Source organism: Promicromonospora sp. CA-289599, from assembly GCF_050936155.1.
Taxonomy (GTDB): domain Bacteria; phylum Actinomycetota; class Actinomycetes; order Actinomycetales; family Cellulomonadaceae; genus Promicromonospora.
Map to the genome: position 1 here is coordinate 4,556,785 of NZ_JBNJNI010000001.1, position 113,407 is coordinate 4,670,191.

Genomic DNA, 113,407 nt, shown 5'->3' on the forward strand with positions numbered 1-113,407 from the left:
GTCGCGAACCGTGCGCCGCTGCGCCGTCTGCCCGCGCAGGACGGCGAGGCGCAGTCGTAGCCGCGAGTCGGCCCACCAGCGGGCGCTCGTCAGGCGGATGGTGAACGGCAGCAGGGTGTTGGCCACCACCGCGGCCAGGACGGCGCAGGCGAGCAACCAGGGTGCCGAGCCCTGCTCCAGGTCGACGACGAGCGACGCCCACAGCCAGCCGACGATCAGGCCGGTGGTGGTGAGGTAGTCGGTGAGCTCCCAGACGACGGCCGGGAGCAGCAGGCCGAGCGGACGGGCGCGCAGCGTGCTCCACACCGCGCGGGCCATCGATGTGCGGGGCGGCGGGGCGGGATCGCGGCTCTGTCCGGACCGTCCGGAGCCGGACGCCTGGCCGACGACGGCGAGCTCTGCCGGCGGCGTCCGCCTGGCCTGGTCGATGGCGGCGTCCGGGCCGGTGTCCACGGGCGGTTCCGTGAGCCCCGCCGCGGCGACGAGCTGGGCGAAGTGCCCGTCCGCGGCCGCCAGCCGGTCCCAGGGGCCGTGCTCCACCAGGCGTCCGGCGTCGAGCACCGCGACCGTGTCGGCATGCCGTGCGGTGGGCAGGCGGTGCGCGACGACCAGCGCGGTCCGGCCCGCCAGGAGTGCCTGGGCGGCGAGGGTCACCCGCTCCGCCGTCGCCGGGTCCATCCGGGCGGTCGCCTCGTCGAGCACGACCACCTCGACGTCGCGGACCAGGAGGCGCGCGAAGGCGACGAGCTGTTCCTCGCCGGCGGACAGGGTCACGCCGTCGGACCCGAGCCGGGTGTCCAGACCGTGCGGCAGCGACGCGACCCACGCCCTCAGGCCGAGGGCTTCCACCGCCCGCTCCACGCGTTCCGCGGGTACCGGTGCCCAGAGCGTGATGTTCTCGGCGAGGGTCGCTGCCAGGATCTCGGTGCGCTGCCCGACGACGCCGACGCGGGTGCGCAGCTCGTGCAGGTCCAGGTGGGTGATGTCCTGACCCTCCAGGAAGACGCTGCCGGCGGGCGGCTCGACCGCTCGGGACAGCATCTTGGTCAGGGTCGTCTTGCCCGAGCCCGTCCGCCCCACCAGCGCACACGTGCTGCCCGCCGGGATGGTCAAGGACACCGGGCCCAGGCGGAAGCCGCCGCCGTACCCGAACGTCAGGTCACGCAGCTCGACGTCCACCCCCGTGGTGCGGCGGGGGAACGCGTCGCCACCCACGGGTTCCTCGGGCACGCCCAGCAGATCGCGCACGCGGTGGAACGTGCCGATCGCCTCCTCGACGCGTGGCAGGAGGCGGCCCAGGACGTCCACCCGGCCGACGAACCCCGTCACCAGCAGCCACAGCGCGACCAGCCGGGCGACGTCGAGCGTGCCCCCCGTCACCGCCCACACCCCGCCCACGAGCACGGCGCCGACGAGCGCGTCCAGCGGGAGCTCGGTGCGCAGCCGCACCCGGGAGAACACGACCGACCACTCCTCCCTCAGCCGGATCTGGCGCGCCGCCAGCTCGGCGTACCGGCGCAGCACGTACCGCTGGCCGTGGGCGGTGCGCAGGTCGTCCCGCGCGGCGATCGCCTCCTCGAGCTGGGCCATGTGGTCCGAGCCGGCCTCCGAGCTGCGTCTGCTGAGGTCGCGCAGGGGCCGTGCCGCCCGTCGCGCGAACACGAGCACCACGGCGGCCACCACGGGGAACGCGATCCAGGCGGGCCACCACACCAGGCCGGCGGTCACCCAGCCGACCACCAGGCTGATCGCCGCCTGCCCGAGCGTGATGCCGATACCGCTGATCGCCCGGGTGAGCCGCTCGGGATCGCCGTTGACGCGGTCCAGGAGCTCACCCACCGCCTGCTCCTCAAGCGCGGGCAGGGGCTGGCTCAGGGCCGCTGCGGTGAGGTCGACCCGGAGCGTCGCCTCCGCGCGGGCCACCGCGCGCTGCACGACCAGCCACGTCACGGCGTCCAGCACGATGACGGCCGCGCTCACCGCCGCGAGGACGATCAGCGTGTCCCGCGCCGGGTCGGCGGCCATCCGGCCCGTGACCACCGCCGCGTACGACGAGGCCCCGGCCGCCAGCAGCGCGGCCGGGACCGCGACAGCGGCCACCCGCAGCGCGCGACGACGCCACGAGGTGCGGCGCTGGTCGCCGGCCTCGTTCGGTCGACGGCTCGGTCGACGGCTCGGTCGAGCCGGGGTGTGGGGCATGGCTCGACTCTGCCACCGGTCACTGACACTCGGTCCGGCCTCGGGCGTCGGGTACGGGGCGCTCCCGGGCGGGTCGTGGCCCCGCCACGACGTAGGTGTCAGTGGGTCGACGTAGCGTGGATCTCGTGACCTACCGCGAGCTCGCACCGCCCACCGGCCTGCTGCCGGTGGTGGCCTGCCTGTGGGAGCACGACGTGCCGCCCGACCACGAGCAGCGGATCATCCCCGACGGCTGTGTCGACCTGGTCCGGCTCGAGGGAGAGCTCGTGGTCGTCGGCGCGGACACGGGCCCGGTCGTCGCACGGTCGCACGCCACGGCGGCATCGGCACGGACCAGCGGCATCCGCCTCCGGCCGGGCGCGGCGGGCGCCGTCCTCGGCATCCCCGCCTCGGAGGTGCGCGACCTCCGGGTACCGCTCGCCGACGTGTGGCCCGACGTCGGCCCGGCGCTCGCCGACGCGCTCAGCGCGGCGGACCCCGCGGGGCGGCTGGACCTGCTCGCCCGCGCCGTGCTGCGGCGAGAGGCCGAACGGGACGGGCTCGTCGCGGCGGCCGCACGGCGGCTCGGGGTGCCGGGCTCGCGGATCTCCGGCGTCGCCCAGGACCTGGGCGTGAGCGAGCGGCACCTGCACCGCCGCACCGTGGACGCCGTCGGCTACGGGCCCAAGATGCTGGGGCGGGTGGCCCGGCTGCGGCGGCTGATCGGCCTGTCCACGGGCGTGCCCTCGTCCCTCGCGGACCGTGCGGCCGCTGCCGGGTATGCGAGCCAGGCGCACATGTCCGACGAGGTGCGCCGCCTGACCGGCCTCACACCCGTCCGATTCCTGGAAGACGCCGCACTGACGGCCGCCTAGCGTCGGGTCCATGAGCACAACGACGAGGATCGACATCGGAGCCGCCAGGCGGTTCATCTACGACGACGCCCGCCTCCTGGAGCGGCACCGCCTCGCGGCGCTGTTCGACGGCGCCCCGGGCAGCCGTGTCCTGGACGCCCTGCGTCCCTACCGGAACGACGACGGCGGGTGGGGCCACGCCCTGGAGCCCGACCTGCGCGGGCCGGACAGCCAGGTCTCGGGTGCGTTGTCCGCGCTCGAGGTGCTCGCCGAGCTGGGGGCCGCCGCCGACCCGGCGGTGGCGCAGCTGGTCACGGAGACCGCCGACTGGCTGGCGTCCGTCGCACTGCCCGACGGGCGGGTGCCGCACGTGCTGCCGACCGCCGCCGCGTACCCGGCCGCACCGTGGATGCAGCCGAACGAGGGCGGCATGCTCACGTTCGCGATCGCCGGCCACCTGTGGGAGCTGGGTGCTGACCACCCCTGGCTCGACGCCGCGACCGCGTGGTGCTGGGCCCAGATCGAGGCCGAAGGAGGCCTGGTGGGCGGCTACCCGGTCAAGTTCGCCATCCACTTCCTCGACGCGGTGCCCGAGCCGGACCGCGCGGCCGCCGCGATCGAGCGGATCCGGCCGCTCCTGCGCGCCGACGGCACCATCCCTGTCGACGGCGGGCAGGACGACGAGAAGCTCAGGCCGCTGGACCTGTCGGGAAGGCCCGGTGCGCCGAGCCGGGCCCTGTTCACCGCGGACCAGATCTCCGCGGAGCTCGACCGGCTGGAGAGCGAGCAGCTGGACGACGGCGGCTGGGACTTCGAGTTCCTGCACTGGTCACCGGGGCAGGCGGTGGACTGGCGCGGCATCGTCACCCTCGGAGCGCTGCAGACCCTCCGCCTGCATGGTCGCCTCGAGCCTTAGGCTGTCCGCGTGGTGACCATCGGCTATGCCGCGATGCTCGAACAGTTCGCGCCCCGGGAGGCCGTGGAGCTGGCGGCGCTCGCTGAGGCGCACGGCTTCTCCGGCGTCATGGCCGCGGACCACTTCCAGCCCTGGACCCCTGCCCAGGGGCAGGCGGGCTTCGTCTGGAACGTGCTCGCGGCGGCCGCCGAGCACACCACGGGCGACCTGGGTCCCGTGACGGCGCCGACGTTCCGGTGGCACCCCGCGGTGGTCGCCCAGGCGTCGGCGACGCTCGCGGCGATGAACCCGGGCCGGCACTGGCTGGGGGTCGGCTCGGGGGAGGCCCTCAACGAGCACGTGGTCGGCGGCTACTGGCCGGAGGCCGCCGAGCGGATCAACCGCATGTTCGAGGCGGTGGAGATCATCAAGAAGCTGTTCGCCGCATCGCTGGCCGGACGCGACGTGAAGCATGCCGGCACGTACTTCAAGCTGGAGTCGACGCGGCTGTGGACCATGCCGGAGGTGGCCCCCGAGATCCTGGTCGCGACGGCGGGTCCCGTCACCGCCCGCCGCGCGGGGCGGACGGCGGACGGGCTGATCACGCAGGCGGCGCCCCTCGACCGGATGGCGTCCCTGCTGACCCGGTTCGCCGACGGGGCCCGCGAGTCCGGCCGCGACCCGGGACGGATGCCGAAAGCGCTGCAGCTCCACCTCTCCTGGGCGCCCACGCACGACGAAGCGGTGGCCAACGCCCTGACCGAGTGGCCGGTGGGCGGCATGCGGTTCCCGCGGTCCGACATCCGCTCGCCGCACGACTTCGCGCAGCTCGCGCGGATGGTGCGCCCCGAGGACTTCGAGGGGCGCGTGCTGATCTCCGCCGACCCGGACGAGCACCGGGCGTCGATCCAGCGGTACGTGGACCTCGGGTTCGACCGCATCTACCTGCACAACGTGGGCCGCAACCAGCGCGAGTGGATCGAGACGTTCGGCCGAGAGGTGCTGCCCGAGCTCGTGCGGTGACGAGCCGCGCGTGGCAGGTGGGGCGGCCTCCGGGCGTCAGCTGGTGGCGTCCCAGTGCCAGCCGTAGCCCTCCCGGTGCCGCAGTTCCAGAGCTGCCAGCGGCCCGACGTCGGGGAGGTTGACGGTGACGGTCACTGGCGTGGGGTCCACAAGATTGCCCTGCGCCCAGAACGTGTCCTGCACCGTCGCGTCGGCGGACTTGCTCCGCTGGATCGTCCCGTCCTGCCCGATGGCGTAGACGTCGAGATACTTGCTCGGTGTCGGGGTGCCGTAGAGGCTCGTCCCCGCCTGGTCGCACTTGAGCGACAGGGTGGCCTGCCGGTCCGTCACCGCGGTGACACCGGCGATCCAGCATGAGTCGTCGTTGAGGCGTTGGACATCCCCCAGCGCCCACGGATGCTCCCGGCTGCCGTCGGCGACGGCGGTCTGGATGGGACTCGGGCCGCTCTGCGGTGATGCGGTGGTCAGCGTCTCCCCGGTGCCGGTGGGCTCCCGGTCGTCGTCGGTGAGCGAGCTCCAGATGCCGAACGCGGTCCCTGCCAGCACCGCCGTCCCGGCGACCACCGAGCTCAGGACCACCAGGGGCCGTCGGCGGCGTGCGCGGTGTCCGTCGCTCCGCAGCACGCCGCTCCGTCGTGCGCGACGCTCAGCGCCGCGCCCGCGCCCCGGCTTGGCCAGGGGGAGCGTCGCGCCGGCAGGCTCGGCAAGGCCGAGCGAGTGCAGGATCGCGTCAAGGGTCGGACGGTGCTCCGGGTCCTTGACGAGGAGCGCGTCGAGGAACGGACGCAGGTACGGGGGGCAGTCGTCGTAGGACGGCGGGGACGCCGCGACCCGGTACAGCACCACCGCCGGGTGGTCGCCCTCGAAGAGGTGGTTCCCGGTCGCGGCGTAGTACGCCAGCGCGCCCAGCGCCCACACGTCGGCGGCTGACGTCGTCCGGTTGCCCGACGCCTGCTCCGGGGCCATGTACATCGGGGTCCCGACCGGCTGCCCGGTCATGGTCAGCCGGGTCGCGCCGACCGAGGCGACGACACCCAGATCGATCAGGCGGGGACCGTCCGGACCGAGGATCACGTTGGCCGGCTTGACGTCCCGGTGCACCAGGCCGGCGCGGTGGATCTCGTGCAGCGCCTCGGCGACCCCGGCGACCAGGCGCTGCACCTCGTCCTCCGCCAGGGGTCCCTGGGCGGCGAGAGCCTGCGAGAGAGTCGGTCCGGGGACGTAGTCGGTCGCGAGCCAGGGCAGCTCCGCGTCCGGATCGGCGTCGATCAGGTTCGCGATGAACCGGCTGCGGACCTTGGCGGCGGCCCGCACCTCCCGCCGGAAGCGCGCGCGGAACTCGTCGTCGTGGAGCTGGGCCCCCCGGATGAGCTTGATCGCGACCTGCTCTCCGCGACGGCTGGTCCCGAGGTAGACGTCGCCCATGCCGCCGCTGCCCAGCCGGCTCCGGACCCGGAACGGCCCGATGGTGCGGGGATCGCCCGACCGCAGGGCGGCCGGCTCGGGTACGGGGACCGTCCTCTGAGCGGGCGGGTCGTGCAGCACCGGACGCTTCCCCCATCGATCGCAGTACGAACCAGACACAGATGAACCAGACACGTGTGGCCTGGACGCCTGGCAGGGTACCGCGCCGGCCCGGTCGGCCGCCTCGATACAACGGCCACGAGCGGACGCCGCGCTCCGCCGCCCGGTCGTGGTGGGACGATGGTCCCCGTGGAACGACTCAGCATCTGGGCCCCCGACGGGCTGCCCGAGATCAGCCCCGGCGACGACCTCGGCGAGCTGATCGCCGGCCTCCTGGCGGCTCAGGACGAGCAGGACCGGCCGCAGGACGGCGACGTCGTGGTGGTGACCTCGAAGATCGTGTCCAAGGCGGAGGGCCGGGTCGTGGCCGCCGACGACCGCGAGCAGGCCATCACCGACGAGACCGTCCGGGTGGTCGCCCAGCGGCAACGGCCCGGGCTGCCGCCGCTGCGCATCGTCGAGAACAAGCTCGGCCTGGTGATGGCCGCGGCGGGTGTGGACGCGAGCAACACCCCGGAGGGCACGGTCCTGCTCCTGCCCGTCGACCCGGACGCCTCGGCCCGGACGATCCGCGCCGCGCTCACCCAGCGGCTCGGCCTGCGCCGCATCGGCGTGGTCGTCACGGACACGGCCGGCCGGCCCTGGCGCGACGCCCTGGTCGACATGGCGATCGGCTGCGCGGGGATCGCGCCCACGGACGACCTGCGGGGCAGCGCCGACGCCCACGGCCGCCCGCTCAACGTCACGGTCACCGCCGTCGTCGACGAGATCGCGGCGGCGTCCGAGCTGGTCCGGGGCAAGTCGAGCGGGCGCGCGGTCGCCGTCGTGCGCGGCATGGGCCACCACGTCACCGCCGACGACGGCCCAGGTGCCCGCGTCCTGGTGCGCAGCAGTGCCGACGACCTGTTCCGCGAGGGTTCGGCCGAGGCGTACGCTCGCGGGCTGGCGGACGGCGGCGCACCGACCCGCTGACCCGTCGGGTCCCGGCGTACCCAGTGATCCGGCCCGAAGAACGCTCGATTCCGGGCCGAATCACTGGGCTGCGGGCCCGTAGCCCATGGATCAGAGAGACGGGCGGCGTGAGGTGATCTTGACGACCGGTGACGTGTCGTCCCGGTCCTCAGGGGTGACGGTCACCGACCAGTCCGGCTCCGGTCCGCCGCTCTCGGCGGTGCTCGACGCCGATGCCGCGTTGGAGTCCGACGCCGGCTCCGGGTCCGAGCCCGACCTCGGTTCCGACCCCGAGTCCGACCCGGTAACCGGAGCGGAAGCGGGCGGCGGAGGCACCGTGGGCACCCGGCGCGGCGGCGTGGGCGTTCCGGAGTCAGCGGACGTAGCCGGGGTGCGGGGTGCGGGCGCAGCGGGGTAGACCACACCGGCCTGCGGCGGACCTGCCGGTGCCGGACCTGCCGGCGACGTGGCACCCTGCGGAGCGACGGCTGGTGTCGGCGCCGACGGGACAGCCGCCGACGCGCCGCCCGGCGTCGACCCACCCGCCGGAGCGACGGCCGGCGTCGGTGCCGTGCCCGCCGAAGGTGCGGGAGCAGCAGCCGCCGTCGGCCCGTCCACCGACCGCGCGGGGATGACTGGCGTGGGCGTCGTCCTGGCCGGCGCAGGAACACCCGCCCCGCCCCGGGTCGGCGAGGCGACCGGCTCGACGTCGGGCAGCGGGGACTCCAGCAGGACCACGTCCACACGCGACTCCCGCATCTCCCGGCAGGTCGCGAGGCCGATGCCGCCCACGTAGTCCTCCAGCGTCTGCAGCAGCTTGAGCGGCGTCGCCAGGATCATGTGGAACCCGAACGCCGCGAACGTGTCCATGGCGGTGCGGGTGAACGCGGTGTCGGCCTTGTCGAAGGCCTCGTCCAGGAGGATCGAGCCGAAGGCGGGCGTCGCGGAGTCCGAGGCGCCGGCCAGCTGGTACCGCAGCGCGGCGGCCAGGCAGAAGACGACGAGCTTCTGCCGCTGACCGCCCGACAACCCGGCGGAGGAGTCGTGCACGGCCAGCGCTATGCCGCCCGCCGTGACCTCGACGCCCGTGAAGTGCACGTGCCGCCGGGTGTCGAGGCACAGGGCGCGCCACGCGCGGTCGGCCGGATCGCTCGACCCGAGGCGGCGCACCAGGCGCTCCAGCACCTCGTACTCCGGCTCGGTGTCGCTGGTGAGGGCGTCGAGGGTGGCGAGGAACTCCTCGACGGCCGCGGGCCTGCGCTCCTTGACGCGGATCTCCAGGAACCGGTCGGTGTCGAACGGGGAGCGGCGCAGCGACGTGTTCACCCCGACGATCCGCTCCCGGATCGCCGCGGGTGCCTGCCGGATCTCGGCGGCGAGCTTGCGCAGCGCGCGCCGCGCCTGGTCGGTGAGGAGGTCGGAGAACCGCGCCTCCTGCTCCGGGAGCCGCGAGGTGCGGATGCGCTCCAGCACCTCCAGGTACCGCGACCGGTCGCCGACCTGCGCCGTCAGGTCGCGCGTGATGGCGGGCCAGCGGCGGCGGAACTCGGCGAGCAGCCCGACGATCTCCCGCTCGGCCGCACCGGAGATACGCAGCCCGGCCTCCCGCTCCGCGTCGAGCGTGCGGGACACGGTGAGGGAGACGTCGTCGATCACCTCGTGCGTCACCGTCTTGCGGACGGCGGCGTACCGCTTCTCCAGCTCCTCGCGGTGCGCGAGCGGGATGGCGGTGGTCGGGGCGTCACCGAGCTCGGCGACCACGCGCTCCAGCGACCGGCGGTGCGCGCGCGCCTCAGCGAGCGTGTCGGCGGCCACCGCGGCGGCCGCGCGGGCCTGGTCCAGGCGGGTCTCGGCCGCCGCGACGTCCTGCGACGCCTGCAGCAGGTCCATCGTGCCGTCGAGCAGCCGGTCGAACGACGCCTGCGCGTCGGTCAGGTCCGCCTCGGCGGTCTCGATGTCGACCTCACGCCACTCGCGGCGGGCCACGTGGCGCAGCGTGAGCTGGCGGCGTACGGCCTCACGCTGCTCGGCGACGGCGTCGGCCACGGCCGCGTCGGCCTCCGCGAGGCGCGCCTGCGTCGCCCGGGCGAGCTCCAGGAGCTGGTCGAGTCGGTCGTCGGCGTCCCAGCCGAGCGCCCAGTCCTCGACGCCGGGCAGCAGCGGCTGCTCGATCTCCTCGGGCCCGTGCTTGATCAGGCCGTCGCGGGTCACCGCACGCTCGTGCCGGTCCAGCCCGGACGGGTCGTCCACGCACAGATAGTCGTACTGCTCCGACAGGCGCCGGTGCAACCAGCCCGACATCGGGCCGTCCTTCACCTCGACCTTGTGCACCAGCGACGCCTCGTCGGCGGAGCGCGGCGCGTCGTTGCGCACGCCGACCACGCGGTAGCGCAGGCCCTGCCCGGCTCCGACGGCGCTCGCGACGGCCGCACGATGCGCTGGAGCCACGAGCACGACGGTGGCCAGCGGTCGCAGCACCCCCTCGATCACGGGGCGCCAGTCGGCGTCCTCCTCCCGGACGCGCAGCAGCTCGGCCGCGAACGGGAGCGCGGAGATCTCGAGCCCCGCGGCCTCGGCCACGGCCTGACGGGCCGCCGCGAGCTCCGCGGGCACGTTCGTCTGGGTCTGCCGGACCGCCTGGATCCGCGTCGCGACGGCCTCGTGCCGCAGCCCGACGACGGAGCGCGCCGCGAGCGCCTCCCGGATGTTCGCGTCGAGCGACTCGGGCGCCCGCACCCGCCCGACCGTCGCGACGGCGCCGGTGACGGCGGGCAGCGCACCCGTCGCGACCCCGGCTGCCGACGGGACCGGGCCCGTGACGGCGGGCACCTGCCCCGTCGCATGAGCGGGCGAGTGAGCGGGCGCGACGGCGGGCAGGGCGCCCGTCAGCGTCGGTACCGAGCCGGTGGCCAGCGGTCGCGCGCCGCCGAGCTCCCACCTGGCCTTCTCCTTGAGTGCCGCGAACTCCGCGAACGTCTCGGGCATGTTCATGCCCACGGACTGCAGGTCGGTGGAGAGCTCGCCGCGCCGCGTACGGACCAGGGCGGCGATCTCGCCGGCCCGCTGGAGGCGGTCGGCCTGCGTCGCGAGCGCCTGGCCGCCCCGGGCGCCGAGCACGTTGACGGCCTGCTGGTGGGTGTTCGCCGCGACGTCGACCTCGGTGTCGGCCGCCTGACGGTGGTGCTGCGCCCGCTCCTCGGCCGCCCGCGCGTCCGCCAGTGCGCCGTGCGCCAGGTCGAGCTTCCACGCGTCCTTGAAGGTCTCCAGCGACCCGCGCAGCGTGGCCGCGCGCACGCCGGCCGACGACCCCTCGTCGTACGCCTTGGTCAGGGTCGCGAGCCGGCTCAGGTGCTCGATCTGCCGGCGCGAGGTCTCGATGTCGGCGTAGGCCCGCGCCACGTCCGCGAACTGGTCGACGGCCTGCGCCGCCAGCTCGAAGGTGCTGGGCTCGTCGAGCATGTGCCCGCGGAACAGGTCGTCCAGGCTGCCCAGGTTCTTCGCGGACTGGGTGCGGTGCAGCAGCACCAGCGCCTGCTCCGAGCCGATCCCCAGCGCCTGCGTGAACGCCGCGGCGAACGGGCCGTGCCGCTCGCTCACCGTCGCCGTGGGCCAGGCGCCGGTCACACCGGCGGCGTCGGGCCCGGACCGGACGTACCGCTCGAACTCCAGCAGCCCCACGTCGTCGGGCACCACCACGTGCAGCATGGACGGGGCCGAGGACCCGCGCGTCAGGTGGAACAGGCGCACCAGCGTCACGGCGGAGTCCGGCGAGTCCGTGCCGTTCGAGGTGCCGTTCGAGATGCCGTTCGAGTAGTGCAGCAGGATGCCCGACCAGGTCGCGCCCGAACGCAGGTGGTCGGCAACGACCTCGCCCGTGCTCTCGTCGGTGCGGTGCCGCCACGCGCCGCGCACATAGGAGACGACGTCGCGGTCGCCCGCCTCGCGCTCGGTCGCGCCCGTGCCGGCGGCCGCCACGTTGAACCGCAGGTGCTCCGGCGGGGTCAGGACCGCCGCGACGGCGTCGACCAGCGACGACTTGCCGGAACCCGAGTGGCCGGTGAGCAGGAACCCCGCACGGGGGACCGGCACCACGTGGTGCCCCGAGAACGTGCCCCAGTTGACCAGCTCGACGCGCGCGAGGCGCCACTGTCCGGGGTGGGGCGTGTTCATGCGCTCTCCTTCGCCAGTCGTGCGTACTCGGCGCTCAGCGCCGCTACCTGGTCCGCGCCGAACACGGTCCGCAGCACCGGCGAGACCACGCACCGGTCCCCGCTGAGCGGCTCCAGCATGCCCGACTCGGTCAGCCGGGCCCATGTCGCGTCCAGCTGCCGGGTGAAGTCCATGGGCGAGCCCCCGCCGCGCCGCCGGTACTGGCCGAGGTGGTCGGCCGCCTCGTCACGGCTGACCGCGACCCGCCCGTCCGGCGAGTCCAGCAGCAGGGCCCGCAGGTGCAGCAGCAGCGCGGTGTCGAGGAAGGTGAGCGTCAGCTCGCGCACGACCTGCGGTGCGTCCGCCGCCGGCACGTCGCGTACGAACGCGACCTGCGCGTCGGCGTCGACCACCAGGTCGAGGTACTGGTCACAGAGGCGTTCACGGACCATGTCCTCGTGCGACAGCAGCGCACGCCAGGTGTCCGGGTCGGACTCGGCGGCCAGATAGGGGCCGCGGACGAGACGGGCCAGCGCGAGCCGGGCCGGGGCGGGCAGCGTGCCGTGGTCACCCGGCCAGAGGTGGGCGCCCGTACCGGCGTCGCTCCCGGTGTCCGGGCCTGCTCCGCTCCCGATGCCCGACGACGCGCCGCTGCCGGCCGGCCGTCCTGGCCGGGCGTTGCTGAGGTCTGTGGCGCCGGGCGTCGTCCGGCCGGTTCCTGTCACGGTGGGTTCGGTCACGGGACATGCTCCTCGAACTGGTGCTGGGGTAGTACGGCCCGTCGCACGACACCGCGCGAGGACCGCCAGTTCACGTCTTCGTTCTTTCCGGTGGCCACGCCGTTCTGCTCGGCGAGCGTCAGCAGGCCGACGACGCTCGCGGCGCCCTGGGTGGCCGGGTGCGCGGCGAGCACGGACGCGACGGTGGCACGACCCACCGCCGCGACCCGCTCGTTCACGTGCCCGCGCAGCTCGTCGACGTCGATCTCGGAGTCGCGCGCCATCGCCCGCAGCGCCGGGAGCGAGACGACCCGGGGCGGGGGAGTGGGCGCGGCGGGCGGGGCCTCCGCGTCCTCGCCGCCCGGGTTGTGCGGCAGCAGGCCGCCCACGGAGCGGGGTGCGACGGTGCCCAGCGGCAGCCGGAGGCGCATCTCGGCCCCGGGCGCGACGTCGGGGGCGGCGGCGAGGGCCGCGTCCTGCGCCTCGCCGAGCAGACGGCGCAGCGTGCGCTCGGCAGGCAGCTCGCCGGACCGGACCATGCGCTGCAGCGCGCGGCGCAGGCCGGCCATCGTGTCGGTGAGCTCGTCGGCGGCGTCCTGCAGCGTGGGCAGGAGGCGACGCAGCGCCGACGCCTCCGCGGGTGCCAGGTGGACCGTGTCGAGCACCCGGCCGACGTCGTCCTGCGCCGTGTGCTCCGCCTGCCGCAGGAGGTCGCGGAACGCGACCAGGCCGCGCCCTGCCTCGGACTCGGCGAGGTGGTCCACGCCGCGGTAGATGTCGTCGAGGAACGTGTCGCGCGAGCCGTCGGACTCCAGGAGGCGGCGCCGCAGCTCACGGTCCGTACGCTCCAGGTCGGTGCGGACCCGGGCCAGGTCGGCGGGGATGTCGCCGGCCAGGGCGAGGATCTCGCGGGCACGTTCCGCGGCGGACTCCGCGGGCAGCGGGTCGGAGTCGCCCCGGCGGGCGCGCTCGATCCTGGCGTCCAGGGCGGCGCGCTGCTCCAGCAGGGACGCGAGCCGTGTCTCAGGGTCGGGGTCTGCATCGGAGGCGAGCGTGTGCAGGCCGTCGAGGATCGTGCCGAGCCTGGACGGCGTCACCGCCGGGTGGGGTCTGCTCAGCCGGGTGACGAAGCGGACGGCGAGCAGGGCGCCGTCGGACAGCTCGACGGTCTCGGTGCCCGGTTCGCCCGCCACCTGCGCGGCCCGCCGCCGCACGAGCACTCCCTCGTCGATCCACTCGGAGACGTAGAAGTAGCCGGAGTAGGGCAGCTCGAAACCCGCGCGGCGCAGCTCGGGCAGGTCGTCGTCGATCCTCGTCGCGAGCTGCTCCACGGGCAGCCTGCGGCGGGAGGCGCCGAGGTTGCGATCCAGCAGGACGACGGCGGCCGCGGCGTTCCTCGACCGCAGCAGCACCCACGCGGGGTGCTCCTGCAGGAGGGCGCGTACGCCCCGCGCCGCCTGGCCGCGCCGACCTGAGCCGTGCCCGGCGGACTGCCGGGACACGGCCGCGTCACCCGCTGTGCTCGCTGTGCCCATGGGGGCTGAGAGTAGTAGGCCAACGTGTCGGAGCGGCACCCCCGGCGGAATCCGCTACACCTGCCCTGTCGATGAGCCGCGACGGCCATAGACGTATAGAGTCAGCCGCACAGGGCTTGCCGGAAAAAAGATCTTCACTTTCCGGGAGGCCCTGTCGTGCGTCATGGCACGTTTCGATGGCCGAGCGTCGACGGGAGGGGCGTCTTGCTCACCACTGCAGCCCAGATCGTTGTCAGGATCCGTGCCGAGCGAGGGCTCAGCATGAGTTCGCTGGCAGTGCTGGCGGGCGTACCCACGTCGACGATCAGCCGTATCGAGTCCGGTCAGGTGGAGCCCACGCTCGGCATGATCCGGCGCATCGCGCTGGGCGCCGGCTACCACCTGCACCTGCAGTACTACGACCTGTTCTCGGGCAAGCTCGAGGACCACGTCGTCGGGGCCGCGACCGCCGAGGGAAGGAACGAGGCCGATGACGATCCCGACCGCTAGAGCAGGTTCGCCGTTGTCCGTTACCTTGTGTGCTCATGGGGTGTCTGCGCGGGGGGCGCGAGAACTGCGGTGGACGGCGTAGCCCGCACGTTCCTGCTGGTAGTGAAATAGCGCGCCATTACCGCGGAATCCCGGCGCGTACCCACACTCAGGTTGTGCCGGTCATTCCTCGGAGCAATATGGTCGTCATATGCCGAACGTCATGATCCCCGCCGAAGTGCGGGAGGACGTAGAGACGCTGTGGGCGTTCCACGACCTGCAGCACGAGCCGCGACCGGTCGACGTCTGCATCGGCCTGGGCGGTCACGACCTCGGCGTGGCCGACTACACGGCCGACCTCTACCTCGACGGGCTGTTCGAGCAGATCGTCTTCACGGGCGCCAACGCTCCCACCACCATCGACGCCTTCCCCCAGGGCGAGGCGTTCGGCTACCGCGACCACGCCATCGCCCGCGGTGTGCCGGGTACGGCGGTGCTCGTCGAGCCGGCCGCGACCAACACGAGCGAGAACCTCGAGCTGAGCCGCAAGCTGCTCGCCGAGCGCGGGATCGAGCCGTCCTCCGTGCTGCTCGTCTCCCACCCGTACCAGCAGCGGCGCGCGTTCGCGACGTGCCGGTTCGTGTGGCCCTCCGTCGACGTGCTGTGCGTGTCGCGGCCGATGCCGCTCGACGCGTACGTCCGGACCAACGGTGACGCCGACCGGGTGGTCGACATGCTGGTCGGCGAGACGCAGCGCCTCACGTTGTACGCGGAGCTCGGCTTCATCTCCCACGAGGAGGACGTGCCGGACGACGTGGTGGTCGCCTTCGACCGCCTCGTGGCCGCGGGGTACACGTCACGGCTCGTGGAGGACCGGCGCCCGATCGACGTGTGACCGCGGGCCGGTCGGCCGTGCGAGCTCGTCGAATGAGGTAGACGTCACGAACCGGGCGACTCGGACATCCCTGGCGAGTCGCTCGGTTCTCCGTTACCTTCCGGGCATGGGCGACGAGAAGAAGCGCGGCAAGGATCCCAGGAAGTTCACCTGGCAGGAGATCCTGACGTTCATCGCGGGCGCCGGGTACGTGGCCAGCCCTTTCGACTTCATGTCGGAGGCCTTCCTGGGCCCGCTCGGCCTGGGCGACGACGCGATCGCGATCATCATCGCCGGCGCGACCCTGTTCAAGGCGGTGCAGCGGTTCCGGCAGCACCGACCGAAGCCGGGCGCCCCCGAGGGCACCGCCTCGGGCGCCCCCAAGCAGAGCGGCACGACGCCGGGGGCCGCGCCGTCGGGCAGCGCTACACCGGGCAGCTACACGACGGACAAGACCATCCCGGGTACCGCCGAGGACGTGACGCCGGGCCGCAGGCCCAAGCGCTGACGCCTGGTCGGGAACGGGCCGGCAGGACGGGTCGTTGGGCGTTCGCCGGATCTGTCAGAATTGAGATTCTGCGTTTTTGCCTGAGGTTTCACCCGATCCACCTTTGACTCGAGGACGACGATGTCACGCACCATCCGCCGGGCTGTCGCACGACTGATCTGGGCCGTCACCGGCTACCGGATGCGCTCGGAACCCGCCCCGACCCGGCCCACGGTGTTCATCGGTGCGCCGCACACGTCCAACACGGACTTCTTCCTCATGCTGGCCATCGCGTTCGACATGGACCTCAAGATCCGGTTCCTCATCAAGGACTCCTGGTTCAAGGGCCCCATGGCCGGTCTGATGCGGTCCCTGGGCGGCATCCCCGTCGACCGGAAGGACCCGGCGAGCATCGTCGAGGAGATCCTCGCGGCCGTCGAACGGGGCGAGGAGTTCCACCTGGTCGTCACGCCTGAGGGCACGCGAGGGGCCGGTTCGGGCTACTGGAAGTCCGGGTTCTACCGGATCGCGCTCAAGTCCGGTTTTCCGGTGACGCTCGGTTACGTCGACGGCGTGGCGAAGGTCGCCGGGCTCGGGCCGAGCATCCAGCTCACCGGCGACGTCGGCGCAGACATGGACGAGATCCGCGCGTTCTACGCGGACAAGTCGGGAGTCAACCCGGCCAACCGCACGGAACCCCGCCTCCGCTCGGAGGACGAACCCAGCTGAGTGCTGGATATCTGTCGATTCCTGTCCGGTATGTCGACAAATACCCAGCACTCAACGTGCTCGATCGGCCGGCGGGGTCAATGAGTCGAGCACGCGCGTGAGCCCGAACTCCCAGGCGTGCTCGGGGCTGGACGCCGCGTTCATCTCCTCGCCGGCGGCGCCACCCACCCGCTGGGCCAGCGGGTAGTCGTCCCCCAGGTACCCGGTGAGCCGCCCGGCCCACCGGGCCCAGATCTGCGGCATCTCGTCGGCCCGCGGGTCGCGTCGGCGCGCGCGGGCGGAGGCCCGGACGAAGTCGAGCACGAAGGTGAGCGCGGCGTCACGGGCGACGTCGTCCAGGGGCAGCGCGTCCAGGGCGTGCAGCTCGTGGTCGTACTTGGCGATGGTGCCGGGACCGAACGCCGTGCGTTCGTCGTCGATCTCCAGCAGCCAGGGGTGCTCGAGGTGGAGGGCCAGGTTCGCGTCGGCGAGCCGGCGCACGCGCGTACGCCAGCCGGCGTCGCCGTAGGCAGGCAGCGGCATGCGCGCGTGGGCGGCGTCGGCCATCAGGACGAGCAGGTCGTCACGTTCGTTCACGTGCGTGTACACCGACATGGTCGAGATGCCCAGGGTTTCGCCGAGGTGTCGGACCGTGACGGCGGCGAGGCCCTCGGCATCCGCCAGCGTGCCGGCCGCCTCGACGACCGCCCCGGTCGTGACGCGCGACCGCGGGCCGCGCGTGCCGCCCTGCGGGGCGGCCGGATGATCGCGCCAGAGCAGGTCGATCAGCTCGCGGGGCATGGGTCTCCAGAATCGCTGTGACAGGCCGGGAACATTCTGCAATCATCCTACGTTGTACGCCGTACAGAGTTATTCTCGACGCGAGGAGTCCGCTTGAAGATCACCGAGACCGCCCTGTCCCTCAACGTGCCCGACGTCGCCGCTTCGGCAGAGTTCGCGAAGCAGCACTTCGGCTTTACCGAGACGATGTCCGCCGACGGGTTCGCGGCGCTCACGCACCCCACGGCGGGCGTCAACATCGTGTTCCTGCGCGTCGGCCTGGGTACGTTCAAGCCCGAACGCATCGCCGGACCGGCCGGCCAGGGCCTGCTCGTCGCGTTCGTCGTGGCGGACGTCGACACCGAGTTCGCCCGTATCTCCGCCGCCGGGGCCGAGGTCGTCACGTCGCCCGAGACCGAACCCTGGGGCGAGCGCTACTGCCAGTTCGTCGACCCCAACGGGATCGTGTGGCAGCTCGTCCACTGGGTGTGACGAGCCGCTCGTGCGGGGGTGGGCCGGCTAGCCGTGCGCCCAGCCGGACCACCGGGTCACCCGCACCCTGATCAGCGGGCCGTCCGGCCGGTGCTCGTGATACTGCGGGTACCGCGCGGCGAGCGCGTCCAGCGCAGCCGCGCGGGGCTCGCCCTCGTGCTCGACGGTGGCGGCGCCGTCGGCCCGCACCCACCAAAGGTGCGCCCAGTCGTCGTCGTACCGGTCCACGAGGAACGCGACCCGCGGGTTCTCGGCGAGGTTGCGCAGGCGCTTCAGGTCGCGTGTGGTCTTGGGCTTGTGGTCGACGGCGACGACGATCTCGTCGCCCGTCGGCGCGCCCGCTCCGGCGTCAGGCGGAGCATCGCCAGGGGTGCCGTGCGCCGCGTCGAGCAGCGCGAACGTCACCGGCACGAGGTGCGGCGCACCGTCGGCGTCGGCGGTGGCGAGGTAGGCGTGCCGGGCCGCGGCGAACCGGGCCCGGCAGGCGCTGGCATCGAGGCGCACCTTGCCATTCTGCCGAGGTGCGCCGACGAGATGTCTCCGCGGTGACCGGACGGGTCGTTGCGTATATGCAACAAATGCTCTCAAGCGCTGCAAAGCCCCGTGATCCCTGAAATCTCTCCTGGAGAGCAGATCAAGAATATTCTTAAGAGGGAAACTCGCTTTGGCATGGGAGATCCTGATCACGGACGCCGTCGAGGAGTTTCTCGATGAGCTGTGCGAGTCAGATCGTGAGACGTATCAACTGGTGAACGACGCAATACAGGTTCTGGAGGATGGCTGTCCGATGGAAGGGCGCCCGCTCGTGGACACCCTGGTGGGATCGACGATCTCCAACCTGAAGGAACTGCGGCCTCCATCCAGGGGCCGTACCTAGATCCGAGTGCTGTTCTGCTTCGATCCGTGGCGGTCGGCGATTCTGCTTGTCGCCGGTGACAAGGCGGGGCAGTGGAACCGCTGGTATCGGGAAGCGATCCCGAGGGCCGAGCGGCTCTATGCCCTGTACCTGGATGAGCGTGAGAGGGAGGCTGCAGATGGACGGCGTTAAGCGCTGGCGGGACACACGGCACCGCGACCTGGCGGTCGAGATCGCCGGAGGCGAGGCAGCCTTCAGTGAGCGGGTGCGAAAGCTTCTCGACGAGTCGCGGGGCTGGCGGCTCGCCGAGATGCGCCTGAAGCGAAGCATGACGCAGGCCGAGGTCGCATCGCAGATGGGCATTTCCGTCGCCCGTGTGTCCCAGATCGAGGCCGGCGATGTATCGACCCAGGACGTGCTGCGGCGCTACATCGCCGCGCTTGGCGGCACGCTGCACCTTGTTGCCGACTTTGGGGACGAACAGCTCAAGGTGAGCTGAGCCGGCTGACCGCCGAAGCGGTCGTGAATGGCGAGCCGTCGAGCATGACCATCAACCTGCTGCCAGTCCGGACCTGGTCTGGCAGCAGGTTCATGGTCGTCTTCGTGAGCGGTCAGCCCTCCGCGGGCACGCCCGCCTCGTAGTCGGCGGACAGCGTGACGTCGACGTCGATGTCCCGGGGCTGGAGCTCGACCTGCGCACCGCCGTCGCCGTCGGACATCATCCCCGCGCGCATCGCGTACATCGGGGCGTGCCCACCGCCGCTGTTGCCCCCGCCGCGCAGGCCCGCCTCGAAGATCGCGACGGGCGCGACCGGGCCGAGGCCCAGGGCGTCCGCGTACGACTGCGCGCGCACCGCCGTCTCCTCGGCGGCCTCGATCCGGGCCTCGGCCAGGAGTGCCTTGCGGGTCTCGTCGGTCAGGTTCCAGGTGATCCGGTCGATCTCGACGCCGTCGACGTCCATGACGTCGGCGAGCCAGGTCGACAGCACCTCGAAGTCGCGGAACGTGACCGACAGCCGCGCCGAGGCACGGAACCGACGGATCCGCTGCTTGCCGCCCGTCTGGGAGTTCTTGACCCGGTCGTCGTAGACGTACGAGTGCACCGAGTCGGCGTCCCACCGCTCGGCGGCGCCCGTCGAGACGTGCGCCTTGACCTGGTCCACGAGGATGGTGTGGGTCCTGGCCACCTGGTCCACCACGTCGTTCCGGAGGGTGCCCGAGAACGCGACGTGCAGGTTGACGGTGCCCCGCTCCGCGGGATGGGTACGGGTGGCCTGACCTTCGACGGCGATGCGAGTCATACGCGGAGTCTGCCGACTACGCCACCCCCTGCGCCACCCGTCAGCCGATGGTGCCCTTGCCCACCGCTCCCCGCACCAGGGTCGGCTCGAGCCCGCAGAACTCCCCGTACCGCGCCGCCTCGGCCTCGATCGCGGCCCAGACCCCGGGCGTCGGCTCCTCGGTGAGCTCGACGGTGATCTCCACGCTCTGCGCCTTGAGGACCCGGGACCAGCCGCCGGCGATCATCCCGTCCACGGTCACGAGCCCCATGTACAGCCAGCGGCTCGGCATGTCTTCCTGGGTCAGCGGGGGCCAGCCCTTGAAGTCGTGGCAGAAGAGCTCGTCGAACACCGACAGCAGGCGGACCGTGCCTTCCGGAGCGGGTTCCGGCAGGTCGCCGTCGGTCCAGAGGGTCATGCCGGCCAGCTCGTGGCGGGTCAGCCCGGCGTCGGCCACCGCCGCGCGAGCCGCCGTCTTGGTGAGAGTGGCCCACCATGCGGCGTCCTCCGCGCGGCACGGGCCGTGCCCGCGCACGTACGCGCGCACCAGGTGGATCCGCGCCTCGTCCTCGTCCCAGACCTTCTGCTCGGGAAGCAGCCGGTAGGTGGCCTGCTTGCCGTGCATGGGGCCGCTCGCCACCAGCAGGTCGAGCTCGGCGTGCATCATGACCTGGCCCAGGTGCCAGGCGTCGACCGGCGCGCCCTCCGCCTCGGCGAGCGCCACGCCGATCTCCTTGCGGGTCAGCGGGCCGTCCGCGAGAGCCTCGGCGACCACCGCGTGCCGGCGGGGGAGCAGCGAGTGGTCGAAGCCGCGCGGCCGCTCCGCCGACAGCATCGCCCGGCGCACTCGCGGCGCCGTGACGGTCATCAGGGGCGCGAGGTCGCCGGGGGCGACGTAGTGCCAGGTGGGGCGCAGGATGTGCGTGCGCAGTACCGATCCGTCGGCCAGCGCGGCCTGCACCCCGGCGAGCGTCGCCGGGGTCGCCAGCCGCTGCGCCACGCCCCATGCGGAGGAGTGGGGCTCCTGCGACTGGACGGCGCCCAGCCGCGCGACGACGGCGGGGACGCCGCCTGCGTCGTCGGGCGGTCGCAGCGCGCCCAGGCCCACCGAGGTGAGCCTGGCGCGCTGGATCGCGCGGATGTCAGACGTAGTAGCCATCGTCGCCACCGTGGCCGGCCGCTCGGGCGCGGCGATGCTTCACCAGGCTTCGGATCAGCATGATCGCCCCGATCACGAACAGGATCATCACCGGGATGATCGCGAGCGGGGCGAGGACGGACAGGAAGCCGAGGCCGATGCTCGTGACGTCCTCCGCGGCGCTGACCACCGGTGCCACGGTGCCACCGGAGACGGTGTTGGCCACGACCCGGCCCCCGGCCTTCGCGGCATGCGTGCCGAGCGCGAGGACGATGCCCGAGACGATCGGGATCCACTGGCCCGACTGCACGAACGTGCTCGGGTCCGTGACCGTCGCGGTCTCCGACATGGAGCCGGCGCCGAAGGCGATGCCGCCGGCGGTGGGCCGGATGACCGTCTGCACCACGTCGTTGACGGAGTCCAGCACGGGGATCTTGTCCGCGACGAACTCCAGCACCAGGAGGACGGTCAGGATCACGAGGACCCAGGGGTTCTCCAGCCACGCCCAGCTGCTCGGCAGCGACACGAGGTCCGTGAAGCGCGAGAGCACGCCGAGGAAGATGAGGGGGATCCATGCGTTGAGGCCCGCCGACAGGGCGAGTCCGGTTCCGGTGGCAAGTTCGAGCATGACTCGAAGTGTTCCACGGCACACCGACACTCCGGGGCTCGAAAGTGTCCGGTGTGCCCGATCTGTTATGAGAGTGCAGCACGGGCGGCAGACCCGGCGGGTGGATCACGGATGCACGTGCGTAACACCTGGAAGATGCGGAACCCTCGTGGAAGAGTTGCTGCCTTCACCGCACTGGTGCGCTGCCCGGGAGGCACTTGATGGTCTGGACGATCTTCGCCGTGGCGTCGGTGGTGCTGCTGGGGCTCTCGGCGGGTGTGTTCTACGGGTTCTCGTCGTTCGTCATGAGCGGCCTCGCCCGTGCCGAGGACGAGGCCGCCGGAGCCGGCATGAGCGGTATCAACGAGACGGCGCTCCTGCCGCCGTTCATGAGCGTCTTCTTCGGCGCGCTCCTCGTCCCTGTGGGTACCGGCATCTGGGGCCTCGTCGAGGGGCGCGCCGGCGGCGCGTGGGTCCTCGCCGGTGCCGCCGTCTACCTGGTAGGCACCTTCGGCGTCACCATGGCCCTGAACGTGCCCCTCAACAACCGGCTCCTCGCGGACCATGACAAGGCTGCCGGCTGGCGCGCCTACTGGCGGCCGTGGACCATGTGGAACCACGTCCGCACGTTCGCGGGCGTGGTGGCGACAGTGCTCGCGGCGGTCGGCCTGCTCTGACCGGTCGGCCCCGGGTGGGGGCGTCGGGGACAATCGAGCACATGCCCGCCATCGACTTTCACCGCACCCTGCCCGGATACCAGCCGACGCCGTTGCGGGACGTGCCCGCGCTCGCGAAGGAGCTCGGCGTCGGACGGGTGCTGGTGAAGGAGGAGTCGAGCCGGCTCGGGCTGCCCTCGTTCAAGGTGCTCGGTGCCTCCTACGCGACGGCGCGCGCCCTCGCCGAACGGTTCGGGCTGCCCGAGGCCAGCCTGGACGCGGTGCGCTCCGCCGTCCGAGGCAGCGCCGTCCGGCTGTACGCGGCGACGGACGGCAACCACGGCCGCGCCGTCGCGCACGTGGCGGCCCTGGTCGGTGCCGCCGCGACCATCTACTACCCGCCGGGCATCACGGAGGCCGCCAAGAAGGCGATCGGGGCGGAGGGGGCGCAGGCGGTCGAGGTGGACGGCACGTACGACGACGTGGTGGCTCGCGCGGCCGCCGACGCGGCGGCCGACCCCGACGCGGTGCTGGTGCAGGACACCTCCTGGCCCGGGTACACGGAGATCCCGCAGTGGATCGTCGACGGCTACTCCACGCTGTGCCTCGAGACCGACGCCCAGCTCGCCGCCCTCGGCGTCGCCGGGCCCGACCTGGTGATCGTGCCGGTAGGCGTCGGCTCGTTCGCGCAGGCGGTGGTGAGCCACTACCGCGGGAGGGGGTCGGACGGCGGCACGCTGCTCGCCGTCGAGCCCGACCGGGCCGCCGGGCTGGTCGCGTCGCTGCGCGCGGGCAGGCCGGTCACGGCGCCGCCCGGCGAGACGATCATGGCCGGCCTCAACTGCGGCACCGTCTCGGCGCTCGCGTGGCCGGTCCTGCGGGACGGGCTGGACGGCGCGGTCACCGTCTCCGACGACCAGGCGGCCGCCGCCGTCGACGACCTGGCGCGCCTCGGCGTCGACTCCGGACCCTGCGGCGCGTCGACCCTCGCGGCGGCCCGCCTGGTGCTGGGCCGATCCGGCTGGCGCGAGGCCATCGGCCTGCGGCCCGACGCCGTGGTGCTGCTCCTGTCGACGGAGGGCCGGGCGGCGAACCCCGTCCCCGAGGGGCGGGTCTGATCCGGTCCGTCCGCCCCACATCGCCGCCAGGAGCCCACTCGTGCCCGTTTCCCTTCCCGCCGCCCTCGAACCGATCCTGCCGCTGCTGCGCTGCCCGTCCTGCGGAGCCGAGCTGACGCCCGCCGACGGGGCGCTGCGCTGCCCGCGGCGGCACAGCTTCGACCTCGCCCGGCACGGGTACGTCGGCCTGCTGACCGGCGCTCGTGCGACCAGCGGGGACGACGGGCCGATGGCGCGGGCCCGGCGGGACTTCCTGGCCGCCGGGCGGTACGCGCCGGTCCGCGACGCGGTTGCGGAGCTCGCCGCTGAGGCCGATCTTTCCGGTCGCTCGCGACGCCAGCCGGCCACGGTGGTCGACGTCGGCTGTGGTACCGGCTACTACCTCGCGGGCGTGCTCGACGCACTGCCGGACGCCGTCGGCCTGGGCCTGGACACCTCGGGCCACGCGCTGCGCGTGGCGGCCAAGGCGCACGAGCGGGCCGCGGCGGCGACGTGGGACGTCTTCCGGCCGTTCCCGATCGCGTCCGAGCAGGTCGACGTGGTGCTCGACGTATTCGCGCCGCGCAACCCGGCCGAGTTCCACCGGGTGCTACGTCCGGGCGGCGTCCTGGTCGTGGTGCGGCCCTTCGGCGGGCACCTGGCCGAGCTGCGCAGCCAGGTCACGCAGATGGTGACCGTGGACCCGGACAAGGAACGGCGCCTGCACCAGGCCCTGGACCCGTACTTCGAGCCCGCCCGCACGGTGGAGGTCGAGTACACGACGCCGCTGACCCGGCAGGAGGCCGTCGACCTGGTGCTGATGACGCCGAGCGCGCGCCACGTCACGGAGGCGGAGCTGGCCGACGACGGCGAGCTGCCCGAGCAGGTCACGGTGTCGGTGCTGGCCACGGCCTACCGGCGGCGGTGACGGCAGCACCACTCTGGCGAGAGTTTCCTACTTCAAGTAGGATTGGAGCATGTCTGCTGCAACTGGTATCGAGAAGCACTCTGTCTCCATGCCTGTGACCACCTCGGAGGGCGTCCGCGCCCGCGCGGGGTCGCGTGGCTTTTCCGCGTACGTGGCAGGGGCGGTTGCCCGTCAGCTCGAGCGGGACGCTCTCGACGACGTGCTGCAGAGCATGGAGGCTGAGCACGGTGCGGTCGACGAGGACGAGATCGCGGCGATCATGGCCAGGCTCGCGCGGTGATCGTCGGCCCCCACTCGATTCTGTTGGACTCCGAGGCGCTCTCCGCTCTGGCCGACGACGGGCGGCAGATGCAGGCTTGGGCAACGGTTGCTCGCCGCACGGACTCGACGCTGCACACGTCTGCGGTGACCCTTGCAGAGGTCACTGACGGCACCGCGCGCGATGCTCGGGTGCGGCGCGCTGCCAAGGCTTTGCGAGTGGAAGAAGTCACCGCGGAGATCGGCTACAGCGCCGGTCGACTGCGTGCGGGTGCAGCATCCGCGCGTCGCAAGGCTCGTGACATGACCGTTGACGCTGTGGTCGCGGCCACTGCGTTAGCCCTTCATGGACCTGTGGTCGTACTGACCACCGACGACGGCGATCTCGATCTTCTCCTCGCTGACACCCGTGTGAAGGTCGAGAGGGTCGGCAAGAGATAGGGGTTGTCAGGCGTCTACTCAGTCAGCCCTAGCTCGTTCTGAAGTTCGGCCAGCTCGACGAGGGCTGCCGCTCGACGTAACTGTTCCGCCGTTCGGGGCCCTTCGATCGACACTACGGTGGCGAACGGAGTAGGTGTGGCTTCGTCTCCGTTCGGGAAGATCGAACCAGGGGCCTGTGTCGGTGCGTTCATGGTGTTAGCGAACATGGATACAGCACAGCGCACCACCCGAGCTCGGGCCGGGTGCAGGCATTCCGTTAACAGTTCCGCAGGTCGGCCGATGCCGTCGTCCCGGCTCACGGGTCGGTCTCGTCCGCGGTGGTTGAGGGGAACGGCGACGGCGACACGTCACAGCCGTCCGGTGGTAGGGAATCGGACGGTTGCCGGGGCCTCTCCGGTCCTGGCGTCGCTCGGGATGTCGGTGGTGATGACGCGCACTCGCGCGGACCGAGGGACGGTCCGGTGCTCGGGGTGTTTGTCGGCAGGCTCGGGCCGGGGGTCGGTTCGAGCGAAGCCGGGGCGCCCGGGAGGACCCCGCCCGGTACGGGCCACAGCAGGGCAGTGCCGATCCCCGCCCCGCCGAGCAGAGCCACCGAGGCCGCCAGCGCCCATACCGTGGAACGACGGCGGGGGAGAGTCGGCCGCTCTCCGTGGCGGAGGATCTCCACACCGGCCGACGAGGCGTCGTCCGGCTCCGGTTCTGAGGCGGGGCGGGACCGGGTTCGCACCAGCGCGTCCGAACGCGTGCGGGTCAGGTCCAGCTCGGGGTCGACCTGGCTCAAGGCGCGCCGCGCGCGGGTCAGGGTGTCTTCCGGCTTTCTCATCAGGTCTCCTGACCTCCGGTCACGGTGCGATAGGCGGCGCGCAGCCGACGTCGTGCCCGGTACACGCGGGTGGCGGCGGACGCCGTCGTGCAGCCGAGCACCTGGGCGATCTCAGCGGTGCTCAGCTCCGCGGCGGCCAGCAGCTCGATGACCTCGCGGTCGGCCGGGCGCAGCAGTGCCAACGCGCGGTGGAGCACGTCGAGCTCGTCCACGAGGCGGGCGTCGTCCGGGCCGGGGGCCCTGGGGTGCCGCAGCGTCCGCTCGGCGAGCGCCGTCCGGCGCCGCTCGCCCCGGACCTGGTTGGCCAGCACCCGCCGGGCGATGGCGAACAACCAGGCCCGCGGGTCGTCGGGAATCTCGCCCTTGCGCCAGGCGATCGCGAAGACCTCCGCGACGACGTCCTCCGCCTCGGCCGCGCCGAGCCGGGTTCGCGCGTACCTGTGCACCGCGCGTGCGTGGTCGGCGAACAGCGACTCGGTCTGGTCCGGTGTGAGCGGACCGGAGGAGACGTCGCGTGGCTCGGTATGGGTGGACAGGACGTCTCCCGGGGGTGCGGCAGTGGGACGGGTGCGGGCTGCTGCGGGCCTGCGAAACGGTCGGTGTCCGGGAGCGGGCTCGTCATGACACCTGGTCTGTGTCGTCCACGTCACATCACTGCACTGTGATGGCGCGCGTCGCGGCGGATGCTGACTGCACCGCTACGGCTTCGTGTCCACTATTCGAACGTTACGAAAACGCGTACGCTATGTTCGGTACCCGATGAAGGAGTCGTGATGAGCGCAGACATGGTGACGCACACCTACGTGCCCGAGGGGTCCGAGCCGGAAGCGGCGGAGGTGCTCAGCTTTCTGGCGGCTCATGCGGAGAAGCATGGGGCCGAGCCCGTACGCCGGTTCCTGCTGGTCGGCAGTGGTGAGGGTGAGCAGATTGAGCTGCCTGGAACCGTGTACCGCGCCCTGCTGCAGGTGGTCGAGGCGCTCGCTGCGGGTAAGGCCGTCACGGTCTCTCCTACCGAGCCGCAGTTGACGACCCAGCAGGCGGCAGATCTGTTGGGCGTATCGCGTCCGACGGTAGTGCGGATGGTCGAGTCGGGTGAACTGGCTGCGGAGCGCAACGGGAACCGACGTCGACTGCTGCTGGGTGATGTGCTTGCCTATCGTGAGCGACGTCGGGCGCGCCAGTACGCGATGCTCGAGGCGACGGCGGTGGACCTGGACGACGAGGACGATCCCGCCGAGATGATCGAACGATTGCGTGAGGCGCGAAGCGCTGCTGCGGCGTATCGGCGAGGGTGATCGAATGTTCACGGCGTTGCTGGACACATCGGTCTTGTGGCCGAGCTTGCAGCGGGACTTTCTGCTCAGTATGGCCGCCGAAGGTCTGTATCGGCCGATCTGGTCCCAAGCGATCCTGGACGAGCTGGTGCGGGTCGAGGCGGACAAGCGGGTCCGGCGCGGTGCCGAGCCGGAGCAGGCAGCCGGGGCAGCCCGTCGCCTGATCGACCAGATGGGTTGGGCCTTTGATGACTCGTGCGTCGAGGGTTGGGAGCCGCTGGAGGGCTCCTACGGTCTTCCTGACCCGGACGACGAGCATCTTGTCGCGGCAGCGGTCGTAGGCGGTGCCGGCGTGATAGTTAGCGACAACGTCAAGGACTTGCCGGCAAAGCTTCTGCCGGACGAGCTGACGGTGGTCCGCGCAGCGCGGTTTGCGGCGGACTCGGTCTCGGTGTCACCGGAAACCGCTGTGCGGGCACTGGGCAAGATCAGCGCCAGGTACTCCAGCCCGCGACGTACTATCGGCGATCTGCTCGACCTTCTGGACTCGCGCTATGGCATGCAACAGGCGACAGCGATGATCCGCGAAGCGCACTGACGTCTGCGATCGCGCTGCGGGCGCTCCGGGTTCTCGTAGCGCGCGGTCCAGGGGCGGTCTCTTCTCAGCCCGCTGCCTTCGCCGCGGCCTTCTGCGCCTTCTTGAACGCCCGGACCTCCAGCAGTGCCTCTGCGCTGGTCACGTCTGCGATCGACCGGTGGGAGCCCTCTTCGCCGAACTCGCCCGCAGCCTCGCGCCAGCCCTCCGGATGGACGTCGCGCTGCTTGCCGAGCAGGGCGAGGAAGATCTTGGCCTTGCGCTCCCCGTAGCCGGGCAGGGCGTTGAGCCGCTTGAGTACCTCACGACCGGTCGGGACGCCGCCGTCGGCGCCGGGTGCGGTCCAGATCTTCGCGGCGTCGCCGTCGTACTCCTCGACGATCGTGCGGGCGAGCTCCTGCACGCGACCTGCCATGGACCGGCCGTACCGGTGGATCGCCGGGGGAGTGGTCGCCATGGTGGTGAACTCGTCGGGGTCCGCCTCCGCGATGGCGTGCACGTCGAAGGAGCCCATGCGGTCGCGGATCTTGGCCGGGCCGGCGAACGCGTGTTCCATCGGGAACTGCTGATCAAGGAGCATCCCGACGAGGAGTGCGAACGGGTCCTCGCTCAGCAGCTTGTCCGTGTCGGGGTCGCCGGTGATCCAGAGCTGGGTGGCCATAACTCCATCTTGCATCCTGTCCGGCCCCCGAGCGCCCTGATCGACAGAAACTCCTCAAAGGCCACCTGCCCCTCAGCTGGCGACGGCAGTTGCTCTGAATTGTTGACCACAGCAGTTGCTGCCAAGGTGGGCCTTCGTCTGGCAGCAGCTGCTGTGGTCAACGGGGTCACCGGCGTGGCTGGCGGCCGGGGCCGTTCGGGGTCGCCCGGATCAGGCGATCAGCCGGTCCACGATCTCCAACGTGTCCGAGGTGAAGTGCCCGTCGTCGCGCACCACCAGCGTCCCGCCGAGCCTGTCGAACATGGCCCGCCCCTGGTCGGCGTCGCAGCCGAACTCGTCGGTCACCGAGTTGAGGAACACCAGGTCACGGACGTGCGCCCGGATCGCCGCCCAATCGTACGAGTCCTGCAGCACCGGCTCGGGCTGGTCGTTCGGCAGCGTCGAGTAGCCGGCCACCAGCACCGCCTGCGCCACCGTGACGTCCAGGTGTTCGAGGACCGCCAGCAGCAGGGCGGCCCCGCCCGAGTGCCCCACCAGAACGGTGTCCTCGGAGAACGTGTGCGCGGCGAGCACCGAGGGCAGGAAAGTCGCGACCGGCTCCACGTTGATCCCGAGATGGTGCGGCGTCTCGACGTCGTACCCCCGTGCGCGCAGTCGACCCGCGAGCCACGGGTACCAGATCCACTCCGGCCGAGCGCCGGTCCCGTGGAAGATGATCGCCCTGCGTCCCATCAGCTCTCCCTCGAAGCCGTTGATGCCTCGGGCACCACACCGAGGTTGACCTGGTCCAGCACCGGCTCGAACCCGATCGCCGCGTACACCTTGTTCGACACCGGGTTGTTCCGGTCGGTGTAGAGGCAGACCCGGTCGCCGGCGTCGAGCACGCGCTGGGCGACCTCGGCGACCAGCGCCCGCGCGTACCCGTGCCCGCGATGCTCGGCGGGCGTGTAGACGGGGCCGATCCGGACCACGCCGAACGCCGGCGGCCGCATGCCCGTCAGGTGCACCACCTCGCCGTCGACATCCCACAGCCAGACGGTGCCCTCCTCGATCCAGCGTTGCGCGCCCTCGATCCGCAGCGGTTCGGCCTCCGGCGGGCGCCCGGCCTGGGCGTCGGCCTCCGGGTGGAACTCGGCGAACCACCTGGTGACCAGGTCCAGGTCGGCGAGCGTGGCCGGGCGCGCTCTGCCCGACGGCGCCGGGTCCGGCCCGGCGACGCGCTTCGCCTCCCAGAGCCGGTCGGGGCGGTCCTCGAACACCGTCCCGCCGGTGGACCGCAGCACCTCGTCGGTGAAGACCCGGACGGCGGGCATCGGGCCGTTCGCCGAGATCAGGGGCGGCTCGCCGGACCGCGCCGTGTGGTCGAGCGCGGTGCGGGCCAGCAGCCGCGCTGCGTCGTCGGGCAGGGCCGGGACCCATACCGTGTGCGGCGCGTGCGGCATGGTGCGCATCGACACGGCGACCACTGCGTCGTCCGCGTCCCGCACGACCGCCCACCACATCGGGTGCTCAGGACGCGGCCCTCCGGGCACGAAGGTCCGCGCGGCGTGGTGCGTCACCGACGCGACGACGCTCCAGAGCACCGGCTCGGCGGCCAGGAGGTCACCTGCCACGGCCAGGACTTCCGCTGGGTCATCGAGGAGCTCGACGCTGTGCGCGGTGGTCATGCCGGAATCCTGGCACGTGGGGGCCGACTGATCGAGTGGTTTGGGCGAGCGCAGCCGACCACACGCTCTGCCCCTCAGCGGACCAGCCGCACCTCGAGCACGTCCGTGTCCGGGTCGGTGACGGTGACGCCGTCGGGCAGGAAGCCCGCGCGCTGGAAGAACTTGCGCGCACGCGGGTTGGTCGCGTACGTCCAGAGCTGGGCCGACGTGCCGGGCGGGAGGATGTTCTCCAGCAGGGCGTGACCGACATTGGTCCCGTGGAAGTTCGGGTCGACGTACAGCTCGTGCAGCTCGATGGGGCGGGCCGGCGGGTGGCCGAGGTGCGGGCCCGACGGGTTCTTCATCGCGAAGCCGACGATCTTGTCGCCGACCTCGGCGACGAGTGCCTTGTTGCCGGCGGCGAGGATGCGCATCCAGCCCTCCGTGCGGGTCCCGAGCGTCTCGGTTTTCCAGTGCTCGGCCGACAGGAGCTCGCCGAAGACCGCGCGCCGGGTGGTCCAGTGCACCGCGGCGATACCGACGGCGTCGTCCGGGATCGAGGCGCGGATGTGGAAGTCAGACATGAGTCGAACGGTAACCCGACTACCTGACCATCCGTACCTCGGCGAGGTCGGCGGTGGTCGTGTCGACGACCCGCGTCCCCTCCAGGACGAACCCGTTACGCTCGTAGAAACGCCGGGCACGCGGGTTGTCCTCCGCGACCCACAGCTGCGCGCCGGTCCCGGGCGGCACGACGGCGTCCAGCAGGGCCTGGCCGACGCCGGTCCCGTGGTGGGCTTCCAGGACGTACAGCAGGTACAGCTGCCGGTTACGCATGGGCAGCACGTCCTCCTGCTCGACGGCGTCGCCGGACATCGCGATGCCGACCACCTCGCCGCCCACCTCGGCGAGGACGGGGGCCGCACCGTTCGTCAGCCACCTCTCCCACGTCGTCGTGCGCCGCTCGAGCGTGGCGGTGGCCCAGAACTCGGGCGGAAGGATCGATGCGTAGGTGGTGACCCAGGTCGTGTGGTGCACCCGGGCGACGGCGGCGGCGTCGGACAGCGTGGCTGTGCGCAAGTTCACGACGCGAAACATACTCCCGCGCCGGGGCGGTCGATGACACGCGACCGCCGCAGCGGCGTCAGGCGGGGTGCAGGGTCCCGACCAGGCAGTCCTCGATACCGACCGCGGACAGGAGCTTGGACGGCACCGAGCCGAGCCATCCGACCGCCTCGTACGCGGGGACGAGCCGGACGTCCTTGACCAGGAAGTCCTTGCCGGTGCGCGTCAGCCGCACGGTTCCGGCGCTCATCGTGTTGCGGGCCCAGTCGGTGCCCGAGCCCCACGGCAGCGGCAGCACCGCGACGATCTGCTGTTCTGGCCGGGCCGCGAACGCGACCAGCGGGGTGCTGTACTCCTTCCCGGACTTGCGTCCGACATGGTGCAGCACCACCCACGGCGAAATCTGCCCGGCGATGCGGAGCATCCACGGGTTGACGATCTTTCCTGCCTTGACGACGAGATCCGGTGCGGGCATGGCTCCCATCATGGTTCACGCACGCGGATCCGTCAGCATGGGGGCGCTACCCGTGTGCGGCGGAGGCTCGGCCTGTCCTCAGGCGCGGTCTCAGCCCCGGTCTCAGTCCCGGTCGAACGAGAGCACCGGGCGTCCCGTACGCGGATGCGTCAGCACGTCGACCCGCACCCCGTACACCGGCTCCAGCACCGCCGGGACCAGCACCTCGGAGACCGGGCCCGCCGCGACGACCCTGCCCTGGTCCAGCAGGACCAGGTGGTCGCAGGTCGAGGCGGCCAGGTTGAGGTCGTGCAGGGCGGCGACGACGGTCACGCCGTCCGCCGCGAGGTCGCGCAGCACCCGCATGGCGTGCAGCTGGGCGGCGATGTCGAGGTGGTTGGTCGGCTCGTCGAGCAGGATCAGCCGCGGCTGCTGCGACAGGGCGCGAGCCATGTGCACGCGCTGGCGCTCGCCGCCCGACAGGGTGCCGACCTCGCGGTCGGCGAGCTCGGCGGCGCCCGCGGCGGCGAGGGCCGTGCGCGCGGCGGCGCCCGCGGCGGCGAGGGCCGTGCGCGCGGCGGCCCGGTCGGCGTCCGAGTCGCCGGCCAGCAGGGAGCGGTGCGGGATGCGGCCGAGCAGCACCGCGTCCAGCACGGACAGCGGCAGGTCGGTGGAGGCGTCCTGCTCCACGAGGGCGAGCAGCCGGGCGCGTTCGCGGCGGGGGAGCGCGGCCAGGTCGGCGCCGTCGAACGACGTCGCCGGGCCTGTCGTCGCAGGGTCCGTCTTCGCAGGGTCCGGGTCGGACGACGGCGCGGGTGCCCCGCCGTCGGACGGCGACGTGGCGCGCCCCGCCTGCTGCACCCCGGCGAGAACCCGCAGCAGCGTGGACTTGCCCGAGCCGTTCGGCCCCAGCAGCCCGGTGACGGCACCGCCGGGGGCGACCACCCCGACGTCGTCCAGCACGACCCGCCCGCTGATGTCCCAGGAGACCCGCCCGGCCACCAGCCCGCGTTGAGTGCTGGCTATCTGCCCTGTCGAGGGGGTCTGGGTGGACAAATATCCAGCACTCAACGGTTTCCTCTCCAGAGCAACAGAGCGAAGATCGGGGCGCCTATGGCCGCCGTCACTATGCCTACCGGCAGCTCGCGGGGCTCGAAGACCGTGCGGGCGAGGGTGTCGGCCCAGACCAGGAACGACGCCCCGGCCAGCGCGGACAACGGCAGCAGCAGGCGGTGACGGGCCCCCGTGAACAGCCGCACCGCATGCGGCAGGATCAGCCCGACGAACCCGATCGACCCGCTCTGCGACACGAGCGCCCCGGTCAGCAGGGCGACGCCGATCAGCAGGATCCAGCGCGCGCGGTTCACGGGCACCCCGAGCGCGGCGGCCGCCGTGTCCCCGAACGTGAACGCGTCCAGCACGGACCCGGTCAGCGCCAGCAGGGTGCCCAGCACGAGGACGGCGCCGCCGGCGATCGCCACCGACGTCCACGTCGCCGACGCGACGGAGCCCATGAGCCACGACAGCACCTCGCGGAACGCGTCGCCCTTGGCGGACCAGAAGATCACGAACGACACGGCCGCCGCGCAGAGCTGACTGATCGCGAGCCCCGCCAGGACCGTCCGGGTGGGCGTGATCGTGCCGAGCGCGCCCGCCAGGCCGAGCGCGAGAGCCAGCGCGCCGACCGCGCCGGCGAACGCCGCGACCGGCAGCAGCAGCGGGACGCCCGCGAGCAGCACGAGCACCGCGCCCAGCGACGCGCCCGACGACAGCCCCAGCAGGTACGGGTCGGCGAGCGGGTTGCGCGTGAGCGACTGCATCACCGCGCCGCACAGGGCCAGGCCCGCGCCCACGGCGGCGGCGGTGAGGATGCGGGGCATCCGCAGCTGCCACACCATGCCGTCGCGCAGGGCCGAGAGCGGCTCCAGGCCGAGCGCGCCGCCCAGCCCGAGGTGGGTCGCGACCGAGCGGCCGACCTCCGACAGGGCGAGGTCGGCCGGCCCGATGGTCACCGCGACGCCGATGCTCAGGACGAGCACCAGCGCCGCGGCGGGCAGGGCGAGCACCTTCACAGGTCGAGGTCCGCCAGCTGGTCCACCACCGAGGTGACGGCGTCGACGTTCCGGACGCCGGCCTCGGTCGCCGGGAACGGCACCACGACGTAGCGCTCCTCCTTGACCGCCGTCATCTCGCGGGTGGCGGGGTTCGACTCCAGCGTCCCGATCTTCGCGTCCGCGGGGTTCCACGCGGCGTCGACCAGCACCAGGACGTCGGGGTCGGCCTCGACGACGTTCTCCCAGCCGAGCGAGGTCCAGGTGTCGTGGACGTCGGCCGAGACGTTGGTCAGCCCGGCCGCCTCCATGATCATCTGGGGCGCGCCGATGCCGGCGCCCACGTACGGGGTGTCGTCGCCGGAGGACCACCACAGCGCGGTCAGGCCGCGGTCGTCGGGCGCTATGGCGTCGAGCGCCGCCCGCTGCTCCTCGACGAGCCGCGCCGCGGCGTCCTCGGCGTCGAACAGGGAGCCCACCTCCGCGATCTCGTCGAACACCGTGTCGAAGGTGAGCGGGTCCGGCATGTACCCCTCCTCCTTGCAGGCCGCGGGGGAGACGTACGTGGCCACGCCGAGCTGGGCGAGGGTCGCGCGGTCGCCCGCGGTCTCCGCCGTCAGGTTGGACTCCCAGCCCGCGTAGACGAGGTCCGGCTCCAGCGCCAGCGTGGCCTCGGAGCCGGGCGCCTCGGCCGCGAACGGCTCCTCGACGGCGGGCACCGACTCCAGCGAGTCCGGCACCGGGCCGTCGAGGAACGCCGAGCCGACGATCCGGTCGCCCAGGCCGAGCGCCAGCAGCATCTCGGTGGTCGACGACTTGATGGTCACCACGCGCTCTGGCGGCGCCTCGACCGCCGTCTCGAAGCCGCAGTTGTCGAGGGTGACGGGAAAGCCGGCCGACGCCGGCGACGCGCCCCCGGCATCCGGCTCACCGGAGGCGGGGGTGGAGCAGGCAGCGAGGGTGAGCGCCGTGACGGCGGCGATCGCGGGCAGGGCGACAGCACGGGACGGACGGACGCGAAGGGGGTGCACGCGAGGGCTCCAGGGGTCGACGAACAGCCCACGACCTTCGTCAGGCGTGGGGTGAGCAGCGACGCGCCATCTCGCGTCCAGGCGGGAAGCGGCTCACACTGAGAGCCACGTCAACGAGCCAAAGAAGGCTCGCGACCCGCCGTCACGATACACCGGCCGAATTCGCCCCTCGTGGTCGTTTCGCTGTCGGCGTCGTCCCCGGTCCGGCGCGGACCGAACGCCTGTGCCAGCGGCAGGCACCGCCGGAACAAACGTCACGTCCCGGAAACGGGTAGGGGCTCGCAGCGGAAACAGGCCCCGGCTTTGCTGGTCACCTGCTGAGGCGAGGGAGTTGGCATGAGCACCGTCCGAGTTGCGTTCACACAGGCCCGCTGGACCGGCGACAAGGAATCGATGATCGCCCTGCACGAGGGGTGGGCCCGTGAGGCGGCGAGCCAGGGCGCGCAGGTGATCGCGTTCCAGGAGCTGTTCTACGGCCCGTACTTCGGCATCACGCAGGACCCGGCCTACTACCGGTACGCCGAGCCCGCTGACGGACCCACCGTCGAGCGGTTCGCGGCGCTCGCGGCCGAGCTCGGCATCGTCATGGTCCTGCCGATCTACGAGGAGGCCCAGCCCGGCGTCCTGTACAACACGGCGGTCGTGGTCGACGCCGACGGCACGGTGCTCGGCAGCTACCGCAAGCACCACATCCCGAACCTCGACAAGTTCTGGGAGAAGTTCTACTTCCGGCCCGGCAACCTGGGCTTCCCGGTCTTCGACACCGCCGTCGGGAAGATCGGCGTCTACATCTGCTACGACCGGCACTTCCCCGAGGGCTGGCGCGAGCTGGCGCTGAACGGCGCGCAGATCGTCTTCAACCCCAACGCGACCAAGCCCGGGCTGTCCAACCGGCTCTGGGAGATCGAGCAGCCCGCCGCCGCGATCGCCAACGGGTACTTCGTCGTGGCGAACAACCGGGTGGGCCTGGAGGACAACGAGTACGGCTCCGATGCGGTGAACTTCTACGGGTCCTCGTACGCCGTCGGGCCGGACGGGAACTACGTGGGCGAGGTCGCCTCGTCCACGAGCGACGAGCTGGTGGTGCGCGACCTCGACCTGGACCAGGTGCGCGAGGTCCGCGAGCGCTGGCAGTTCTTCCGCGACCGCCGCCCGGACGCGTACACCGCGATCACCGCCCCATAGCCCGTAGCCCACACCCACCTGGAGACACGATGACCACACTGATCACCGGCGGGACGGTCGTGAACGCGACGGGCACGGTAGTGGCCGACGTGCTGATCGACGGCGAGAAGGTGGTCGCCGTCGTCCTGCCCGGAAGTACCGCCCTGGGGGCGGACCTGGCCGCGACCGCCGAGCGCGTGATCGACGCGACCGGCAAGTACGTGGTGCCCGGCGGCGTCGACGCGCACACGCACATGGAGCTGCCGTTCGGCGGCACGGCCGCGAGCGACACGTTCGAGACCGGCACGACGGCGGCGGCGTGGGGCGGCACCACCACGATCGTCGACTTCGCCGTGCAGAAGCAGGGCGAGCGGGTGCAGGACGGCCTGGAGTCGTGGCACAAGCGCGCGGCCGGCAACTGCGCCATCGACTACGCGTTCCACCAGATCATCGGCGGGGTGGACGACGAATCGCTCGCCGCGATGCGCACCCTCGTCGACGAGGGCATCACCAGCTACAAGATGTTCATGGCCTACCCCGGCGTCTTCTACGCCGATGACGCCCAGATCCTGCGCGCCATGCAGGTGGCCCGGGACGAGGGGCTGCTCACGATGATGCACGCCGAGAACGGCCCGGCGATCGACGTCCTGGCCGCCCAGCTCGTCGCGGCGGGCAAGACGGACCCCTACTACCACGGGCTCGCACGGCCGTGGCAGCTCGAGGAGGAGGCGACGCACCGGGCGATCATGCTCAGCGACCTCACAGGCGCGCCCCTGTACGTGGTGCACGTCAGCGCCAAGCAGGCGGTCGCCCAGCTCGCGGCCGCCCGGGACGCGGGCAAGAACGTGTTCGGCGAGACCTGTCCGCAGTACCTGTACCTGTCGCTGGAGGAGCAGCTCGGGGCGTCCAGCGAGGAGTGGGGCTCCTTCGAGGGCGCCAAGTGGGTGTGCTCGACGCCGCTGCGCGCGCGGGCCGAGGGCCATCAGGACGCGATGTGGCAGGCCCTGCGCACCAACGACCTGCAGGTGGTCTCCACGGACCACTGCCCGTTCTGCATGACGGACCAGAAGGAGCTGGGCCGGGGCGACTTCCGGGCGATCCCGAACGGGATCGGCACCGTGGAGCACCGCATGGACCTGCTCTACCAGGGCGTGGTCACCGGTCGGCTGAGCCTGGAGCGCTGGGTCGAGCTCTGCTCGGTCACCCCGGCGCGCATGTTCGGCATGTACGGCACCAAGGGCGTCATCCAGCCGGGCGCCGACGCCGACATCGTCGTGTACGACCCGGCGGGGCTCACCACCCTCGGCGTCCGCACGCACCACATGAACATGGACCACTCCGCGTGGGAGGGCGTCGAGATCGACGGGCACGTCGACGTCGTCCTCTCGCGCGGCGAGGTGGTCGTGGACGACGGCGGGTTCCACGGCCGGGCCGGTCACGGCCGGTTCGTCAAGCGCGGCCTGAGCCAGTACCTGGTCTAGGGCCTGGCCACCGGTAAGGGGAGCAACATGGACTTCGGGATAGTGCTGCAGAACGACCCGCCCGCCACCCGCGTGGTGGACCTCGCCCGTCAGGCCGAGGACCAGGGCTTCGACTACGTGTGGACGTTCGACTCGCACCTGCTGTGGCAGGAGCCGTTCGTGATCTACCCGGCGATCCTGGCGGCCACCGAGCGGGTGATCGTCGGCCCGATGGTGACCAACCCGGCGACGCGGGACTCGACGGTGCTGGCCTCCATGTTCGCCACGCTCAACGACACGTACGGCAACCGGACGATCTGCGGCATCGGCCGCGGCGACTCCGCCGTGCGCACCCTGCACGGGCGGCCGGCCAGCCTGGCGACCCTGCGGGAGTCGGTCACCGTGATCAAGGACCTCGGGAACTCGCGCGAGGCCGACGTGGGCGGCAGCCCCGTGCGGTTCGCCTGGTCGCAGGGCTCCGAGCTGGACGTGTGGGTCGCGGCGTACGGGCCTCGGGCACTCACGCTGGCGGGAGAGGTGGGTGACGGGTACATCCTGCAGCTCGCCGACCCGGACATCGCGGCGTGGATGATCGGCGCCGTCCGCGAGGCGGCGGAGGCCGCGGGCCGGGACCCGGAGGCGATCAAGTTCTGCGTGGCCGCGCCCGCCTACGTGGGCGAGGACCGGCCGCACATGCGCGACCAGGTGCGCTGGTTCGGCGGCATGGTCGGCAACCACGTCGCGGAGATCGTGGCGCGGTACGGGGCCTCTGCGCACTCGGACGGCGGGGCGCGGATCCCGGCCGCCCTCACCGACTACATCGAGGGCCGCAAGGGCTACGACTACGCCGAGCACGGCCGGGCGGGCAACAGCCACACCGAGTTCGTGCCCGACGACGTCGTGGACCGGTTCTGCCTGGTCGGCACCCCGGACGAGCACATCGCCCGGCTCAAGGAGCTCGAGGCCCTCGGCTGCGACCAGTTCGCGATCTACCTGCAGCACGATTCCCAGGAGGAGACCCTGCGGGCCTACGGCGAGACGATCATCCCGGCCCTGCAGGGGCGCGCCGGGGGAGTCGGATGAGCGGGCGCAGGTCCGCACTCCTCGCCGGCACCGCCGGTGTCCTCGCCCTGGCCGCCTCCTGGGAGGCGTACAAGGCCCTCGTGCCCGACGACGGCTGGGTGCTCGGCGAGGTCCGCGTGCTGCCCCGCACCACCGACGTCGCGATGCCGCACCTGTGGGACATGGTCGCCCGCGCGGCCGAGCCGCTGACCTCCGCCCCGGACTCTCCGCCGCTGTGGCTCGCGACGCTGCAGGGCGCGGGGTTCACGCTCGGCGTCTCGGCCGTGGGCTGGGTGGCCGGGGTGGTGCTCGGCCTGCTCGTGGCGGTGCTCATGGCGCGCTTCGTGCCCGCCCGCGCGGGGCTGCTGCCCTGGGTGGTGCTGAGCCAGACGGTGCCGCTGATCGCCATCGCGCCGCTGGTCAAGCGGTGGGGCGCCCAGCTGGAGGTCGGCGCCCTCGACTGGCACGACTGGATGTCCGTGGCCGTGATCGCCTCGTACCTGGCGTTCTTCCCGGTGTCGGTCGGGGCGCTGCGCGGGTTCACGTCACCGGACGCGTCCGCCGACGGCGTCCGGCTCGATCTGTTCCGCGCCTACGGCGTCGGCTGGTGGACGACGTTCTGGCGGCTGCGGGCGCCGTCGTCCGTCCCGTACCTGCTGCCCGCACTGCGCCTGGCCGCCGCGAACGCGGTGGTCGGGACCGTCGTGGCGGAGGTGTCCACGGGTCTGCGCGGTGGTCTCGGCCGGATGATCGTCGAGTTCGGCGCCTCAGCGAGCGCGGACCCGGCCAAGCAGTGGTCGCCCATCGCGGGCGCCGTGCTCGTAGGACTCGCGGCGACGGGCCTGGTGGCGCTGGTCGCCGTCGGCCTGCGCCGGTACCGCGTGGAGGAGACGGCATGACGGCGGTGGTGGTGTCCGGCGCACGCCGGGTGTTCGACGGCGGCACGGTGGCCCTGGCCGACGTCGACCTCACGGTCGGCGAGGGCGAGCTGGTGTCGCTGATCGGCCCGTCGGGCTGCGGCAAGTCGACGCTGCTGCGGCTGATCGCCGACCTGGACGCTCCGACGTCGGGCAGCGTGTCCGTGTTCGACAAGCCCGCGGAGCGGGCGCGCAAGGACCAGGACTACGGGATCGCGTTCCAGCAGGCGGGCCTGCTGCCGTGGCGCTCGGTGCGGGCCAACGTGGAGCTGCCGATGCAGCTCCGCGGTTCGCGCGGTTCCCGCGCGGATCGGACCACGCGGGCGGCCCGGGCCACGGAGCTGCTCGCGCTCGTCGGGCTCGCGGACTTCGCCGACCACCGGCCGCACCAGCTCTCGGGCGGGATGCAGCAGCGGGTCGCGATCGCGCGGGCGCTGGCCCGCAGCCCGCGGCTGCTGCTGATGGACGAGCCGTTCGGCGCGCTCGACGAGATGACGCGCGAGCGGCTGCAGGACGAGCTGCTGCGGGTCCGGGCCACGACCGGCGCGGCGGTCGTCTTCGTGACGCACTCGATAGCGGAGGCGGTGTACCTGTCGGACCGCGTGGTGGTGATGTCGCCCCGGCCCGGCCGCGTCGTGGCGACCCTCGACGTCCCGCTCGGTGGTCCCGCCGAACGGGCGGCGCGCGGCATCGAGCTGCGTGAGGACCCGGCGTACTTCGAGCGGGTCTCGGCAGTGCGCGAGGCGCTGCACTCCGGCGATCCCGCACCTGACCGGGTGCCCTCATGACCGGGGTCCGGGTCCGGGTCCGCGGCGGCTGGCTCGGGGTTGGGGCGCCCGTTGTCGTCGGGATGGTCGCGGTCGGGCTCTGGCAGGCGGTGGTGACCGGGCTGGGCGTCGAGGCGTTCGTGGTCCCGGCGCCGTCGGACATCGCCGCCGAGCTCGGCGCCAACCTCGGCGTCGTCATGGACGCGGCCCTGGCCACGGCGGCCAACGCCCTGGTCGGCCTCGTGCTGGGGACGCTGCTCGCCCTGGTGGGCGCGGGGGTCGCGGCGGCGTGGCGGCCCGTCGCCGATGCGGCGAACCCGCTGGTCACGGCCACCGCCGTCGTACCGATCGTGTGCCTGGCGCCCGTGTTCTACACGATGTTCGGCACCGACGCGCAGACCACGCGGGTCGTCGTCGCGGCGATCGCCGTGTTCGTCCCCGTGTACCTCAACACGCTGCGCGGGCTGCGCACCGTCGAGCCCGTGCACCGGGACCTGATGCGCGCGTACGCCGCGACGCCCTGGGAGGCCACGCGGCACGTCACCCTGCCCGGCGCGCTGCCCTTCTTCTACACGGGGCTGCGGGTCGCGTCGTCGCTCGCCGTCATCTCCGCCCTGGTCGCCGAGTACTTCGGCGGGCCCGTCGACGGCCTCGGCAAGGCCATCACCTCGGCCGTCTCCTCCAGCCGCTACGCGCTGGCCTGGGCGTACGTGCTGGGCGCCGTCGCCACGGGGCTCGTCTTCTATGCCGTCACCGCTGTGATCGAGAGGAACAACCATGCACGTTAGGAACGCGCTCCGCGCGTCATCCGGGCTGCGCGCCTCCCTGGGCCTGGCCGCTGCCGTCGCGCTGGCCGGCTGCGGACCAGCAGCCGGCGAGCCCGAGCCCGGCGCCGCCACGCCCGTCGTCCTGCAGCTCCAGTGGGTGGCGCAGGCGCAGTTCGCCGGGTACTACGCCGCCGTCGACCAGGGTTACTACGCGGACGAGGGCCTGGACGTCATCATCCAGGAGGCCGGCACCGACACCGTGCCGATCGACGTGCTCGCCGCGGGCAGCGCCGACTACGCGATCTCGTGGGTGCCGAAGGTGCTCGGGTCGATCGAGCAGGGCACGAAGGTCACCAACGTGGCGCAGGTGTTCGAGCGCTCGGGCACGCTGCAGGTCGCGTTCAAGGACGCCGGGATCACCGAGCCCGCCGACCTCGCGGGCAAGAAGGTCGGCTCCTGGGGCTACGGCAACGAGTGGGAGCTGTTCGCCGGCATGCAGGACGCCGGGATCCAGACCCCCGACGACATCGAGCTCGTCCAGCAGGCGTTCGACATGAACGGGTTCCTCGCCGGCGACATCGACGCCGCCCAGGCCATGACGTACAACGAGTACGCCCAGATCCTGGAGACCGTGAACCCCGAGACGGGCGAGCTGTACCAGCCCGAGGACCTCGAGGTCATCGACTGGAACGACCACGGCACGGCCATGCTCCAGGACGCGATCTGGGCCGACGCCGCCCGCCTCGCCGACGACGACGCGTACGCCGACACCACCGTCGCCTTCGTGAAGGCCTCCCTCAAGGGCTGGGCATACGTCCGCGACAACCCCGAGGAGGCCGCCGGCATCGTCACCGCGGCGGGCTCGACCCTCGGCGCCTCGCACCAGCTCTGGCAGACCAACGAGGTCAACAAGCTGATCTGGCCCTCCACCAGCGGCATCGGCACGATCAACGCCGACCAGTGGGACCAGACCGTCGAGATCGCCATGGGCACCGAGAACGAGACCGGGGCGACGGTGATCTCCGCCGAGCCACCCGAGACCGCCTACACCAACGAGTACGTGGAGCAGGCTCTCGCGGAGCTTGCGGAGGAGGGCGTGGACGTCCAGGGTGAGGAGTTCGAGGCACTCGACGTGCAGCTCACCGAGGGAGGCAGCTGATGGCCGACGACGACGTCCGCGCGATCGCCGCGGCCCGCGACCTCCTGATGCAGTCCTGGTCGCCCAGCTCCGCGGCGCCGTCCTTCGTGATCGCGGGCGGCTCCGGGTCCCGGGTGTGGAACCACGCGGGGGAGCAGTGGCTCGACATGTCGTCGATGCTGGTGAACACCAACATCGGGCACCAGCACCCGCGCGTGGTCGAGGCGATAGCGCGCCAGGCGGGCGAGTTGGTCACGGCGTCGCCGGCGATCGCGGTGCGGGTGCGGGGCGAGGCGGCCGAGCGGGTGCTGGCCCGCGCGCCGTTCGGCCCGGGCGGCAAGGTGTTCTTCACCAACGGCGGGGCGGACGCCATCGAGAACGCGATCCGCATGGCCCGCGTGCACACGGGTCGGGACAAGGTCGTGTCGCTCTACCGGTCCTACCACGGCAACACTGGCGCCGCGATCGTCGCGACGGGGGACCGGCGCCGGGTGCCGAACGAGTACGCGACCGGGCACGTGCACGCCTTCGGGCCGTACCTGTACCGGTCGGAGTTCTGGGCGTCGTCCACCGAGGAGGAGGGCGAGCGGGCGCTGCACCACCTGGAGCGGGTGATCCAGGCGGAGATCCCGGACACCGTCGCGGCGCTCCTGCTGGAGACCGTCCCCGGCACGGCCGGCGTCCTCGTGCCTCCGCCCGGCTACCTGGCGGGCGTGCGGCGGATCGCCGACCGGTACGGGATCGTGCTGATCCTGGACGAGGTGATGGCCGGGTTCGGCCGCACCGGCTCGTGGCTCGCCCTGGACCAGCACGACGTTCGCCCCGACCTGATCGTCTTCGCCAAGGGCGTGAACTCCGGATACGTCCCGGCGGGCGGGGTGATCGTCTCCCCAGAGGTCGCGGCGACCTTCCAGGAGCGGGTGTTCCCCGGCGGGCTCACCTACTCGGGACACCCGCTTGCCATGGCGGCGATCGTCGCCACGCTCGACACCATGGCCGACGAAGGGATCGTCGAGAACGCCGCCCGCATCGGGGCCGAGGTGCTCGGCCCGGGGCTCGCCGCGATCGCGGAGGCGAACCCCCTGGTCGGGGACGTGCGCGGCCTCGGCGTCTTCTGGGCGGTCGAGCTGGTCACCGACCCCGTGACCAAGGAACCGCTCGGCGCGCCCGCCATGGCGGCGATCAAGAAGAACCTGATCGACGGCGGTGTGCTGCCCTTCATCGCCGACAACCGGGTACACGTGGTCCCGCCCTGCGTCATCACCCCGGACGAGGCGCGCGAGGGCCTCGCCGTGCTCGGCAGCGTGCTCGCGGACGCGGGGTAGCCCGGGCCGTCCCGGCGGTTACAGTGCGGCCATGAGCGACAGCACCGCCCCCGAGACCCGTCCCGAGACCACGCCGAACCGCCGCGCCCTGGTGACCGGGGCGTCGTCGGGCATCGGTGCCGCCACCGTGCGTCGGCTGCGCGCCGACGGCTGGGACGTCGTGGCCGCCGCCCGCAGGGCCGACCGGCTGGAGGCGCTCGCCGCCGAGACGGGCTGCGAGGCCTACGCCGTCGACCTGACCGACGACGACGCCGTGACCGCCCTCGCGGACCACCTCACCGCGACCGGCGGGCTCGACGCCGTCGTGAACAACGCGGGCGGCGCGTTCGGCCTGGACCGCGTGGAGCACGCCGACATCGACGACTGGCGGCGCATGTACGAGATCAACGTGCTCGGCACGCTGCGCGTCACCAAGGCCGTGCTGCCCCTGCTGCGCGAGGCGGGCACGACCAAGGGCGTCGCCGACGTCGTGAACGTGACCTCGACCGCCGCCCAGGGTGCCTACGAGGGCGGCGCCGGCTACACCGGCGCCAAGCACGCGGAGCACATGCTGTCCCAGACGCTGCGCTGGGAGATCGCCGGCGAGCCGGTACGCGTCATCGAGATCGCCCCGGGCGCCGTGGCCACCGAGGAGTTCTCGCTGGTCCGGTTCGACGGCGACGCCGAGAAGGCCGCCGCCGTCTACGACGGCTACACGCCCCTGGTGGCCGACGACATCGCGGACACCATCGCCTGGGCCGTGTCCCGCCCGGACCATGTCAACATCGACCTGGTGACGATCCGGCCGCGCGCCCAGGCCCACAACTCGAAGATCGTGCGCGGCACCGGGATCTGACCAAGCTCGACCAACGGAACGGCCGGACCACCCGGGGCCTTACGGAGTCGTGACGATCTGGGCGCCGGCGCCGACGGAGCCCGGTCCGCGTGCCACGCTGAGTGTATGACCCAGGCAACCGAGAGCCCCGCGACCCCACGGGCCGACCGCTCCCCGCACGACGCGCTGTGGGCCGTCCTCGCCGGTGTCCTCGCCGGTGCCGCGGGACTGGCCGTCGCGGAGTTCGTCGCCGCCGTCGTCGCCCCCGGCGCGAGCACCCTGTTCGCGGGCGGCGCCGCCGTGATCGACGCCGTGCCCGGCTGGCTCAAGGACTTCGCCGTGCAGGCGTTCGGCACCAACGACAAGGCGGTGCTGCTCGGGACGATGGGCGTGGTGCTGGCCCTCGGTGCCGCGCTCGCGGGCCGGCTGGAGCTGCGCCGTCCGCCATCGGGTGCGCTGCTGATCGCTGCGGTCGGAGTGGTCGGGGCGACGGTCGCGGTGCTCCGCCCGGACGCGACGCCGCTGTGGGCGCTGCCCAGCATCGTCGGGATCGGCGCCGCGGTGCTCCTGCTCCGGTCGGCGATCGCGCGCCTGCGGCCGGCGGCTGATCTGCGGGCCGAGACCGGCACCGTGGTGGACCGGCGTGGCTTCCTGGTGGTCACGGGGATCACCGCGGGTGTGGCGGTGCTGGCGCTCGCGGGTGCGCGCGTCGTGTCGGCGGGCTCGGCGGTGGTGACCGCCGTCCGCGACAAGATCCGTCTGCCGTCCGCTGCCGAGACGGCGCCTCCGGTCCCCGCGGGCGCCGACCTCGAGCTCGACGGCCTGGCCTCGTACGTCACGCCGAACACCGACTTCTACCGCATCGACACCGCGCTGCGGGTGCCGCAGCTCGACCCGGCCGAGTGGTCACTCAGGGTGGAGGGCATGGTCGAGGAACCGTTCACCATCACGTGGGACGAGCTCCTCGCCCTGCCGCTGGAGGAGCACCACGCGACGCTCGCCTGCGTGAGCAACCCCGTGGGCGGCGACCTCATCGGCAACGCCCTGTGGCTCGGCTACCCGATCCGTGCCCTGCTGGAGCGTGCGAAGCCGCAGGCGGGCGCCGACATGGTGCTCTCCCGCAGCGACGACGGGTTCACCGCCGGGACGCCGCTCGAGGTGCTGCAGGACCCGGACCGCGCCAGCCTGCTCGCCGTCGGCATGAACGGCGAGCCGTTGCCCGTCGACCACGGTTTCCCCGCGCGGCTCGTGGTCCCGGGCCTGTACGGGTACGTGTCGGCCACCAAGTGGGTGACGTCGCTCAAGGTCACCACGTTCGCCGCCGACCAGGGCTACTGGACCCCGCGCGGCTGGTCCGCGCTGGGGCCCATCAAGGTGCAGTCGCGCATCGACGTGCCCCGCGGCTCGGTGGCGGCCGGCGCCGTGACGGTCGCCGGCATCGCCTGGGCCCAGCACACGGGCATCGGCAAGGTCGAAGTCCGGGCCGACGACGGCGACTGGGTCACCGCCGAGCTCGCCGAGACCGTCGGCGCGGACACGTGGCGCCAGTGGCGGGTGTCCCTCGACCTGGACGCGGGGGACCACACGCTCGCGGTGCGGGCCACCGACACCGACGGGCTGGTCCAGACCGACGCCGAGGCTCCGCCAGCCCCGGACGGAGCCACCGGCTGGCACACGGTGGGAGTCTCGGTGGGCTGACTCTCCGGCTTTCGTTGCCGATGAGTTTCGGTCGTGTGCGTCGTCGACATGGTGAACGCTGAGGTACGGGCCACGGTCTTGACCTCAACCATTGTTGAGGTACTGGAGTACTCCCATGAGCACCGACCCGCCCGTCACCGACGCCGACGCCCCGCGTCTCCATCTGTCCGACCCGACCGTCCGGACGTTCGTCCAGCTGCTGATGAACGTGCTGCTCGCGGGGGTCATCAACTTCACGGTGTGGTTCGCCATCACCTTCTTCGTGTTCCTGCAGACCCGCTCGGTCTTCGCCACCGGCGTGATCGCCGGCCTGTTCCTCGTGGCGATGGTCAGCACGGGGGTGTGGTTCGGCAGCCTCGTGGACCACCACCGCAAGAAGACGGTGATGCAGGCGTCCGCCCTGGTCTCCATCACCTTCTACGTGACGTGCCTGGTCATCTACCTCGTCACCCCGGCCGAGGAGTGGACGAACCCGGGCAGCGTGCGGCTGTGGCTGCTCATCGTGCTGCTCATGTGCGGCGTGATCGCCGGCAACCTCCGCTCGATCGCGCTCCCGACGGTCGTCACCGCCCTCTTCGACGAGTCCCTCCGCGACCGTGCCAACGGCCTGGTGGGCACCGTCACGGGCGTCTCGTTCCTGGTGACGTCGGTGATCAGCGGCCTCCTCGTCGCGTTCGACGGCATGCGGACCTGCCTGATCCTGGCGATCGCCGTCCTCGCCGTCGCGCTGGTGCACATGCACTTCATCAAGGTCCCGGAGGTGCTGTCGCACGCGGCGGCGGAGGGGGAGCCGCGGAAGGTCGACCTCAGGGGCACCATGAAGGTCGTCGGACGCATCCCCGGCATGTGGGCGCTCATCGCCTTCACCGCGCTGAACAACGTGCTGGGCGGCGGGTTCATGGCGCTCATGGACGCGTACGGGCTGTCGATGATGTCCGTGCAGGCGTGGGGCTTCGTCTGGGGCGGGCTCAGCGCGCTGATGATCGTGTCGGGCCTGCTCATCGCCCGCACCGGCCTCGGGTCCAACCCGGTGCGCACCATCCTGCTCGTCAACCTGGGGCTGTGGGCCGTCACCGTGGTCTTCCCGATGCAGGCGTCGGTGGTCTGGCTCGTCGCGGGGCTGGCGGCGTACATGATCGCGATGCCGTACGTCGAGGCCTCCGAGCAGACGGTGCTGCAGAAGGTGGTCCCGTACGAGCGGCAGGGCCGGGTGTTCGGCTTCGCGCAGTCGCTGGAGCAGGCCGCCTCGCCGCTGACGGCGTTCCTGATCAGCCCGCTCACCCAGTTCTTCTTCATCCCGTTCATGCGCGAGGGCGGCACGGGCGCCCGCTGGATCGGCGACTGGTTCGGCACGGGCGACGCCCGCGGGATCGCGCTGGTGTTCATCCTGATCGCGGTGCTCGGCCTGGTGCTGACGGGCTACGCCCTGTCGAGCAGGTACTACCGGCTGCTGAGCCGCCGCTACCAGGAGGCCCCGGGCGACCCGACGCCGTCCGACGGCCCGTCCGACGGCCCGTCCGCCGAGTCGGCCGGCGTGGCCGCCGTCCGACCCGTCGCCTGACGCCAAGATGACCATGCACTTGCTGCCAGATCCGGGCTCGGCCTGGCAGCAAGTGCATGGTCATCTCGCGCGGGCTGCCCGACGGCGGGACGGCCGCGGCGGCAGCTCCCGGCCAGGGCGCCAGCCCTCCTGGCGCAGGATCTGGGCGACCTCACCGGCGAAGTGGCCGCCGGTCACGTGGCCAGGGAAGAATCGAAGGACGATGTTCTGCCCCTCGCCGACCAGCCCGTTCTGCCGCGTCGCGTCCCGGCGTACCTGGCGATCCGCCGCGTGGAACTCGTGTGAGTCGATCTCGACGATCAGCCAACGCCCGTCGCCGAGGTACCAGACGAGGTCGGCTCGGCCCAGGAAGCGTCCCCGGGCATCGAAGAAGTCACGCTGCAGGTCGTCGGGCGGGATGCCGGCGTCGTGGCACCGCAGCCGTGCGTGGCTCTCGGGCGGTGATTCCGCCCGGCCGTCGGCCAGTGGCAGCGAAGCGATGACCGCGAGCGATCCCTTGCGGTTCACGAGCTGACTGCGGATCCTGGCGAGGTCCTCCGTCCGGATCAAGCCCTGGTTCAGCGCACTGTCCAGGCATGCGACCGCCTGGTCGCGGGTCAGCGTCGGCAGCGCCTGGACCAGCGCTCGCCCCACCGTCACCACCTCGCGACCGGAGATCTCGACGGTCTCCAGCCCTGCTGCGTACTGCCGGAACACGATCCCGTCCCGGGACTTGCGCGCGACACCACGAGCAAATGTCGCTTCGGGAAGGATCCGACGAGGAAGCCCCTTGACCCCGTGCAGCGCCAGAGCGCACGCGCCGACCGCGATGGACCGGCGGTTGGCCAGCAGCGCGGTCCAGGCTGACCGGAGCCGGTCCACGTCGTAGGGGTGCAGGGTGCTCAGAACGTCGCCGGTGTCGAAGACGCCGCGTGTGACGCGCTGCCACGAACCGCCGGTGACGAGGTTACGGCGCCTCGACGGCCCGACGCCGACGGTGTCGCACTGCAGGGACGACACGAGGCCGGCCTGCTCGCGCGCCAGACCCAGCAACCTCGGTGGGACAGGGATCTTCTTCGGCACATGACTAATTAGATACGAAGAATCCTCTTGGTGGTCCTTGTTATCAACAGGGACGGATATGACCATGCACTTGCTGCCAGGCCGGAAGCGTTCCTGGCAGCAAGTGCATGGTCATCCACGGCGGCCGGGTCAGCTCAGGATCAGCGACTCGCGGAACTGCTCCGCCAGTTCCGCGCTGTCCTCGTGGGGCAGGTTCAGCGTGATCACGTAGGCACCCGGGCCGTCGGCGCGCTCGACGACGAACATGACCGGCCCCTGCTGGTCGTCGGGCACCCCGGTGTTGGTGGGCAGGCCTGCCGCCTCGGCCGCGACGTCCCGCATGGCCGCGCGCTCGGCGCCCGGGAGATCGAACTCCTCGCCGCCGGCCTTGTCGGCCGTGCCTGGCCAGGCAGGGGTCTCGGAGCCTTCGTCGTAGTAGGCGATCCGGTAGAACGGAGGGGCGTCCGGGTCCTCGACGCTGTGGTACATGTCCGAGGTGACCCCCGGCTCGTCCCGCACGGGGCCGCTGGTCACGATCTCGGGCGGCACGGCGTACGTGAGGCCTTCCAGCTCGTGCACGTGCCAGCCCTCGGGCAGGTCCTTCTTCAGAAGCTCCTGCGCTGCCTCCAGCGCCCTCGCCTGCCGTTCTGCTGCCGACATCGACGTCTCCGCCGACGCCGACGCCGACGCCGGTGACACCGGCGACCCGCCCGGCAGGAGCACGCCCGGCGCCGTCGGGCCGGCGAGGGCGAAGGCCGCGCCCGCGACGGCCGCGACCGTCAGCACGCCGCCACCGGTCGCGAAGACCGCGCGGCGGGTCCGGGTGCGGTGGATCGCCACGCGCGACATGGCGTGCGGATTGGCCGCCGTGGGCGGTGCGACGCCGGTGCTGAGGTCACGCAGGTGTGCCACCCAGCTCTCGTCGACCGGCTTGGTGGTGGAGCGGTCGTTCATGCGTCCTGTCCTTCCGAGAGCAGCTCACGCAGGCGGGCGAGGCCGCGTGCGCCTTGGGACTTCACGTTTCCGATGCTGACGCCGAGCTCCTCGGCGACGTCGGCCTCGGACCGGTCGAGCAGATGGCGCAGCACGACCACCCGGCGCTGGCCGGGGCCGAGCCTGCGCAGCGCACGCACGAGGCGCTCCCGCTCGGCGACCTGGTTCCCGCTGTCGAGCTCGGGGGAGCGGCTCGTCTCCTGCGCGACGACGACGTCCTCGGGCGACTGCAGGACCTCGCGGCGGGTGCGCCGCCAGCCGTCGATCCGTGCGGTGGCCAGCACGCGCCGGGCGTAGGCGAACGGGTTGCCGTCCTTGAGCCGGGACCAGTGCCGGTAGGTCCGCTCGAGCGCGATCTGGGTGAGGTCGTGGGCGCGGTGGTCGTCGCCGCACAGGAGGTAGGCGATGCGGTGCAGCGCGGCCGTGCTCTCGACGGCGAAGAGCCGGAACTGCTCCTCCGCCGACACCCCGGTGCGGACCACCGAGAACTCCGGCGCACCGGCCGGAACGTCCGTGGCGGGTCCAGGCTTCGGCACCGCCCGCAAGGGGGCGCCGGCCGCTGTGCCGACCGGCGGACCGATCGCTTGGCTGATTGCGTTCATGTCACCTGGACGCACGCGGGGCACGATCAGGTTGCACGCCCGGCTTTTCCGGTTGCCGCCGCCCGGTAGGCTTGCCCTACAGGCATCGACCCGGACATCACCGGTGAGCCTCCGGAAGAACAGGTCACCCCACCGCTCTGCGCTCGTCAACGGGTCAGGCAGCGGGAACCCCAGTAGAACCGGACGGGTAGGCCCGTCACAGCCGTCAACGAGCGGCCGCACGCGGGAGCGAGCGGCAAGCGGGGTGGTACCGCGGCGCACCCAGGTGCGGCGTCCTCGCAGCAGAAGCACCACGAAGTCCACCTGCTGCCGAACCGCTGAACCGCCAGGAGCCAGAAGAATCATGGCCTATCCGCTGCACCGTCCGAGCGACGCCACCACCCCCGTGCCCGCATCGCCCAGCCTGCCCGACCTCGAGCGCGACGTCCTCGAGTACTGGGAGAAGGACGACACCTTCCGCGCGTCCGTCGAGGCCCGACCGGCCGGCGAGAACGGCAGCAACGAGTTCGTCTTCTACGACGGCCCGCCGTTCGCGAACGGCCTGCCGCACTACGGCCACCTGCTGACCGGGTACGCCAAGGACGTCGTACCGCGCTACCGGACCATGAAGGGGCAGCGCGTCGAGCGCCGCTTCGGCTGGGACACGCACGGTCTGCCCGCTGAGCTGGAGGCGATGAGCCAGCTCGGGATCAAGACCAAGGACGAGATCGTCGCGCTCGGCATCGACAAGTTCAACGAGGCCTGCCGCTCCAGCGTGCTCAAGTACACCGACGAGTGGCGCACCTACGTGACGCGTCAGGCCCGCTGGGTGGACTTCGACAACGACTACAAGACGCTGAACCCGACGTTCATGGAGTCGGTGCTCTGGGCCTTCAAGTCGCTGTTCGACAAGGGCCTCATCTACGAGGGCTTCCGCGTGCTGCCCTACTGCTGGAACGACCAGACCCCGCTGAGCAACCACGAGCTGCGCATGGACGACGACGTCTACCAGCAGCGGCAGGACCCGGCGGTGACCGTCGGATTCGCGGTGACGCAGGTCCCGGAGGGCGCGGATGTGCTCCGTACCGGCGACCACCTGCTCATCTGGACCACCACGCCGTGGACCCTGCCCTCCAACCTGCTCGTCATGGTCGGCCCGGACGTCGACTACGCGATCGTCGAGTCGTCCTTCACCGGCACCCCGCAGCGGTACGTGCTCGCGGAGGCCCGTGTGGACTCCTACGCGCGGGAACTCGGCGCCGAGGGCCCTGACGGTGAGCGAGTGGCCCCGAACGTCGTCGGACGCCTCAAGGGCAGCGACCTCCTGGGCGCCGCCTACGCACCGCCGTTCGCCTACTACGAGGGCCACACGGGCGCGCACCGCGTGGTCGAGGCCGACTTCGTCACGACCACCGACGGTACGGGCCTCGTCCACAACGCCGGCGCGTTCGGTGAGGAGGACAAGCAGGTCAGCGACCGCGAGGGCGTGGAGCCGGTCATCCCCGTGGGGGCCGACGGGCGCTTCACCTTCCCCGTCGAGGAGTACAGCGGGCTGCAGGTCTTCGACGCGAACGCGGCGATCATCGACCACCTCAAGGCCCGCACGCGGGGTGCGGCCGACGACGAGGCCGGGCGGACGACGTCGGGCACCGTGCTGCTGCGCCGCGAGCAGTACGCGCACTCCTACCCGCACTGCTGGCGCTGCCGCCAGCCGCTGATCTACATGGGTGTGTCCTCGTGGTTCGTCGAGGTGTCGAAGTTCAAGGACCGCATGGTCGAGCTGAACGAGCAGATCACCTGGGTGCCCGACCACATCAAGCAGGGCCAGTTCGGCAAGTGGCTGGAGAACGCGCGGGACTGGTCGATCACGCGCAACCGGTTCTGGGGCTCGCCCGTGCCGGTCTGGAAGTCGGACAACCCGGCCTACCCCCGCATCGACGTGTACGGGTCGTTCGCGGAGATCGAGCGTGACTTCGGCCGGCTGCCGCAGGACAAGGACGGCAACCCGGACCTGCACCGCCCGTTCGTCGACGACCTGACGCGGCCCAACCCGGACGACCCGACCGGACAGTCCACGATGCGCCGCGTCGAGGACGTGCTGGACGTCTGGTTCGACTCCGGCTCGATGCCGTACGCGCAGGTGCACTACCCGTTCGAGAACGCGGACTGGTTCGAGCACCACTACCCGGGCGACTTCATCGTCGAGTACATCGGGCAGACGCGCGGCTGGTTCTACACGCTGCACGTGCTGGCCACCGCACTGTTCGACCGGCCGGCCTTCCAGACGGCGCTCTCGCACGGCATCGTGCTCGGCTCCGACGGCCGCAAGATGTCGAAGTCGCTGAAGAACTACCCGGACGTCAACGAGGTCTTCGACCGTGACGGGTCCGACGCGATGCGCTGGTTCCTCATGTCGTCGCCGATCCTGCGCGGCGGCAACCTCGTGGTCACCGAGGAGGGCATCCGCGACGCCGTCCGCCAGGTGCTGCTGCCGCTGTGGAGCACGTACTACTTCTTCACGCTGTACGCCAACGCCGCAGGGGACGGCGCGGGCTACGCGGCGCAGCCGCTGACGCCCGAGCGCGTGGCCGGGCTGCCCGTCATGGACCGCTACCTGCTGGCACGCACGCGCGCCCTGGTCGCCGACGTGACCGAACAGCTCGACGGGTACGACATCGCCGGCGCCTGCGACTCGGTGCGCCAGTACCTCGACGCCCTGACCAACTGGTACGTGCGCACGCAGCGCGACCGGTTCTGGGCCGAGGACGCCGACGCCTTCGACACCCTGTCGACGGCGCTCGAGGTGCTGTGCCGCGTGATGGCGCCGCTGGCGCCGCTGCTCACGGAGGAGGTCTGGCGCGGTCTGACCGGCGGGCGTTCGGTGCACCTGGCGGACTTCCCGGTGGCGGAGACCCTGGTGGCCGACGACGCCCTCGTCGCCGCCGTCGAGTCCGCGCGGGCAGTGGTGTCGCAGACGCTGGCGCTGCGCAAGGCGAACAAGCTGCGCGTGCGGCAGCCGCTGCGGTCGCTCGTCGTGGCCGTGGCGGACCCGGACGGCGTCGCGCCGTTCACCGGGCTGATGGCGACGGAGCTGAACGTCAAGGAGGTGCGGCTGGTCGCCTTCTCGCCGGAGGTCGCCACCGAGTACGGCATCTCCGAGCGTCTGGCGGTCAACGCGCGCGCCGCCGGCCCGCGGCTCGGTCGCGGCGTCCAGGCGGTCATCAAGGCCGCCAAGTCGGGTGCCTGGTCCAAGACCGACGCCGGCGCCGTGGTAGTCGCGACGGAAGCCGGCGCCGTCGAGCTGCTCGAGACCGAGTACGAGCTGACGACGGTGGTCGTGCCCCGGGACGCGGCCGACGCGGGCGCCGAGGCCGTGGAGACCGCCGCGGCGGTCCTGGCCGGGGGCGGGTTCGTCGTCCTCGACCTCGGGCTCGACGACGCGCTGCGCGCCGAGGGCTACGCCCGCGACGTCGTCCGCGACGTGCAGGACGCACGCAAGGCCGCCGGGCTGCAGGTCGCCGACCGCATCGCGCTCGAGCTGACGGTCCCCGCCGAGTGGGTCGCCGCCGTCGAGGAGCACCGCGAGCTGGTGACCCGGGAGACGCTCGCGATGTCGCTGGCCGTGACGGCCGGGGCCGAGCGGACGGTATCGGTGACGAAGGCCTGATCCGTCTCCGCGAGGTAGAGCGCCTGTCCGAGGCTCCCTGAGTGTGTCAGGGAGCCTCGGACAGGCGCTCTACCTCGCGGAAACGCAGTCAGCTGTCGAGGCGTGCGTCCCAGGCGTTCAGGATGTCCACCATCGGGATGCCGTACACGTACGAGAAGCACCGGGTGGACACCGACGTCTTGCCGCAGCTGCGCTGGTTCGAACCGCCGTCGATCATGCCGCGGGCGTAGGCCCGCCCGTTGATGACCGCATAGATCGGGCCGCCGCTGTCGCCGCCGCCGACCACCACACCGCCGTCGTCCCGGCTCGCCCGGAAGCCGTGGCAGGTGCGGTCACCGCAGCTCCACGCGACGTTGGTGGCGCGGATCCGGGCGCCGCAGTGCTCACCGGTCACCGCGCCGGACGCGCAGATGACCTGCCCGACGGCGGGCCGCTGCACCCCCGCGATCGGGAACCGGTAGCGCGAGCTGCCGGGCGTGGCGTTCCATGGACCGCCGAACACCGCCGAGCGTGACGTCCGCGGGGAGTCGAACGGCGCGATGGCCTGGGCATCGATGGCCGGGGTGTGGTGCGTGACCTTGCCGAGCGGCTGGCCGGCGCCGTCGCGGACGACCGATCCCACGCCCTTGTTGCAGTGCGCGGCGCTGATGATCCGGCGCCGTCCCTCGGAGTCGATGATCGGGAAGCCTGTCGTGCAGTAGTCGGTCCCGTCCCGCGACGCCATGGCTCCGCCGGCGTGCCACGGCGCGTCGTCGTTGCGCCGCGTCGCAGAGGTGGGCCGGAACTCGGTGTTGACGACCTTCACCTGAACCGGAACCCCTGCGGCACGCTGGAGCTTGCCCGTGAGCCAGCTCGTCCGGGCGGGGCTCGCGCCGTGCCCGATCTCGGCGACGAGGCCGGCATGGTTCTCGGCAGGGAGGGCGGCGATCACGACCTCGGGACCTCGCAGCGCCCGCTGGCTGTCCATCAGCCGGGTGCTCGCTGCCCGCAGGTCGGCCTCGCTGAGGACAGCCTGCTCGACGTCCACCGTCACGCCGTCGGGCGCCTGCGCCTCCAGCTCGCTGATCGACGGCGGAACCGCGCCCTTCCAGGAGACGGTCACCCTCGCGTAGCGGTAGTCGACGGCGACCCCGGCGAAGCCAGGTACCGACGCGAGCTCCGTGGCGGCGTCGGCCGTATCGTCGACGGCGGACTGGAGGGCGGCTTGTCTCTCCGGGGAAAGTTGCTCGGCTCTGTTCGTCTCGGTCTGGCTGACGGCGGTCGTGGCAGCCGTCGACGGCACGGTGAGCGCGGTGGCCAAGGCCATCGTTCCGATGATGATCGCGCGCTGGACCGTGCTGCTTCGCGTCATGCTGCCGATTCCCTCTGATGGACCGAGCACCGCCGGCCGACGGTGCCGTGACATCGTTCTTCACCGGGTGAAGGGCCGCAACACGTCCCGTGATGTGCGCGGCATCGAAGAGGACGTCTGCTCCGATCAGGGAGTTACCTGCGGAACTGAGGGGCGCCAGTAGTATTGGGAGCGCGATGGGCAATAGCCCTGAGAAGTGAGCCCGGGAGTCTGCCCGATTAGGCGGGTGGCCCGGGCTTCGCGCTGTCTAGCGCGGGTCGGGCGGATGGCCGCGCGCATCGATCTGCTCACTGATGAGTGGTGCCACTCGCTGTTTCCACGCACCGCCATGCTGCCAGCACCAGGCAATCGCGTCGGCGGCCCAGAGCAGGGCATCTTCGTGTCGGTCGCGGTGCTCGTAACGCACGGCGGTCTTGTTGAGCTCCTCGAACAGCCAGCGACGATCGTCGCGTTCGACCGTCTGGTCCCGTTCAAGGACGATCAGTGCAGCTTCGAGCTCTATCCGCCTGTCGGGCGAGAGCACGGATCGACGCCTCGCGAGGACGCTTCTTGGGGTCGGTGCGGTTCGTGATGATCATGGCATTCGCGTCATGAGCTGTCAGAGCGTCGATCACGGCCGCTCGTTGGGCATTGTCCGCCTTGTGGAAGTGAATGCTCCGGCTGCCGCGTGCCCGCAGGCTACGCAGCGAGGCGCGCAGTTTATGGACGTCGCGGGGAGGGACGAAGACCACGGCGAGGACGTAGCCACGGGCTTGGTCTCATCGACATAGACGTTGCAGCCCAGCGGAATCTTGTTCGCCTCGATCGGCTCGGGCTCTGTCACGGTTCTGATCCTTGAACGAGTGAAATGACGAGAAGGCGAGCCCCTCGCAGGGGTCTCGCCTTCTCGTAGGTTTTCAGGGTCCAGGGATGCCCACGTACGACTGGAGCGATTACCGTGGTGTACCGCCCATACGCCAGAGCTTCCTCCAGTCCTTGACGTACTTGGTGGTCGTGAAGTCGTCCGTGTCGGTGTCGTCGAACGCGTTCGTCACGTATCGGACGCGGTCCTCGCTTGCCGGCCCCGCTGACACCTCGACGAGGGCGAGGCGGTGTGTCTCCCCGAGGTTCTTCGCGTGGATGACCTCGTTCTTCGTGACGGTGAAGTCGTCGGCACCGACGATGCGTCCCTTGACCTCGATCTGGACCACAGTTCCGTCGGTGCGTACGGACCGGATGTCGAACCCGGGATTGTTGGGCGGCATCTCGAAGGGCTCCGCGTCCAGGCCGCGCTCGGCGGCAAGCACGGCGTCGACCGCCCGCCGCTCCACCCGGGCCGTGTCCTTGGGGTGGTGCGGAGCCTCCCCACCTTCCCGGCGTGCCCTGGCCGGATCCATCCCGCCCGGAATGACGAGCGCCGAGCCGCGGATGTGCGGGACCTGAGCCGTCAGCTGTTTCTCCAGATCGAGCGAGACCATGCGGTTCGCCAGGCGTTCCTCAAGATCCCGGGCTCTCCGGTAGGCGGTCTCGGGGCGCATCCGGGCGGATCTGCCCGACGCGAGCAGGTCCTTCAGCCGGGCTGACTCGCCGTCCCAGTGGCTGATCTCGGAGATCAGTCGAGAACGCACAGCGGCAGATGTCTTCGCCACGCGGCCGGCTACGACTTTCAGGACCCCCTCGAAGTGTGCAGGCAAGGTGTTCTCCGTAGCCCATTCCAGGGCGAACTCCTCGGCACCACGATTGAGCCAGGGCTCGCCGTTGGTGGTCTTCGCGATCGTCGACATCCGCTGTGGCAAGGGTTCGTAGTCGAGGTACGGCGCCGGACCTCCCGGACGAGCGTGGCCGTCGGGGGTGAGCTCGGTGTAGGCGAACCGCCGGGAGATGGTGTCGCCGTGCCCGTTGTTGATCGACTCGGTGGTCGCGACGAGCAACCACGGCTCGGTCGCCTCGGAGTCTGCGTCGAAGAGCACGGTGCCCTGTTCGAGCGTGGGGCCCAGGTCCTTGATGGTGAGGTCGACGACGGCGTCCAGCAACGGGTGACCTGGGGCGAGCAGCTCCGCCAGAGGACGGCCCGGTCGGCGGATCTCGCCGCGTTCGAAACACACCCGTTCGTACCGGTCGAGGACGTGCTGGGTGCCCGTACCCGTGTCTGCGCGACGCACACGTTCGGGGACGCGCGTGATCTCGTAGCGGCCGGCCTCACGTCCGGTGATCCTGCCGCCGAGACGCTTGAACGCGGCGTGGAAGAACGCCCTCAGGTAGTGCGGCTGAAGCCGCCGAGCCTGCGCCAGCTCGAGCTGGCGAGCGATCTCCGCAGAGTCCGCGAGCGTCAGCGTCTCGACGTTCAGGGCCCGTTGGGCCAGCAGCTGCTGGAGTCCGTCGCCGACGGCGGCGTCGATCACCTCTTCCAACCTGGCGCGCACGTCCGGCCGGTCGCCGTAGCGGATCGCCTCCAGGAGCAACTGGCGCAGGGGCTGGTTCTCGAACGCCTCACCCAGGACGTCGAACACCTGCCCGCCGAAGTCCTTGCGCTGCCGTTCCACCTTGGTGAGCAGCCGATCGAAGACGTCACCCTCACGTGTCCCGGAGGCGTACAGGTTCCACAGGTGGCAGGTCTCGGTCTGTCCGATGCGATGGATGCGTCCGAACCGTTGCTCGATCCGGTTGGGGTTCCACGGCAGGTCGTAGTTGACCATCAGGTGCGCTCGCTGGAGGTTCAGCCCTTCTCCGGCCGCATCGGTCGCGACCAGGACCCGGACGTTCCGGTCCTGGGTGAACCGCTCGGTCGTCTTCCGGCGTGCGTCGCGGGGAACTCCTCCGTGGATCGACACCACGGCACCGGGGTCGCCGAACAACGTGGCGACCTGGCGCACCAGGTAGGTCAGCGTGTCCCTGTGCTCCGTGAACACGATCAGCTTGCGCGGCTCCCCGCCGGGCGTCGTCACCACGCCCTGCTCGGTGAGGATCGAGCGCAGCTCGGTCCATTTGCGGTCGGTTCCCGACAGGCGTACCTGCCGTGCCAGGGCGACCAGGCTGTCCAGCGTGACGATCTCTGCCCGTAGCTCCGCGACCGTGCGTGCCGCTGTCGCCGCGTCGAGTACCTCGTCCTCGAGATCCTCCAGCTCGGCCGCGTCAAGGTCGTCGAGCCGGTCGTCGATCGTCTGGTCGTCCCAGCCCACGGTGCGTGATGACGGCATGATCGCGGCTCGAGTCCCGGAGAAGTCGATCTCGTCGACGCGGGACTGCAGGCGGTCGCGCCGTCGCTCCAGACTCCGCAGGATCGCCTCCGGGCTCGATGCCAACCGCCGCTGCAGCACTGTCAGGGCGAACCCGACCGTGCTGCGGCGCTGCCCGTCCGAGGTCAGCCGGTCGGCGCGGCCCATCTCCGTGCCCACGTAGGTCGTCACGGCCTCGTAGAGCTCGCTCTCACCCGCGGAGAGGTCATAGGGCACCGTGTAGGCACGGCGTTCGGGGAACAACGGCCGGCCGTCCATGGTGAGCAGCTGTTCCTTGAGCATGCGCCGCATCAGATCGTCAGGGCTCGGCAGAGCCTCGTCACCGCGCGGGCGACCCTCGAACCGGTCAGCGTCCAGGAGGGCCAGGAAGAGCTGGAACTGGTCGGCGTGCCCTGAGTGCGGTGTCGCCGTCATGAGCAACAGGTGTCGGGCTACGTCGCCGAGCACCTTTCCGAGCTGGTACCGCTTCGTCTGCTTGAGCTCCTGACCGGACCAGCTCGCCGACATGCGGTGCGCCTCGTCCACGATCACCAGGTCCCACTCGGACCGTTCAAGGGCCTCGAGCAGTCCCTGATGGCGGGAGAGCTGGTCCATCCGAGCGATCAGGCGTGGGTACTTTGCGAACACGTCCACGGGTGTCCGGGCCGCGTCGACCGCCGCCTTGGTGAGCACCTCGAACCGTAGGTCGAACTTCTGCACCAGCTCGTCCTGCCACTGCTCGACCAGTGACCCGGGAGCCACGATCAGGCACCGTTCCAGGTCGCCCCGGAGGTCCAGCTCCTTGATGTACAGGCCGGCCATGATCGTCTTGCCCGCCCCGGGGTCGTCCGCGAGCAGGAACCGGAGCGGGGTGCGGGGCAGGACCTCTGAGTACACGGCCCTCAGCTGGTGGGGGAGCGGGTCCATGTCCGACGTGGACACTGCGAGCATGGGGTCGTGCGACGCCGCGTACCGGATGCGGAGGGCCTCCGCCGCGAGGCGCCAGTCCGCGGGATCCGCGTCGAAGGCACGCCCGGCAGTCGGCTCGATGCTCAGCCGTGGCTCGTCCGATCGCCGCAGGACGGCGTCTCCCGTCACACCGTTCGACTCTCGATAGGTCAGCTGCATCGCCGACCTTCCGATCCATCGTGTGGCGATCACGGTGACCGGACTCCCGGTCACACCTCCCACCCGGACGCCCGGCACGAGGGCGTCCAACCCAGTGGTCAGTACGGGTTCGGCAGCAGACGGCGTCGTGTCGGTCACTCGCTCTCGAAGCCCTTCTGGTCCAGTCCCAGCGTCTCCGCGTTCTCCCGGACGGTACGGATCGTGTGCTCCGGAAACCCGCCAGGGTTCGTGGCCTGGATGTCCACGGTGATCTCGATCGACGTGCCCTCCGCCGCGGTCAACGCGCTGATCAGCTCCTCGCGGAGCAAGTTCCAGTCCTTGACGTAGGTGACGGGGTCCAGAGTCTTGGTTCCGTAGAACCTGCGCAGCGTCCCGCCGGGACCGCTGCCGACCTCTCCGTGGTCGACGTCGGTGTCGTCGCCCTGGCTGTCCGGCACGCCCCGGGTCACTGCGGGTCGGGGAATGGCGCCGGCGCCGCTGGGCGCGCTTCTTGTCGCGGGCGACAGTGCGTATGCCGCGGCGGCGGTCGAGGTCTCCTCCGCACGTTGAGTCGTCGCCCTGTCCGGCCGGACGAGGTACCAGGTATCCGGAACGATCGTCGGTTCAGGAACGTCGCCAGGAATCCAGAGGCCGATGTAACGCCCCGTGGACTCGTCCAGCCCAGCGGCAAGGGCGAACCCCTCGTCCTGCCACACGAATGAACCCGATACCGAGAGCACCGCGTCCTCAAGGACCGAACGAGAGGTGAGGCGCTGGAGGTACGGGTACTCCGTGTACCAGGACCACAGGTCGCCCATGCGCACATGACCGGTTGCCCAGGCGCTCGACAGTGGACCGGTCAGGCGCATGTGCAGCACTGCGAGTCCGAGCTGGCGGACCAGGAGGGCCTCGGACGTGATCTTCTCCGCGACCCGTTCGGACAGCGTGCCGCGTCCTTCGCCGATGCGGACGAAGCGATTCTCTGGATGTCCGGAGGCCTCCTGGGCAGGGACCAGGGCCGCCGTGAAGGTGGAGCGAAGGCGGACGTCGACCGCTGCTTTCAGTCGTGCGACTCGCGTCGTGGCCTGGTTGGCCTGCGGGATCGTCAGCGCGAGCGACTCGGGGTCGTCGGCGATCGATCGCCAGGCCATGTACTCGCGGATCACGCCGTCCAGGTCGGGCATGCGTCCGGCGTCGGCGCAGACCATGACCAGCATGTTCCGGTGACGGCGCTGCGCCGTGCCGGACCGGGTGAGCAGCTCCGCTGCGAACGCCGCGGCCGACGACGTCTTCTCGTGGGACCACGTGAAGCGGGGGTGCAGGACTGCCAGCCGCAGCCCGCCGTCGTCCGGTACCTCGCCGGTGTCCTGGACCCCGGCGTGCACGCCGGCGAACGTGTCCTTGGTGCGGGCCTCGACGTGCAGCAGGTCGGTGATCTCCGCGTGGACGTCGGCCTCCAGATAACCGGCTGCCCGCTCGGTGGCCAGACGTGCCACGGACGCGGATCTGTCGTACCAGAACCGGTCGCCGTCCTCGTAGAAGTAGGTGGCGCGCTGGCCCAGCAGCTCGCGGGCGTCGCCGATGTGGCTGAGCGCGTCACCAGGCACCGCGGTACCTAGCCGCACGTGCTGCTTGTCCAGACCGCGGTGCGCGGTCCCGACGGTGCCGATGGACCCGACGAACACCGTCCGGGCGATCCGGCGGGTCAGTGCCCGGTTACCGAACGAAGGGCGTTCGGCATCGATCGCCGCGGGGGTCGAGGACTCGCCGTCGACGTCGGCCTCGACCACCGTCTTCCAGGAGTCGTCGAGGAGCTTGGTGATCTCACCGGTCACCTCCGGTGTGCCGATCGGCACGGTGCCGGGTGTGATCAAGGGCGACCGGTCGTCGGAGACCCACAGCGCGTGGATGACGTGGCTCATGAGCTGCAGCACGCCGCGGGTGCGCTGGAACTTGGGGAGCGTGGACCAGTCCTCGTAGAGGCGGTCGAAGAGCTCGGGGTGTACGGGATAGGCAGCACGGATCCGCGCCTCGTACCCGCTGGTGGTGGTGTCCGACGGGAACATCCCGGAGTTGTCGCGGTAGAACTTGATGTACTGCTTGGAGACGGCGGCGATGTCGGCCAGTGCCGCGGCATCGGGCTCCTCGAACAGACGCCGGCGCACGATCTCGAACGACTCCACGTTGTTCGCCGGCCGCCAGTCGTCGGCGGTGCGCCCGATGACCTGCTGGAGCCGTTCCAGTGCCGCGGTGCCGTTGGGTCCGCCGACCTCCAGCGCGGACCCACCGCCGCCGTTGTCCAGGGTGTCCGACGCCGGGATGGAGACCACCAGCATCATCCCGGGTGTGGTCTTGGCCAGTTCGGTGAGGTGCTGGGCGAAGGTGAACTGGGCCTCGAAGGTGCCTGCGGGCAGGTCGTCGCGGCCGACCAGCAGCCGGGCGTAGGCCACCCACTCGTCGATGAGCACCAGGATCTTGCTGCCCGACGCGATCGTGTCCTGCACGAGGCTGCTCAGGGCCTCGCCGGCCGGCACACCGAGTTCGTCGGAATTTCGGACCCGCTCGTAGGCAGCGAGCCGGTCGGCCGGGTCGGGACCGCCGAGCTGCCAGGCGAGCTCACCCCATAGCGTGCGGATCCCGGGGCGTCCGTCCTTGGTGTTGGGCTCGGCGGAGGAGAGCCAGGTGCCCACCAGTGCGACACGTCGGACATCGAGGTCGCCGAGCGGGTCTGCCTCGTCGGAGAACTTCGCATCGGGCAGTGCCTCGTGGACCAGGTCCTGGATGCCTTGGGTCATGCTGCGCGAGGGCGTCCGTGAAAACAGGTGGTACAGCGCGAGCATGGAGTGCGTCTTGCCGCCGCCGAACTGCGTCTGCAGGTTCACGACCGGACTGCCCGACTGCCCGGCCAGCCTCTGCACGGCCCGACGCAGCAGCTCGTTCAGCCCGCTGGTCAGGAACGTGCGCGCGAAGAACTGGACGGGGTCGGTGTACTCGGGTGCGTCCTGGGCGGTGCCGGTGGCGACCGCGTGCAGGTCGGCCGCGAACTCCGAGGAGGAGAACCTGCCGGTGAGCACGTCCCGGTGCGGTGTGACCACCTCGCGCCACGGCTTGATGGTGGTCCCGGCCACGGTGGCGGTCGCGGCCACCGCAGTGGTTCGCTGGCGCAGCACGTTGCGGGTCTGCTTCTCGAACACCTCGCGCTGGTGCATCTGCCGCAGTTCGGCGACGGCCGCGGCGTCGTCGACGGCGCCGATGGCCTGCAGCAGCCGCTCAGCGGTGTCGAGGATGCGGTGCGTGTCGTCGCTGGACAGCTTCTCGCCGTGGAACGTCGCGTTGGAAGACTCCCGGAGCTCGGAGGCGAGGGCCGACTGGGCGCGCGACAGGTCGTTCCGGAAGACCTGATGACGCTCGGTGATGACGCGCAGCAGGAACCGCACGTCGTCTCGCGAGTAGGTCTTGGTGGCGCCGAACCTTGTCGAGTCGGCGGCGGACATGAGCTCGACCCAGTCCTTGCCGGCCGGAACCTGAGTCTTCATGCGCATGTCCACCCATGGCGCGATGCCGGACTGCAGGTGGTCCAGCCCGCGCATCGCCTTCTCGCGGTTCGTCAGGGTGGTCATCAGTGGTCCCCCTCGGTATCGCGCACGGTGTCGAAGTCGAAGCCGCCCTGAACGGGCGCGGACTGGATGGTGCGGGAGGCGGCGACCACGTCGGCCCAGGCTCCGCCGAGGCCGTTGAACAGGCCGGCGGTCGGGGCGTCCTTGGTCTCCAGGAGTTCGTAGAGGCGCAAGGCGAGTCGCTGTACGTCCTCGAGCGAGATGTGGGCGCTCGGGTGGTCGGTGATCGAGGCCATGAGCTGGGCCGCTCCAGTGCGCCCGTCGGTGGCGTAGGCGCGGGCCAGCTGGCAGGTCGCTTCCCAGAGGGAGATCCGGTCGTCGCGGGACGGATTCCACGCGGAGTCGAGCTCCTGTGGCTTGACCAGGGCGACCTTGTTACCTCGGGACGTGATGACGCCGCCGCGGGCGACGCCTTCCACGCTGATGCCGAGTGGTACGGCCAGGGACTCGGCGTCGCCGTAGGGTCGGGTGGACCAGCCGTAGGACGCGAGCCAGTCCAGGCAGAAGCGAGTGTCGGCGTCGAGGTCGCCGTCCTGCTCGGACTCGAACGCGTCGAATGCTCGGTTGATGAGGGCCAGGGCTGTCTTCACCGGCATGGGGGTGCCGTCTGACTCCAGTACGCGGCTGTAGCGGGAGTAGACGGCCATGCCCGGGCCGAGGATGGTCTGTCGGAGGTCGGCGGGGGCTATGGCGCCTTCGCGGATCTTGGGAAGCGCCTCGTCTAACTCGGCACGTAGTGCGCTGAGGAAGCCTGAGCGGTCCGTGGCGGGGGCACTGGCCTCGCGAGGACGGAGGGCCAGGACGATGGAAGAAGCCAGAGCGTTCGTGCCGCTAGCGATCATCCGGTTGGCCAGTTCGGAGCGCACCGGCCACGTGGCGGTGATGGTCCAGCCTTGGCGGATCATTCCCTCGAGGAACGTGGACCAGCCTGTGCTGGCTACACCTTCCTTCTCCAGTTCGGCCTGCTTGAAGGCGTAGAACACGGTGATTGGGTAGTCCGGACTGGCGGTCTCTCGGGCGCGGCTGAAAACGTGCTCGAATCCGGTCTCGAAGAACTTGTCTGCAGCGTCCCTGCTGCCGTGACGGTACGGGTTTGCGACCAGTTCCTCGTCCTTGGGGACCAGCATGGTTCCGAAGAGCCCCTGGTGAATGGGGCGAAGTGCTCGACGAAGCCAGACGTAGAAGAAGTCGGAGAGGTCACTGTAGCCGATATTGTCGTAATACGGCGGGTCGGTTGCAACCAGAACGTCCGAGTAATCGCGGGTAGAAGCATCGGCTTGCAGCGCGCGGCCGCTGTGACTCGCTGGCACCTTGTCGATGGCGCGAGCAACCCAGCTCAGATCCTCGATAAGGTCGCCTGACGAGTTTCCGAAGGGATTGGCCTCTGCGAAATCCCATGCCATCGGGATCGCCTGCCGTGCGAAGAGCCCTCGCACGGCTTCCATCTTTGGGCTGCTGTCCCAGGAACAGATAGCAGTTGACTTGTTGGTTGCTCGGCTGATGGCGAACGCCAAGTACGTTGCAATCGCGTCTGCGTAGGCTTCCGCGTCTGTTCCGCCGTCGGCGAGACGAAGTCCGGAGGGAAGACCGGCGCTGATCGAGTCCTTGTGGATGAGCTCGCGGACCTCGGACACGAGGTCGCTCAACGTGCTGAGTGCGGTGAGTTGCCGGTTGGTGAACAGGTCTGCCCACTCGGTCATACCGTAATTGGGTGTCTTGAAGTCCCGCGGATTCGTAGGGAGAATACCGCTTGGGACGTTTGGGGGGCGGGTTAGATCGGCTGCTTTGATGTGTTCGCTCGTCGCCTTGAGATAGATCCGCTGACGTTTTCCTTCGGCGACTGTCGCCATCAACTGAGCATCTATCCGCTTTGAGCGGCCCTCCGCGCGAATGTACCTGAGGTCGATGGCCGTCTTGCACGCGAAACATTCAGCTCCCCGCCGCCCTACAGTCCCTTCGGTGGTAAGCGTCGGCACTTCTTTGGAATCGTGGCCAATTGTGAACCTGATGTGCCTGCCGGAGGGCGCTGAGGCATCGTCAACCACGGTGGGGACGACGTAGGATTCTTTGCCATTCTTCTTACCGAGCCACCAGGAGCGCACCAACGGCATCTGGATGCCACACGCGGGATTGGGGCACGTGACAGTTCGGGCCCAGATCCAGGCGATGACGGTGGCCTCGGTGTACTTGCCGGTCGGATTGCCATCGACGTCGAGCACTGGGATCTGGGCCTTGGGGTACAGGTGGCCGATGCGTTCGGCTGCGCGATCCCGCATCCAGGCTCCGTAGCGCCGCACGTCCTCCGCCAGCCCGGTAGCGCGTGGCCACCCGGTGGTGCGCTGCTCGGCGTCGGGCGAGACCGGAGCCTGGCCAGCGAACTTCGGCGGGATCTCGATGAGCGCCTTGTTGATAAGGACCGCTACGGGGTTCAGGTCACTCGCATGTGCTTCCAGCCCCAGGCGCTGCGCCTCCAGCGGGATGGTGCCACCGCCAGCGAACGGGTCCAGGATCGCCGGCGGGTTTCCGCCCGTGGACCGCATGATCTCGGCGTGCGCCTCGGCGTAGAGACGTTCGTCGCCGATGTTCTCCCACTTCACCAGGCGTCGGATGATCGCGTGCAGGCGCTCGCGCTCGGCCTTCTGGCTCTCCTCGTCGGGGAACGCCGGGTCGTCGATCGGATCGTCGACGAGCTGGGCGAACAGCACCGCGCGTGCCGCTGCGAGCGGCCGACGGGCCCACCACAGGTGCAGCGTCGAGGGGTGACCGTGCCGGATGGATTTCTCGCGCGCCGACTCGGCGTTGATCTCTTCGAGCGGAATGGAGACTTCGATGAGCTTGCGACGACGGTGCCCCGGCTCGGTCATTTACCAACGATATGGCTTTTTATTCAGAAGAATGGGGACATGCAGGGTGAACTATCGACCTGTATGCATGAAATGTCAACGGATTATTTGTGTATTGGAATTGAAATGCCATTGCGATTGCATGGAGCGGCCTGCTGTCGAACTAAAGCTCGACACTCGCATATAGATCTGCCGCGTCAACCAGCACAAGCCCCTCGTCGTTCTCTGCGCGCTCACGAAGTTCCGGCGTGAATCCGGCCGCGCTGACGCACAGCAGGCGTGTGGTCTCGGCGCCAGGCTTCCCCTGCGCACTGAGCAGTGAACGGACATGGGCGAGTCGATCGACATGGCCTCGGCCCATCACGTCACCCCACTTAACCTCGCCGATCGCCAGTAGCGGCCGGGATCCGTCCCTGTCGTTGTGCCCGAAGGCGGCGACGTCGATCTCATGGCTGGTGCGAGCCGCAGGGTCGTTGACCACACCTGCCCCGACAAGGTTCGGCAGGTCGCTCAGCAGGTCTTCGGGCGCAAGGTGCCTGACCCAGTGGCGCACGACGTGCTCGAAATGGGGACCCAGCACGTTGCCGGTAAAGCGGCGTTGCGCTGCGCGCCACAGGCGTGAGGCGTCGCGAGTGTGCTCCAGGTCGGACCAGATGGGTCGCATGACGGCGTGATGGAAGGTGATGAGCGGTTCGGCGATCCGGAAGTTCGTTCGGTTGCCACGGAACGCGTCGGGCTCGTGGACGATGAGTCCGCAGTCTTCGAGGATCGTCAGGGGATGGGCGAGGTCCCCGGACTTGCGCCCGAGGTAGGACGCGATGTGGCCCCGAGTCGTGTTCCCGGAGGCGATTGCGGCCAGCACCGAGTGATAGAGGGCCGTGTCGCGCAGGTCGGGCTCATCGGCCAGGAGATAGCGGGCCTCGCGGAAAAGGGGGCTCGTCGGCGAGAGGACGGTGCGTACCACCCAGGCGTCGAAGTCGTCGGGTCCCTGTGGAGTGTCGTCACGGGCGAACTCTCGCCGGTAGGCAGGGGTGCCCCCGACGATCGCGTTCACTTTCATAGCCGTCACAGGGTCTTCCACGTCCCAGAACTGGGCGGCTAGCTGGTGGTCGAGCGTCGGGACGACCAGCTCCAGGGCGGCTCGCCCGCGCAGCGGGGCGCCGCCGCTGAGCAGTTTGCCCATGAACGACATCGCTGAACCGCAGAGAAGCAGCCGCGTGCGGCTCTCGTCGCGCTCCTGGCGCAATGGCGCCAGCGCGTTCTGGATGATCGACGGCAGGCGCGGGTTGGCGCGTACCAGATAGGGGAACTCGTCGATCACGACAGGTGTGGCGCCGTCTCTGCCCAGTGTGAGCAGCACGTCCACCACTTCGCTCCAGTCGTGGAACGTCAAGGGTGCGGGGGCGCCGAGGTGGTCTGCCAGAGCCGCGCCGATGAGCTGCAAGGACTCGGCGTCCGTGGCCTCCTCGGCCGCGAAGTAGAACCCGCCTGTCGCCTGGCACAGCGCACGCAGCAGGAAGGTCTTGCCCTGCCGTCGCCGGCCGGACACGATGCCGAGCGATGCGCCGCGGGTCGAGTCTTGGGCGAACGCGCTCAGGGCGGCCCACTCCCGATCGCGGTCGAACATCTCGGCGGGTCGGCGCAGGTTTGACATGCCAGCCTCTTTCATAGGTGTACTTATCATAACTGTACCTATGAAAGTCTCGGCCGGTGCGCGTGGGCGTTCAGGCCGACGGCGGAACGAACGCCGTTCGCACGCAGCACCTTGTCCTGCTGGCCCTGGCCCGAACGTTCCGAAGGCCCCCGCGATGCGAGGGCCTTCTAACCGGTAGCCGAAGCATCCGGGGGTGTATGACGACGCTGACGCACATCTGGGTGGGCGTCAAGCGGGAGGACGCGCTGATCGGTTCAGCTGCTCCTCCTGGTCATCGGCGTTCGCAGTCCTGTCTGCGCGGCCTTTCACTCACACCCGAGCGAGCGCAGCCCACGCGTGCACCACCTCGTCGTGACCCGCTGGGAGGTCAGTCCTTGAGCCGCACCGCCCGGCTGCTGCCCATCCGGAGTCGGCTCAGCCCCAGCACAGCTGTCGCGACCGCGCCGCAGGTGAGCAGCGCCCAGTTCGGGTCGTTGAGCGCAGCGCCTGCGAGCGCGAGGGAGGCGACGGGAATGACGAGGCTGTTCAGGTTCCGGGCAAGAACGGACCGCGTGCTGCGACGAATGGTGACGACGGACGCGGCCGGCAGGTCCATCATGTGCCGCAGGGCGGTAGGAACCCGGACCGCCAGGTGCCGCGGCATGTCGCGTGCGGGCAGGGGTTTGGTCGGGTCGGGCCGGCCGTCCGCGGAATCGAGCCCCACTGGGTCGTGGTCGGCGACGGCGGTTACCTCGACCTCCGTGGTTCCCCAGCGGAGGATGACACCGTCGCCCGAACGGATGCCCAGTCGCGACAGCGCGACGTCCTGCAGAGTCACGACGTGCAGGTGCTCGTCGTCGGGATGAGCCGGCACAAGCCGCATCGACTGTTCGGGGGCGAGGAAGAACCAGCGTAGGCAGCGTTCGGTAGCCGTCCGGAGCCAGCCGCTGACCGCCGGAAGCGCGAGCCGCTTCCGGGTGCGGACATGTTCACTTGTGAGCGGGCGGAAGAACAGGGTGTCCTGCTCGACGGAGCCGGCCTCACTTGGTTCGGTGACCGCTCGTAGATGGTTGGAGATGCGTACCGTCCCGGGGCGCACGTGGTCGCGCGGCACGAGCGAGACCCACACGGCCACCCCATGACGCACCATGATCTGAGATCCACGCCCAAGCTCGGCGTCGTCGGCAACCTGGACCTCGTCGTTCCCAGGAATGTCGTGGACGAGCGGCAGGACCGGCGTGAGCGGCTTCGGGTCCGGAACCACGAGCGAGATCGTGCCCAGTTCCGTTCCTGAAGCCAGGCCAAGTCGTTCGAACGCCAGCCTGCTGAGCCAGAACGTCGGCCGTTCCTCTGGCTCGGCAGGGCGGGCGGCGTCGGCGCCGGTGTCGCCCCAGGCACGCTCCGCCCACGCCCAGGCAGATGTCCTGCGTCCGTCGCGCTCGATGTCGACCGGAACGGGCCCGGCAGCGGCGGCCAGGACATGGTCCGGCACGATGACCACGGGAACTGACGACGGGAGCCGGGAGATTGCGGCGGTGCCCTCGATACGGCGGTGCGGGCCGGACGGGCCAGGGTTGGGCACAGCATCTCCTCGCGCGCGGTGAGATCGGGCGTCATCGCAGCTTAGGGCACCGTTGCAGCTCGAGGTCCCAGCGGGAAACTATCCTCAGAGGGTGAACGACTCCCAGAACGACCCGCGGAAGAACCGCCGCGGCACCAGCCGTGGCGCCGAGAACGCGGATCCCGCGATCCAAGAGGCACTGAACCGGGTTTACAAGGAGATCCTGTCCCGGCAGCCCGAGCACGACATCGACCCCACCATGGCCCGCGTCGAGCGCGTCCTGGAACTGCTCGGCGACCCGCACCGCGCCTACCGGACCGTCCACGTCACCGGGACCAACGGCAAGTCCTCCACGGCCCGCATGGTCGAGCGGCTCGTCCGCGAGCACGGCCTGCGCACCGGCCGGTTCACGTCCCCGCACCTCACCAGCGTCACCGAGCGCATCGCCGTCGACGGCGAACCGCTCACCCAGGAGCGCTTCGTCGAGGTCTTCGAGGACGTCGCGCCCTACATCGGCGTCGCGGACCGCGAGTCCCAGGAGCAGGGCGGACCGCCCCTGAGCTTCTTCGAGGTGCTCACCGTCATGGCGTTCGCCGCGTTCGCGGACGCACCGGTCGACGTCGCGATCATCGAGGTCGGCATGGGCGGCGCGTGGGACTCGACCAACGTGGTCGACGGCGAGGTCGCCATCATCACGCCCATCGCCATGGACCACGAGCGCTGGCTCGGCTCCACCCTCGAGGAGATCGCCACCGAGAAGGCCGGGATCATCAAGGACGGCGCCGTCGCGGTGATCGCGGACCAGCGCGACGACGCCTTCGAGCCCATCCTCGCCCGGGCACAGGAAGTCAACGCCCACCTCATCCGCGAGGGCGTGGACCTCGAGATGGTGGACCGACGGGTCGCCGTCGGCGGGCAGCTCATCGACCTGCGCACGCCCGCCGGCGTCTACACCGAGATCTTCCTGCCGCTGCACGGCGCCCACCAGGCCCACAACGCGCTGCTGGCGCTCGCGGCCACCGAGGCGCTGATCAGCGGCGGGCGTGCGCTCGGCGCGGAGATCGTGGAGGCGGCGTTCGGCGACGTCGACGCGCCGGGCCGGCTCGAGGTCGTCCGGACGAGCCCCACCGTGGTGGTCGACGTCGCGCACAACCCGGCCGGCGCGGAGGCCCTCGTGGACGCGCTCGAGGAGTCGTTCAACCTCGAGCACATCGTGGCCGTGGTGGCGGTCATGGCGGACAAAGACGCCGAGGGGCTCCTGTCCGTGCTGGAGCCGACGGTCGCGGAGATCGTGGTGACCCGGAACTCCTCGGAGCGGTCGGCAAGCCCGGAGGACCTCGCGGTGGTCGCTCGCGAGGTGTTCGGGGAGGAGCGTGTGCACCTGGCCAACCGGCTCGACGAGGCGCTGCAGCTCGCGGCCGACCTGGTCGAGGCCAACGACAAGCACGGCGGTGGCGTCGGCACGGGCGTGCTCGTCACCGGATCCGTGGTCACGGTCGCGGACACCCGCATCCTGGTCGGCCGCGGCTGACCCCGGTCGCGCTCACAACCGACAGGGACCGGCGCTGTACTCGTGACGACGTTCTGGTGTTACATGAACTACAGGGGACTCGTGTGCGGGCCCGGCGTCAGCGCCAGGTCGGACAGCCCCGCGAGGAGGTCGCCGTGAAGAAGCTGCTGAACGATCCCGCCGACGCCGTAGCCAACTCCCTGGCCGGTTTCGCGCTCGCCCACGCCGACCTGGTCCGGCTCAGTACGTCGCCGGTGTTCGTCGTGCGTGCGGGCGGCGCGGTGACCGGCAAGGTGGGCCTGGTCAGTGGCGGTGGTTCGGGGCACGAACCGCTGCACGCGGGCTTCGTCGGCGACGGCATGCTCGACGCCGCCGTGCCCGGCGCCGTGTTCACCTCCCCGACCCCGGACCAGATCCTGCCCGCGATCCAGGCGGCCGACGGCGGGGCCGGCGTCCTGGCGATCGTCAAGAACTACACAGGCGACGTGCTCAACTTCGAGACGGCGGTCGAGCTCGCGGAGGCAGAGGGCATCACGGTCGCCTCGGTGCTCGTGAACGACGACGTCGCCGTCGAGGACTCCCTCTACACCGCCGGCCGGCGCGGGGTGGCCGGGACCGTCGCCGTCGAGAAGATCGCCGGCGCCGCGGCCGCCCGGGGCGCCGACCTCGCAGCGGTGACCGCCGTCGCCGAGCGCGTCATCGCGAACGTGCGGTCCATGGGGGTGGCGCTGGCCGCGCCGCTGGTGCCGCACGTGGGCCGCCCGAGCTTCGACCTGGGCGACGACGAGATCGAGGTGGGGATAGGGATCCACGGCGAGCCGGGTCGCCGTCGGGTCCCCGCCGCCGACGCCGACGCGGTCACGGAGATGCTGCTCACACCTGTCGCGGACGACCTCGACCTGGCCCGGGGCGAGCGAGTGTTGCTGTTCGTCAACGGTATGGGCGGCACTCCGCTGTCCGAGCTCTACGTGGTCTATGGTCGGGCGCGGCGCCTTCTCGAGGAGCGCGGCGTGACGGTCTCCCGTTCGCTGGTGGGCAACTACGTGACGTCTCTCGAGATGCAGGGGGCATCGGTCACCGTCCTCCGGCTGGACGACGAGCTCGAAGCCCTCTGGGACGCGCCGGTGACCACTGCGGCACTTCGGTGGTAGCTCCCTGGCAATGAGACTGGCGATGTGACACGAAGGGTTCCGGACATGGCGTTGGACGCGGACTGGGCCGAGCGATGGGTTCGCCGGACGGCGGACGCGATCGCGGAAGCGAAGGACGAGCTCACCGAGCTCGACCGGCAGATCGGCGACGGCGACCACGGCGAGAACCTGGACCGGGGTTTCAAGGCGGTCGTCGCACGGCTCGACGACGCCGCGGCCGAGCCCGCCCCGGCCGGCGAGCGGACGGTCGGCGACGTCCTGAAGCTCGTCGCGACCACGCTGATGTCCACGGTGGGCGGCGCGGCCGGACCCCTGTACGGCACGGCGTACCTGCGGGCGGCAAAGGTGTCGGGCCGGGTCGAGATCGACCCGCCCGCGATAGTGGCCGTGCTCGAGGCGGCGCTCGAGGGCGTGTCCTCGCGCGGCAAGGCGACGGTGGGGGAGAAGACGATGGTCGATGCCTGGCATGCGGCGGTGGACGCGGCGGAGGCCGCGGCGAACGACGGCGGTTCCGAGCTGGACGTCCTGCGGGCCGCGGCGGAGACCGCGGACAAGGCGGCGACCGCCACGATCCCGATGATCGCGACCAAGGGCAGGGCCTCCTATCTCGGTGAGCGCAGCGCCGGGCACGAGGACCCGGGCGCGCGGTCCACCGCGCTCGTGCTGGGCGCGGCGCTGGCCGCGGCCCTCTCCGGACCGTCGTCCGCCGACCCCCGCAGCGCGGCATGACGGCGCGGGTGGCCCTGGTCCTCGTCTCCCACTCCGCAGAGCTGGCCCGCGGTACGGCCGAGCTCGCCGAGCAGATGGCGCCCGACGTGCTGATCCGCGGCGTCGGCGGCGGACCCGCCGGCGGGCTCGGCACCTCGCTCGACGCGGTCCAGAAGGCCCTCGAGGACGTCCTGACGACGCTCGCGGACAGCGCGGACGGCGGCGGCGTCGTGGTGCTCGGCGACCTCGGATCGTCCGTGCTCACGGTCGAGGCGGCGCTGGAGCTCGACGAGTCCCTGGCCGAGCACGTGGCGCTGGCGCGTGCGCCGTTCGTCGAGGGCGCCGTCGCGGCGGCGGTGACCGCGCACGGCGGTGCGGACCTGGCGACGGTCCTGGAGTCGGCGAACGCGTCGGTCCGCATGTTTGCCGCGGTAGAGGCGGCGCGGTCGCCCGAGACGGGCGGTCCGCCGTCGGACGGCGCGGTGGACGGCGGGGCGGACGGCGAGACCGAGACCTCGCGCACCGTCACCGTCCGCAACCCGCTCGGCCTGCACGCGCGGCCGGCGGCACTGGTCTCGCGCAAGGTGGCCGAGCTCGGCGCCACCGTGACCATCGACGGCGTGGACGCCTCCAGCGTGCTGCAGCTCATGGCGCTGGGCGCCACGCAGGGCCGTGAGCTGCGCGTGGAGGCGACGGGGGAGCGGGCCGCCGAGGCGGTGGCCACGGTGGTGGAGATGATCCACGCCGGCTTCGGCGAGGTGTGACCGCCGTCTCCCATTTTTGCAGTTGATGAATTTTTGCGTGGGGTGCAAGAATTGAGCCATGGCCCCCACGACCCCTGCGCGCGCCGAGACCGCGACCGCTGACGCCGAACCGCGCCCGGACCTGCGCGAGCTCGCCGCCGCTCTCGAAGGGACGCCCGTCGAGCAGGGGCTGCGCGAGCGGAAGAAGCGCGCCCGGCGCGCGGCCCTGATCGACGCGGCGCAGCTGCTCGTCGCCGAGCACGGCCTGGACGCCGTGACCGTCGAGATGATCAGCGCCGAGGCGGGCGTGTCGGCGCGTACCTTCTTCAACTACTTCGAGTCCAAGGACGACGCGGTGCTCGGCGTGGAGGACACGGGCCTGTCCGAGGACGTCGTCCGGACGTTCGTCGACGGCGGCCCCACCGGCCGGCTGCTGTCCGACCTGGAGGCCCTGGTCGCCTCGCTGCTCACGCCGCACGCGGAGGCGCACGTCCGGGTGCGGCGGGCCATGGACCTCATGCAGCAGGAGCCGCGTCTGCTTCAGCGCCACGTGATCTGGATGGACCGGCACAAGAGCCGGCTCGTCGAGCTCTTCGAGGCCCGCCGCGCCACCACGCCGTTCAGCACCGACAACGAGCTGCTGACGATGCTCGTCCTGCTCCTGATCCGGACCGCGCTCGTCGCCTGGGAGCACGCCGGGTACACCGGCAACCCCGCCGACCACCTGCCTTCCGCCGTCGCGCAGCTGATCGACGTCGTCGCGCTCGACGTCGACGCCTGATCTCCGCCCCGCACCCGGCGGCCCCAGCCCCCAGCTCTACCTGATCCCCAGAAAGGCACCCTCCATGAGCCATGCCGTCACCACGGCGCCGGACAAGCCGCTGGTAGTCCTCAACCAGCGCACGATCTGGCTGATCTTCGGGGCCCTGATGGCCTCGATGTTCCTGTCCTCCCTGGACCAGACCATCGTCGGCACCGCGATGCCCACCATCGTGGGCGAGCTCAACGGCGTGGAGCACCAGGGCTGGGTGATCACCGCCTACATCCTGGCGATCGCCATCGCGATGCCGCTCTACGGCAAGTTCGGTGACCTCTACGGGCGGCGCTGGCCGTTCCTCGTCGCGGTCGCGCTGTTCGTCGTGGCCTCTGTCGGTGGCGGCATGGCGCAGACGTTCGAGTCGCTGGTGGCGTGGCGAGCCGTGCAGGGCCTCGGCGGCGGTGGCCTGATGATTCTGTCCCAGGCGATCATCGCGGACATCATCCCGGCGTCCGACCGCGGCAAGTACATGGGCCCCATGGGCGCCCTGTTCGGCATCTCCGCCGTCGCCGGGCCGCTGCTCGGCGGCTGGCTCACCGACGGTCCCGGCTGGCGCTGGACGTTCTGGATCAACGTGCCCATCGGCATCGCCGCGTGGGTCATCGCGTACTTCGCGCTGAAGCTGCCCTCGCACCGCTCCGACCGGCCGACCGACTGGGGCGGCATCCTCACCATGGCGCTGGGCACCACCGGCATCGTGCTGCTCACGAGCTGGGAGTCGCTCGGCAACGACGGCTACGACTGGTCCGACCCGATGCTGCTCGGCCTGCTGATCGGTACGGCGGTCGTCGTCGGCCTGTTCGTGCTCATCGAGAACCGCGTGTCCGAGCCGCTCATCCCGCTGCGGCTGTTCAAGAACCGGACGTTCACCATCACCACGCTCATCGGCCTGGTGCTCGGCATGGGCATGTTCTCCGCCATGTCGATGCTGCCGACGTTCCTGCAGATGTCGAGCGGCGCGGGCGTCACCGAGTCGGGCCTGCTGATGCTGCCGATGATGGCCGGCGTGATGCTCACCTCGATCGCCTCCGGCATCGCGATCTCGAAGACCGGCCGCTACAAGATGTTCCCGGTGGCGGGCCTCGCGATCACCATCCTCGGCATGGTCTGGCTGACGACCATCGACGGCGAGATGTCCCTCTGGCTGTTCGGGGCGATGATCTTCGTGCTCGGCGCCGGTATGGGCCTCATCATGCAGACCATCGTGCTCGCGGTGCAGAACTCGGTGGACCCGCACGAGCTGGGCACCGCGACGTCGTCGAACAACTTCTTCCGCGAGATCGGCGCGGCCGTGGGTACCGCAGCGTTCACCACCGTGTTCACGTCACGCCTGTCGGAGAACCTGGACGGCGTCTTCGCCGGCCTCCCGGAGGGTGCGGCGCCCGCCGGCGGCGGTTCCGGGCTGACGCCGCAGATCGTGGACCAGCTGCCCGAACCGCTCCGCAGCGGTGTGGTCGACGCGTTCGCGAGCTCGCTGGCCCCGGCGTTCTGGTACCTCGTGCCGCTGGTCGCCGTCGGCCTCGTGCTCGCGCTGTTCCTCAAGGAGGTCAAGCTGTCCAACGAGGCCGGCATGATCGCGCGCGGTGAGGCGGTCATGGAGGACGGCGCCGAGGGCAAGGAGACGGATACCCTGGTCCGGTGAGCAAGGATCAACCCGCCCCCGGTGACCGCATCAAGCCCAAGAAGTCCGCGCTGGTGCAGTTCACGTCGACCACGCTCCTGCTCGAGGTCTTCCTCGTGATCTTCGCGACGCTGGCGGTGTGGGGTCTGCGCAACTCGGAGTTCGGCCGCGGGCCGCTCCAGATCGAGTCGAGCGCGGCGGTCTGGGCGCTGGGTGGCGTCCTGGCCGCGGTGCTCATGATCCTGTCCCGTGCCCAGGGATCGGCCGCCGGCCGGGCGGCGGGTACCGTCGCGCAGGTCCCGGTGCTCGCGATGGGCCTGCTGGTGCCGATGATGTTCCTGGTCGGCGGGGTCTTCGTGGTGCTCTGGATCTACGCCCTGCGCCTCGGGACCCGGGTGGACCGGGAGCGTGCGGAGTACGACGCGGCGCACCCGGAGACGGCCCCCAACACCCCTTGATCGCACGTGTCAGACGCTCAGGTCACCCCGGTGACCTGAGCGTCTGACACGTTCAGGGAGGGCGCGCGGCACGGATAAGGTGGCCCCATGACCGACGTCGCAGAGAAGACCCTGCCCACGGAGGCCTCGACGCAGCCCGTGGCCGAGCGCACCCTTGTCCTCGTCAAGCCGGACGGCGTCCGCCGCGGCCTGTCCGGCGAGATCCTGCGCCGCATCGAGGCCAAGGGCTACACGCTGCGGGCCGTGCAGCTGAAGGACGCCACCACCGGGCTGCTCGCCGCGCACTACGCCGAGCACGAGGGCAAGCCGTTCTACGCCCCGCTGGTCGAGTTCATGATGTCGGGCCCGGTCCTGGCCGTCGTGGCCGAGGGTCAGGGCGTCATCCCCGGCTTCCGCTCGCTGGCGGGCGCCACGAACCCGACCGACGCCGCCCCCGGCACCATCCGTGGTGACCTGGGCCGCGACTGGGGCACCAAGGTGCAGCAGAACCTCGTGCACGGCTCGGACTCGCCGGAGTCGGCGGCGCGCGAGATCGCCCTCTGGTTCCCGGAGCTGGGCTGACCCGAAGGACGCCGAAGTAGAGCGTGTGTCCGGGCACGCATGGGTCACCCCGTGCACCCGGACACACGCTCTACTTCGGCGTCCTCCGCGGTACGTCCGACGTTTGGCTCACGTTCACGGTTAGGCTCACCCAGTGCACCTCAAGACGCTCACGCTCCGGGGATTCAAGTCCTTCGCGTCGGCGACCACCCTCGAGCTGGAGCCGGGCATCACCTGTGTGGTGGGCCCCAACGGATCCGGCAAGTCCAACGTGGTCGACGCGCTCTCCTGGGTCATGGGCGAGCAGGGTGCCAAGTCGCTGCGCGGCGGCAAGATGGACGACGTCATCTTCGCCGGCACGACCGGCCGCGCGCCGCTGGGCCGCGCCGAGGTGGCCCTGACGATCGACAACACCGACGGCGCGCTGCCGATCGACTACACCGAGGTCACGATCTCCCGCACGCTGTTCCGCAGCGGCGGTTCCGAGTACGCGATCAACGGCAACAGCTGCCGCCTGCTGGACATCCAGGAGCTCCTGAGCGACTCCGGCATCGGGCGCGAGATGCACGTCGTGGTGGGACAGGGCCAGCTCGACGCCGTCCTGCGCGCGACGCCGGAGGAGCGGCGTGGCTTCATCGAGGAGGCCGCCGGCGTCCTCAAGCACCGCAAGCGCAAGGAGAAGGCGCTCCGCAAGCTCGACGCCATGCAGGGCAACCTCGCGCGCCTGGGCGACCTGACCGCCGAGCTGCGCCGTCAGCTCGGTCCGCTGGGCCGGCAGGCCGAGGCTGCGCGCAAGGCGCAGACCGTGCAGCGCGAGCTGCGCGACGCGAAGTCCCGCCTGCTCGCCGACGACCTCGCGCAGCTCACCGCACAGCTCGAGCAGGAGCGCGCGGACGAACGATCGCTCAAGGAGCGTCAGGCCGAGACCGAAGCGGCGCTCACCGAGGCGCGCGGCACGCTGGCCCGCCTGGAAGCGGCGATGTCGGCGGAGTCGCAGCAGGTCAACCAGGCCGGAGACACGGTCTTCGCGCTGTCCCAGACGCGGGAGCGCCTGCGCAGCCTGCAGTCCCTGGCCGGCGAGCGGGCCCGCCTCCTGGGTACCGCGGAGCCTGCCCGTCACGGCCAGGACCCCGACGATCTCGAGGCGCAGGCGGCACGAGCCCGCGCGAGCGAGGAAGAGCTGGTCACCGAGGTCGAGATGGCTCACGAGGTCGTCGAGACCGCCGTCGACGCGCGGGCCGAGGCCGAGGCGGCCGCACAGGCCGCCGAACGTTCGCACGCCGCGCTGCTGCGCGCCGCCGCGGACCGGCGCGAAGGTCTTGCCCGTCTGGCCGGCCAGGTCGCCGCGCGGCGCAGCCGGGTCGAGGCGGCGCAGTCCGAGCTGGACCGGCTGCGCGATGCCCTGCTCGAGGCGGAGCAGCGGGTGGAGAGCACGTCGCGCGAGCTCGGGGCGCTCGAGACCGAGGTCGGCGTGGGCGGCGAGGACGGCGCGGAAGGGCTCGACGTCGCGCACGAGGCGGCGTCGGGGGTGCTCGAGCTGGCCAAGGCCGAGGTGCGGCACCTCCAGGAGCAGGTGACCACCGCGCAGCGGGACCGCAGCTCCGCGGCCGCGAAGGTCGAGGCGCTGGAGCTGAGCCTGGACCGCAAGGACGGCGCCGGCACGCTGCTGGCCGCCGACCAGGCGGGAGTCCTGGGCTCGGTCGCCGCGCTGCTGGGTATCGAGGCAGGTTTCGAGGACGCCGTGGCCGCCGCGCTCGGCCCGGTGGCGGACGCCGTCGCGGTCGCCGGCGTCGACGAGGCGGTGGACGCGCTACGGCTCCTCCGTGACGAGGACGCGGGCCGCGCCAGCCTGGTCGTCGGCTCGGACGGTGCCGCCGGTGCCACGCCCGGAATCAGCACGGACCGCCCGGCGGTGGACCTCCCCGCAGGTGCCCGGTGGGCGACGGACGTGGTGCAGGTCGCCGGCCCGGCGTCCGCCGCGCTGCGCACGATCCTGCGTGACGTGGTGGTCGTGGACGACCTCGCCCGGGCCCGCGCCCTGGTGCGGGACCAGCCCGTGGTCGCCGTGACCCGGGCAGGCGACCTGCTCGGCGCCACGCGCGCCTGGGGCGGATCGGCGGCCGCGCCGAGCGTGCTGCACCTGCAGTCGGCGCTGGACGAGGCCAAGGCCGCACGCGACGAGGCCGCGGCCCGGGAGACCGACGGGACCGCGCACCTCGAGCGCGCCAGGACCGAGCGGACGGCGGCGCAGGAGCGGTACGACGAGACGCTCGCCCGGCTCGGGGAGGCTGACGCCGCACGCGCGGCCGCCGCCGAGCAGCTCGGGTCGCTGGGCGCGGCCGCACGCGCCGCCCAGGCGGAGGCGGACCGCCACCGCGCGGCGCTGGAGCAGGCGCAGTCGCGCCGCGCGGAGGACGAGATCGAGCTCGAGGCGCTCGTCGAGCGCATGACGATCGCCGAGGAGGAGGAGCCCGAGGACGGCGAGGGCTCGATCGACGACGTGCAGGCCCAGCGGGACGAGGCCGCGGCCGCCGCCACCGCGGCCCGGGCACGCGAGACCGAGGCCCGGCTGGCCCTGCGGACCGCCGAGGAACGGGCGCGTGCCGTGTCGGGTCGCGCGCAGGCGCTGACGGCGGCCGCCGAGCAGGAGCGTGCGGCTCGCGCGCTGGCCGCGGAGCGCGAGGAGCTGCGTCGTCGGGACGCCGAGCGCGCCACGCTCGTGCAGCAGGCGGTGGCCGTGGCGCTCGAGGCGATAGCCCGGTCGCTGGACCGGGCGGTGGCGGACAAGGCGGCCGCCGAGGAGGCCCGCGCGGCGGGCTCCGAGCAGCTGCTCGCGGTACGGGGGAGCGTCGAGTCGCTGACGGGTCAGCTGCGTGAGCTCACCGACGTCGCGCACCGGGACGAGGTCGCCCGCGCACAGCAGGTGCTGCGCCTGGAGCAGCTCCAGTCGCGTGCCTCCGACGAGCTGGGCATGGACCCCGACGTGCTCATGGAGGAGTTCGGCCCGCACCAGCCGGTCCCGGTGTACGAGGGTGACGCCGCAGTACGCGGGCGCAAGCGGCGCGCCGTCGTCGAGCGGGACGACGAGGGCAACCCCATCCGCTACGAGGGGGACCCCACGCTGCCGCGCGGCGCGGCGGCGCGCGAGGACGCGCTCATCGCCCGGACGCGTGCGCTGCACGAGGCGGGCCTGAGGCCCGACGACCCCGCGGCGACCGCCGTGATCGTCGCGGCGGCCGGCGCCGAGCCGGAGGAGGCCCCGGCCGAGGGTGAGGCCGCCGCCGGCGAGGAGCCCGAGTCCAGCGAGCCGAAGCCGGACCGCATGGTCCCGTACGTCCGCGAGGAGCAGGAGGCGCGGCTGGCGAAGGCCGAGAAGGCGCTGTCGCGGATCGGCGCGGTGAACCCGCTCGCGCTGGAGGAGTTCGCGGCCCTGGAGGAGCGGCACCAGTTCCTGGTGGACCAGCTCGCCGACCTGAAGAAGTCGCGCGAGGACCTGCTCCAGATCGTCGACGACATCGACGAGCGGGTGCAGCAGGTGTTCGCCGAGGCGTTCCAGGACACGGCAGCCAAGTTCCTGGAGATCTTCCCGCGGCTGTTCCCCGGTGGTGAGGGCAAGCTGACGCTCACCGAGCCCGAGAACCTGCTCACCACGGGCATCGAGGTCGAGGCACGCCCGGCCGGCAAGAAGGTCAAGCGGCTCTCGCTGCTGTCGGGCGGCGAGCGTTCGCTGGCTGCGGTGGCGTTCCTCGTGTCGATCTTCAAGGCGCGGCCCAGCCCGTTCTACATCATGGACGAGGTGGAGGCCGCTCTCGACGACGTGAACCTCGGCCGCCTCATCGAGATCTTCAAGGAGCTGCAGAAGGACAGTCAGCTCATCGTGATCACGCACCAGAAGCGCACCATGGAGGTCGCGGACGCCCTCTACGGCGTGACGATGCGGGGCGACGGCGTCACGACTCTGATCAGCCAGCGGATGGGCGAACGCGAGACGGTCACCGCCTGAGCCGCTCCGAGGGGTGAAATTCGACACCCCTGGCAGCGAAACGCCAGGTGTGAGGGATTTCTCCTGCTGAAATTGCGCGTGTCGCACGGCGTGTCGCGGCGCTCTGCGCGGCAGGACCGGACAAGACACGCCACAATGGGCCCATGTGGTGGTCGGTCATTCTGCTCGTGGTGTGCCTGGTCCTGGCGGTGGGCGTCTTCGTCGTCGCCAGCCAGATGGACGCGCCCTCGAACAGGAGTGAGGAGTTCTCGTTCCTCCAGTGGTTCCGGTCCGGCATCGCGCACATCCGTGGTGACGCCAAGCGACGCAGGGACGGCCGCCGCCTCGGGGCCTCCGCCGTGGCGACGCACGCGGTGGGCGCGCCCTCCGTGTGGGTGGGCAAGCCCCCGGTGGTCAGGCCGGACACCAAGCCGGTGGACATGGGGATGTCCGAGTTCTTCGCCGCGACCATCGAGTCCAAGCCCGGCTACGTCGATGCCGAGGAGCTGACGGACGTGCTCAACCGGGCACGCGACCAGGCGCAGAAGACCCTGCACGTGCCGCTCGGTCCGGTGCCGCTCAAGCCCGCCGACCTGGTCCCCGGCCAGCTTCGGGCGGTACGGCCGGTGCGGACCGTCCGTCCGGTCCGGCCCGTCACCCAGGAGTCACCCGCGGAGGAAGGCCCGGCCCAGGCCGCGAGCTGAGGTCACATCGGTCAGGGCTGCACCGTCCGGTGGGGAACGATCACGGGCGTGCCGTTCAGCGGGTCGGTGAGGATCGACGCCTCCACGGAGAACACCTCGCGCAGCAGGTCGGCGGTGACCACCTCGGCGGGAGAGCCCTCCGCGACGATCTCGCCGTCGCGCATGGCGACGATGTGGTGCGCGTACCGGCAGGCGAGGTTGAGGTCGTGCAGCACCATGACGACCGTCCGCGCCCGGTCCCGGTTGAGCGTGGCGACCAGCTCGAGGACGTCCAGCTGATGGGCCATGTCCAGGTAGGTGGTCGGCTCGTCCAGGAGCAGCAGGTCCGTCCGCTGGGCGACTGCCATGGCGATCCAGGCCCGCTGGCGCTGCCCGCCGGACAGCTCGTCCACGTCCCGCGCGGCGAGGTCCTCGGTACCCGTGGCGCGCAGCGCGTCCGTCACGGCCTCCGTGTCCGCCTCGCCCCACTGGTGCCACCAGCTCTGGTGCGGGTGGCGCCCCCGCGAGACGAGGTCGCGCACGGTGATGCCCTCGGGCGAGACCGGCGACTGGGGCAGCATGCCCATGACGCGGGCCACCTCCCTGGTGGGCCGGTCGGCGATCGCCTTGCCGTCCAGCAGCACCGTGCCGCTCGCGGGCGGCATGAGCCGGGCCAGCCCGCGCAGCAGCGTGGACTTGCCGCAGGCGTTCGGCCCGACGACGACCGTGACCTGCTGGTCGGGCACGTCGAGCGACAGCGTGCGCACGACGGTCCGGTCGCCGTAGCCGAGGGTCACGCGGTCCGCCCGCAGGCGGGCGTCGGACGCGATGGCCGTGTTCATCAGGGAGTACCTCTCGTCGAGCGGCGACGCTGCAGCAGGTACAGCAGGTAGGGCGCGCCGACCAGGGCGGTCAGCACGCCGACGGGGAGCTGGAACGGCAGCGCCGTGCGCGCGACGGTGTCCGCCACGAGCACGAGGGAGGCACCGGCGGCGCCCGCCAGCACCGGCGGGATGTCGGGGACGGCGGCCAGCCGGCGGGCCACCTGCCCGGAGACCAGCGCGACGAACGCGACCGGCCCGGCGGCCGACGTCGCCAGGGCGGCGAGCAGCACCGCGATCACCAGGAGGGCCGCCCGGGCGGCGCCCGGCCGGACGCCCCACCCGGCCACGACGTCGTCCTCGAACAGGAGCGCACGGTTGGTGTGGGCGAGCACCAGCGCGGCGGGCAGCAGCAGCGCCACGCCGACGACGACGGGCACGGCCTCGCCCCAGCCGCGCGCGTTCAGGCTGCCGGTGAGCCAGGCCGCCGAGCGCTGCGCGTCGTAGACGTCGATCCGGGTCAGCAGGAACTGGGTCAGCGCCGTGAGCGCCGCGGACAGCGCGATGCCGACCAGGAGGATGCGCCTGCCGCGCAGGGCACCGTCCCGGGCGAGCAGCGCGATCAGCCCGGCGGCGGCGAGACCGCCCGCCAGGGCCGCGACCGGGACGGGAACGATGCCGACCGGACCGCCCAGCGAGCCGACCGCGATGACGGCCACCACGGCGACCGAGGCGCCCGCGCTGATGCCGAGCACGTCCGGGCTGGCCAGCGGGTTGCGCAGCACGCTCTGGCTCAGTCCGCCGGAGACCCCGAACGCGGCACCGACGACGACGGCCAGGGCGACCCGGGGGAGTCTGACCTCGAGCACCGCGTAGACGGTGTTCTCCGGCCCGTGTCCCTGGAGCGCCGCCCACAGGGCGGCGGGCGTCGTCGGTTCGTCGCCCAGGCTCAGGGCGGTCGCGGCCACGAGCGCGAGGAACAGCAGCGTCCCGAGCACCGCGACGACCACCCGTCGGCGCGGCCGGGGCCGGGGCAGCAGTCGGGGCAGCAGTCGGGGCAGCAGGGTGCGCACCGTCCGGACGGGCCGGCGGGGCGGGGCGGCGATCATCGGGAACGCTCCTTCGCGCGCCGGGTCAGCCAGATGAAGAAGGGCGTACCGAGCAGCGCGGTGACGACGCCGACCTGTACCTCCGCCGGGCGTGCGACCAGCCGTCCGACCACGTCGGCGGTCACCAGCAGCAGGGGTCCGAGCAGTGCCGAGAGCGCGAGCACCCGCCGCACGTCGGTCCCGACCAGGGCCCGGGCGACGTGCGGGATGACCAGGCCCACGAAGGCGATCGGGCCGGCCAGCGCGACGGCGGTGCCCGAGAGGAGCACGACCGCTGCCCCGGCCAGCAGCCGGGTCCGCACGACAGCCACGCCGAGGGCGGCCGCCGTGTCGTCCCCGAGGGCCAGGGCGTTGAGCGAGCCGGAGACGACCACGGCCACGACGCCGCCCGCGACCGCCGGCGGGATCGCGGGGAGCAGCACCGCGGGATCGGGCAGGCTCAGGGCACCCACCACCCAGAACCGGTACTGGTCCATGGTGGAGGCGTTGAGCAGGACCGTCGCCGAGACGGCGGCGCCGAGGAACGCCGTCATGGCCATCCCGGCGAGCGTCATGTTCACCGGCGTCAGTCCTTCCGGCGACCGGCTCGCGAACAGGTAGACGGCGGCGGTCGCCAGTGCGGCGCCGGCCAGCGCCAGCAGCACGCGGGGTGTCCCCGCCCCGAGGCCGAGGAACGCGCTGCCCGCCACGACCGCCACGGCGCCGCCCGCGGAGATGCCGAGCAGGCCGGGGTCGGCCAGGGGGTTGCGGGTGACGGCCTGCGCGAGCACCCCGGCGACGCCCAGCGCCGAGCCGACGAGCAGGCCGAGCAGGGTCCGGGGCAGTCGCAGCTCCCAGATCACGGTCGCGGCGATGCCGTCGTGCCCCAGCAGCCCGGCGATGGTCTCGGCGGGGGACAGGACCCGCGTGCCCACCGTGACGCCGGCCAGCACGGCGGCGATCAGCAGGACGAGCGTGACCAGCAGGACGGCGGCGAGCGCCGTCCTGCTCGCCGCGACGGTCCGGGGTGCGCTCACCGCTGGTCGGCGGCGACGGCTTCCAGGTCGTCGAGGACCAGGCCGGCCCCCGTCACACCCAGACCCAGGTACCAGGTCTCGTCCGCCACCTCGCGCACGACGCCGCCGTTCGCCACCGCGGGGACCTGGTCCCAGAGGGGGCCGTCGACCACTGCCGCCTGCTCGGTGGCGTCGGCCTGGCCGTAGGTGCCCCACAGCAGCCAGTCGCCCTCGGCGAGCGTGATCTCCTCGGCGGAGATCTCCACGGCGAGGTCCGCGATGTCCTCGGTCTCCGGCCGGGGCAGGCCGGCGTCGGCGAGGATGATGCCGATGAACGAGTCGTTGGCGTACAGCCGGATCTGGCCGGCCATGAAGCGCAGCATCGAGATGGTGGGCGCCGTGCCGCCGTTCGCCTCGGTGACCTCGGCCCCGACCTCCGTCGCGCGCGTCTCGTAGTCGGTCAGCAGCTCCTGCGCCTTCTCCTCCTCGCCGACGGCGGCGGCGTTGAGCAGGAAGTTCTCCTTCCAGAGCACGCCGGGGCGGGGCGCGAGGACGGTCGGCGCGATGTCCTGCAGCTGACGCTTGAGGTTGTCGTCGTCGATCCGGAGCGACGTGCCGAGGATCAGGTCCGGCTCGAGGTTCTTGATCTGCTCGAGGTCCAGGGCGTCGTACGGGCCCAGGTCCACGGCGTCGCCCACCTCCAGGTAGTCGGGAGCCATGCCGACGTCGGCGGGGTGGGCGATGCCCACGGGCTCGATGCCGAGGGACGCCATGTTGTCGAGCTCGCCCGTGTCGAGCACGACGACGCGCTCCGGCTTGGCGGGGATGACGGTCTCGCCGACCTCTTCGTTGGCCACGAGGTTGCGCACCGCGCGGGGGAACTCACCGGGTGCGGCGTCGGTGCCGAGCTGTGCGGCGAGCTTCCGGACGTCGTCGAACCCCTCCTGGCCGGTGGCGACGTTGGACTGGTTGTCGCCGTCGCCGCCCTCGTCGGCAGCACCGCAGCCGGTGAGGAGGACGGCGCCGAGGGCCAGGGTGGCGACGGTCGCTGAGAGAGCGCGGGGCATGGTGGTGTTCCTCTGTGTCCTGGATGAAAGTGGCACGGCCACGTCACCCTACACTCGTGATTAGGCAAGCCTAAGAACGGCTGCCGGCCGGCGGCCCCGAGCGGCCGCGGACGGCGGCTGCCGCGCCGCCGTCCGCGGGATGGAAGAATCTGGGGCGTGAACGAGCTTCCCTGGATCGAGATCATCTCCGCCGTCGTCGTCCTCGCGGGTGGTGGCGGTATCGCCGGCCTCCTCGTGGCCCGACGCCGGAGGCGCGCCGAGGACCAGGGTGGCGGCCAGGCGACGGTTGAACGCCAGCCGGAGGTCGCGGTCGAGCCCGAGGTCTCGCCGAGCCCGACCCGCGAGGCGCCGAGCCCGACCCGCGAAGCGACAGTCGAGACCCCTGCCCCCACCGCCGGCCGCCTGGTGCGGCTGCGCGACCGCCTCGCGCGCTCCGGGTCGCCCCTGGGCGCCCGGCTGCTGTCCGTGCTGTCCCGGGACTCGCTCACCGAGGACGACTGGGACGAGATCGAGGAGGAGCTGCTTCTCGCGGACGTCGGGGCCGGTCCCACCACGGAGCTGCTGGAGGCGCTGCGTACCAAGGTCCGGGTGCTGGGCGTGCGGGAGCCCGCCGCGGTGCGCGACCTGCTCCGCTCCGAGCTCGTGGCGCTCCTGGACCCGGCCCTCGACCGCACGCTGCGGACCGAGCCGACCACCGCCGACGACGGCACGCACCTCCCTGCCGTGACCCTCGTGGTGGGCGTGAACGGCACGGGCAAGACGACGACGGTCGGCAAGCTCGCCCGTGTGCTGGTGGCCGACGGCCGCAGCGTCGTGCTCGGCGCCGCCGACACCTTCCGGGCGGCGGCGGCGGACCAGCTCACCACCTGGGGCGACCGGGTGGGCGTGCCCACCGTGCGCTCCGACCGTGAGGGTGCCGACCCGGCGTCGGTGGCGTTCGAGGCGGTCGCGCGCGGACGCGACGAGAAGATCGACGTCGTGCTGGTGGACACCGCCGGACGCCTGCAGAACAAGGCGGGCCTCATGGACGAGCTCGGGAAGATCGTGCGGGTCTCCAGCAAGGTCGCCGCGCCGAGCGAGGTGCTGCTGGTGCTGGACGCGACCACTGGCCAGAACGGTCTCTCCCAGGCGCGCGTCTTCGCGGAGGTCGCCGGGGTCACGGGCATCGTGCTGACCAAGCTCGACGGCACCGCCAAGGGCGGCATAGTCGTCCAGGTGCAGCGGGAGCTCGGCGTCCCGGTCAAGCTCATCGGCCTCGGCGAGGGCTCGGACGACCTGGCGCCGTTCGACGTGGAGGAGTTCGTCGACGGAATCCTGGGCTGATTCCTCATCAGTAATTGCCCGCTGAAGCCCTCTGGAATGGACGACTGTCCAACAGGTGAGAATGCCATGTGAGCGGGACGTTACAAACGCATGGCCGTGAAATATCGCGCGGATCACGGTTCGGTCGGAAAATTCGCCCAACCCGGACGCGAAATGAGACGTTTACATGCTGCCCGTCTGCGTCACGCATTCGTAACCTCGATGCAGGTCGCGCGTAACCGCTTCCCGCGACGGTAGTCGCGGTGGGCCGAGTCACCAGGACCGGTCCGGGGAGAGAGGCAACTGATGGAAGAGTTTGCTCTGGACAGTGGAAACACTGCCTGGATAATCACCGCCTCCTCGCTCGTGCTGCTGATGACGCCTGGCCTGGCGTTCTTCTACGGCGGCATGGTGCGCGGCAAGAGCGTCCTCAACATGATGATGATGAGCTTCAGCTCGATCGGCGTGGCCGGTCTGATCTGGGTGCTCTACGGCTACTCGCTGACCTTCGGGTCGGACATCGGTGGCATCATCGGCAACCCCGCCGACTACTTCGGCCTCGCGATCACGGACGCCGACTCGCTAATGTTCTCGGCTGGTGTCCCGGCGACGGTCGCCGCGGCGTTCCAGGCGACCTTCGCGATCATCACGGTCGCCCTCATCTCCGGCGCGATCGCAGACCGCGTCAAGTTCGGCACCTGGCTCGTCTTCGCCGCCCTCTGGGTGACGCTGGTCTACAGCCCCGTCGCGCACATGGTGTGGGGTGGCGGCCTGCTCGGCGCCGACGGCCCCGTCGCGACCGCGCTGTCGGTCCCGATCGACTTCGCCGGCGGCACCGTGGTGCACATCAACGCCGGTGTGGCCGGCCTCGTGCTGGCACTCGTCATCGGCAAGCGCAAGGGCTTCGGTACCGAGGCGATGCGTCCGCACAACCTGCCGTTCGTCATGCTCGGTGCGGCCCTGCTCTGGTTCGGCTGGTTCGGCTTCAACGCCGGCTCGGAGTTCGCCGCCGACGGCACCGCCGGCCGCGCCTGGCTGAACACCCTCGTCGCGACCGGTGTCGCGATGCTGGCCTGGATGGCCACCGAGAAGCTTCGTGACGGCGCGCCGACCACCCTCGGTGCCGCATCGGGTGTCGTGGCCGGTCTGGTCGCCATCACCCCGGCCGCCGCGGCGGTCGACACCTTCGGCTCGATCGCCATCGGCCTCGTCGCAGGTATCCTCTGCGCCCTGGCCGTCAGCCTGAAGTTCAAGTTCGGCTTCGACGACTCGCTCGACGTCGTCGGTGTGCACCTGGTCGGTGGCCTCGTCGGCACCGTGCTGCTCGGCTTCTTCGCCACCGGTGACGAAGCGGCCGTCGCGAACTTCGGCACCTGGTACCCGGAGGGCGCGCTCAACGGTCTGTTCTACGGTGGTGGCTTCACACAGCTGATCACCCAGATCGTCGCAGCGCTCGTCGCCATCGTCTTCAGCGCCGTCGTCACCGCGATCATCGCCTACGCCCTCAAGTTCACCCTGGGCTGGCGCATCTCCGAGGAGGCAGAGGTCAGCGGCATCGACCTCGCCGTCCACGGTGAGACCGCATACGAGAACTCCGGCTCTACGATCACCGAGGTGCGCTGACCGTGACCACGGTGCAGCAGCCGACTCTCAAGGAGGTACGCGCATGAAGCTCGTCACGGGTGTCATCCAGCCCCACCGTCTCGACGACGTGAAGACGGCGTTGGAGGGTGCGGGGGTTCGCGGTATGACCGTGAGCGAGGCCAGCGGCTACGGCCGGCAGAAGGGCCACACCGAGGTCTACCGCGGTGCCGAGTACACCGTCGACCTGGTGCCGAAGGTCCGCATCGAGGTCCTGGTCACGGACGCGGACGTCACCGCGGTGACCGACGCGATCGTCGGCGCGGCCCAGACCGGCAAGATCGGTGACGGCAAGGTGTGGGTGGTGACGGTCGACGACGTCGCCCGCGTACGCACCGGCGAGCACGGCGACTCCGCCCTCTGACGGGAGTGTCTGCCGACGTATGACCAGTGACCCGGCACCCGAGGGTGCCAGGGAGCAGCCGGAGGCCCCGTACCCCACCCCTGGGGTGCGGGGCCTCCGCGACGAGCTCCTCACCATCGCCGCGGACCTGACCGGTCCGGGCCGTTCGGGCCTGGCCCGGCGGTCCGCCGTCGGGCAGCGGGTCACCGACCGGCTCGGCTCCTTGTTCGCGGAGGCGACCAGGGACGTGGAGCCGTCGGGTATCGCCCTCGCGGCGGTCGGCAGCCTCGGTCGGGGCGAGCTCGGGCCCCTGAGCGACCTCGACCTCGTGCTCGTGCACGACGGGCGGACCCACGGTCCGAAAGAGCTGCAGCAGGTGGCCGAACGCCTCTGGTACCCGCTGTGGGACTCGGGCGTGGACATCGACCACGCGGTGCGCTCCCTGAGCCAGTCCCGGCAGGTCGCGGCGAGCGACCTGCCGGCGGTGATCGGCTGGCTGAGCGTGCGCGCGGTGGCCGGCGACGCCGTCGTCGTGCACCGTGCCGCCTCTGCCGTGCTCACCGACTGGCGTGCCGCCGCGCGGCGGCGGCTGCCCGAGCTGATCTCGTCCACCCGGGACCGCGCGCAGCGGGCGGGGGAGCTCGCGTACCTCATCGAGCCCGACCTCAAGGAGGCGCGCGGCGGCATGCGGGACGCCGTCCTGCTGTCCGCGCTCGCCGCCACCTGGCTCACCGACCGTCCGCACGGCGCGGTGGACGCGTCCTACACGCACCTGCTCGACGTGCGCGACACCCTGCAGGTGGTGACGCGGCGACGCACCAGCCGCCTGCTGCTGGCCGATCTCGAGGAGGTCGCCGAGCTCACCGGGTACGACGACGGCGACGAGCTGCTGGCGAGCCTCGCCGAGGCGGGTCGGGTCATCTCCTACGCGCTCGACATGACGGTGCGCGGCGCGCGGCAGGCCCTGTCGCGCCCGGTGGGTGTCGGCAAGCCCCTGTGGGTGCGCGGACGGCGCACGCCGCCGCGCCTCCGCTCGGTGGGCGACGGTCTGGTCGAGCACGACGGCGAGCTCGTGCTCGGCGTCGGCATACGCCCGGCCGAGGACCCGCTCCTGCCGCTGCGGGCCGCCGCGACCGCTGCCAGGACCGGGCTCGTGCTGTCGCCCGTGACCATCCGGAGCCTCGAGCAGTGCCCGCCCCTGCCCGAACCGTGGCCCGCTGCCGCGCGCGAGAGCCTGCTCGCGCTGCTCGCAGCCGGGCAGGCGCAGGTCCCGGTGTGGGAGGCGCTCGACCTCGCCGGGGTGGTCACCTCCTGGATCCCGGAATGGGCGGACGTGCGCAACCGGCCGCAGCGCGCGGCGATCCACCGGCACACGGTGGACAGGCACCTCGTCGAGACGGCTGCCGTGGCGGCGAAGCTGCGCCGCCACCTGCCGGAGCTGGCGTCCGGCACCGGCGCGCACCCTGGGACGACGTCGGGCGACCTGCTGCTGCTCGCCGCGCTGCTGCACGACATCGGCAAGGTGCGCGGTGCGGCGGACCACTCCGTGGAGGGGGCCCGGCTCGTGCCGGGCATCCTGACGCGCGCAGGCTTCGAGCCCCAGGTGGTCGACGACGTCACGCGGCTCGTGCGGCACCACCTCACGCTCGCGGACCTGGCCACCACCGCCGACCCCGACGACCCGGCCACGCTTGCCACCCTCCTGGACGCCGTGGACCACCGGCGCGACCTGCTCGACGTGCTGCGCGCCCTGACCGAGGCGGACACGACGTCCCTTGGCCCGAAGCACTGGACGGGCTGGCGGGCGAGCCTCGTGGACGGGCTCACGGAGCGGGCCCGTCCACTGCTGCCCGGATGAACGACCGGTGATCCCTTTCGATTGCGGCGTGTTTCAGAAGTCATATGGCTTCTGGACACCGCCCTTCTCGGGCGTCCGATGTCAGGCCGCTGGTGCGGTCTGGCTGGTTCCCATGTCCTCCAGCCCCTTACCGCCACGACCCAACGGGCCGGGGTGGGTGGGGGTGTTCTGTCAGTGGGCGTTGGTGACGGGGCCGGCTGCTTGACGGTCCCCGACCCGAGCAACACCACTCCCCGCACCGTCTGTGACGGGTGGGGTGTGGTTCTCGGCCCAGGCGGCGAGGTTCACTGCGGCATTCAGATCCCGATCCATCACAAGCCCGCACTGACCACACTCGAAGGTGCGGTCCTTGAGCGTCAAGTCCTTACGCAGAGTGCCGCAGGACGAGCAGGTCTTTGACGACGGGAACCACCGGTCCGCGACCACGACCTGGCCGCCGCGCCAGCCCTGCTTGTACCTGATCTGCCGGGCGAGCTCGCCCCACGCCGCATCCGAGATGGCACGGGAGAGCTTGCGGTTGCTCGTCATGCCGGTGATGTTCAGGTCTTCCAGGACCAGCTTGTCGTGGTTCTTGACCAGCTGGTTGGACACCTGATGCAGCACATGGCGACGACGGTCACGGATCCGGGCATGCTGCCGTCCCAGACGAACGACAGCTTCCTTGCGGTTCTTCGATCCCTTCTTCTTCCGGGACACAGCTTTGGACAGGCGACGTAGGCGCGGCAGGCCACGCCGGAAGGCCCGCTGGTTGTTCAGACGGACCACCTCGACGCCGTCAGACGAGCCCGCGACGGCCAGGGCATGCAGGCCGCGATCTACACCCACCCAACGGTTCTCGCCCTGCGGGGACTCACCGTGCGGGGACTCGGCAGGCGGTGGTATGTGTCGCCGAGCAGGGTGCAGGTCAGCGGCCTCGACGGTGATGGAGATCCACCACCGGCTCGCACCCCGGGACACGGTCACGAACAGGACCCGGGCACGATCCTTGGCGATCATCCGGCGCAGCCGCCGGGTGTCCTCCCGTACCCGCAGGATGCCGATCTTCGGCAGGGTCACCGACCGGACGTGCTCCCCGTCCCCGACACGAACGCTGGCCCGCCCCTTGTTGGTCTTGTTACGGATCCGGAACGACCCACCCGTCGGTCGCTTCTTCCTGAACCGGGGGAACCCGACCTTCGGTCCCTTCCGGGTGCCCGTGCGGGAGTCGGCGAACGCCTTCAGCCCACGGCCGAGGTCGACGCAGGCTTCCTCGAACACCTGCGCCAGCACGCGGCCCTGCCAGACCAGACCCGTCACCTGGACCTGTGTCATCCCGGTTGGGCCGACGAGGAACCGGCGCCCAGCAGCCTCGGAACGCTTCCACTTGTTGAACTCGTTGATCAGATCGAACCCCGTCCACGGCACATGGACGGTGCCAGAGACGCCACGCCCGGGGTGATCGTCGGACCCGACTCCGGGCGCGGAGTCCCGGCCTTGCACGCGCTCGGCGGCACGGGCGTCTTTGTGCAGGCGCAGGGCCTGGTTGAACGCGAACCTCGCCGTCCCCACGTGCCGGGACAGCACGTGTTCCTGCTCGACCGACGGGTCGAGACAGAACCGGAACGACGTGTGCCTGGGCATGTCGAACATTCTGCCACCCGCCACTGACAAACATCGGCGAACAGCTGTTAGAGGCTTGTTCCGTGCGGACATCAGTTCTACATGTTGCGTGTTGCTCAGCCACTGTCTGTCTATCCGTCGAATGCCGACGAGTTCCGAAACACCGCCTAGGCTATGTGCGTGTTCAATTCCCTGTCCGACCGGCTTACCTCGACGTTCAAGAACCTGCGCGCGCGGGGCCGTCTCTCCGAGGCGGACATCGACGCGACCGTGCGGGAGATCCGCCGCGCCCTCCTCGACGCCGACGTCGCGGTGCCCGTGGTGCGCGAGTTCACCGCCGCTGTGCGCGAGCGCGCGCTCTCGTCCGAGGTCTCCGGTGCGCTGAACCCTGCCCAGCAGGTCGTCAAGATCGTCAACGAGGAGCTCGTCGACATCCTCGGCGGGGCCACGCGCCCGCTCACGCTGTCCAAGACACCGCCCACCGTGATCATGCTCGCGGGTCTGCAGGGTGCCGGTAAGACGACGCTGGCCGGAAAGCTCGCGCACGCGCTGAAGGGGCAGGGCCACACACCGCTGCTGGTCGCCGCCGACCTGCAGCGCCCGAACGCCGTGACCCAGCTGTCCGTGGTCGCCGAACGCGCCGGCGTGCCGGTGTTCGCGCCGCACCCGGGCAACACCTCCGTGGCCGACGACCCGGCGGCCGACGCGCCGCTGATCGGCGACCCGGTGGGGGTCGCGCGGGACGGCGTCGCCTATGCCAAGGAACGCCAGCACGACGTCGTGATCGTGGACACCGCCGGCCGCCTCGGTATCGACGAGGTGCTGATGCAGCAGGCCTCGGACATCCGCGCCGCGGTGAACCCGGACGAGGTCCTGTTCGTCATCGACGCGATGATCGGTCAGGACGCGGTGAACACCGCCAAGGCCTTCGCGGACGGCGTCGACTTCACCGGCGTGGTGCTCTCGAAGCTGGACGGCGACGCCCGCGGTGGTGCCGCCCTGTCGGTCGCCAAGGTGACCGGCCGGCCCATCATGTTCGCGTCCACGGGCGAGAAGCTGACGGACTTCGAGGTCTTCCACCCCGACCGCATGGCGAGCCGCATCCTCGACATGGGAGACGTGCTCACCCTGATCGAGCAGGCCGAGAAGGCGTTCGACGCCGGCGAGGCCGAGAAGATGGCGGCCAAGGTCGCCAGCGGCCAGGACTTCACGCTCGCGGACTTCCTGGTGCAGATGCAGCAGCTGAAGAACATGGGCTCGATGAAGAAGATGCTCGGCATGCTGCCGGGCATGGCCCAGATGCGCGACCAGCTCGACCAGTTCGACGAGCGTGAGGTGGGTCGCATCGAGGCGATCATCCACTCGATGACGCCCGCCGAGCGCGAGAACCCGAAGATCATCAACGGCTCCCGCCGCGCCCGGATCGCCAAGGGCTCCGGCACCACGACGACGGCCATCAACCAGCTCCTGGAGCGGTTCGAGAACGCCCAGAAGATGATGCGCCAGATGTCGAAGGGCGGCGGCATGGGCCCCGGCGGGATGCCCGCGATGCCCGGCGGCCCCGGCATGGGCATGGGCAAGAAGTCGCGCGGCAAGACGGCCCCGCCGAAGAAGGGCAAGAAGGGCAAGTCCGGGAACCCGGCCAAGCGCGCCCAGCAGGAGCAGGAAGCCATGCAGCGCGCGCTCGGCGGCGGACCCGCGACCACCCCGTCGGCGCCGGCCGGCTCGGCCTTCGGTGTCGCGCCCAAGAAGGACGCGGCGCCCGACCTCAGCAACATCGAGCTCCCGCCCGGCCTGGAGAAGTTCCTGGGCCGGTGAGTGGCCGGTGAGTGGCCTGTGATCTCCCGGGCCGGACCGGGGAGAGCACGTTCGAGGAGAGCACGGTCGGGGAGAACGAGGGAGCGGCATGTCTGCGCTGGAAGGTCCGACCGCGGTGATCCGCGGACGCATCCTGCTGGGTGACGACCGCGAGGCCGAGGAGATCTGGGTCCGCGGGGGTCGCGTCAGTCTGACGCGCCCGTCGGCGCAGGGCACCAACATGCGGGTCCTGGAGGGCTGGGCGTTGCCTGGTTTGGTGGACGTGCACTGCCACATCGGGCTGGCCGCCGACGGCGCGGTCCCCGAGGACGAGGCTGAGAAGCAGGCGGTGGCCGACCGCGACGCCGGAGTGCTGCTGATCCGCGATGCCGGCTCGCCGCTGGACACCGCGTGGGTGCACGATCGCGGCGACCTGCCGCACCTGCTGCGCTCGGGCATGCACCTGGCGCTGCGCAAGCGGTACCTGCGCGACTACGGGCTCGAGCTCGAGTCGCCCGAGCAGCTCCCCGAGGCGGTGCGTACCCAGGCCCGCCGTGGCGACGGCTGGGTCAAGCTCGTGGGCGACTGGATCGACCGGTCCCTCGGAGCGGATGGCGACCTGCGGCCGCTGTGGCCCGAGGACCTGCTCAAGGAGGCGGTCGCCGTCGCGCACGCCGAGGCCGCCCGGGTCACCGTGCACGCCTTCGCCACCGAGACGATCGACGGACTGCTGGCCGCCGGGGTGGACTGTATCGAGCACGGAACCGGCATGACCGCGGAGCACATGGCAGCGGCCGCCGAACGCGGGATCGCCGTGACACCGACCCTGCTGCAGGTCGGCCAGTTCGAGAGCATCGCGGCGCAGGCAGACGGCAAGTACCCGGTGTACGCGGCGCGGATGCGCGCCATGTACGCGAACCGCTACCAGCAGGTGCGCGACCTGCACGAGGCGGGCGTGCGGCTCCTGGTGGGCACCGACGCGGGCGGAACCATCTCCCACGGCCGGATCGCCGACGAATGCGCAGAGCTGGTGGCCGCGGGCATCCCGGCGGCGGAGGTCGTGGCGATGGCGTCCTGGCGGGCCCGCGACTACCTGGGCTTCGGGGCCGTCGTCGAGGGCTCCAGCGCCGATCTCGTGGTGTACCCGGCGGACCCGCGCGAGGACATCGAGGTGCTGCGGCACCCCACGGCGGTGGTCCTGCGCGGCACGATCTACCGCACCGCCTCCTGAGGTGTCAGACGTACAGGTCACTTGGGTGACCTGTACGTCTGACAGCTCGGCGCGGGTGTGACGCGAACGCGGTTGGTGGCGCGTCTCGCCGTCTGGCACAATGTGCAGGTACTCGGCGTGCCCCGACCCCTCTCATCTGGTCAGGCCGTGTCTCGGTTCCACCCACCGCGTCACCCCACGTCGCGGTGCTCGGACCACCCCATTCAACAGGAGAATCCACTTCGTGGCTGTCAAGATTCGTCTCAAGCGCCTCGGCAAGATCCGGGCCCCGTACTACCGTGTCGTCGTCATGGACTCGCGCGTCAAGCGTGACGGCCGTGCGATCGAGGAGATCGGCAAGTACCACCCGACCGAGGAGCCGTCGCTCATCGAGATCAAGTCGGAGCGCGCACAGTACTGGCTCGGCGTCGGCGCACAGCCGACCGAGCAGGTCGAGGCACTGCTCAAGGTGACCGGTGACTGGCAGAAGTTCAAGGGCCTGCCGGGCACCGAGGGCACCCTGCGCGTCAAGGGCGAGAAGGTCGACGCCACCGCCGCGATCGAGGCCGTCAACGCCGATGCAGAGAAGGCCAAGGCCAAGGCTGCCGAGAAGGCCGCTGCTGCCAAGGCTGAGGCTCCGGCTGCGCCGGCCGAGGGCGACGAGGCCTGATGCTCTCGGAGGCCCTCGAGCACCTGGTGCGCGGCATCGTGGACAACCCGGAGGACGTTCGCGTCTCCGCGAAGACGCTGCGCCGTGGTGACCTGCTCGAGGTCCGCGTGCACCCCGACGACCTCGGCCGAGTCATCGGCCGAGGCGGTCGCACGGCTCGCGCGCTGCGCACCGTGATCGGTGCGCTTGCCGCAGAGGGCCCGGTGCGGGTCGACGTCGTGGACGTCGACCGGCGCTGAGCGCATACCTGCTCTGCACGACTGCTCTGCACGACGGTGAGGCCCGGTCCGAACGTGGACCGGGCCTCGCTGGTTCCCTGACCGAACCGTCGGTCGAGCCTGTCGAGACCCCCAACCTTCACTCTTCGAGGAGACACATGCAGCTGACCGTCGCCCGCGTCAGCAAGGCGCACGGGCTCAAGGGCGAGGTAGCCCTCGACGTGCGCACGGACGACCCGGAGACCCGGCTCGCGATCGGTGAGCGGCTCGAGACGGTCCCGGCCGACATCGGGCCGCTGACCGTGACGCACGCGCGCGAGCACCAGGGCCGGTGGCTGGTCACGTTCGCCGAGGTCAGCGGCCGGACCGCCGCCGAGAACCTGCGCGGGACCGAGCTCGTCATCGAGGCGGACACCTCCGACGAGGAGGACGCCTGGTACCCGCACGAGCTCGCGGGCCTGCGCGTCGAGCTCGAGGACGGCACGGTGGTCGGCACGGTGATCTCCCTGGAGTACATGCCGGCGCACGAGTCGCTCCTGGTCGAGGAGACCCTGCCTGACGGCGGCACCGTCCGCACGCTGGTCCCGTTCGTCCTGGCGATGGTGCCCGTGGTCGACGTCGCGGGTGGTCGCGTCGTGGTGACCCCGCCCGCCGGGCTGCTGGCGCGCGACGCCGACGCCGCGATCGTCGACCGGGAAGACGACTGACGTGCGCGTCGACGTCATCTCCATCTTTCCCGACTACCTGGCGGCGCTCGACCTGTCGCTCGTGGGCAAGGCGCGGCAGCGCGGCCTGCTCGACCTGCGGGTGCACGACCTGCGCGACTGGACGGCCGACCGGCACCGCACGGTCGACGACACCCCGTTCGGCGGGGGAGCCGGCATGGTCATGCGCCCCGACATCTGGGGCCTCGCGATCGACGAGGTGCTGGGCACCGGAGCGGCGGGTGCGCACCTGATCGTCCCCACGCCGTCGGGCGAGGTGTTCACGCAGCGGCACGCCGAGAGCCTGGCGTCGGCGGAGCAGCTCGTCTTCGCGTGCGGGCGGTACGAGGGCATCGACGCGCGCGTGGCGCAGCACTACCGGGACGCCGGAGTCACGGTGCACGAGCTGTCGATCGGCGACTACGTGCTCAACGGCGGCGAGGTGGCCTCGCTGGTCATGATCGAGGCAGTGGCGCGGCTGATCCCCGGGATGGTCGGCAACCCCGACTCCCTGGTGGAGGAGTCGCACGGGGCCGCGGGGCTGCTGGAGTACCCGGTGTACACGAAGCCGCCGTCGTGGGCGGACCTCGAGATCCCCGAGGTGCTCGTGTCGGGGCACCACGCGAAGATCGAGCGCTGGCGCCGGGACCGTGCGCTGGAGCGGACGGCGCGGCTGCGGCCGGACATGATCGCCGCGCTCGACGTCACGGGCCTGGACAAGCACGACCTGGCGCTGCTCGCGGAGCTCGGCTGGGTGCGCGGCCCGGACGACGCCGACGGGCTGACCCGGGCCTGACGCCGCCCCTGCCCGACGTCACACCTGCTCCGGGAGCCGGTTCGCACGTGCGTGTGGCAGAATTACCCCTCGGTGCGTCGCCGGTCAGGTCTCTGCCACAGGGGACGGCCGGGGCGGGCAACCGCCCCTGACCGGGTAAAGCCGCACCAGCATCCACAACCTTCCGGGACCCGACGGCCAGCAGGCCGAGGCGGGGCCCACGATATTCGTGCCTGACCTGTGGCAGGCCCGGAGAGAACAATGCAGAAGCTCGACATGATCGACGCAGCCTCGCTGCGGTCCGACATCCCGGAGTTCCGTGCCGGCGACACCGTCAAGGTGAACGTCAAGGTCGTCGAGGGCAACCGCTCTCGTGTCCAGGCCTTCCAGGGCGTCGTCATCTCCCGCCACGGCGGCGGGATCGGCGAGACGTTCGCTGTCCGCAAGGTCAGCTTCGGTGTCGGCGTGGAGCGCAAGTTCCCGCTGCACGCGCCGTCGATCGAGTCCATCGAGGTCGTCAGCCGCGGCATCGTCCGTCGCGCGAAGCTCTACTACCTGCGCGACCTGCGGGGCAAGAAGGCGAAGATCCGCGAGAAGCGCGACAACTGACGCGTCTGCAGTACAGCATCGGCATCGGCCGCCGTCCTCAGCTTCGAGGGCGGCGGCCGTCGTCGTACGTGACCTGCCTCCGCGGGGCTGTCTCTGTGGGGATATGAGACAGGGGTCGTGTGCGCTCGCGAGCCATGTTCGCTGCAGACGCTCCGAGGTGACAGAGTTACCCCGTGACGAGTTTCGACCGGGTGGCGCCGCCCACCCCTATTGATGGGACGCCCTTGAGCGCAGCAGAACCGTGGGAGAGCAGCGGGGCGCATCGACAGGGCGGGGCCGCGCACGGTCGTGAACCGCGAAAGCAGCAGTCCGGCTTCGTCGCGATGCTCCGCGAGATCGGGATCATCGTCGTCAGCGCGCTGATCCTGTCGTGGCTCATCAAGACGCTGCTGGTGCAGCCGTTCTACATCCCCAGCGCGTCCATGGAGGACACACTGACGCAGGGCGACCGCGTGATGGCGTCGCGCCTGACCCCCGGCCCGTTCGACCTGAAGCACGGGGACATCGTCGTCTTCGTGGACCCGGGGGACTGGCTGCCGCCGTACGTGCCGCCGGAGCGCGGACCGGTCGGCGACGGCATGGTGTCGTTCCTGACCACCGTGGGCCTGCTGCCGCAGGACACCGGCGACCACCTCATCAAGCGCCTGATCGGGCTGCCTGGTGACACGGTCGTGTGCTGCGACGCCGAGGGACGCGTGTCGGTGAACGGCACGCCCATCGACGAGACGTCGTACATCAAGCCCGGGTCGATCCCGAGCGAGGACCAGTTCGAGGTCACCGTGCCCGACGGCATGCTCTGGGTGATGGGCGACAACCGGCAGAACTCGCAGGACTCCCGCAAGAACCGCGGCAAGCCCGGCGGCGGGTTCGTACCCGTCGACAACGTGGTCGGGACGGCGTTCGCCACCGTGTGGCCGCTCGACCGGCTGAACTGGCACAGCAACCCCAGCGACGTCTTCGCAGGTGTCCCGGACGCGCCTCCCGCGGAGAAGTAGGTGGTCCGCGCGGTCCCCACGCTGCGGCACGAGAGGGCGCTGCTCGCCTCCGGCGCACGCCTCGTGGCGGGCATGGACGAGGTGGGGCGCGGTGCCCTCGCGGGCCCGGTCAGCGTGGGCGTCGTGGTGGTCGACGCCACCACGCGCACCGGGCCCAAGGGCGTCGCCGACTCCAAGCTCCTGACGCCGGCCGCGCGCGAGGCGATCGCGCCCGCGGTACGGCGCTGGGCGGTGGCCTGGGGCGTCGGCCACGCGGGTCCCGCGGAGATCGACGAGGTCGGGATCATCGCGGCACTCCGGCTGGCCGGCCGGCGCGCGCTCGCCCAGGTGCGCCTGATGTGCGGCGACGTCGACGTCGTCGTGCTGGACGGAAAGCACGACTGGCTCTCCACCCCTTCGCTCGACCTGTTCGCGGCGGCGGACGCCCCGGACGACGGGGTGCGCGACCCCGCCGTCCGAACGCTCATCAAGGCGGACATGACCTGCACGTCGGTGGCTGCCGCCAGCGTGCTGGCCAAGGTGGAGCGGGACGGGATCCTGGTCGAGCTGGCGCAGCGGCACCCGGAGTACGCCTGGGACCAGAACAAGGGGTACAGCGCCAAGGCCCACATGGACGCCCTGGGGCTGCACGGTCCGACACCGCAGCACCGCAGATCCTGGAACCTGCCCGGAACTGCCGCGTCGGTGGGATGATGTCGTCGTGAGCGCCGAAGACCTCGAGAACTACGAGACGGAGATGGAGCTCGCGCTCTATCGGGAGTACCGGGACGTGGTGGGCCTGTTCTCCTACGTGGTGGAGACCGAACGCCGGTTCTACCTCGCCAACCAGGTGGACCTGCAGGTGCGGTCCGCGGCGGGCGAGGTGTATTTCGAGCTGCGGCTCGCCGACGCCTGGGTGTGGGACGTCTACCGTTCCGCGCGCTTCGTGAAGTCGGTGCGCGTGGTGACGTTCAAGGACGTGAACGTCGAGGAGCTCGCGAAGGCGGAGCTGTCGCTCTGACGTCGTCCGTCTGACCCGTTCCCGTCCGGGTAAGGGATTCACCCACTGTCCGGCTGATGCCTTGACCGTGCACTCCCGGAGCGGGCAGCCTCGCGATTGGTAGATCTTGGTTACCAACGGAGGTAGAGATGCGCATCCCGGCGATCCTTGCGGCGACATCCGTAGCGGCGGTACTGGTAGCCGGGACGGCGATCCCGGAGGACGCCGCACCGACGGCGGAGCTGTTCGACGACTTCAGCTACAGCGGTCCGAGCGACCCGCGCCTCGCCCAGCGCGGCTGGTACGTCCGTTCCGGCGGTGGCGGCCCGGGCGTGCCGGGCGCGGCGTGGTCGCGGGACCACGTCTCGTTCCCGACCGCCGACGGCGGCCAGGTGCTGGAGCTCAAGGCGTCCACCGAGGGCCCCGCCGGCGCCACCGTGCAGTCGGAGGTCTCCCATCAGCGCAAGTTCGCCGAGGGCACCTATGCCGCCCGCGTACGTTTCGCGGACACCCCGGTCAGCGGCCCGGACGGCGACGAGACCGTCCAGAGCTTCTTCACGATCACGCCGCTGGACGCGCCGATGGACCCGGACTACGGCGAGCTCGACTTCGAGTACCTGCCGAACGGCGGCTGGGGCGAGTCCGGTCCGACGCTGTTCATGACCACCTGGGAGACCTATCAGCCCGATCCGTGGCTCGCGGACAACGTCCACGGCACGGTCTCGGCAAGCCTGGACGGTTGGCACGACCTCGTGATCCACGTCGCCGGCGGCCGGGTGACCTACTACCTGGACGGCACGGTGGTGGCCGACCACGGCGACGAGTTCTACCCGGAGACGTCGATGTCGATCAGCTTCAACCACTGGTTCATCGCCGGTGGCCTGGTCGCGGACGGGACGCCGCGCGAATATCTGGAGCAGGTCGACTACGTCTACTTCACGAAGGACGAGGTCGTCCCACCGGCCGAGGTGACTGCCCGGGTCCAGCAGTTCCGGGCCGGATCGGTGGGCTGGGTGGACACCGTACCGGCCGGGTGACCGGACCCGAGGCATCCGGCGTCGGGTTCGAAGTTCCTCGGGGCCGGGACAGGCCCGCCTGACGAGACCGCAACGTTTCGTGCACGACGCCGGGCCTGTGGAACGTCGATCCGTGCACAGGTTGCTCGATGCACCCCGCCCGGCGGCCTCTCCGTGACCAATGGTTGGTCACGGAGGTGGACGCGATGGCGAAGAAGGACGGCGTAGGCCGGTACGGCGAGCGCGTAGCGCTGCGGCACGTGGTGTCGCGCGGCTGGGAGGTGCTCGACACCAACTGGCGCGGCAAGGACGGAGAGCTCGACATCGTCGCGCTCGACGGTGACGTGCTCGTGGTGATCGAGGTCAAGACCCGGTCGGGCCACGGGTTCGGGCATCCCGCCGAGGCGGTCACGCCGCGCAAGCTGGCGCGGATCAAGCGGTTGACCGGACAGTGGCTCACCGTGTTCCGGGAGCGGCTCGCCGCGGCGCGACTGGCCGAGGAAGCACTGCCGGGCAGTCCGGTGGCGGTGCTGCCGGACGTGCGCACGCGCTTCGGAGCGATCCGGATCGACGTGGTGGCGGTGACGCTGCAGCCCCAGGGGCCTGCGGTCGTCGAGCACCTCGAGTCGGTGGCCTGATGGGGACGGCGACCACCCGAGGGTCTCGCTCGTCGGGATGCAGGGGCACGTGGTGCAGGTGCAGGCCCAGCTCGCGGCTCCTACGAACCTGCGGGCGAAAGGTTCGCACCTCCGCCAGGTTCAGCGGGGATCAGGCCTCAGCTGCCGCCGCTGGGTTGGGCGGCCGCTTGGCATCGAGGATCGCGGTGTAGCGCTCGGGGGTGAGGATGATGTCGCCGAAGTCGTGACGGGCTGCGGCAATGACCTGAGGGTCGGGGTCTTGGTGGGCGAACCAGGCAGCCGGGTCAGGATGCTGGACGAGGTGACGTTCGTTTCCGAGGTCGGTGATGGTCCAGGCGGACAGGTCGTGCGCCTTGGCGAGGTGGGTGCTGGTCAGGACCTGCAGGCCGTAGGCGTCGGGGATGTGTTCGCGGGCGACGTCGAGGTCGTCGATCGAGTTCAGCTGGTCGCTGCCCGGGTTCGGCCTGGTCCTGAGGTCGGTCCAGGAGATGGGCATCGGGTTGGCGGTGTCGATGAGGCCGACTTCCAGGCGCGGCCCAAGGTCTTGGAGGATCCGCGTCAGCGTGTCGAGCCTGGTGTGCCAGGTCTCGGTGCGTGAGGCGATCGCGAAGATCGCGCTGGTTCCGTACCCGAGGTCGATCGTGGTGGTCGAGCGGTGCTCGTCGTCGATCCACTGCAGCCCTGCGCGCCTGTGGCGTTCGACGGCCTGAAGGAACTCCGCACCGAGGTCGTGGCTCGGGGCGATGTCGGTGAACATGGAGCGGGTGAGGTAGGTGCTTGTTGCCGGCCGGGTGGCCCAGCGGTCGGCGAGGTCTCGCAGCGTGGCGAGGTCGTGGCGGGACAGGGTCTCGTGCCGGGGCTCTGGATCGTTCGTGTCGGCGGGTATGAAGCGGAGGAACAGTCCCAGGGCGCGGCCGACGGCGTCTACGGACGTGGCCCAGCCGGGAGGGTGGACTGGTGGGGCGCCGCGGACCTGCCCGGCCCAGCCTTGAAGCGTGAGGCGTTCGGCGAGCTGGCGGAGGCAGGCTTGCACCTCGCCGTCGTCCCCGGCGGTGTTCATCAGGGCGATCGCGCCGCCTGCGGTGGTGTCTGCGGCATCCTCGATGAACGGCGAGTGGTCGAGCCAGCGTTCCTCGGCTTCCACGTTGACCTCGTCGGCGGCGTCGCCGAAGTCTTCGAGCAGGTCTGCTTCCGGCCGCGCCGCGGGCCGGCCGGTGGGGCAGAACGCGACAAGGAACTCGACATTGTTGGCGTCCCACGCCTCGTGGATGGACTCCCAGTGCACGTCAACGGCCATGAGCCCATGGAACACGGCTCGGCCAGGTTTGGTCTACCGGCGAGGTCACCTCGCTGGGCGGACGCGTCGCCAGCGGCCTGCCTCCTTCTCTGCGAGGCCCGCGATCAGCAGGGTGCCCAGCTTCGCGCGGACTTCGGAGATGCTCAGGCCTGCCACGGTTGCGACCGAATCGATCGGTGCGGCCTGGCGGACGGGTAGGGCATCGAGCACCCGGCGGGCGACCTGGTCGAGGCCATCCTCTGGCCGTGCTTCCACGACCCGTTCCGGCACGGCGTCGGTCGTCAGGTCACCGGCGAGCTCGGCAGCCTCGGCGGCGTCGGTGACGCACACCGCGGCACCGGAGCGGAGCAGGTCGTGGCATCCGGCGGATGCCATCGAGGTCACCGGTCCGGGGACGGCACCGACGGGTCGGGCCAGGTTGATCGCGTGGTTCGCGGTCGACAGCGCGCCGGACCGCCGTGCGGCCTCCACGACGACGGTCGCCCGGCCGAGCGCGGCGATGACCCGGTTGCGGGCCAGGAACCGCTGCCGGAAGGGCACGGACCCGGGCGGCACCTCCGAGACCACGGCACCGTCTGCGAGGGCGGCGTCCATCAGTCGGCTGTTTGCCGCGGGGTAGAGCCGGTCGACGCCTGAGGCGAGGAGCACGATCGTCTTCCCGCGCACGGCGAGCGTGGCCCGGTGCGCGGCGGCGTCGATCCCGTACGCGCCGCCGGAGACAACGGTAAACCTGCGGTCGACCAGGCCGGCCGCCAGGTCCCGGGTGACAGCTTCCCCGTACCCGGTGGAGGCGCGGGACCCGACCAGCGAGACCGACCGTCGCGTGAGCGCGGCGATGTCCGCCTGGCCGCGGACCCACAACGCGAACGGTGCCGAGGGCCCGAGGTCTTCCAGTGTGGTCGGCCAGTGGGGATCGCCGGGCACGAGCAGGGTCCCGCCGAGCCGGTCCAGCGTCTCCAGGTCTTTGATCGGGTCAAGGCTCTCCAGACGCTGCGCCCACCGCCGCGCCCCCGCCATGAGCACACCGGCAGGTGACGTAGGCCTGGCGTCGTCAGGAGCCAAGGACCGGGCTACCTGCTGTCCGGGCTCGAGCCGGGCCAGCTCCCGGGCGGCGTCGCCAGGCGCACCGACGGCCTGTGCCAGCCACTCCAGGGCAGGTCCTGCTCCCAGTGCACCGACCAGGGCCCCGGCGACGGCATCGGCTGGTTCGGCGAGCCTGCTCCAGGCTGCCCGCGCGATCCGGTCGTCCCCGGGGTCGAAGGTGAACCGGGGCACGTCGAAGAGCGTCTCAGCCACGGGGACCACCTCGCAGCGCGATGGCCTCGCTGACCTCGTCCGTCCCGGGTGAGTCCAAGCCGCCCAGGTCGGCCATCGTCCAGGCGACACGCAGTACCCGGTCCACGCCCCGCAGGCTCAGCCGTCCGGACGACAACGCGGTCGCGACGATCTGGTCGATCTTCCCGCCAGGGGTGACCCGCTCACGCAGCCACGCCCCGGAGACCTCGGTGTTGGTCGTCCACCCCGTTCCCCGCAGCCGCTGTCTGGCGGCTTCTCGGGCGGCCAGCACCCGTCGGGCGACCGCCGCCGTCGGCTCTCCCGGGCCCGATGCCCGTTCGACCGGGTCGACGGGCAGCACGTCGACCTGCAGGTCGACCCGGTCCAGCAGCGGCCCGGACAGCCGGCCCAGATAGCGGCGCCGCATGGTCGGGGTGCAGGTGCACGCCAGCCCCTTGCCGATCGCCAGCCCGCACGGGCAAGGGTTCGCCGCGAGGACCATCTGGAAACGGGCCGGATACCGGGCTGTCCCGCCCGACCGGTGCACCATGATCTCGCCCTGCTCCAGAGGTTGACGCAGCGTCTCCAGGACACGCGGCTGGAACTCAGCGGCCTCGTCCAGGAACAGCACGCCGCGGTGCGCCCGCGTCGCCGCTCCGGGACGCGGTATCCCGCTGCCACCACCGACGACCGCCGCAACCGTCGCCGTGTGGTGCGGGTCCTCGTACGGCGGCCGCCGGATCAGCCCGCCGGCCGGGTCGAACGACCCCACCACCGAGTGCACGGCGGTCACCTCGACCGCCTCCGCCTCGGTCAGGTCCGGCAGAATCCCGGGCAGGCGCGAGGCCATCATGGTCTTGCCGGACCCGGGTGCGCCGACCAGGAAGAGGTGATGGCCCCCGGCCGCCGCGATCTCCAGCGCGCGACGAGCGTCGGACTGCCCGACGACGTCGGCCAGGTCACCCGGTTCCCGGACGAACCCACCTGAGCGCGTGCGCCGCACCGGCTCGACCGTCTGCACGATCGAGACATCGCCGCCGTGCAGCGCCACGACCTCGGCCAGGCTCGCCGCACCGACCACACGGGCGCCGGGCACCAGCCGCGCCTCGTCGACGTCCGCGGACGCCACGACCACCCGCTCATACCCTGCTTCCACGGCGGCGGCCACGGCGGGCAGAACACCGCGCACCGGATGGACTCGGCCGTCCAGCCCGAGCTCACCCAGATGCACCACGCGCTCCAACCCGCTCGCGGGCAGTTGCCCGGCCCCAGCTAGGACCGCGACCGCGATGGCCAGGTCGTACCCGCTGCCCTGCTTACGCAGTGCCGCAGGCGAGAGGTTCACGGTGATCTTGCGTACCGGCCACGCCAATCCGGACGAGGTGACCGCGGCACGCACCCGGTCCCGGGACTCCGCCAGCGCGGCATCGGGTAACCCGACCAGGGAGAACCCGGGGACCGAGGCAGTCAGGTGCGCCTGCACCTCCACCACATGACCCCGCAGCCCGATCAGGGACACAGCGAGCGTCGTCGCGACAGCCACTCAGATCACCGCCCCGATGCGCCCCACGCAGGCCCTTCCCGGGCCGGCCTTGCCCATCGGTGGCGCTGTCGGTTCCTCCTGGTGCACGAGTACGCACGCGGCATCCTGCCTGTGCGTCCCTACGGCGTCTTTCGCTCGCATCGGCTTCACCTCCATGACCAGCCTGATGCGAGACGGGCCACCAGTGCCCGGGACGAACCGGACGCTGTTGACGCACGCGGTTCTCCACAGGTCTGCGTCGCCCTCCCTCCGGCACGATCACTTGGCGAGGGTCTGTCGGCGCCGGGGACCAGCTCGTCGGCAACCCCGCGTCACACCACGGACATGCGTTGTCGGCGGCTCCGACTCTTGCCTGATCCGCGGGAGACAGAGGCCTGCAGGGTGATCTTGTCCGGTCTCCGTTGCGTGGATCGGAGGTGCCCCGGAACATCGAGAGATGTCTCGGCAGGCGACGTGGTGTCGCGAACGCGGATGAGTAGGAGTTCGTCGATGGGACGACGCAAGGCACAGAACCGGTTGATAGCCGGACGCGGCGCCAGGCGGAAGGCCCAGCAGGCTGAGGGACCATCTGGTCGGGGCGACCCAGGCTGGTCGCACAGGTCGCCAGCTGTGATCTGGACCGTCGTCACTGTCGCGGTGGCCCTCGTGCTCGGTCTCCCAACCCTCTATCTGACTTTCCGGTCGACCGTGTCTGCCGAGTCCGACACGGACCTGATTGCCTCTGAGGCTGCACGTCGGCCGGGTCTGCGGGCGGTGTCGATGAGCGCGTACATGTCCGGGCCGGTCGTTGACGGCAAGGAGACGGAAGTTGGTGTTCCCGACAAGCCTGTGACGGGCCTCCGAGGGCCCGTGGTAGACGTACTCGTCGACAACCGTGCGCCGGGACCCGCCATCATCACTCAGATCCGGCTGGAGGTCGTCGAAGCCGGCACCATCGACGAGTGCCGCGGTACCGGCGGGCCGCTCGGCTGGTCGCGTGACTACGACATCAAGGTCCCGCACCCGCTGCCTTCGACGCCGTTGACGATCGTCACCGACATCGAAGAGCCTCTGAGTGTCCCGGCCAATGAAACCGACCGGTTCCTTCTACTTGTCGGCCCGGAGGAACCGGAACCGCAATCGATCTGGTACAGCGTCTTCGACGCATGGATCCTGCAACCTGACCTGAAGGACGTCCCGATCGGGCGCGTGGCGGTCGTCACCACCGGTTCGAGCGCCGGCATCTACCTCGCTGACGACGAGTCGTCGCAATGGGTGGACACCATCACCTACCGCAACCCGGACGGGACGTGGATCGACGGCACGCAGGAGTGTTTGGCTGAGCAGAGCGCAACGGTCAAGCGCGTGCTGGCCATGGAAGACACCGTCTTCCAGAAGGAGCTCGTGACGCTCGGCGAGTTGCTGGCGGCGAAGGGCTTCTGACGTCCTGCGCGACGGCATCCGTCGGATGAGGTTCGTGCGGCTCGCTGCGTCAGCCGACGCTCGGGGCGCGGACGAACCCGAGGTTGCCCTTCCAGACCTCCACCAGGTACCAGTCCGTGTCCTGGATCTGACCAAGGGGTGACATCGCGAGTGGATCGAATCCCGACTCGGCCATAGGTGCCACAGCAGCGGATTCACTCGGGGCCGAGTGCACCGTCGATCCAACGGCCAGCGGAACGCTGGTGGTAGCGGTGTCGACGGCGAGAGCGAGCAGAGAGTCGCCTTCGCACTCGATCTCGTGGACCGAGCAGTCGATCTCGTAGGCGCCCAGCTGGTAGGCGGAGCTGCTCCAGCGGTACAAGGAGTGCGCTCCGACATTGTCGTCGAATACGAGCGTCAGGTACCCGAAGCCGGGCTCGTCGCGAGTCTCGACGTACACCGTGCCCAGTAGCGGCAGGATCTCTTCGTGCTTCCCGTCGCCGTACGGGTCGTTGAGGTACACGGTCTGTGCGCACCCGCCCGACCCGCACCACATCGGGTCGGAGACCGAAGCAAGGAAGTCTGCTTTACCGTTGCGATCCAGGTCGCCCACGTCCTGGATCCCGACCTCCGATGCGTCGGCACCCTCGTGCCGCTCGACAGCCCAGGCGATCAGCGCTTCGCGCTCCTCGCTGCTGAGAACCAGCAACTCGGGCGGCGTCGGAGAGGGGGAAGGCGCCGCGCTTCGCGGGGGAGCCGGGGGCGTGCTGACTCGAACGGCGCTCGAATCGTCGGACCGATCCGACGGAGCTCCGCACCCACTGACGAGCAAGAGGGCCGGCAAGATGGCGACCCACGCGGATCGCAGCCGTGCGCGTCGTACCATCGCAGTGGTGCCCGCAATATCCGACATCAGGTGAGTGTATCGGGGCGGGCGAGGCTCAGCGGGTCGGGTCGAGCAGCAGCTTGCCGACGGTGCCCCGCGAGCGCAGGGCCTCGTGCGCCACGCGGGCGTCGGACAGGGCGTACTCGCCGCCCGACACGGCGCGGAGCCCTCCGCTCTGCGCGAGGTCGAAGAGCTCGGTCAGCGCGGTGCCGTAGAGGTCGCCGGGCAGGCGGAACACGTGCGGGAGCCACATGCCCGCCACGGTGGTGCTGTGGCCGAGCAGGTTGCGCAGCTCGATCGGCTTCGGCGGCGTGCGCCCCGCCATGCCGTAGAAGACCAGCCTGCCGAAAGGCGCGAGCGCCGCGACGCTCTGGTCGGTGGTGGTCCCGCCCACCATGTCGAGCACTATGTCCACGCGGCGCCCGTTGGCGTCGATGAGGGTCGCGGTCATGTCGTCCGCGCGGGAGTCCACGGCGACGTCGGCGCCGAGCTCGAGGGCCAGGGAGCGTTTCTCGTCGCTGCTCGCCGTCGCGACGACCCGGCCGGCGCCCCAGGCCTTGGCCAGCTGCACGGCTATCGTGCCGACACCCCCGGCCGCCGCGTGCACGACCACCGACTCGCCGGGTTCGAGGTGGGCGTTCTTGCGCAGCAGGATCCAGGCGGTGGTGCCCTGCACCAGCATGGAGAGCGCCGTGAGGTCGTCCACGCCGTCCGGCACGGGGAAGGTCATCGCCTCCTCCGCGACCGCACGCTCGGCATATCCGCCGCCGCCGGCCAGGAGCGCGACGACCCGTCTGCCGTCCGGCGTGCGCCCGACCACCTCGCCGCCGGGGACGAACGGGAGCCTGGTCGGCGTCTGGTACGAGTTCTCCACCTGGTGCGTGTCGGCGTAGTTCAGGCCGATCCGCGTGACGTCGATGAGCACCTGTCCGGGGCCCGCCGTCGGTTCGGGCACCTCGACGGCCTTCAGTACCTCGGGACCGCCGAACTCGGTCACCTGTACAGCACGCATCTTTGCGTCCTCCTGTGTTCGTCCGACTGCGTTCATCCGACTGTGCTCGTCCGATCAGCCATACTCGCAGACCTCGCGGGCACGGGCGAAGAAGGCGGCGCGCCTGCTTCCCCGCACGGGACGGGAGCTGCAGACTGGCAAACGTGGACCTTACCGACCTGTCCGGCTTGCCTCGGCTACCCGAGCACATGTCCGACGCCGTGTCCCGGTTCGGCAGCTACCTCGACGCGCAGCGCGGGCACTCCGCCCATACGCGTCGTGCCTACGTCGCGGACGTGACGGACCTGCTCCGATACGCGAAGCGGCACGGCAGCACGCGGCTCGACGCCATCGACCTCACGCTCCTGCGCGGCTGGCTCGCGTCCCAGTCCGACCGCGGGCTCGCCCGCTCCACGCTCGCGCGCCGGGGCGCCTCCGCCCGCGCGTTCCTGCGCTGGGCGCACCGCTCAGGACTGATTCCCGTGGACCCGTCGGCGCGCCTCGCGAGCCCCAAGGTGCCGCGCACCCTGCCCACCGTGCTCGACGTCGATGCCGCGGGCCGTCTGCTCGACGGCGCCCGGGCCGCGGCGGACGAAGCCGACGAGGCGAACCGGCCGGCGGCCCTGCGGTCGTGGGTCGCCGCCGAGCTGTTGTACGGCGCGGGCATCCGCGTGGGCGAGCTGGTGTCCGTCGACGTCGTCCACGTGGACTCCCGGGACCGGCTCGTGCGCGTGCTCGGCAAGGGTGGCAAGGAGCGAGTGGTGCCGTTCGGCATCCCGGCGGCGCGCGCCGTGGAGGCCTGGCTGACCGACGGCCGGCCCGAGCTGGCGACAGCCACGACCGGCGACGCCCTGCTCGTGGGGGAGCGCGGCGGACGCTGGGGCCAGCGCCAGGTGCGGGAGGCGGTGCACCGCCTCGCGGCCCAGGCCGGGGTCGACGACGTGGCGCCGCACGCGCTCCGGCACTCGGCCGCGACCCACCTGCTGCAGGGCGGATCGGACCTCCGCGCGGTGCAGGAGGTGCTGGGCCACGCGAACCTCGCGACCACCCAGCGCTACACGCACGTGGACGCGGAGCGGCTGCGCAGCGTCTACGCCCAGGCATTCCCGCGCGCCTGACCCTTCCCCACCCGTTGAGTGCTGGGTATTTGTCCTCTCGAAACGGTTCGGGAGGACAAATACCCAGCACTCAACGGGTCGGTGGGTCCGGGAGGAGGACTATCGGGTCGGGGGTCAGCAGTGATAGCGGGTCCAGGTAGCGCTCGCCCCGGCGCACGCCCCAGTGGACGCAGGATCTCGGCTCGCAGTGGTTCGGCGTCGTGCCGCCGTCCGCTCGGCTGCTCTCCACCAGACCGATCGCCGACCCGGCGGCGACGGCGGTCCCGACCGGCACCGAGGCGGCGACCGGCTCCAGGCTCGTGCGCAGCCCGTCCGGATGCGTGACGACGACGACCCCGCGCCGTGCGACCTGTCCCGCGAACGTCACCACACCGGGCCCGGGGGAGCGCACGCCGGAGCCCTCGGGGGCGACCAGGTCCACACCGCGGTGCCCGGCGCCCCACTCGTGCTCGGGCGCGTCGAACGGGCGGACCACCCCGGACGGCGGGTCCACCCCGGCGACGGGCGCCACGTACCCGGTGGCTCCGGCCGCGGGCTCCCCGGTGTCGGCGCCCGTCATGAGCCCGAGGTCGGCGCCCGCCAGAACCCCGACGTCGGGGCCCGAGCGGACCGCGGCGGCGGGTACCGCCGCGGAGAGCGCGACGAGCACGGCAGCGAGCAGCACGGTCAGGAGCGGCGTGGCGAGCCGGGCGGGGAGGTGGCGGCCGGCGAGTGCGAGGAGTGGTCTCATGCCCCGAGCATCAACCGGTGTCGGCGCCTCCGGGAGCCGCGGGGCTGCCGTCTGTGCACAGGTAGGCGCGGGACCTGCCTGTGGTCGCGCTCGGAGCCTGCTGCCGGCGTGGCGAGGGTCTCCGCGGCTGGGTCCTCGTTGCAAGGGCTGGTCGGGTAGACTTCCACCCGCGACCGGCATGCACTCCCGATCCGGCAGACGGACAGCCTGGCTGACCGTCGGCCCAACAGGGGGAGCACTCGGTCGACAACGCGCGTCACACCAAAATCGCGTCCGGCAGCGGTCCGGCCCACAGGGTCGGCGTCGGGCACGAAGTGACGCCAGGGGCACCGAAGCAATGCGGTGCCGATCCAACCCAAACCGCGGCCGGGACTCTCAGTCCTGTGCCGCCCTGAAATGCGTGCGGAGGACCCGGGTCGATCTCGGGCCGCACCGAAAGGACGTGTCATGGCCGTCGTGTCCATGCGCCAGCTCCTCGAGAGCGGTGTCCACTTCGGACACCAGACCCGCCGTTGGAACCCGAAGATGAAGCGGTTCATCTTCACGGAGCGCAACGGCATCTACATCGTCGACCTGCAGCAGTCGCTGCACTTCATCGACAACGCCTACGACTTCGTCAAGGAGACGGTCGCACACGGCGGCTCGATCCTCTTCGTCGGCACCAAGAAGCAGGCTCAGGAGCCGGTGGCCGAGCAGGCCGCCCGCGTCGGGATGCCCTACGTGAACCACCGCTGGCTCGGTGGCATGCTCACGAACTTCACCACCGTGCACAAGCGCCTTCAGCGGATGAAGGAGCTCGAGGAGATCGACTTCGACGACGTGGCGGCCTCGGGCCTCACGAAGAAGGAGCTCCTGGTCCTGCGCCGCGAGAAGGACAAGCTCGCGCGCACGCTCGGCGGTATCCGTGACATGGCCAAGGTTCCCTCGGCCGTCTGGATCGTCGACACGAACAAGGAGCACCTCGCGGTGGACGAGGCCCGCAAGCTGGGCATCCCCGTCGTCGCGATCCTCGACACCAACTGCGACCCCGACATGGTCGACTACGCGATCCCGGGCAACGACGACGCGATCCGTTCCGTCACGCTGCTCACCCGCGTGATCGCGGACGCCGCCGCCGAGGGCCTCATGCAGCGCCACTCCGGTGGTAACAAGTCCGGTGCCGAGGCCGAGGTCGCCGCCGAGCCCCTCGCCGAGTGGGAGCGCGAGCTCCTCGCCGGTTCCGAGGGCGCCGTCAGCGATGCCGCTGCTGAGGCTGCCGCATCCGCTACCCCGGCAGCGCCCGCCGCGGTCGTCGAGGCCGTGGAGGCCGCCGAGGCCGCTCCTGCCGCTGCGCCGGAGGCCGTCGTCGAGGAGGCCGCCCCCGAGGTCGCCGAGCCCGCCGCCGAGGCTGCTCCCGAGGCCGCCGAGGCCGAGACCGAGAAGTGACGTGCTGCGCTGACCGGGTCCGGCTCGTCCGGACCCGGTCGGCGCACCGTTCCTCGGGTCTCACGACCTCCCACGAACAACACGACTGCACGGAGGACCAGAACAATGGCGAACTACACCGCCGCTGACATCAAGGCGCTGCGTGAGCGGACCGGCGCCGGCATGCTCGACGTCAAGAAGGCACTCGACACGGCCGACGGCGATGCCGAGAAGGCCATCGAGATCATCCGCACCAAGGGTCTCGCCCGCGCCGCCAAGCGTGAGGGCAACACCGCCTCCGAGGGCCTCGTGGCCGTCAAGGTCGAGGACACCGCGGCCGGCCAGGTCGCCACGATGATCGAGCTGAACGCCGAGACCGACTTCGTCGTGAAGAACGAGAAGTTCATCGCGCTGGCCGAGGCCGTTCTCGAGGCCACGGCCGCCGCCGGCGCCTCGGACGAGGTAGCGGCCGCCGCCGCCCCGTCCGCCGAGGGCACCGTCGCCGACCTCATCGCCGCTCAGGGCGCCACGCTGGGCGAGAAGATCGTCCTGCGCCGCGTCGCGCGCGTCGAGGGCCCGAAGGTCACGACGTACCTGCACAAGACGGCCAAGGACCTGCCGCCGTCGATCGGTGTCCTCGTCGTCACCGACGAGGCCGGCGCCTCGGTCGCCAAGGACGTCGCGCAGCACATCGCCGCGCTGGCCCCGAAGTACCTCACGCGTGAGGACGTCCCGGCGGACGTCGTCGAGAAGGAGCGTGCGATCGCTCTGGAGACCTCGAAGAACGAGGGCAAGCCGGAGGCTGCGCTGCCCAAGATCGTCGAGGGTCGCCTGAACGGCTTCTTCAAGGAGGTCGTGCTCGTCGACCAGCCGCTGGCCAAGGACTCGAAGACCACCGTCGGCAAGCACGTTGCCGCCGCGAACGGCTCGGTGTCCGCGTTCGTGCGTTTCCGCGTCGGTTCCTGACGCAGCTTGGTCGGCCCGGTCCGCGCTTCGGCGCGGGCCGGGCCGACGCATAGGTGGGTCGGATCCCCGGACGGGGACCGGCGCGCACGCCGGGCTCTGTCAGGGGCACGAGCCGGCTTCCCGGTAATGATGACCGAAGGGTGACGGACCAGTGAGCGACGAGGCGACTCAAGACTTCGCGGTGGACATGGAGGGCAAGCCTGCCCGGCGTGTGCTCCTGAAGCTGTCGGGCGAGGCGTTCGGCGGCGGCAGCGTGGGGCTCGACGCCGTCGTCGTCCGGCGCATGGCCAAGGAGATCGGCGTGGCGGTGCGTGACGGCATCCAGGTCGCCATCGTCGTCGGCGGCGGCAACTTCTTCCGCGGCGCCGAGCTGAGCGTGGCGGGCATGGACCGTGCCCGCGCCGACTACATGGGCATGCTCGGCACGGTCATGAACTGCCTGGCCCTCCAGGACTTCCTGGAGCAGGCCGGCGTCAAG

Annotated in this window: 105 protein-coding genes (2 of these 105 running past the window's edge); 63 read left to right on the forward strand and 42 right to left on the reverse strand. The window is 71.2% G+C overall.

Features of this window, described 5'->3' with window-relative positions; all coding sequences use genetic code 11:
- Positions 1–2,199 carry the 5' portion of an ATP-binding cassette domain-containing protein gene (locus tag ACQEVI_RS20285; RefSeq protein WP_432902107.1) on the reverse strand. Its footprint begins 1,404 nt before the window's first position, so 2,199 of the gene's 3,603 nt are visible here — the first part of the coding sequence; its start codon is at positions 2,197–2,199; its stop codon lies off the left edge, out of view.
- Positions 2,200–2,324: 125 nt separating this feature from the next.
- Between ACQEVI_RS20285 and ACQEVI_RS20290 the strand changes: the two genes are divergently transcribed.
- From ACQEVI_RS20290 to ACQEVI_RS20300, 3 genes are read left to right on the forward strand one after another with little or no spacing between them, the layout of a single operon-like run.
- A complete protein-coding gene (locus tag ACQEVI_RS20290) occupies positions 2,325–3,053 on the forward strand; it encodes a DUF6597 domain-containing transcriptional factor (protein WP_432902109.1) in 729 nt (242 codons plus the stop codon).
- Positions 3,054–3,063: 10 nt separating this feature from the next.
- Positions 3,064–3,948, forward strand: coding sequence for a hypothetical protein (locus ACQEVI_RS20295; protein WP_432902111.1), 885 nt, complete (start codon positions 3,064–3,066; stop codon positions 3,946–3,948).
- A gap of 9 nt (positions 3,949–3,957) precedes the next feature.
- Complete coding sequence (locus tag ACQEVI_RS20300) at positions 3,958–4,950, forward strand: TIGR03557 family F420-dependent LLM class oxidoreductase (protein WP_432902113.1); 993 nt, start codon at positions 3,958–3,960, stop codon at positions 4,948–4,950.
- A gap of 36 nt (positions 4,951–4,986) precedes the next feature.
- Here ACQEVI_RS20300 and ACQEVI_RS20305 read toward each other — a convergent pair whose 3' ends face one another.
- Positions 4,987–6,495 carry a serine/threonine-protein kinase gene (locus ACQEVI_RS20305; protein ID WP_432902114.1) on the reverse strand — a complete coding sequence of 503 codons (1,509 nt, stop codon included), beginning with the start codon at positions 6,493–6,495 and terminating at the stop codon, positions 4,987–4,989.
- Positions 6,496–6,654: 159 nt separating this feature from the next.
- Between ACQEVI_RS20305 and cofE the strand changes: the two genes are divergently transcribed.
- Positions 6,655–7,446 carry a coenzyme F420-0:L-glutamate ligase gene (cofE, locus tag ACQEVI_RS20310; protein ID WP_432902115.1) on the forward strand — a complete coding sequence of 264 codons (792 nt, stop codon included), beginning with the start codon at positions 6,655–6,657 and terminating at the stop codon, positions 7,444–7,446.
- Between the two features lie 90 nt (positions 7,447–7,536).
- On the opposite strand, the gene ACQEVI_RS20315 is transcribed toward cofE, so the two are convergent.
- From ACQEVI_RS20315 to ACQEVI_RS20325, 3 genes are read right to left on the reverse strand one after another with little or no spacing between them, the layout of a single operon-like run.
- A complete protein-coding gene (locus tag ACQEVI_RS20315; RefSeq protein WP_432902117.1) occupies positions 7,537–11,595 on the reverse strand; it encodes an ATP-binding protein in 4,059 nt (1,352 codons plus the stop codon).
- Positions 11,592–12,314 carry a DUF4194 domain-containing protein gene (locus ACQEVI_RS20320; protein WP_432902119.1) on the reverse strand — a complete coding sequence of 241 codons (723 nt, stop codon included), beginning with the start codon at positions 12,312–12,314 and terminating at the stop codon, positions 11,592–11,594. The genes ACQEVI_RS20315 and ACQEVI_RS20320 overlap by 4 nt, the downstream gene beginning before the upstream one ends.
- Positions 12,311–13,828: a DUF3375 domain-containing protein gene (locus ACQEVI_RS20325; RefSeq protein ID WP_432902121.1), complete on the reverse strand. Its 1,518-nt coding sequence runs from the start codon at positions 13,826–13,828 to the stop codon at positions 12,311–12,313. Before ACQEVI_RS20325 ends, ACQEVI_RS20320 begins: the two co-directional genes overlap by 4 nt.
- Before the next feature lie 156 nt (positions 13,829–13,984).
- Here ACQEVI_RS20325 and ACQEVI_RS20330 point away from each other — a divergent pair, with 156 nt between their 5' ends.
- The 4 genes from ACQEVI_RS20330 (at position 13,985) to ACQEVI_RS20345 (ending at position 16,386) form a co-directional block, all read left to right on the forward strand.
- Positions 13,985–14,317 carry a helix-turn-helix domain-containing protein gene (locus tag ACQEVI_RS20330; protein WP_432902123.1) on the forward strand — a complete coding sequence of 111 codons (333 nt, stop codon included), beginning with the start codon at positions 13,985–13,987 and terminating at the stop codon, positions 14,315–14,317.
- 190 nt (positions 14,318–14,507) lie between these two features.
- The gene (locus tag ACQEVI_RS20335; RefSeq protein ID WP_432902125.1) at positions 14,508–15,191 is read left to right on the forward strand and encodes a YdcF family protein; all 684 of its coding nucleotides are present in this window, start codon (positions 14,508–14,510) and stop codon (positions 15,189–15,191) included.
- Between the two features lie 106 nt (positions 15,192–15,297).
- A complete protein-coding gene (locus ACQEVI_RS20340; protein WP_432902126.1) occupies positions 15,298–15,678 on the forward strand; it encodes a DUF1232 domain-containing protein in 381 nt (126 codons plus the stop codon).
- Between the two features lie 120 nt (positions 15,679–15,798).
- Entirely contained in the window at positions 15,799–16,386 is a 588-nt protein-coding gene (locus ACQEVI_RS20345) for a 1-acyl-sn-glycerol-3-phosphate acyltransferase (RefSeq protein WP_432902128.1), read from the forward strand.
- 51 nt (positions 16,387–16,437) lie between these two features.
- On the opposite strand, the gene ACQEVI_RS20350 is transcribed toward ACQEVI_RS20345, so the two are convergent.
- Positions 16,438–17,166 (reverse strand): TetR/AcrR family transcriptional regulator, encoded by a 729-nt coding sequence (locus ACQEVI_RS20350; protein WP_432902129.1) that lies wholly within the window; start codon positions 17,164–17,166, stop codon positions 16,438–16,440.
- A 93-nt stretch (positions 17,167–17,259) separates the two neighbouring features.
- Here ACQEVI_RS20350 and ACQEVI_RS20355 point away from each other — a divergent pair, with 93 nt between their 5' ends.
- Positions 17,260–17,637 carry a VOC family protein gene (locus ACQEVI_RS20355; RefSeq protein WP_432902131.1) on the forward strand — a complete coding sequence of 126 codons (378 nt, stop codon included), beginning with the start codon at positions 17,260–17,262 and terminating at the stop codon, positions 17,635–17,637.
- A gap of 27 nt (positions 17,638–17,664) precedes the next feature.
- On the opposite strand, the gene ACQEVI_RS20360 is transcribed toward ACQEVI_RS20355, so the two are convergent.
- The gene (locus tag ACQEVI_RS20360) at positions 17,665–18,141 is read right to left on the reverse strand and encodes a TIGR03668 family PPOX class F420-dependent oxidoreductase (protein WP_432902133.1); all 477 of its coding nucleotides are present in this window, start codon (positions 18,139–18,141) and stop codon (positions 17,665–17,667) included.
- 160 nt (positions 18,142–18,301) lie between these two features.
- Between ACQEVI_RS20360 and ACQEVI_RS20365 the strand changes: the two genes are divergently transcribed.
- The 3 genes from ACQEVI_RS20365 to ACQEVI_RS20375 are packed head-to-tail and all read left to right on the forward strand — an operon-like array spanning position 18,302 to position 18,992.
- Positions 18,302–18,514, forward strand: coding sequence for a hypothetical protein (locus tag ACQEVI_RS20365; RefSeq protein ID WP_432902135.1), 213 nt, complete (start codon positions 18,302–18,304; stop codon positions 18,512–18,514).
- Positions 18,515–18,520: 6 nt separating this feature from the next.
- Entirely contained in the window at positions 18,521–18,685 is a 165-nt protein-coding gene (locus tag ACQEVI_RS20370; protein ID WP_432902137.1) for a type II toxin-antitoxin system RelE/ParE family toxin, read from the forward strand.
- On the forward strand, positions 18,672–18,992 hold the full coding sequence (locus ACQEVI_RS20375; RefSeq protein WP_432902139.1) for a helix-turn-helix domain-containing protein: 321 nt from the start codon (positions 18,672–18,674) through the stop codon (positions 18,990–18,992). Before ACQEVI_RS20370 ends, ACQEVI_RS20375 begins: the two co-directional genes overlap by 14 nt.
- 112 nt (positions 18,993–19,104) lie before the next feature.
- Here ACQEVI_RS20375 and ACQEVI_RS20380 read toward each other — a convergent pair whose 3' ends face one another.
- The 3 genes from ACQEVI_RS20380 to ACQEVI_RS20390 are packed head-to-tail and all read right to left on the reverse strand — an operon-like array spanning position 19,105 to position 21,539.
- The gene (locus ACQEVI_RS20380) at positions 19,105–19,794 is read right to left on the reverse strand and encodes an SIMPL domain-containing protein (protein WP_432902141.1); all 690 of its coding nucleotides are present in this window, start codon (positions 19,792–19,794) and stop codon (positions 19,105–19,107) included.
- A gap of 40 nt (positions 19,795–19,834) precedes the next feature.
- Positions 19,835–20,932, reverse strand: a complete 1,098-nt coding sequence (locus ACQEVI_RS20385) for a winged helix DNA-binding domain-containing protein (RefSeq protein WP_432902143.1) — start codon at positions 20,930–20,932, stop codon at positions 19,835–19,837.
- Positions 20,916–21,539 carry a DUF4126 domain-containing protein gene (locus tag ACQEVI_RS20390; protein WP_432902144.1) on the reverse strand — a complete coding sequence of 208 codons (624 nt, stop codon included), beginning with the start codon at positions 21,537–21,539 and terminating at the stop codon, positions 20,916–20,918. Before ACQEVI_RS20390 ends, ACQEVI_RS20385 begins: the two co-directional genes overlap by 17 nt.
- Before the next feature lie 200 nt (positions 21,540–21,739).
- On the opposite strand from ACQEVI_RS20390, the gene ACQEVI_RS20395 reads away from it, so the two are divergent.
- The 5 genes from ACQEVI_RS20395 to ACQEVI_RS20415 are packed head-to-tail and all read left to right on the forward strand — an operon-like array spanning position 21,740 to position 24,898.
- On the forward strand, positions 21,740–22,195 hold the full coding sequence (locus tag ACQEVI_RS20395; RefSeq protein WP_432902146.1) for a DUF1772 domain-containing protein: 456 nt from the start codon (positions 21,740–21,742) through the stop codon (positions 22,193–22,195).
- Between the two features lie 41 nt (positions 22,196–22,236).
- Positions 22,237–23,292: a diaminopropionate ammonia-lyase gene (locus tag ACQEVI_RS20400; RefSeq protein ID WP_432902148.1), complete on the forward strand. Its 1,056-nt coding sequence runs from the start codon at positions 22,237–22,239 to the stop codon at positions 23,290–23,292.
- A gap of 40 nt (positions 23,293–23,332) precedes the next feature.
- Positions 23,333–24,199, forward strand: a complete 867-nt coding sequence (locus ACQEVI_RS20405) for a putative RNA methyltransferase (RefSeq protein WP_432902150.1) — start codon at positions 23,333–23,335, stop codon at positions 24,197–24,199.
- Between the two features lie 49 nt (positions 24,200–24,248).
- Complete coding sequence (locus ACQEVI_RS20410) at positions 24,249–24,479, forward strand: CopG family transcriptional regulator (RefSeq protein WP_432902152.1); 231 nt, start codon at positions 24,249–24,251, stop codon at positions 24,477–24,479.
- Complete coding sequence (locus ACQEVI_RS20415; RefSeq protein ID WP_432902154.1) at positions 24,476–24,898, forward strand: PIN domain-containing protein; 423 nt, start codon at positions 24,476–24,478, stop codon at positions 24,896–24,898. Before ACQEVI_RS20410 ends, ACQEVI_RS20415 begins: the two co-directional genes overlap by 4 nt.
- 295 nt (positions 24,899–25,193) lie before the next feature.
- Here ACQEVI_RS20415 and ACQEVI_RS20420 read toward each other — a convergent pair whose 3' ends face one another.
- The gene (locus tag ACQEVI_RS20420; protein ID WP_432902156.1) at positions 25,194–25,721 is read right to left on the reverse strand and encodes a hypothetical protein; all 528 of its coding nucleotides are present in this window, start codon (positions 25,719–25,721) and stop codon (positions 25,194–25,196) included.
- On the reverse strand, positions 25,721–26,371 hold the full coding sequence (locus tag ACQEVI_RS20425) for an RNA polymerase sigma factor (protein WP_432902158.1): 651 nt from the start codon (positions 26,369–26,371) through the stop codon (positions 25,721–25,723). Before ACQEVI_RS20425 ends, ACQEVI_RS20420 begins: the two co-directional genes overlap by 1 nt.
- A gap of 123 nt (positions 26,372–26,494) precedes the next feature.
- On the opposite strand from ACQEVI_RS20425, the gene ACQEVI_RS20430 reads away from it, so the two are divergent.
- Both ACQEVI_RS20430 and ACQEVI_RS20435 read left to right on the forward strand, forming a co-directional pair.
- The gene (locus ACQEVI_RS20430) at positions 26,495–27,016 is read left to right on the forward strand and encodes a helix-turn-helix domain-containing protein (RefSeq protein WP_432902160.1); all 522 of its coding nucleotides are present in this window, start codon (positions 26,495–26,497) and stop codon (positions 27,014–27,016) included.
- Positions 26,976–27,593, forward strand: coding sequence for a PIN domain-containing protein (locus ACQEVI_RS20435; RefSeq protein ID WP_432902162.1), 618 nt, complete (start codon positions 26,976–26,978; stop codon positions 27,591–27,593). The genes ACQEVI_RS20430 and ACQEVI_RS20435 overlap by 41 nt, the downstream gene beginning before the upstream one ends.
- A gap of 64 nt (positions 27,594–27,657) precedes the next feature.
- On the opposite strand, the gene ACQEVI_RS20440 is transcribed toward ACQEVI_RS20435, so the two are convergent.
- The 9 genes from ACQEVI_RS20440 to ACQEVI_RS20480 all read right to left on the reverse strand — a co-directional run bounded on the left by ACQEVI_RS20440 (position 27,658) and on the right by ACQEVI_RS20480 (position 34,498).
- Entirely contained in the window at positions 27,658–28,251 is a 594-nt protein-coding gene (locus tag ACQEVI_RS20440; RefSeq protein ID WP_432902164.1) for an HhH-GPD-type base excision DNA repair protein, read from the reverse strand.
- 210 nt (positions 28,252–28,461) lie between these two features.
- On the reverse strand, positions 28,462–28,983 hold the full coding sequence (locus ACQEVI_RS20445) for an RBBP9/YdeN family alpha/beta hydrolase (protein WP_432902166.1): 522 nt from the start codon (positions 28,981–28,983) through the stop codon (positions 28,462–28,464).
- Complete coding sequence (locus ACQEVI_RS20450; protein ID WP_432902168.1) at positions 28,983–29,918, reverse strand: GNAT family N-acetyltransferase; 936 nt, start codon at positions 29,916–29,918, stop codon at positions 28,983–28,985. Before ACQEVI_RS20450 ends, ACQEVI_RS20445 begins: the two co-directional genes overlap by 1 nt.
- Before the next feature lie 74 nt (positions 29,919–29,992).
- Complete coding sequence (locus ACQEVI_RS20455; RefSeq protein WP_432902170.1) at positions 29,993–30,481, reverse strand: N-acetyltransferase family protein; 489 nt, start codon at positions 30,479–30,481, stop codon at positions 29,993–29,995.
- 19 nt (positions 30,482–30,500) lie between these two features.
- The gene (locus ACQEVI_RS20460; protein WP_432902172.1) at positions 30,501–30,983 is read right to left on the reverse strand and encodes an N-acetyltransferase family protein; all 483 of its coding nucleotides are present in this window, start codon (positions 30,981–30,983) and stop codon (positions 30,501–30,503) included.
- A gap of 58 nt (positions 30,984–31,041) precedes the next feature.
- On the reverse strand, positions 31,042–31,437 hold the full coding sequence (locus tag ACQEVI_RS20465; protein WP_432902174.1) for a nitroreductase family deazaflavin-dependent oxidoreductase: 396 nt from the start codon (positions 31,435–31,437) through the stop codon (positions 31,042–31,044).
- Positions 31,438–31,539: 102 nt separating this feature from the next.
- Positions 31,540–32,421: an ATP-binding cassette domain-containing protein gene (locus tag ACQEVI_RS20470; protein ID WP_432906028.1), complete on the reverse strand. Its 882-nt coding sequence runs from the start codon at positions 32,419–32,421 to the stop codon at positions 31,540–31,542.
- A gap of 62 nt (positions 32,422–32,483) precedes the next feature.
- A complete protein-coding gene (locus tag ACQEVI_RS20475) occupies positions 32,484–33,488 on the reverse strand; it encodes a putative F420-0 ABC transporter permease subunit (protein WP_432902176.1) in 1,005 nt (334 codons plus the stop codon).
- Positions 33,485–34,498: a putative F420-0 ABC transporter substrate-binding protein gene (locus tag ACQEVI_RS20480; RefSeq protein WP_432902178.1), complete on the reverse strand. Its 1,014-nt coding sequence runs from the start codon at positions 34,496–34,498 to the stop codon at positions 33,485–33,487. The genes ACQEVI_RS20475 and ACQEVI_RS20480 overlap by 4 nt, the downstream gene beginning before the upstream one ends.
- Positions 34,499–34,834: 336 nt before the next feature.
- Here ACQEVI_RS20480 and ACQEVI_RS20485 point away from each other — a divergent pair, with 336 nt between their 5' ends.
- From ACQEVI_RS20485 to ACQEVI_RS20535, 11 genes are all read left to right on the forward strand, one after another.
- The gene (locus ACQEVI_RS20485; protein WP_432902179.1) at positions 34,835–35,683 is read left to right on the forward strand and encodes a nitrilase-related carbon-nitrogen hydrolase; all 849 of its coding nucleotides are present in this window, start codon (positions 34,835–34,837) and stop codon (positions 35,681–35,683) included.
- 29 nt (positions 35,684–35,712) lie between these two features.
- Positions 35,713–37,143 (forward strand): dihydropyrimidinase, encoded by a 1,431-nt coding sequence (gene hydA / locus ACQEVI_RS20490; RefSeq protein WP_432902180.1) that lies wholly within the window; start codon positions 35,713–35,715, stop codon positions 37,141–37,143.
- 27 nt (positions 37,144–37,170) lie between these two features.
- Positions 37,171–38,205 carry a TIGR03842 family LLM class F420-dependent oxidoreductase gene (locus ACQEVI_RS20495; RefSeq protein ID WP_432902181.1) on the forward strand — a complete coding sequence of 345 codons (1,035 nt, stop codon included), beginning with the start codon at positions 37,171–37,173 and terminating at the stop codon, positions 38,203–38,205.
- The gene (locus tag ACQEVI_RS20500) at positions 38,202–39,083 is read left to right on the forward strand and encodes an ABC transporter permease (RefSeq protein ID WP_432902183.1); all 882 of its coding nucleotides are present in this window, start codon (positions 38,202–38,204) and stop codon (positions 39,081–39,083) included. Before ACQEVI_RS20495 ends, ACQEVI_RS20500 begins: the two co-directional genes overlap by 4 nt.
- Positions 39,080–39,889: an ABC transporter ATP-binding protein gene (locus tag ACQEVI_RS20505; protein WP_432902185.1), complete on the forward strand. Its 810-nt coding sequence runs from the start codon at positions 39,080–39,082 to the stop codon at positions 39,887–39,889. The genes ACQEVI_RS20500 and ACQEVI_RS20505 overlap by 4 nt, the downstream gene beginning before the upstream one ends.
- The gene (locus ACQEVI_RS20510; protein ID WP_432902187.1) at positions 39,886–40,656 is read left to right on the forward strand and encodes an ABC transporter permease; all 771 of its coding nucleotides are present in this window, start codon (positions 39,886–39,888) and stop codon (positions 40,654–40,656) included. Before ACQEVI_RS20505 ends, ACQEVI_RS20510 begins: the two co-directional genes overlap by 4 nt.
- Positions 40,646–41,794: an ABC transporter substrate-binding protein gene (locus tag ACQEVI_RS20515; RefSeq protein ID WP_432902188.1), complete on the forward strand. Its 1,149-nt coding sequence runs from the start codon at positions 40,646–40,648 to the stop codon at positions 41,792–41,794. The genes ACQEVI_RS20510 and ACQEVI_RS20515 overlap by 11 nt, the downstream gene beginning before the upstream one ends.
- Complete coding sequence (locus ACQEVI_RS20520) at positions 41,794–43,098, forward strand: aminotransferase class III-fold pyridoxal phosphate-dependent enzyme (protein WP_432902190.1); 1,305 nt, start codon at positions 41,794–41,796, stop codon at positions 43,096–43,098. The genes ACQEVI_RS20515 and ACQEVI_RS20520 overlap by 1 nt, the downstream gene beginning before the upstream one ends.
- 31 nt (positions 43,099–43,129) lie before the next feature.
- Entirely contained in the window at positions 43,130–43,933 is an 804-nt protein-coding gene (locus tag ACQEVI_RS20525; protein ID WP_432902192.1) for an SDR family oxidoreductase, read from the forward strand.
- Positions 43,934–44,038: 105 nt separating this feature from the next.
- Entirely contained in the window at positions 44,039–45,610 is a 1,572-nt protein-coding gene (locus ACQEVI_RS20530; protein WP_432902194.1) for a molybdopterin-dependent oxidoreductase, read from the forward strand.
- 115 nt (positions 45,611–45,725) lie between these two features.
- The gene (locus tag ACQEVI_RS20535; protein ID WP_432902196.1) at positions 45,726–47,171 is read left to right on the forward strand and encodes an MFS transporter; all 1,446 of its coding nucleotides are present in this window, start codon (positions 45,726–45,728) and stop codon (positions 47,169–47,171) included.
- Positions 47,172–47,231: 60 nt separating this feature from the next.
- Here ACQEVI_RS20535 and ACQEVI_RS20540 read toward each other — a convergent pair whose 3' ends face one another.
- The 3 genes from ACQEVI_RS20540 to ACQEVI_RS20550 form a co-directional block, all read right to left on the reverse strand.
- Complete coding sequence (locus tag ACQEVI_RS20540) at positions 47,232–48,233, reverse strand: type IV toxin-antitoxin system AbiEi family antitoxin domain-containing protein (protein ID WP_432902198.1); 1,002 nt, start codon at positions 48,231–48,233, stop codon at positions 47,232–47,234.
- A 129-nt stretch (positions 48,234–48,362) separates the two neighbouring features.
- A complete protein-coding gene (locus tag ACQEVI_RS20545; RefSeq protein ID WP_432902201.1) occupies positions 48,363–49,166 on the reverse strand; it encodes a hypothetical protein in 804 nt (267 codons plus the stop codon).
- A complete protein-coding gene (locus tag ACQEVI_RS20550; RefSeq protein ID WP_432902203.1) occupies positions 49,163–49,807 on the reverse strand; it encodes a SigE family RNA polymerase sigma factor in 645 nt (214 codons plus the stop codon). Before ACQEVI_RS20550 ends, ACQEVI_RS20545 begins: the two co-directional genes overlap by 4 nt.
- A 343-nt stretch (positions 49,808–50,150) precedes the next feature.
- On the opposite strand from ACQEVI_RS20550, the gene ileS reads away from it, so the two are divergent.
- Positions 50,151–53,453 carry an isoleucine--tRNA ligase gene (gene ileS / locus ACQEVI_RS20555; protein WP_432902205.1) on the forward strand — a complete coding sequence of 1,101 codons (3,303 nt, stop codon included), beginning with the start codon at positions 50,151–50,153 and terminating at the stop codon, positions 53,451–53,453.
- Positions 53,454–53,541: 88 nt separating this feature from the next.
- Here the strand turns inward: ileS and ACQEVI_RS20560 are convergent, their stop codons facing one another.
- A complete protein-coding gene (locus ACQEVI_RS20560) occupies positions 53,542–54,759 on the reverse strand; it encodes a hypothetical protein (RefSeq protein WP_432902207.1) in 1,218 nt (405 codons plus the stop codon).
- On the opposite strand from ACQEVI_RS20560, the gene ACQEVI_RS20565 reads away from it, so the two are divergent.
- Positions 54,746–54,967, forward strand: a complete 222-nt coding sequence (locus ACQEVI_RS20565; protein ID WP_432902209.1) for a hypothetical protein — start codon at positions 54,746–54,748, stop codon at positions 54,965–54,967. The two genes, ACQEVI_RS20560 and ACQEVI_RS20565, sit on opposite strands and share 14 nt — an antisense overlap.
- A gap of 84 nt (positions 54,968–55,051) precedes the next feature.
- Here ACQEVI_RS20565 and ACQEVI_RS20570 read toward each other — a convergent pair whose 3' ends face one another.
- The 6 genes from ACQEVI_RS20570 to ACQEVI_RS20595 form a co-directional block, all read right to left on the reverse strand.
- The gene (locus ACQEVI_RS20570) at positions 55,052–55,327 is read right to left on the reverse strand and encodes a hypothetical protein (RefSeq protein ID WP_432902211.1); all 276 of its coding nucleotides are present in this window, start codon (positions 55,325–55,327) and stop codon (positions 55,052–55,054) included.
- Between the two features lie 409 nt (positions 55,328–55,736).
- Positions 55,737–59,126, reverse strand: coding sequence for a helicase-related protein (locus tag ACQEVI_RS20575; RefSeq protein ID WP_432902213.1), 3,390 nt, complete (start codon positions 59,124–59,126; stop codon positions 55,737–55,739).
- 134 nt (positions 59,127–59,260) lie between these two features.
- Positions 59,261–62,725 carry a Swt1 family HEPN domain-containing protein gene (locus ACQEVI_RS20580; RefSeq protein WP_432902215.1) on the reverse strand — a complete coding sequence of 1,155 codons (3,465 nt, stop codon included), beginning with the start codon at positions 62,723–62,725 and terminating at the stop codon, positions 59,261–59,263.
- Positions 62,725–65,586 (reverse strand): DUF1156 domain-containing protein, encoded by a 2,862-nt coding sequence (locus ACQEVI_RS20585; protein WP_432902217.1) that lies wholly within the window; start codon positions 65,584–65,586, stop codon positions 62,725–62,727. The genes ACQEVI_RS20580 and ACQEVI_RS20585 overlap by 1 nt, the downstream gene beginning before the upstream one ends.
- Before the next feature lie 142 nt (positions 65,587–65,728).
- A complete protein-coding gene (locus ACQEVI_RS20590; RefSeq protein ID WP_432902219.1) occupies positions 65,729–67,219 on the reverse strand; it encodes an AAA family ATPase in 1,491 nt (496 codons plus the stop codon).
- Positions 67,220–67,586: 367 nt separating this feature from the next.
- Positions 67,587–68,780: a hypothetical protein gene (locus tag ACQEVI_RS20595; protein ID WP_432902221.1), complete on the reverse strand. Its 1,194-nt coding sequence runs from the start codon at positions 68,778–68,780 to the stop codon at positions 67,587–67,589.
- A gap of 238 nt (positions 68,781–69,018) precedes the next feature.
- Between ACQEVI_RS20595 and ACQEVI_RS20600 the strand changes: the two genes are divergently transcribed.
- The 10 genes from ACQEVI_RS20600 (at position 69,019) to ACQEVI_RS20645 (ending at position 80,993) form a co-directional block, all read left to right on the forward strand.
- Positions 69,019–70,290 carry a bifunctional folylpolyglutamate synthase/dihydrofolate synthase gene (locus ACQEVI_RS20600; protein WP_432906030.1) on the forward strand — a complete coding sequence of 424 codons (1,272 nt, stop codon included), beginning with the start codon at positions 69,019–69,021 and terminating at the stop codon, positions 70,288–70,290.
- Positions 70,291–70,424: 134 nt separating this feature from the next.
- Positions 70,425–71,420 (forward strand): dihydroxyacetone kinase subunit DhaK, encoded by a 996-nt coding sequence (gene dhaK / locus ACQEVI_RS20605; protein ID WP_432902222.1) that lies wholly within the window; start codon positions 70,425–70,427, stop codon positions 71,418–71,420.
- Positions 71,421–71,465: 45 nt separating this feature from the next.
- Complete coding sequence (gene dhaL, locus ACQEVI_RS20610) at positions 71,466–72,149, forward strand: dihydroxyacetone kinase subunit DhaL (RefSeq protein WP_432902224.1); 684 nt, start codon at positions 71,466–71,468, stop codon at positions 72,147–72,149.
- Positions 72,146–72,892, forward strand: a complete 747-nt coding sequence (gene dhaM, locus ACQEVI_RS20615) for a dihydroxyacetone kinase phosphoryl donor subunit DhaM (RefSeq protein ID WP_432902226.1) — start codon at positions 72,146–72,148, stop codon at positions 72,890–72,892. Before dhaL ends, dhaM begins: the two co-directional genes overlap by 4 nt.
- 58 nt (positions 72,893–72,950) lie before the next feature.
- A complete protein-coding gene (locus ACQEVI_RS20620) occupies positions 72,951–73,652 on the forward strand; it encodes a TetR/AcrR family transcriptional regulator (protein ID WP_432902228.1) in 702 nt (233 codons plus the stop codon).
- A 64-nt stretch (positions 73,653–73,716) separates the two neighbouring features.
- Positions 73,717–75,330 (forward strand): MDR family MFS transporter, encoded by a 1,614-nt coding sequence (locus ACQEVI_RS20625; protein ID WP_432902230.1) that lies wholly within the window; start codon positions 73,717–73,719, stop codon positions 75,328–75,330.
- A complete protein-coding gene (locus tag ACQEVI_RS20630) occupies positions 75,327–75,767 on the forward strand; it encodes a DUF4233 domain-containing protein (RefSeq protein ID WP_432902232.1) in 441 nt (146 codons plus the stop codon). Before ACQEVI_RS20625 ends, ACQEVI_RS20630 begins: the two co-directional genes overlap by 4 nt.
- Before the next feature lie 87 nt (positions 75,768–75,854).
- Positions 75,855–76,328, forward strand: coding sequence for a nucleoside-diphosphate kinase (ndk, locus tag ACQEVI_RS20635; protein WP_432902234.1), 474 nt, complete (start codon positions 75,855–75,857; stop codon positions 76,326–76,328).
- A 133-nt stretch (positions 76,329–76,461) separates the two neighbouring features.
- Positions 76,462–80,310: a chromosome segregation protein SMC gene (smc, locus tag ACQEVI_RS20640; RefSeq protein WP_432902236.1), complete on the forward strand. Its 3,849-nt coding sequence runs from the start codon at positions 76,462–76,464 to the stop codon at positions 80,308–80,310.
- Positions 80,311–80,453: 143 nt separating this feature from the next.
- Positions 80,454–80,993, forward strand: coding sequence for a hypothetical protein (locus ACQEVI_RS20645; RefSeq protein ID WP_432902238.1), 540 nt, complete (start codon positions 80,454–80,456; stop codon positions 80,991–80,993).
- 11 nt (positions 80,994–81,004) lie between these two features.
- Here the strand turns inward: ACQEVI_RS20645 and ACQEVI_RS20650 are convergent, their stop codons facing one another.
- The 4 genes from ACQEVI_RS20650 to ACQEVI_RS20665 are packed head-to-tail and all read right to left on the reverse strand — an operon-like array spanning position 81,005 to position 84,964.
- Positions 81,005–81,814, reverse strand: a complete 810-nt coding sequence (locus ACQEVI_RS20650; RefSeq protein ID WP_432902239.1) for an ABC transporter ATP-binding protein — start codon at positions 81,812–81,814, stop codon at positions 81,005–81,007.
- Complete coding sequence (locus ACQEVI_RS20655) at positions 81,814–82,902, reverse strand: FecCD family ABC transporter permease (protein ID WP_432902241.1); 1,089 nt, start codon at positions 82,900–82,902, stop codon at positions 81,814–81,816. Before ACQEVI_RS20655 ends, ACQEVI_RS20650 begins: the two co-directional genes overlap by 1 nt.
- The gene (locus ACQEVI_RS20660; RefSeq protein ID WP_432902243.1) at positions 82,899–83,918 is read right to left on the reverse strand and encodes a FecCD family ABC transporter permease; all 1,020 of its coding nucleotides are present in this window, start codon (positions 83,916–83,918) and stop codon (positions 82,899–82,901) included. Before ACQEVI_RS20660 ends, ACQEVI_RS20655 begins: the two co-directional genes overlap by 4 nt.
- Positions 83,915–84,964: an ABC transporter substrate-binding protein gene (locus ACQEVI_RS20665; RefSeq protein WP_432902245.1), complete on the reverse strand. Its 1,050-nt coding sequence runs from the start codon at positions 84,962–84,964 to the stop codon at positions 83,915–83,917. Before ACQEVI_RS20665 ends, ACQEVI_RS20660 begins: the two co-directional genes overlap by 4 nt.
- 156 nt (positions 84,965–85,120) lie before the next feature.
- Here ACQEVI_RS20665 and ftsY point away from each other — a divergent pair, with 156 nt between their 5' ends.
- From ftsY to ACQEVI_RS20685, 4 genes are all read left to right on the forward strand, one after another.
- The gene (ftsY, locus tag ACQEVI_RS20670; protein ID WP_432902247.1) at positions 85,121–86,287 is read left to right on the forward strand and encodes a signal recognition particle-docking protein FtsY; all 1,167 of its coding nucleotides are present in this window, start codon (positions 85,121–85,123) and stop codon (positions 86,285–86,287) included.
- A gap of 285 nt (positions 86,288–86,572) precedes the next feature.
- Positions 86,573–87,889 carry an ammonium transporter gene (locus ACQEVI_RS20675; protein ID WP_432902248.1) on the forward strand — a complete coding sequence of 439 codons (1,317 nt, stop codon included), beginning with the start codon at positions 86,573–86,575 and terminating at the stop codon, positions 87,887–87,889.
- 43 nt (positions 87,890–87,932) lie between these two features.
- On the forward strand, positions 87,933–88,271 hold the full coding sequence (locus ACQEVI_RS20680) for a P-II family nitrogen regulator (protein WP_116674478.1): 339 nt from the start codon (positions 87,933–87,935) through the stop codon (positions 88,269–88,271).
- A 19-nt stretch (positions 88,272–88,290) separates the two neighbouring features.
- Positions 88,291–90,108 carry an HD domain-containing protein gene (locus tag ACQEVI_RS20685; protein WP_432902251.1) on the forward strand — a complete coding sequence of 606 codons (1,818 nt, stop codon included), beginning with the start codon at positions 88,291–88,293 and terminating at the stop codon, positions 90,106–90,108.
- Between the two features lie 171 nt (positions 90,109–90,279).
- Here ACQEVI_RS20685 and ACQEVI_RS20690 read toward each other — a convergent pair whose 3' ends face one another.
- Positions 90,280–91,728 carry an RNA-guided endonuclease InsQ/TnpB family protein gene (locus ACQEVI_RS20690; protein ID WP_432902253.1) on the reverse strand — a complete coding sequence of 483 codons (1,449 nt, stop codon included), beginning with the start codon at positions 91,726–91,728 and terminating at the stop codon, positions 90,280–90,282.
- A 159-nt stretch (positions 91,729–91,887) separates the two neighbouring features.
- On the opposite strand from ACQEVI_RS20690, the gene ffh reads away from it, so the two are divergent.
- From ffh to ACQEVI_RS20750, 12 genes are all read left to right on the forward strand, one after another.
- Positions 91,888–93,525: a signal recognition particle protein gene (ffh, locus tag ACQEVI_RS20695; RefSeq protein WP_432902255.1), complete on the forward strand. Its 1,638-nt coding sequence runs from the start codon at positions 91,888–91,890 to the stop codon at positions 93,523–93,525.
- Positions 93,526–93,613: 88 nt separating this feature from the next.
- Positions 93,614–94,735, forward strand: a complete 1,122-nt coding sequence (locus ACQEVI_RS20700) for an amidohydrolase family protein (protein ID WP_432902257.1) — start codon at positions 93,614–93,616, stop codon at positions 94,733–94,735.
- Positions 94,736–94,958: 223 nt separating this feature from the next.
- Entirely contained in the window at positions 94,959–95,384 is a 426-nt protein-coding gene (rpsP, locus tag ACQEVI_RS20705; RefSeq protein WP_432902259.1) for a 30S ribosomal protein S16, read from the forward strand.
- Entirely contained in the window at positions 95,384–95,623 is a 240-nt protein-coding gene (locus tag ACQEVI_RS20710) for an RNA-binding protein (protein WP_116674482.1), read from the forward strand. The genes rpsP and ACQEVI_RS20710 overlap by 1 nt, the downstream gene beginning before the upstream one ends.
- Positions 95,624–95,760: 137 nt before the next feature.
- The gene (gene rimM, locus ACQEVI_RS20715) at positions 95,761–96,309 is read left to right on the forward strand and encodes a ribosome maturation factor RimM (RefSeq protein ID WP_432902261.1); all 549 of its coding nucleotides are present in this window, start codon (positions 95,761–95,763) and stop codon (positions 96,307–96,309) included.
- A gap of 1 nt (position 96,310) precedes the next feature.
- Positions 96,311–97,102: a tRNA (guanosine(37)-N1)-methyltransferase TrmD gene (gene trmD, locus ACQEVI_RS20720; RefSeq protein WP_432902263.1), complete on the forward strand. Its 792-nt coding sequence runs from the start codon at positions 96,311–96,313 to the stop codon at positions 97,100–97,102.
- A gap of 240 nt (positions 97,103–97,342) precedes the next feature.
- Positions 97,343–97,690, forward strand: coding sequence for a 50S ribosomal protein L19 (gene rplS / locus ACQEVI_RS20725; RefSeq protein ID WP_116674485.1), 348 nt, complete (start codon positions 97,343–97,345; stop codon positions 97,688–97,690).
- A 173-nt stretch (positions 97,691–97,863) separates the two neighbouring features.
- On the forward strand, positions 97,864–98,685 hold the full coding sequence (gene lepB, locus ACQEVI_RS20730) for a signal peptidase I (protein WP_432902266.1): 822 nt from the start codon (positions 97,864–97,866) through the stop codon (positions 98,683–98,685).
- Complete coding sequence (locus tag ACQEVI_RS20735; protein ID WP_432902268.1) at positions 98,686–99,378, forward strand: ribonuclease HII; 693 nt, start codon at positions 98,686–98,688, stop codon at positions 99,376–99,378.
- 7 nt (positions 99,379–99,385) lie between these two features.
- Positions 99,386–99,685 carry a DUF2469 domain-containing protein gene (locus ACQEVI_RS20740; protein ID WP_116674488.1) on the forward strand — a complete coding sequence of 100 codons (300 nt, stop codon included), beginning with the start codon at positions 99,386–99,388 and terminating at the stop codon, positions 99,683–99,685.
- A gap of 128 nt (positions 99,686–99,813) precedes the next feature.
- Complete coding sequence (locus ACQEVI_RS20745; RefSeq protein ID WP_432902270.1) at positions 99,814–100,701, forward strand: glycoside hydrolase family 16 protein; 888 nt, start codon at positions 99,814–99,816, stop codon at positions 100,699–100,701.
- 185 nt (positions 100,702–100,886) lie between these two features.
- Positions 100,887–101,318, forward strand: a complete 432-nt coding sequence (locus ACQEVI_RS20750) for a YraN family protein (RefSeq protein ID WP_432902272.1) — start codon at positions 100,887–100,889, stop codon at positions 101,316–101,318.
- A 130-nt stretch (positions 101,319–101,448) separates the two neighbouring features.
- On the opposite strand, the gene ACQEVI_RS20755 is transcribed toward ACQEVI_RS20750, so the two are convergent.
- Genes ACQEVI_RS20755 through ACQEVI_RS20765 form a run of 3 tightly spaced genes read right to left on the reverse strand, consistent with a single transcriptional unit; the run spans position 101,449 to position 105,433 of the window.
- The gene (locus ACQEVI_RS20755; protein ID WP_432902274.1) at positions 101,449–102,615 is read right to left on the reverse strand and encodes a hypothetical protein; all 1,167 of its coding nucleotides are present in this window, start codon (positions 102,613–102,615) and stop codon (positions 101,449–101,451) included.
- 45 nt (positions 102,616–102,660) lie between these two features.
- Positions 102,661–103,911, reverse strand: coding sequence for a DNA-processing protein DprA (gene dprA / locus ACQEVI_RS20760; protein ID WP_432902276.1), 1,251 nt, complete (start codon positions 103,909–103,911; stop codon positions 102,661–102,663).
- Positions 103,904–105,433, reverse strand: a complete 1,530-nt coding sequence (locus ACQEVI_RS20765) for a YifB family Mg chelatase-like AAA ATPase (protein ID WP_432902278.1) — start codon at positions 105,431–105,433, stop codon at positions 103,904–103,906. The genes dprA and ACQEVI_RS20765 overlap by 8 nt, the downstream gene beginning before the upstream one ends.
- Before the next feature lie 609 nt (positions 105,434–106,042).
- Here ACQEVI_RS20765 and ACQEVI_RS20770 point away from each other — a divergent pair.
- Complete coding sequence (locus tag ACQEVI_RS20770) at positions 106,043–106,855, forward strand: hypothetical protein (RefSeq protein ID WP_432902279.1); 813 nt, start codon at positions 106,043–106,045, stop codon at positions 106,853–106,855.
- A 49-nt stretch (positions 106,856–106,904) separates the two neighbouring features.
- Here ACQEVI_RS20770 and ACQEVI_RS20775 read toward each other — a convergent pair whose 3' ends face one another.
- Entirely contained in the window at positions 106,905–107,543 is a 639-nt protein-coding gene (locus ACQEVI_RS20775; RefSeq protein ID WP_432902281.1) for a hypothetical protein, read from the reverse strand.
- Positions 107,544–107,775: 232 nt separating this feature from the next.
- Entirely contained in the window at positions 107,776–108,732 is a 957-nt protein-coding gene (locus ACQEVI_RS20780; RefSeq protein WP_432902283.1) for a quinone oxidoreductase family protein, read from the reverse strand.
- Between the two features lie 188 nt (positions 108,733–108,920).
- Here ACQEVI_RS20780 and ACQEVI_RS20785 point away from each other — a divergent pair, with 188 nt between their 5' ends.
- A complete protein-coding gene (locus ACQEVI_RS20785; RefSeq protein ID WP_432906033.1) occupies positions 108,921–109,829 on the forward strand; it encodes a tyrosine recombinase XerC in 909 nt (302 codons plus the stop codon).
- 70 nt (positions 109,830–109,899) lie between these two features.
- On the opposite strand, the gene ACQEVI_RS20790 is transcribed toward ACQEVI_RS20785, so the two are convergent.
- Positions 109,900–110,559, reverse strand: a complete 660-nt coding sequence (locus ACQEVI_RS20790; RefSeq protein ID WP_432902285.1) for a M23 family metallopeptidase — start codon at positions 110,557–110,559, stop codon at positions 109,900–109,902.
- 447 nt (positions 110,560–111,006) lie between these two features.
- Between ACQEVI_RS20790 and rpsB the strand changes: the two genes are divergently transcribed.
- The 3 genes from rpsB to pyrH all read left to right on the forward strand — a co-directional run.
- Entirely contained in the window at positions 111,007–111,984 is a 978-nt protein-coding gene (gene rpsB / locus ACQEVI_RS20795; RefSeq protein ID WP_432902287.1) for a 30S ribosomal protein S2, read from the forward strand.
- A gap of 105 nt (positions 111,985–112,089) precedes the next feature.
- Complete coding sequence (tsf, locus tag ACQEVI_RS20800; protein WP_432902289.1) at positions 112,090–112,929, forward strand: translation elongation factor Ts; 840 nt, start codon at positions 112,090–112,092, stop codon at positions 112,927–112,929.
- A gap of 187 nt (positions 112,930–113,116) precedes the next feature.
- A protein-coding gene (pyrH, locus tag ACQEVI_RS20805) for a UMP kinase (RefSeq protein WP_116677620.1) crosses the window boundary here: on the forward strand, positions 113,117–113,407 show its beginning. Its footprint extends 429 nt past the window's final position; the window shows 291 of its 720 coding nt (coding positions 1–291); its start codon is at positions 113,117–113,119; the stop codon falls past the right edge of the window.

What these genes read in the sequence shown, in the direction of transcription:
- ACQEVI_RS20495 (WP_432902181.1), top strand. Translation starts at nt 37,171, where the DNA reads ATGGACTTCGGGATAGTGCTGCAGAACGACCCGCCCGCCACCCGCGTG.
- ACQEVI_RS20585 (WP_432902217.1), bottom strand. Translation starts at nt 65,586, where the DNA reads ATGACCGAGCCGGGGCACCGTCGTCGCAAGCTCATCGAAGTCTCCATT.
- ACQEVI_RS20650 (WP_432902239.1), bottom strand. Translation starts at nt 81,814, where the DNA reads ATGAACACGGCCATCGCGTCCGACGCCCGCCTGCGGGCGGACCGCGTG.
- ACQEVI_RS20535 (WP_432902196.1), top strand. Translation starts at nt 45,726, where the DNA reads ATGAGCACCGACCCGCCCGTCACCGACGCCGACGCCCCGCGTCTCCAT.
- ACQEVI_RS20340 (WP_432902126.1), top strand. Translation starts at nt 15,298, where the DNA reads ATGGGCGACGAGAAGAAGCGCGGCAAGGATCCCAGGAAGTTCACCTGG.
- ACQEVI_RS20315 (WP_432902117.1), bottom strand. Translation starts at nt 11,595, where the DNA reads ATGAACACGCCCCACCCCGGACAGTGGCGCCTCGCGCGCGTCGAGCTG.
- ACQEVI_RS20400 (WP_432902148.1), top strand. Translation starts at nt 22,237, where the DNA reads ATGCCCGCCATCGACTTTCACCGCACCCTGCCCGGATACCAGCCGACG.
- ACQEVI_RS20645 (WP_432902238.1), top strand. Translation starts at nt 80,454, where the DNA reads ATGTGGTGGTCGGTCATTCTGCTCGTGGTGTGCCTGGTCCTGGCGGTG.
- ACQEVI_RS20345 (WP_432902128.1), top strand. Translation starts at nt 15,799, where the DNA reads ATGTCACGCACCATCCGCCGGGCTGTCGCACGACTGATCTGGGCCGTC.
- ACQEVI_RS20430 (WP_432902160.1), top strand. Translation starts at nt 26,495, where the DNA reads ATGAGCGCAGACATGGTGACGCACACCTACGTGCCCGAGGGGTCCGAG.
- ACQEVI_RS20335 (WP_432902125.1), top strand. Translation starts at nt 14,508, where the DNA reads ATGCCGAACGTCATGATCCCCGCCGAAGTGCGGGAGGACGTAGAGACG.
- ACQEVI_RS20620 (WP_432902228.1), top strand. Translation starts at nt 72,951, where the DNA reads ATGGCCCCCACGACCCCTGCGCGCGCCGAGACCGCGACCGCTGACGCC.
- ACQEVI_RS20655 (WP_432902241.1), bottom strand. Translation starts at nt 82,902, where the DNA reads ATGATCGCCGCCCCGCCCCGCCGGCCCGTCCGGACGGTGCGCACCCTG.
- dhaL (WP_432902224.1), top strand. Translation starts at nt 71,466, where the DNA reads ATGGCGTTGGACGCGGACTGGGCCGAGCGATGGGTTCGCCGGACGGCG.
- ACQEVI_RS20675 (WP_432902248.1), top strand. Translation starts at nt 86,573, where the DNA reads ATGGAAGAGTTTGCTCTGGACAGTGGAAACACTGCCTGGATAATCACC.
- ACQEVI_RS20580 (WP_432902215.1), bottom strand. Translation starts at nt 62,725, where the DNA reads ATGACCACCCTGACGAACCGCGAGAAGGCGATGCGCGGGCTGGACCAC.
- ndk (WP_432902234.1), top strand. Translation starts at nt 75,855, where the DNA reads ATGACCGACGTCGCAGAGAAGACCCTGCCCACGGAGGCCTCGACGCAG.
- ACQEVI_RS20440 (WP_432902164.1), bottom strand. Translation starts at nt 28,251, where the DNA reads ATGGCCACCCAGCTCTGGATCACCGGCGACCCCGACACGGACAAGCTG.
- rpsB (WP_432902287.1), top strand. Translation starts at nt 111,007, where the DNA reads ATGGCCGTCGTGTCCATGCGCCAGCTCCTCGAGAGCGGTGTCCACTTC.
- ACQEVI_RS20375 (WP_432902139.1), top strand. Translation starts at nt 18,672, where the DNA reads ATGGACGGCGTTAAGCGCTGGCGGGACACACGGCACCGCGACCTGGCG.
- ACQEVI_RS20295 (WP_432902111.1), top strand. Translation starts at nt 3,064, where the DNA reads ATGAGCACAACGACGAGGATCGACATCGGAGCCGCCAGGCGGTTCATC.
- ACQEVI_RS20500 (WP_432902183.1), top strand. Translation starts at nt 38,202, where the DNA reads ATGAGCGGGCGCAGGTCCGCACTCCTCGCCGGCACCGCCGGTGTCCTC.
- ACQEVI_RS20710 (WP_116674482.1), top strand. Translation starts at nt 95,384, where the DNA reads ATGCTCTCGGAGGCCCTCGAGCACCTGGTGCGCGGCATCGTGGACAAC.
- ACQEVI_RS20590 (WP_432902219.1), bottom strand. Translation starts at nt 67,219, where the DNA reads ATGTCAAACCTGCGCCGACCCGCCGAGATGTTCGACCGCGATCGGGAG.
- ACQEVI_RS20755 (WP_432902274.1), bottom strand. Translation starts at nt 102,615, where the DNA reads ATGGCCGTTGACGTGCACTGGGAGTCCATCCACGAGGCGTGGGACGCC.
- ACQEVI_RS20515 (WP_432902188.1), top strand. Translation starts at nt 40,646, where the DNA reads ATGCACGTTAGGAACGCGCTCCGCGCGTCATCCGGGCTGCGCGCCTCC.
- ACQEVI_RS20780 (WP_432902283.1), bottom strand. Translation starts at nt 108,732, where the DNA reads ATGCGTGCTGTACAGGTGACCGAGTTCGGCGGTCCCGAGGTACTGAAG.
- ACQEVI_RS20395 (WP_432902146.1), top strand. Translation starts at nt 21,740, where the DNA reads ATGGTCTGGACGATCTTCGCCGTGGCGTCGGTGGTGCTGCTGGGGCTC.
- ACQEVI_RS20485 (WP_432902179.1), top strand. Translation starts at nt 34,835, where the DNA reads ATGAGCACCGTCCGAGTTGCGTTCACACAGGCCCGCTGGACCGGCGAC.
- ACQEVI_RS20680 (WP_116674478.1), top strand. Translation starts at nt 87,933, where the DNA reads ATGAAGCTCGTCACGGGTGTCATCCAGCCCCACCGTCTCGACGACGTG.
- ACQEVI_RS20575 (WP_432902213.1), bottom strand. Translation starts at nt 59,126, where the DNA reads ATGCAGCTGACCTATCGAGAGTCGAACGGTGTGACGGGAGACGCCGTC.
- ACQEVI_RS20350 (WP_432902129.1), bottom strand. Translation starts at nt 17,166, where the DNA reads ATGCCCCGCGAGCTGATCGACCTGCTCTGGCGCGATCATCCGGCCGCC.
- ACQEVI_RS20380 (WP_432902141.1), bottom strand. Translation starts at nt 19,794, where the DNA reads ATGACTCGCATCGCCGTCGAAGGTCAGGCCACCCGTACCCATCCCGCG.
- ACQEVI_RS20325 (WP_432902121.1), bottom strand. Translation starts at nt 13,828, where the DNA reads ATGGGCACAGCGAGCACAGCGGGTGACGCGGCCGTGTCCCGGCAGTCC.
- ACQEVI_RS20445 (WP_432902166.1), bottom strand. Translation starts at nt 28,983, where the DNA reads ATGGGACGCAGGGCGATCATCTTCCACGGGACCGGCGCTCGGCCGGAG.
- ACQEVI_RS20700 (WP_432902257.1), top strand. Translation starts at nt 93,614, where the DNA reads ATGTCTGCGCTGGAAGGTCCGACCGCGGTGATCCGCGGACGCATCCTG.
- dhaM (WP_432902226.1), top strand. Translation starts at nt 72,146, where the DNA reads ATGACGGCGCGGGTGGCCCTGGTCCTCGTCTCCCACTCCGCAGAGCTG.
- ACQEVI_RS20600 (WP_432906030.1), top strand. Translation starts at nt 69,019, where the DNA reads ATGGCCCGCGTCGAGCGCGTCCTGGAACTGCTCGGCGACCCGCACCGC.
- ACQEVI_RS20505 (WP_432902185.1), top strand. Translation starts at nt 39,080, where the DNA reads ATGACGGCGGTGGTGGTGTCCGGCGCACGCCGGGTGTTCGACGGCGGC.
- rimM (WP_432902261.1), top strand. Translation starts at nt 95,761, where the DNA reads ATGCAGCTGACCGTCGCCCGCGTCAGCAAGGCGCACGGGCTCAAGGGC.
- ileS (WP_432902205.1), top strand. Translation starts at nt 50,151, where the DNA reads ATGGCCTATCCGCTGCACCGTCCGAGCGACGCCACCACCCCCGTGCCC.
- ACQEVI_RS20665 (WP_432902245.1), bottom strand. Translation starts at nt 84,964, where the DNA reads ATGCCCCGCGCTCTCTCAGCGACCGTCGCCACCCTGGCCCTCGGCGCC.
- ACQEVI_RS20520 (WP_432902190.1), top strand. Translation starts at nt 41,794, where the DNA reads ATGGCCGACGACGACGTCCGCGCGATCGCCGCGGCCCGCGACCTCCTG.
- ACQEVI_RS20545 (WP_432902201.1), bottom strand. Translation starts at nt 49,166, where the DNA reads ATGAACGACCGCTCCACCACCAAGCCGGTCGACGAGAGCTGGGTGGCA.
- tsf (WP_432902289.1), top strand. Translation starts at nt 112,090, where the DNA reads ATGGCGAACTACACCGCCGCTGACATCAAGGCGCTGCGTGAGCGGACC.
- ACQEVI_RS20690 (WP_432902253.1), bottom strand. Translation starts at nt 91,728, where the DNA reads ATGCCCAGGCACACGTCGTTCCGGTTCTGTCTCGACCCGTCGGTCGAG.
- ACQEVI_RS20790 (WP_432902285.1), bottom strand. Translation starts at nt 110,559, where the DNA reads ATGAGACCACTCCTCGCACTCGCCGGCCGCCACCTCCCCGCCCGGCTC.
- ACQEVI_RS20510 (WP_432902187.1), top strand. Translation starts at nt 39,886, where the DNA reads ATGACCGGGGTCCGGGTCCGGGTCCGCGGCGGCTGGCTCGGGGTTGGG.
- ACQEVI_RS20385 (WP_432902143.1), bottom strand. Translation starts at nt 20,932, where the DNA reads ATGGCTACTACGTCTGACATCCGCGCGATCCAGCGCGCCAGGCTCACC.
- ACQEVI_RS20785 (WP_432906033.1), top strand. Translation starts at nt 108,921, where the DNA reads ATGTCCGACGCCGTGTCCCGGTTCGGCAGCTACCTCGACGCGCAGCGC.
- ACQEVI_RS20750 (WP_432902272.1), top strand. Translation starts at nt 100,887, where the DNA reads ATGGCGAAGAAGGACGGCGTAGGCCGGTACGGCGAGCGCGTAGCGCTG.
- ACQEVI_RS20745 (WP_432902270.1), top strand. Translation starts at nt 99,814, where the DNA reads ATGCGCATCCCGGCGATCCTTGCGGCGACATCCGTAGCGGCGGTACTG.
- ACQEVI_RS20685 (WP_432902251.1), top strand. Translation starts at nt 88,291, where the DNA reads ATGACCAGTGACCCGGCACCCGAGGGTGCCAGGGAGCAGCCGGAGGCC.
- ACQEVI_RS20450 (WP_432902168.1), bottom strand. Translation starts at nt 29,918, where the DNA reads ATGACCACCGCGCACAGCGTCGAGCTCCTCGATGACCCAGCGGAAGTC.
- ACQEVI_RS20420 (WP_432902156.1), bottom strand. Translation starts at nt 25,721, where the DNA reads ATGAGAAAGCCGGAAGACACCCTGACCCGCGCGCGGCGCGCCTTGAGC.
- ACQEVI_RS20465 (WP_432902174.1), bottom strand. Translation starts at nt 31,437, where the DNA reads ATGCCCGCACCGGATCTCGTCGTCAAGGCAGGAAAGATCGTCAACCCG.
- ACQEVI_RS20550 (WP_432902203.1), bottom strand. Translation starts at nt 49,807, where the DNA reads ATGAACGCAATCAGCCAAGCGATCGGTCCGCCGGTCGGCACAGCGGCC.
- ACQEVI_RS20530 (WP_432902194.1), top strand. Translation starts at nt 44,039, where the DNA reads ATGACCCAGGCAACCGAGAGCCCCGCGACCCCACGGGCCGACCGCTCC.
- rplS (WP_116674485.1), top strand. Translation starts at nt 97,343, where the DNA reads ATGCAGAAGCTCGACATGATCGACGCAGCCTCGCTGCGGTCCGACATC.
- ACQEVI_RS20625 (WP_432902230.1), top strand. Translation starts at nt 73,717, where the DNA reads ATGAGCCATGCCGTCACCACGGCGCCGGACAAGCCGCTGGTAGTCCTC.
- cofE (WP_432902115.1), top strand. Translation starts at nt 6,655, where the DNA reads ATGGTCCCCGTGGAACGACTCAGCATCTGGGCCCCCGACGGGCTGCCC.
- ACQEVI_RS20525 (WP_432902192.1), top strand. Translation starts at nt 43,130, where the DNA reads ATGAGCGACAGCACCGCCCCCGAGACCCGTCCCGAGACCACGCCGAAC.
- ACQEVI_RS20390 (WP_432902144.1), bottom strand. Translation starts at nt 21,539, where the DNA reads ATGCTCGAACTTGCCACCGGAACCGGACTCGCCCTGTCGGCGGGCCTC.
- ACQEVI_RS20455 (WP_432902170.1), bottom strand. Translation starts at nt 30,481, where the DNA reads ATGTCTGACTTCCACATCCGCGCCTCGATCCCGGACGACGCCGTCGGT.
- ACQEVI_RS20410 (WP_432902152.1), top strand. Translation starts at nt 24,249, where the DNA reads ATGTCTGCTGCAACTGGTATCGAGAAGCACTCTGTCTCCATGCCTGTG.
- hydA (WP_432902180.1), top strand. Translation starts at nt 35,713, where the DNA reads ATGACCACACTGATCACCGGCGGGACGGTCGTGAACGCGACGGGCACG.
- ACQEVI_RS20560 (WP_432902207.1), bottom strand. Translation starts at nt 54,759, where the DNA reads ATGGCCTTGGCCACCGCGCTCACCGTGCCGTCGACGGCTGCCACGACC.